This window comes from Ruegeria sp. YS9, from assembly GCF_024628725.1.
In the GTDB taxonomy this organism is placed as follows: Bacteria; Pseudomonadota; Alphaproteobacteria; order Rhodobacterales; family Rhodobacteraceae; genus Ruegeria; species Ruegeria atlantica_C.
The window spans coordinates 1,190,572-1,305,362 of record NZ_CP102409.1; the positions used below are offsets into that span (position 1 = coordinate 1,190,572).

Here is a 114,791-nt window from a genome sequence, read left to right on the forward strand (position 1 = left end):
AAATGTCATTCGACGTGGCACCGGGGGAAGGTCGACTTCTTCCGGCTCTTCCACCCGAGCGACGGAAACCGGCTCGGGAACGGGATCGGGTTCGACCGGCGCGGCCTCGGGTTCAGCGCGCGTACCGACTTCGCCTTCGGGTGCATCATCTTTGGCCTCTTCCGCGTCGGCCGCCAGTGCTTCGATATGCGCCAGCATGCCTTTGCCAACCTGATAGGCGGTTTGCATGTTTTCGATCACGCAGGCCGCATCGGTATAGTCCTCGCCGTAATCAACCAGCCCGTCGACATTGGCCAGAACCGGGTTCAGCCGCCACAGCCGACGCAGGGCGCGGCGACGCAGGCGATCGGGCACGGCCTTGGCCATGAAGCCCGAAACATCGTCACCGGGTTGCAGGGTCTCTGGGTCGGGAAGGTTGAACTCGGCCAGAATCTCGGCGTCATCCTTTTCTTCCAGCTCCGCTTGCCGTTCTGCGATTACCTGTTCTTCAAGGGCCAGCGCTTCGGCTTTGGCTTCGGCCTGAACGGCGGCCTTTCGGCGAGACCAGAAACCATCGGGCCGGGTCATTGCAGCGCCTTTCTCGGGGCGCGGTACACGTCCGACGTCTGCCGGATGCGCGCGTCACCCTTGCCGTCTTCAACCAGATCTGTCCGCTTCTTGTCGCGGCGGCGCTTGACGAACACTTCGTGCTGATGATGTTTCAGAGCGAAATCGCGAACCCAGGCAATCAACCCTTCGGTCATCGGGATCTTCTCGACAATTTCTTCGCCAGTATCCGCATAGTCCTGCCCCTCGAACGGAGAGGCGGTGATCAGCACTGCATTCAGGGGTGTTTCGCCCTTCAGTTCGTCCCGCAGCACAAGGTACAGCGAAGGCTGACCATCCGACAGGTTGACCATGTAGGCTTCGGTTTCATCTGCCCAGAGCGTCAGGGGCAGGGTGGCCGCGTGATACTCGACCGCATCGCCTTCACGGCGCAACTCCTGCCAGTCGGCCGGCCCCGCGCCGGGTAAAAGGGCCACGGCACGCCAGTTCCACCGGGCCCAACGTGTGACCCCGGGTGTCTTGCGCACGATGACGCCAACCGGCATTTCACTTTGGCTTGCGGCCTTGGCCACTGGCTCCTCCCCGAAAGGCTCTCACGTGCCTTTCCACGTCCACTATGGTACACAAACTGGCTTTGTGCCAAGCCTATGCTCTACGACTTTGGTCGTAGTCCAAGGTAGCAACTGCGTGAGCAGGCCCCGTGAATGCTTGTGTTTCCTGGCATTTATTGCCGAAATTCAACCCTGTGCAGGAAATGCGGCAAGGGGTTGAAGTTGCTTTCCCGGGGGTACAGCCTAGTGTGCATGGAACCGGGACGGTTTCCCGAGGAGCGGATATGGCCACGAAACTTCTGCTATGTGATTGCGCCGGTACTCAGGTGCTGGACCCGGACGTGATTGAGAGCGCTTGCAGTATCAGGTGTTCCAGAGTGCATACCGCGCTTTGTACATCCGAACTGGAAACAGCCGCCAAGCTGATGCAGGAAGGCGAAACAGTCATTGCCTGCCTGCAAGAGCAGGAAGTTTTTCGGTCACTGGCCGAAGATCTGAATATCGACGCGCCCGGGATTGTCGATCTGCGCGATCGGGCCGGGTGGTCCGACCAAGGTGCGGATGCGACCCCCAAGATGGCCGCATTGGCGGCCGAGGCCGTTCTGGCGCAACCGGTAACACCCAGTGTGGATGTCTTCAGTGAAGGCACTTGTTTCATCATCGGGCCCGGTGCGGTGGCCTTTGATCTGGCTGAGCGTCTGGCGGATTCGTTGGCAGTGACCGTTATGACGACTGATCTGTCGGAACCTCTGTCGCGGGACTATGACGTGGTGCGGGGGCGGTTGCGTTCGGTTTCCGGTGCGCTCGGTGGGTTTTCGCTGCGTCTGGACGCGCTTCAGCAGGTCGTGCCCGGTGGGCGCGGCGCGTTTGCATGGACCGATCCAAAGGACGGCGCGCATTCCGCATGCGACATTGTCATTGACCTGGCAGGAGAAACGCCTTTCGTACAGGCCCCGGCCAAGCGCGAAGGCTATCTGCGGGCTGATCCCAGGGATGCGGTTGCGGTGGAAAGGCTGGCTTTTGAAGCCGCGCAATTGGTGGGAACATTCGAAAAGCCACTTTATGTGCGGGTGGAAGAAACCCTGTGTGCCCATTCCCGGGCCGGGCAGGTGGGCTGTTCCAACTGTCTGGATATCTGCCCAACCGGAGCGATTTCCCCGGCGGGCGAGTATGTTGCCGTCGATCCGATGGTATGTGCAGGCTGTGGTGCATGCGCCGCGCTGTGCCCTTCGACGGCCATAACCTATGAAGACCCACCTGTTTCGGCGCTGTTGTCGCGGATGCATATTCTGGCTCGCACCTATCGACGGGCCGGCGGCACCGCGCCTCGGCTGCTTGTCCATGACGCCCACGGGGCCGAGATGATTAGGTTGGCCGCGCGTTTCGGGCGTGGATTGCCTTCGGACGTCATCCCTTTGGAACTGAACGTGATATCCGGCTTTGGCCATGCCGAGATGCTGGCGGCTCTGGCGCATGGGTTTGCACGGGTGGATGTTCTTTTGGCACCGTCGACCGAACGCGAAGCGCTGAACCGGGAACTTGAATTGGCACATGCCATTGCAGGCCCAGAGGGCACCGGCCTGATTGATGAGGCTGACCCCGATGCGATGTCCGATCTGCTGTACGGGCAAGCGGTGCCCCGGCCTTTGTCCGATCCGGTTCTGCCTATGGGCAATCGCCGGCAAATTGCACGGCTGGCAGCGCAGGCGCTGAACCCGCAGGCCGACGCGCCTTTGCCATTGCCCGAGAATGCGCCTTACGGGGCGGTTGCAGTGAATACCGACAGCTGCACCCTGTGCCTCAGCTGCGTGTCGCTATGCCCATCCGGTGCCTTGATCGACAACCCGGACAAGCCGCAACTGAACTTCCAGCAAGACGCCTGTCTGCAATGCGGGATGTGCAAGACCATTTGCCCCGAGGATGCGATCACGCTTGTTCCACAACTTGATCTCAGCGACGCGGCCCTGTCACAGCAGGTTCTGAACGAAGAAGAACCTTTTGCCTGCGTGGAATGCGGGGCGCTGTTCGGCGTGAAGTCCACGGTCGAGCGGATCATGGAGAAGCTGTCGGGCACGCACCCGATGTTCGCGACTTCGGATCAGGCGCGGATGATCCAGATGTGTGACGATTGCCGGGTGAACGTGCAGTTCCAACACCAAGACAATCCGTTCCAGTCAAAACCCAGGCCTCGGGTCGTCACGACCGAGGATTACTATTCGGACAGAAAGGATCACTGAAGCTTAAGGGGGGCGCCCAAATCTGCGGCGTCGATGCGCGATACGAACGCAAGGATCGCGTCAAGATCATCCAATGTCATCTCAACCGGGTGAATTGGGGAAGGGCGTTCGGGATCAAAAGGGGGCGTCAGCCCGTCGATCTGCGTGAATGCAGGGTGGGGGTTCAGGGCGAAAAACGCCTCGAACCGCCGCGACCAGTCAGGCATTGCGCGCAGAACGGCGAAAGAGGGCGTCGACCCCAGGCCATTCATACGGTTCCTTGGCCCGATGACATGACAGCGCCCGCAATGGGTCATCGACAATTCTTCGCCGAGTTGGGTGTCGCCTTCGACGATGTCACCGGATTCAACCACGGCAATATCAAAATTGGCAGAGTAGGGTTCTCCGTCTGCCGGAGCAAAGCTTTCCACCGTGCGCTTGCCGATGTCCGACTTCAGCCATTCCAGAAAACGGGCCTGGCGGTCACTGTCTTCGATACGCAGGTGATAGATCACCTCGCCGCGGGCAAAGACCGGATCACCGGGCGGAGCGGTTTCCAGCACCATAACCCCGGCGTCGTCTGCAATAACACGGATCCCGGTCTTGAGAGAGAAGCGAGGAAGGATATGTTGCAACAGGCCAGAGTCTTTAACCTCGGCCGGGGCCGCAAGGCCAATCGCCTCTTGTGGCCAAGAGGGGGTGGCAGAGAGCGTCAGGCTCAGGCACAAGAGGACAAAGCGCATGGCTCAACGTAACTTCGCGGGGCGGGATGCGTCAAATGAACAGACAAAGACGGAGACACGTGCAATGAGCGGCGAGTCGATATGCGCGCCCCTGTCAGCAGGGCACATCAAGGGGAACAAGCATGAGTGTTCGTGACGCGGTTCTGGCGAACCTGAAAAAGATCACCGACCCGGTATCCGGGCAGGACATCGTAAGCGCGGGCATCGTGCGCGCCCTGAATGTAGATGGCGACACGGTACGCTTCGTGCTTGAGATCGACCCGAAGCACGCGGAAAAGATGGAACCCGTCCGCGCCACGGCTGAAAAGGCCGCTCAGATGGTGGAGGGCGTTGCAAATGTTTCGGCCTTGATGACCGCGCATTCCGACAAGGCTCCGCCGGAACTGAAACCGAAACCCAAGCCATCGCAAACCGGGCCGCAGGCGGTGCCGGGTGTGGATCGGATCATTGCCGTTGCGTCCGGCAAGGGTGGGGTAGGCAAATCAACCGTTTCGGCCAACCTTGCCTGCGCATTGGCCGCAGAAGGTTGGCGTGTGGGTCTGCTGGACGCCGATGTCTACGGGCCGTCGCAGCCCCGGATGCTGGGTGTCTCGGGCCGCCCGGCCAGCCCTGACGGCAAGACGATCCTGCCGCTGCGCAACCACGGCGTCACCATGATGTCGATGGGCTTGATGACCAATGAAGGTCAGGCGGTTGTCTGGCGCGGGCCGATGCTGATGGGTGCGCTGCAACAAATGATGAGCCAGGTGCAATGGGGCGCGTTGGATGTTCTGATCGTCGATCTGCCACCCGGTACAGGCGACGTGCAACTGACGCTGAGCCAGAAGTTCCAGGTGGACGGAGCCATTGTCGTCTCGACGCCGCAAGACGTGGCCCTGATCGATGCCCGCAAGGGGATCGACATGTTCAATCAGCTCAAGACACCCATCATCGGGATGATCGAAAACATGTCCACGCATATCTGTTCGAACTGCGGGCATGAAGAACACGTTTTCGGTCATGGAGGTGTCAAGTCCGAGGCAGAGGCGCTGGGCGTGCCGCTGCTGGGCGAAATCCCCTTGCATCTGGACATCCGGGTCGCCGCTGACGGAGGCGCGCCCATCGTGGTCAGCAAACCTGACAGCCCGCAGGCCGAGGCATTCCGCAAGATCGCCCGCGACATGATTGCCAAAGGCAACGCATGAGCCAGCCGGTTTTCCCACCCTTGCTGACGGGCCACCCGGTTCAGGGTGGGGAAGACCCGTTCGAGCGCGCGCTGGCAATGGCTGCGCTGGGCTGTGATGCGGGGACGGTGGTTTACAATATTCAGGCGGATTTCCTGCGGGTGGCAATTGTTTTTGCCCCCGAGGTGCCGTTGCAGGATGCGGTGGTGATGTTGCCACTCTGCGCTGTGGGATTCCAGAACGCGCTGGGCGCCTTGGCCCCACCAGAACTTGCGGTGCATCTGGGTTGGGATGGTCTGATTTGCGTGAACGGGGCGCGTTGCGGCCGGTTCCGGACGGCGGCGTCGGCATCAATGCCTCAGGAAGAGCCGGACTGGCTGGTCGTCGGTTGGGAACTGACGCTGTTGCAAACCAGTGATGCGCCGGGTGAAACCCCAGATATCACCGCGCTGTACGATGAAGGCTGTGCCGAGGTTTCTGCAACGCAGCTGGTGGAAAGTTGGTCACGGCATATGTTGACCTGGCTCAACCGTTGGCAGGAGGATGGCAACGCATCCTTGCACGCCGAATGGATGGGCCTGCTGCGCGGCGTGGGCGAACCGCTGATCGATGGTGGCGTATTCCTTGGAACGGATGAACGTTTCGGGATGCTGATCCGCGACGGGGTCGATACGCATCTGCGCCCCCTGACCGACTTGTTGGAGAACCGAGAATGAAACTGGCCCGAGCGATCCATTTCGACGAAAGCGACATGAACGTGTTTCATTCCCCGGCGCGCACCGGTGAGTGGTGCGTTTCGGGCGGGTTCGAGTTTTCGAACTGGGGTCAGGGTGATCTTGAAGGCAAGGCGCGACAGGCCTTTGCGAACGGTTGGCTGGGATTGGAAACCTTTGGCCGGGTAACTTTTGTGGCCGTGACGCAGATCGAAGCCGCAGAGAAAAAACAGATCACGCGTGATCTGGCCGAACATTTTGTGCAGTTCTATGGCGCACCTTCGGTCGAGGCCGCATTGGGCGTTGCGCTAGCTGAAATCGACCACATGTCAGAGTTGTGCGAAGACCATACGGCCAACACGCTGTTGACCGTCGCAAGGGAATTGACCGACACAGGCGTGCACGAAGCTTTTCGGGTCATCACTCCACAGGACGCGGAGCTGGAGGCGCTCGCGGTTCACGGTTCGCTGGACGATTAGATCAGGTCGACAAAACCGCCGAACTGCCCGCGTTTGAAGATCAGCCCTTTGCCGGTGCGATACATGACCTGTTCCACCTGACCCACGATGATCAGATGATCACCGGCGTCATGACGGGCATGCAGACGGCAATCGAACCGGGCCAGACACTGGGCTAGATGCGGGCGCCCGGCCTCATCCTCGGTCCAGTCCGCATGTGAGAAATCCGCCCCATCGCGTGCAAACCGCAACGCCTGTTCCTGCTGATCCTGCGCCATGACGTGGATCGAATAGAGATCACAGGTACTGAACGTATCGAATCGGAATGATTCCTTGGCCAGACACCACAGGACCAGTGGCGGCTCCAATGAGACCGAGGCAAATGAATTCACCGTAATGGCACGCGGACCGTTGTCGGATTGCGCGGTAATTACCGTGACGCCGGTGCCAAAGCATCCCAGCGCTTCCCGAAAGGCGGGGCTTTGATCCGGGGTCGGTGTAAAGGTCTTTTCGGTCATTGCGCGCTTAATCCTTGGCCGCGCATCAGGTGCCATGCGCCGCCCGGATTGTCCATGAAAAGCTGACTGCAGGGTGCAATTTATGCCGTCAGTTCAGATCTTCCAGCAAACGACCATGTTTGCGGGTTTCCATGATCACCTCTCCAAAAGTCGTCAGGCCACGGGCTTTCAGGATCGGCAGCATCTTGACCAATGCCTCGGCCGTGGCAACCGCATCGCCAAGTGCGGTATGGCGCAACGTTTCGGGGATCGTGATTTCCAGCCTTTCACACAAGGCATCCAGTGTGTGCGTGTCGCTTGCCCCGAACAGCACCGCAGACAGCAAGACCGTGTCGAGTATCGGATGATCCCATTCAACACCCATCCGATCGGCTTGGCGGCGCAGGAACGCCATATCGAACGGGGCGTTATGCGCCACGATCACCGCGTCACGCGAAAACTGATGGAATACGCGCCCGGCTTCGGCAATATCGGGCGCGCCCTGAACCATGCGATCGCTGATCTTGTGTACCTTGGTCGAGGCAGGTGGAATGGGAATGCCGGGATCAACCAGCATGTCCAGATGCTCACCCTGAACGATTTTGCCGTTCAGGACGCGTACTGCGCCGATCTGCACGATCTCATCCTTGTGTGGCAGCAAACCGGTTGTTTCCGTGTCGAAGACCACGAAGCACAGATCCGACAGGGGGCGGTTCTCGAACGCATCATCCCCCGGCGTATTGAGAAGTTCGAAATCATAGACCAGCGGGCGGGCATCATCTGGTGACATTTGCGCTGCGCTGTCTTCGAAGACCAGCATATACCCGGGTGCATCCCCCAAAGGTTTCATCCGGGCGGAATATGTCTGCCGCCCATCCACGCTGGACAGGGTGCAATAGACGTCCTTTCCGGTTTTGCACATCTTGGCATAAGCGTCTGTCAGGCCGGTGGCTTCGAGATATTCGAAAAGAGAGGCGTTCAGACGAGGATGCGCGATCTGGGCGAGAACCTCGGCGGCCTGCCCATCGTACAGAACGATCTGGTGCTTCGGACTGGCCAGCAGCATGGCCACGGGGATCTCGGTCAACAGGGCGGTCAGGCGTTGTTTTTCTGCGGCCAGATGCGCGGTTTCGGCGGCCACGGCCTCGGCTGTGCGCATGGCGTTCGAGGCGAGTTGTTCCGCCAATCCCGCCGCAGCCGGGGCAAGATCGCCCAGATAACGCGCGGCCTGCATGTCCAGGTCGGTGCTTACACCGGCATGAGCACGGGCACGCAGCTGGGCGGAAAGCCGTTCGATCGGTTTGGCGACGTTGTCGTCAAATAGCAGCCAAACACCTGCAACCAGTGCCAGCAATCCAAATCCGATCAGGATTTCAGCAAAGACGAAATCATTCAAAAGATCAGGATTTCCCGCGCGGGAATAGGTGATCCAGAGAGCGGTGGCACTTATCGCAACCCCTCCAAAAGCCAGGAGGCAGAAGAACAGAAAAATCCTGAGCCTCAAACTCAATCCGGTCAGCATGATCACACCCCGCAAGTGGCTGCGATGACGGGGTCATTGGCTCCGGCTGCAATCCAGTCAGCGTTCACCAGACGCCCGTCCTCGGCAAATTCGGCACCATCCGCCAGGTTGGCGCGGCGGTTTTCTGCACAGTTCACGGCCACCGGCAGTTTCGAAACCGGAGCCCAGCGGCCAAAGAAGTAAAGATCGACAAGCCGTTGTTCCGGAACGTTTTCATTTGTCCGCACAGATACGGTGTCGATTGCCGCAAAGCGATCAACGAACGGCACCGCGTAGGTCCAGGGACGATAAAATGCGCGGCTTTCGACCTTTTGCACGATTGTCATCTCTTCGGGCAGTTGGTCGCGCGTGCGGTCATACCAGGAATATTCGCTGGTGATGGTCATTCCGATCATACCGAGGCCAGCCGCAACCGAAGTGGTCCATTTCGGCAAACGTCCTCCGGTCAGCTTGTTCAACAGAAGAACGATGCCTGCAAATGCGATCCCCGCAAAAACCGTGCCGATCAGTTCCAGAAACATGTGGTCTCTCCGTTCCTCAGACGCATGTCAGCCCAGCATTCCCTTGCCGTGGCCAACTGCCGATTGCATCGTTTTTACCACCACGAAAGCATCACGCAGATGACTTCGCTCAAAGTCCGACAATTCGGACGGTGGCAGGTAGTTGTCGGGCATCGCTCCGGATTTAACCAGCCGAACCTGATGCTCCAGCCGGGTTTCTGCGATCAGATCATAGGCATCCAGCAGGTCACGCGCACCAGAGGGGCTGAGCACACCGCTGGACTCGGCTGCTTTCAGGCGGGCGCGGGTGTTGGCCTCGGTCAGCTCGCCTTGCAGCGCGTAGATGCGCGCCAGATCGACGACGGGCACCACTCCGTTGTGTTTCAGATCCAGCGTGTTGCGATGCTCGCCCGAGCGGATCGTCGCGAAACCGCGCAGCAGGCCCAAAGGGGGCGTATGTTTGAGCGAGTTCGAAATCATGTGCGCGACGAAGATCGAGTTTGCCCTGGCCGCTGCCAGAGTGTCCGCTTGCAGATCGGCAAACAACTCAAACGCGCCGCCGATGGGGCGCAGGTCGAACATGACCGAGGCCAGCATTTGCGCCTCGGGGTTTGGCTTGGCAATCCAGCCCTTGAAATAGTCGCGCCAGACACGAACCGGCTGACACCAGCGCGGATTTGTCGCCATCATGTCGCCGGGGCAGTAAAAATACCCGCAGACGTCCAGCCCGTCAGAGACGAATTTGGCCAGTTTGGTGAAATAGGACATATCGGCGTCGGTGACGCTGTCATCCAGCATCAGGCAATTGTCCTGATCGGATACGCCGGTCTGTTCTTGCCGCCCCTGTGAGCCGCAGGCAAGCCACAGATAGGGTACAGGGGGCGGCCCCAGTTCGGTTTCAGCCAGTTTCAGCAGGCGGCGGGTAACGGTGTCGGCAATATCGGTGATCAGCCGCGTGACAATCTCATGCCGGTTCCCACCAGCAACCAACTGAACCAGCAACTGCGGAATTTCCGCCGTCACCCGCGCCATTTCTTCAGCGCTGTCGGCCTTTGCGATCCGACCAACCAGCTCGGCCGAGTTGACGGCCTGATAATGGGTCAGATCGGTCTGTGTCACGATCCCGACCAGACGACCGCCTTCGGAAATCGGGATGTGGCCAATGCCGCGCTCCATCATGATGTGAAGAACATCCGAACCGACATCGCTGGGCGACAGGGTCACGGGGTTTGCGGTCATGATTTCGGAAACCCGTGTGGTTGCGGGCAATCCGTCGGCGACAAATTTGCCCGAAATGTCCCGCAGGGTGGCGATGCCCTGCAACTTTTCTCCATCGGTCACGCAAAGCGACGAGATATGTTTGTCGCGCATGATTCGTGCCGCTTCCTGAACCGACGTGTCCGCAGGGCAGGTGGCGGGATTGCGTGCCATCAGAACGTCAATCGAACTGGTCGCAAGGCTTTGGGGGCCGCTGCGATCACCTCGGGTTCGGTTGAAGAATTTGGCGACGACGTCGTGGTTGTCGATCAAACTCCGCACCAAATCAGGTGGCAGCACCACCAGGACCGATGGTGTATGCGCGCGGGCTTTGGTGGCGGCCTTGCCGTCTCTCAGCAGGCCGCGCTCACCAAAGGAATTGCGCAACCCCAGATGAGAAACGACTGCACCGTTCTCGTCGGTGATCTCAACCTGTCCTTCATAGATCACGAACACACCGGGCAGGGTATGGCCGAGTTCATAGACTGACGCGTTTTCCTCAACCTCCCAGACCTCGATCTGCTTGACGATCTGGTCCAGCGCGTCAGCGGGCAATGCGTCATAGGGATGAACGGATTTCAGAAACCGGGCAATTTCATCGTGGGACAGGGGCATCTGATGTCTCCGGTGTTCTGGTTAAAAAATCCCGCCCGGTGGTATGCCGGGCGGGAACAGTGGATCGAAAGACGCGGTCGAAGGCAAGTGCCGACAACCGCATCATACTCAGTGATCCTGAGCTGCGCCCGCACCACGGGGAATGCGTACGCTTTCGACCAGATCCTTGATCTCCTGCGGAGTTTCCTTGGTCATGCCTGCAACGATGTAGGCCGTCGCAAAGTTGACCATGGCACCAATCGCGCCGAACGAGGTCGACTTGATCGGACCCAGCAGGGGGTCTGCATCGGTGAACGAGTTGGTGCCCGGAATGAACAGCCAGCCCTTGTGCAGGAAGATGTAGACCAGGGTGACGGTCAGACCAGCCAGCATGCCTGCGACCGCGCCGGTGTTGTTGATGCGGGTCGAGAAGATCCCCATCATCAGCGCCGGGAAGATCGAAGCCGCCGCCAGACCGAAGGCCAGCGCCACTGTCTGCGCCGCAAAGCCCGGTGGGTTCAGACCCAGATAGGTTGCGACAACGATGGCAACAGCCATTGCGATCCGCGCCGACAGAAGCTCGCCTTTTTCCGAGATCTGCGGGTTGATCGCACCTTTGATCAGGTCATGCGACACGGCCGACGAGATTGCCAGCAGCAGACCCGCAGCGGTGGACAGGGCAGCCGCAAGACCACCAGCCGCGACCAGACCGATCACCCAACCCGGCAGGTTGGCAATCTCGGGGTTGGCCAGAACCAGGATGTCGCGGTTGAACTTGGTCAGCTCGTTACCGACCCAGCCTTTTTCTTCGGCAAGTGCCTGCATGTCGGCATTCTTGTCGTTGTAGTACTGGATCTTGCCGTCGCCGTTCTTGTCTTCCCAATCCAGCAGACCGGTTTTCTGCCACGTGGCCATCCAGTCATAGCGGGCGTCATTGTCGATTTGTTCAACAGACACAGCTCCGCCTTCGATGCCGCCATTGGGCCACATCATGTCACTGATGTTCAGACGCGCCATGGCACCAACCGCGGGGGCGGTCAGATACAGCAGAGCGATGAAGACCAGCGCCCAGCCAGCAGACCAACGTGCGTCAGCCACTTTGGGAACGGTGAAGAAGCGCATGATGACGTGCGGCAGACCCGCCGTACCGATCATCAGCGACAAGGTGAACAGCACCATGTTCAGTGTGTTCGAGTGGTGGGCCGTGTATTCATTGAAGCCCAGCTCGGTCACGATGGCGTCCAGCTTGGTCAGCAGGGGTTCACCGCTGGCGGTGTCACCAAACAGACCCAGCGCCGGAACCGGCGTGCCGGTCAGCTGCAACGAGATGAAGATCGCCGGAATGGTGTAGGCGGTGATCAGCACGCAGTACTGAGCAACCTGGGTGTAGGTCACGCCTTTCATTCCGCCAAACACCGCGTAGGCAAACACAACCGCTGCACCGATCAACAGGCCCGAGGTGTTTGACACTTCGAGGAAGCGGCCAAAGGCCACGCCGACGCCGGTCATCTGACCGATCACGTATGTCACCGAGGCAACGATCAAACAGATCACCGCAACGATACGCGCGGTCTGGCTGTAGAAGCGGTCGCCGATGAACTCGGACACGGTGTACTTGCCGAATTTGCGCAGATAGGGCGCAAGCAGCAGAGCCAGCAGCACGTAACCACCGGTCCAGCCCATCAGGAACGAGCTGTTGTCGTAGCCGGTGAAGGCAATCAGACCCGCCATCGAGATGAACGAAGCCGCAGACATCCAGTCTGCCGCCGTTGCCATACCGTTGGTGACAGGATGGATGCCGCGACCCGCAGCGTAAAATTCAGATGTGGACCCCGCCCGGGCCCAGATCGCGATGCCGATGTACAGCGCGAAGGATGCGCCGACAAACAGCAGGTTGATGGTAAACTGATCCATGGGGTTTACTCCTCAACACCGTATTCGGCGTCTAGCTTGTTCATGCGCCAGGCGTAGTTGAAGATCAGCACCAGAAAGACCAAAATCGATCCCTGTTGTGCGAACCAAAAGCCCAGATCGGTTCCGCCGACGGCGATCCCCGACAGCATCGGACGCAGCAGAATGCCGAATCCAAACGACACCAGCGCCCAAATCGCGAGGCTGATGTAGATGAGGCGCAGGTTGGCCTGCCAATAGCCCTTGTCGGACTCGGCAGTCTGCGCGGAGTTTGTTGAATGATCCGCCATCGCGGGTTCCTCCTTCGCTTCCTCGTTGGACGGCCCGATGCCTACATCCTCCAGTGCGTCGGGCCGCTTCTCACTTGCGCCAGACGCCACGTGACGTCAGGCAAAACTCCACCAGTCCGCCAAGGCGGTCTTTTGAAGTATTCTGTTTGGGATCAGAGCCTTGCGGCTCTTATCCACCCCCTAATTCATTGCTTCGCCAACGATCCCTTCAAGTTCATTGGCAATGTCTTCGATCCTGCCCATGGCGTTTGCACGCTTCAGCACGCCCTGACCGTCATAGTAGGCGATCAGTGGTGCTGTCTGCGCGTGGTACGCTGCAAGGCGCGAGGCCACCGTTTCGGCATTGTCATCCGCGCGGCGCTTGAATTCGGTATGACCGCATTTGTCGCATTTGCCTTCTTCGGCAGGCTTCTTGAACTGGTCGTGGTACCCTTCGCCACAGCCGGCGCAGGTGTAGCGGCCCGAAATACGGGTCACCATTTCTGCGTCTTCCACCTCGAGGCTGATCGCGGCGTTGATCTTCTGGCCGTTGGAGGCCAGCAGGCTGTCCAGCGCTTCGGCCTGAACCGTCGTGCGCGGGAAACCGTCCAGAATGACGCCCTTGGCGCAATCCGGCTGTGCCATGCGGTCGCGCAGGATGGCGATGACGATCTCGTCGCTGACCAGATCGCCGGCTTCCATTACGGCCTTTGCCGCTTTGCCGGCTTCGGTTCCGGCCGCGACGGCTTCGCGCAGCAGGTCACCGGTGCTGAGTTGAACAAGTCCGAATTTCTCTTCCAGCATCCGGGCCTGTGTACCTTTCCCGGCACCCGGAGGGCCGAGAAGGATGACAACGGCGGGCGTGGTGATCGTGGCAGCGTCCATCACATCCTCACTTGTTCGCACGGTTTTCGATCAGGTCTTCGACCACCGACGGATCGGCCAGTGTCGAAGTGTCGCCCAACGATCCGAAATCGTTCTCGGCGATCTTGCGCAGGATACGGCGCATGATCTTGCCCGAGCGCGTCTTCGGCAGGCCGGGTGCCCACTGGATCACATCCGGAGACGCAATCGGGCCGATCTCGGTGCGGACCCATGTGCGCAGCTCTTTCATCAGCTCGTCCGAGGGCTCGCGATCATTCATCAAGGTGACGTAGCAATAGATGCCTTGCCCTTTGATTTCATGAGGGTATCCAACCACGGCAGCCTCGGCCACAGCAGCATGCGCAACCAGCGCGCTTTCCACTTCGGCCGTGCCCATGCGGTGACCGGACACGTTGATCACGTCATCTACACGACCGGTGATCCAATAGTCACCATCTTCGTCGCGGCGGCAGCCGTCACCCGTGAAGTAATAGCCTTTGTAATCCGAAAAATAGGTTTTCTCGAACCGCTCATGATCGCCCCAGACGGTGCGCATCTGGCCGGGCCAGCTGTCTTTGATGCACAGAACGCCCTCGACACCGTTGCCTTCGATTTCGACACCGGATTGCGGGTCCAGAACCACCGGTTCGATGCCAAAAAATGGCTTCATTGCCGATCCGGGCTTCATCGCATGTGCGCCGGGCAGCGGCGTCATCAGGTGGCCGCCGGTTTCGGTCTGCCACCAGGTGTCGACGATGGGGCATTTGCCTTTGCCGACAACGTCGTTGTACCAGGTCCATGCCTCGGGGTTGATGGGCTCGCCCACGGTGCCCAGGATGCGCAGGCTGGACAGGTCGCAATTTTCGACGAACTCGTTGCCCTGACCCATCAGCGCGCGGATTGCGGTGGGGGCGGTGTAGAACTGGTTCACCTTGTGCTTTTCGCAGACCTGCCAGAAACGCGAGGCATCGGGATAGGTCGGCACGCCTTCGAACATCAGCGTGGTCGCGCCATTGGCCAGCGGCCCATATACGATATAGCTGTGGCCAGTCACCCAACCCACGTCCGCAGTACACCAGTACACGTCACCTTCGTGATAATCGAATGTGATCTCGTGTGTCATCGCAGCATAAACCAGATAGCCGCCGGTCGTGTGCACAACGCCCTTGGGCTGACCGGTCGAACCCGACGTGTAAAGAATGAACAACGGATCTTCGGCGCTCATCTCGGCAGGGGCGCAGTAGTCGTCCGCCTCAAGCGCCATTTCGTTGTAGTCATAGTCGCGACCGTCGATCCAGGTGGTCTGACCGCCAGTGCGCTTGACCACAAGGCATTTCACCGTGTCCTTGCAGTGCAGCAGGGCGGCGTCTGCGTTGGACTTCAGCGGCGTTTTGCGACCACCGCGCGGGGCCTCATCTGCCGTAATCACGACCTTTGCGTCGCACCCATTGATCCGTGCGGCCAGAGCGTCGGGCGAGAAGCCCGCGAAAACGATCGAGTGAATTGCGCCGATCCGCGCACAGGCCAGCATGGCATAAGCGGCTTCGGGGATCATCGGCAGATAGATGACGACGCGATCGCCCTTGCGGACACCCAGGGATTCCAGAATGTTGGCCATCCGGCAGGTGCGCCGGTGCAATTCTGCGTAAGAGATATGCTGGGCCGGGTCATTCGGATCATCCGGTTCCCAGATGATCGCGGTCTGGTCGCCGCGGGTTTTCAGATGACGATCCAGGCAGTTGGCCGATACATTCAACGTGCCATCGGCATACCAGTTGATCTTGACCGAGCCAAATTCGTAACTGACGTCCTTGACCTGAGTGAAGGGCTTGATCCAGTCGATGCGCTTGCCTTGCTCGCCCCAGAACGTGTCGGGGTCGCTGATTGAGGCTGCGTACATGTCGGCATACTTTGCGGCATCGACATGCGCACGAGCGACGGTTTCTGCGGATGGCGGATAAGTCTTGGCATCTGCCTGGGCAGCGGTGGTCATCTTTGAGGCTCCTCCCTCTGGACTGGATTGCATGTGGATTTTTTGCCTGTCATTCAGGCAATGTCGATCCTGTTCCTCCCCAAGTTTGAATATTACCGCGTTCTGAAAATAAATAAATAAATTGGTGTAATCCTTGGATTTCTTTGTAAAGAAATTTTTGCAATTTGGATTAATTTGTAAAAAAGCTGGAAAGAAGATCGTCAAAATATAGCGAAAACAGAAACTTGAATGTAATGAGTATTGTGGGTGCTGCCTGTCAATTGTGTTTGCAAGGACGGCTGAGCTCAGCGCTTCTGTCGTTTTAGGTCATTTTGGGTCTACTTCCCAAAAATTACGCAAATCCCGGACAGGGTTGGCACGATCGAATGTTGGCGCTAGCTTGATCGACAAGCGCCTCGGTAGGGGGCGCACCTATGGGAGACGAAACTATGAAAAAGATGTTGAGCGGTGCCGCAATCGCCGCCCTTGGCGTTGCTTTTGTGACCGAAGCCGCCGCAACGGAATGGAACGCATCCGTCTGGGGCAAGCGCCGCGCCTTTACGGAACATGTAGAAAAACTGGCCGAACTGGTCAGCGAGAAAACCGGTGGCGAATTCACCATCAATGTCAGCTATGGCGGGTTGTCCAAACCCAAGGAAAACCTGGACGGGATCGAAATCGGCGCCTTCGAGATGGCTCAGTTCTGTGCTGGCTACCACCGCGACAAGAACCGGGCGATCACCGTATTGGAATTGCCGTTTCTGGGTGTGAACAACTTGCAGGAAGAAGTAGCGGTCAGCCATGCGGTATACGACCATCCGGCAGTCAAGGAAGAGATGGCACAATGGAATGCCCGCATCATCATGACCTCGCCAATGCCGCAGTATAACCTTGTCGGCACCGGCGAGCCGCGGGATGAACTTGCTGAATTTGACGGAATGCGGGTCCGGGCGACCGGTGGCCTTGGTCAGGCCTTCGAGGCGGTCGGAGGAGTGCCCACATCGGTTCCGGCGACAGAAGCCTTCAATGCGATGGAATCGGGCGTCGTCGACACCGTGGCCTTTGCCCAGCATGCGCACCTTTCGTTCGGAACGATCAACGAAGCGGACTGGTGGACCGCGAACCTGAATCCGGGAACGGTGAACTGCCCGGTTGTGGTCAACATCGATGCCTACGAGGCGCTGCCAGCCGAACATCGTGAAGCTCTGGACAGTTCGATCGATGAAGCGATCGACCATTACCTGGCGAATTACGGCGGCCTGCTCGAACAATGGGACAGCGTCCTGGAAGAAAAGGGTGTCCAGAAGGTCATGATCGACGACGCGGTAATTGAAGAGTTCCGCACGAAGGCCGCTGATCCGATCCGTGAAAAATGGATTGCGGACATGACCGCACAGGGTCTGCCGGCGCAGGACCTTTACGATCTTGTCCAGACGACGCTGAAGCAACAGCGCGGCGGCAACTGATCCACAAGGCCGGGTGCTTTCACGGCGCCCGGCAACAAACAACAAGGAATCACCGGAATGGCAGGACAAGCCACGGTTCTGGTAGACGGCAGCCGTCTGAGCCAGCTGGATCAGCGTTTGCTCGTGCTCGAACGGTTTCTGGCACTGATCAGCGGATTGGCGGTTTTTTCACTGATGGTGTTGGCCGTCGTGTCCGTCAGTGGTCGGAATGCACTGAATGCTCCTTTGCCGGGCTATGTTGACTGGATAGAACAGGCGATGCCTCTCATCGCTTTTCTGGGCATTTCATATGTTCAGCGCGATGGGGGGCATATCCGTATGGATATCGTCATTTCCCGCTTGCACGGACGAGCGTTGTGGCTGTTTGAACTGCTCTCGGTGGTTCTGATCCTGATCCTGATGCTGGCTCTGGTTTGGGGCAGCTGGTCTCATTTCGACCGGTCGTTTGATTTCGGCGCCCCAATGTGGAGCCGGGACAGTTCGATCGATATCGGCATTCCCTTGTGGCCGGCCAAGCTTCTGGCACCCGTTGCATTTTCCGTTCTCTGCCTGCGCCTTGCGCTGCAAGTCTGGGGGTATGGCCGGGCGTTCTGGCTGGGGCTGGACGCTCCGGCGGCCGTTCCGTTGATACAGGATGCAGCGGCGCTGGCAGCGGCCGAGGCCGAACAGTTCGAAGGGCAGGACTGATACATGGACACGATTGAGATTGGCCTCTGGGTCACAGGCGGCCTTCTGGTTCTTGTCGTGGCGGGCATGCGGGTTGCCTTCGCAGCCGGTTTGGCGGGACTTGTCGGACTGTTTTGGATTTTCTGGGCCAAGTTCGGTTACGATCCGGAACGGTTTGGCAAGGCGCTGACAGTGGCGGTCAAGACCGCGGGGCAGGTGCCACATTCCAAGGTCGCGTCCCACACTCTCAGCCTGATTCCGACCTTCATCCTGATCGGGTACCTGGCATATTACGCGGGGCTTACCCGCGCTTTGTTCGAGGCCGCAAAACGCTGGGTCGCATGGGTGCCCGGAGGGTTGGCGGTGTCGACCGTTTTCGCCACGGCCGGCTTCGCTGCGGTGTCCGGTGCTTCGGTCGCGACGTCCGCCGTCTTTGCCCGTATCGCGATTCCCGAAATGCTGAAGGTGGGCTACAACAAACGCTTCGCAGCCGGTGTGGTTGCCGCAGGCGGGACGCTGGCATCCCTGATCCCGCCTTCGGCCATTCTGGTGATCTACGCGATCATCGTCGAGCAGGATGTCGGGAAGCTGCTGTTGGCGGGTTTTATTCCGGGCGCGTTTTCCGCAATCGTATACGGCCTTCTGATCGTCGGGATCGCCGTGATCTTCAAATCCGTTGGCCCGCCGGTCACGGGGTTTACCTGGAAACAGCGCTTTGCGGCACTTCCCGGTGCCTTCCCGATTGTCGCCGTCATCCTGATCATCATCTGCTTTGTCTACAATCCGTTTGGTGAAAAGGCGTGGGGCACTCCGACGGAAGGCGGTGCCATTGGTGCCTTCATCGTGTTCTGTTTTGCCTTGTTCCACGGAATGCGCTGGGCCGAGCTCAAATCCGCGCTGTTGGAAACCGCCAAACTGACGGCGATGATCTTTTCGATCATCTGGGGCGTTCTGATCTATGTGCGCTTTCTTGGTTTTGCAGACCTGCCGGGTGCTTTCTCGGATTGGATCACGGGGCTCGAGATGTCGCCGATGATGATCCTGATCTGCATTCTGCTGGCATACGCGGTGTTGGGCATGTTCATGGATGCAATTGGAATGCTGCTTTTGACCTTGCCCGTGGTCTATCCGGCGGTGATGGCCTTGAATGGTGGTGAAACCGTCAGTGCCGCCGACAGCGCGTTTGGAATGTCCGGTCCGATGTGTGCGATTTGGTTTGGTATTCTGGTTGTCAAAATGGCCGAGTTTTGCCTGATTACACCACCTATCGGGCTGAATTGCTTTGTCGTTGCCGGTGTACGCCCGGACCTGAGTGTTCAAGATGTGTTCAAAGGCGTCACGCCCTTTTTCATCGCTGACGCCCTGACCATCGCGGCGCTCGTTGCTTTCCCGGGTATTGTCCTCTACCTGCCATCGCTTGCGGGATAGCTCGGAAGCGAGGCTCTGCCTCGCGCTCCGGGATATTTGTGGCCAGATGAAATTCGGACCCCTTGCTTCATCTGGCTGAAAATATCCCGGGGGAGGCGCGCGCAGCGCGGCGGGGGCAGCGCCCCCAAGATTGCGTGCTATCCGGCTCGCATCAACATTCCGAACAGATCGCGGGGATCGTCCGGGTCGGCCAACATGTCCAGAGGTTCAAAGAAGGTTGTACCTTCAATCGCCTGTTTCACATAGCGCAGGGCCGAGAAATCCTCGATGGCAAAGCCTACACTGTCGAACAAAGTGATCTGCCGCTCATCGGTGCGCCCCTTGGCCGCGCCAGTGATGACCTGCCACATCTCAGTCACAGGGTGATCTGAATCCAGCGCCTGAATTTCGCCTTCGATCCGGGTTTGTTCAGGGTATTCGACGAAGATGTCCGAACGTAACAGGATGTCGCGATGCAACTCGGTCTTGCCGGGGCAATCGCCTCCGATGGCGTTGATGTGCACACCGGGCCCGACCATGTTGTCGGTCAGGATCGTTGCGTATTTCTTGTCTGCCGTGCAGGTGGTGATGATCTGGGCGCCTTCGATGGCGTCTTCCGGCGTTTTGCAAGGGATGACTGTCAGGCCCTTGCCCTGCAAGTTCGCCGCGCATTTCGACGTGGCATTCGGATCGATGTCATAAAGCCGAACGGTGTCGATCCCGCACATTGCCTTGAAGGCGAGGCACTGGAATTCGGACTGTGCGCCATTGCCGATCATGGCCATCGTCCTGGCATTTTTCGGGGCCAGATAGCGCCCGACCAATGCCGAAGTCGCCGCCGTGCGCAGCGCAGTCAGCATAGTCATTTCGGTCAACAGCGTCGGATATCCGGTGTAGACATCCGCCAGCAGGCCGAATGCAGTAACGGTTTGCAGCCCTTCGGAGGTGTTCTTGGGGTGGCCGTTTACATATTTGAACCCGTACGCCTCGCCATCCGAAGTTGGCATCAGCTCAATCACGCCATGAGGAGAATGCGCTGGAATGCGCGGTGTCTTGTCGAAGCTTTCCCATCGTTTGAAATCGGCCTCGATCTGAGCGGCAATCTGCGTGATCATCTGTTCGACGCCAATGTGGTGAACCAGTCGCATCATGTTGTCGACGGAAACGAATGGTACCAGGGCCTTGTCTGAAGGTTGCATGGTGCTCTCCTATCGGCGGGCAAGGTGAACGCCTGCAATCATGCAGCGCACGGACCCACCGGCGGTTTCAATTGTTGGAACGGACAGCGTCAACGGTGTTGCACTGTTCTGGATTGTTGCGATTTGGTCTGGTGTGAGGGCGGCGAGTGCCCTGCTGGACAGGGCCAGCACCAACCCATCACGCCCGGTCAGTTCAATGGCGTTACCTGCGAACTCGGCGATTTGGTCGTGCGTCAGGTCAATGACCGTTCGACCGGATTCTTCCAGCCGGTTGCGAACGGTCACGCGGCGAGCCGGGTCCGATATCATATCGAGGCAGATCAAGGCGTAATGCGTGCCGATACCCATCAATACGTTGGTGTGATAAACGTCCCGGCCCTTGGCATCGCGGGCCTCAAAGGCGATTGGCTCATAGTTGAAATGCGTGCAGAACCGTTCCAACAGGACCGGATCGGCGCGATTGGACGTCACCGTGTAAGCGATGCGGGCCACGTGATCCAAAACCATCGCGCCGGTCCCTTCCAGAGCCAGGTTGTCTTGTTCCAACCCGGAATAGTCGATGACATCCTGCACGCGGTATTCCTGTTTGAGCAACTCGATTACATCGGTCCTGCGTTCGCGTCTGCGCGATGGCACGAACATCGGGTAGATCGCCACATGGCCGCCGGGATGCGTTGAGAACCAGTTGTTGGGAAAAACGCTGTCAGGTGTGTTGAGGTCGCCGAAATCGTCAAACACATGAACAGTGACTCCGGCGTCGCGCAATTGCTGCACCGCCCGATCATGTTCATCCCTGGCCGCGTCCGATGTCGCCTCGGCGGAAGCAGTGCTCAGCGTTTGAAAGGCGTTGTCATCACGTGTTTCCGGGTTGGATGCAAAAGCGTGTGGCCGGATCATGACAACGGCGGATGGCGCTTGAAGTGACAGCATCAGAAACTCCGGGTTGGGCGATCGAAGATACGGCGACCCATCAGAGAGGCGGCCAGATCGACCATCAGTTTTGCGGTTCGGCCCCGGTCATCCAGAAACGGGTTCAGTTCGACCAGGTCCAGCGAGCAGACAAGCCCGCTTTCGTGCAGCAGCTCCATGGCCAAATGGGCTTCACGCTCGGTCGCACCACCGGGCACGGTCGTGCCGACTGCGGGTGCCACTGCCGGGTCGAGGAAATCGACATCCAACGACACATGTAGCAAAGCGTTTTCTGCCCTGACGCGATCCAGAAAGGCCAAAAGGGGGGCTTTGATGCCGTTTTCATCGATGCTGCGCATATCTGCCAGCATGGCGCGGTCGTGTTCCAGCGCCGCCCGTTCCGCCGGGTCGACAGAGCGCAACCCGATCATGCCGACGCGATCCGTCGGTATGACGGCGGGCAAAGGGGGAAAGTCCTCGAATCCGGGCCTGCCGGTGAAATACGCCACCGGCGTGCCGTGCAGGTTGCCGCTGCCGGTACTGTCCGGAGTGTGAAAGTCGCTGTGGGCGTCAAGCCATAGTACGAACAGGGGGCGATCGATCCGAGCAGCATGGGCGGCCATCCCGGCCACCGTCCCCATGGACAGGGCGTGATCACCCCCCATGAAAATGGGAATTCCCTGACCTGCCGCGTCTTGCGCAACCTTGCTGAGAGCGCGCGTCCACCCCACACATTCGGGCAGGGCGAACAGGTGCGGGTGTTGGGGAATGTCGACGATCTCGGCCTGCACGTCGCCCCAATCGTGAACGGTGTGACCAAGATCAGACAGCGCTTGATCCAACCCTGCCACGCGATACGCATCAGGGCCCATCCGGCATCCCTGACGACGTTTCCCGGCGTCCATCGGGGCGCCAACCAGTATGATATCCTTGAGTTCCATGTGTTCATTTAGGCCGTCGGACTGTCTTGCGTGAAGTCGGCAAATTGCTCAAAATGGTCTCGGAAAATCCTTTATGAGAACGAGCTATGGACGAATTGGACAATCGGCTGCTCAATGCGTTGCAACGGGATGCACGGGCAAGCCTGTCAGAGCTGTCGGAAACACTGGGCGTGACGCGCACCACGGTGCGCAGCAGATTGCAGCGGCTGAAACAGTCCGGTGAAATCGTTGGCTTCACCGTCCTGACGCGTCGCGATCTGGCGCAAAGCCCGGTGCGCGGGTTGATGATGCTCGAGATTGAAGGGCGTGGTACGGAACGCGTGATGGCCCGGATCGGAGCCATGCGTCAGGTGACGGCGGTTCATTCGACAAATGGCAGTTGGGATCTGATCGCCGAGATCAGCACCGAAACCCTGGCCGAACTGGATGAAGTTCTGTTTCAGATACGAAAAATCGACGGCGTGACGCGTTCGGAAACGAACCTTCTGCTGTCAACACGCAAGGGGCGGCTCTAGCGCTTTGAGATAAAAACAAAATGTGCCAGTGTTGGTCTGCAGGTGAAGTCTTGATGACCGACGGGCGAGTGAGCCGGGCGTGGTATCTGTGATCGGAAACTGGCGGGGACGTGCAGCATGACCAATGCGGAAAGTGACGGTGAACCTCTGGCCGTGCACTGGGTTGAAAAGCTCACGGCAATGTTGGAAAAACCCTGGTTGCGGATTGCAATACCGGTACTTGTGACCGGGATCGCACTGACGGTTTTGCATGATTTGTCGGCGCATGTGAAATGGTCGGATGTCCAGACCGATGTCGCGATGACGTCGTGGAAGCTTATGCTTTTCGCCTTGCTCTGGACCGCGTTCAGTTTTCTTTCTCTGTCGCTCTATGATGTGTTTGCCGTGCAGAGTGTGGCAGGCGGCAAAGTGCCTTTGCCTGTAGCCGGATTGGCAGGGGCCAGCGGCTATGCCGTATCGAACTGCCTGGGGTTTTCCTACATCACCGGAACGGCGATCCGGTATCGGATATATGCGTCACTGGGTTTGGATCTGGGGCGGGTGGCCGGGGTCATCGCAACGTCCTGGGTTGCGTTCTGGATGGGGCTTGTTCTGGTTCTGGGTGTGTTGCTGACCGTGCATCCGGACGGAATCTCCAAAGTGATGCCTGTCAGCGAAACGGTGGAAACCGCCATCGGATTGTGCCTTCTGGGGGCATTGGTCGCGATGTTCATATGGTTGTCCAGCGGGGGTAGGCGATTGGCCGTCGCAGGTATCGGATTTGACTTGCCGGGTGGCAAACTGGCCAGCCTTCTGACACTGGCCGCTATCGGAGATCTGGTTGGCGCGTCCATGGCGCTCTATGTCCTGATGCCGGACGATCTGGGCGTCGGCTATCCCTATTTCTTCACGATCTACATCGCCGCCATCGCCGTTGGAATCCTCAGCCACGCACCGGGCGGGCTTGGGGTATTCGAAGCCACGTTGATCGCGGGGCTTGGGGCGTCGGGGCGTTCGGATGTGATCGCAGCCTTGTTGCTGTATCGGGTCGTTTACACCTTCTTGCCCTTCGGTATCGCCAGCGTGTCCATAGCGGTCGCGTCGGCACTGACGCAGAGGCACAGGATCGGCGGGGCCGCGACATGGGTCTATCGGGTCATCCGCCCCATCGTTCCCATGGTTGCAGCCGGGGTTGCGGCAGTGGCCGGAGTGATCCTGCTGGTGTCCGGAGCGTTGCCAGCGGGCACGCAGAACCTTGGCGTTCTGAGAGAGGTTTTGCCGCTGTCGTTCGTCGAGGCATCGCACCTTGCCGGCAGTGCTGTCGGAGTGCTGCTTTTGCTGGTGTCTCGCGGTTTGTTTCGAAAGCTCTACCGCGCATGGGTGGTGGCAATGTTGTTGATGGTGGCCGGGTTCTTTGCCTCGCTGGCAAAGGGGCTGGACACTCACGAAGCGCTGTCGATGCTGGGCACGATTGGCCTTCTGGCCATGTTCCGCGGGGCGTTCTACCGGGTCAGTGGCGCGTCTATCTTCAGGCTGAATATTCCCTGGTTGGTCAGTGTCGTGGCGCTGCTGGCGGTGATATTCTGGATCGGACTGTTCGCCTATTCCCATGTCGAGTACCAGAACGCCCTGTGGTGGGAATTTGCCTGGAACGGAGATGCTTCGCGCTTTTTGCGCTCCAGCCTCATCGTGGCGGTGATCGTGGGGGTCGTGGCCGTGAACTCTCTGTTCGGGCGAGAGATTCCGACACCTGTGCGCACGGAAATCCCCGGAGTGGTCGAAAGGCTGGTGATGGAGAGCGAAGATACCGAATCCCAAATCTCGCTTACCGGTGACAAACAGTTCCTGATTTCACCGGATGAGACCGCTTTCATTGCCTATGCAGACACGGGCAACGCTCTGATCTCGAAGGGAGAGCCGGTCGGCGATGAAGCAGCGGGGCGGCAATTGATCTGGCAACTCAGGGAAATGGCGGACCGAGAAGGCAAGCTGTGTGCCTTCTACAGTGTTTCAACCAAATACCTGCCGACATTTCTGGATCTGGGCCTGTCGATCCTGAAGATCGGCGAGGTCGCGCGGGTGCCGCTCAAGGATTTCTCGCTGGACGGAAAGTCGCGCAAGCGGTTCCGGCAGGCCAGGAACCGGGCCGAGCGGGAGGGCTATGTATTCGAGATCATTCCGAAAGAAGACCTGGCCCCGGTCTTGCCGGAATTGCGCGCGATTTCAGATCATTGGCTGGCGCAAAAGGCAGGTGCCGAAAAGGGTTTTGCGCTTGGGGGATTTGACGATCAGTACCTGTCTTATTTTGATCATGCGGTTCTGCGTGACGGTGAAACAGGCAAGATCATGGCCTTCGCCAACCTGTTTCAGGGCGGCAACAAATCCGAGCTGTCACTGGATTTGATGCGCTATGAACCTGACAGCCCAAGCTTTGTCATGGACGCGCTGTTTGCAGAGATGATGAACTGGGGATCACAGCAGGGGTTCCATTGGTTCTCGCTGGGTGCGGCGCCGTTCTCAGGCATCGAAAACCGTCAACTTGCCTCGCTTTGGAACCGCATCGGCGGCTTTGTCTATGAGCATGGCGAGCAGTTCTATCATTTCGAAGGGCTGCGCGCCTTCAAACAGAAATTCGATCCGGAATGGAGCCCCAACTATCTGGCCAGCCCCGGCGGGCTGGCCGCGCCCCGCATCCTTTACGAGGTCAATATCCTGATCTCGGGTGGTCTGCGCGGGTTGACCAAGTAGCGCCTAGTTCAGGCTGGCTCGGGTCGGGGTTCTTTCAAGCAGATCGCCCCAATCGGTGCGATAGGCCATTTCCGCCAGCACGGTTTCAGGCAGAAATTCCTGGTTCTGACGGATTTGCCATCCGCCGCCCAGACCTTTGTAAACCGCAACCAGATTGCTGGACACCTGCTGCCGCGCTTCGATCAGGTTTGCCTGCGACCGCAAAAGCGCGGTCTGGGTGTTCAGAATGCGTGAATAGCTGGCGATACCGTCCCTGTACTGGCTGACGGCGATATCAGCGGCCTTGCGTGAGGCATCGACGCTTTTCTGATAGAATCCAACCTGTTTGCGCGCCTGTGCATAGGCGACCATTGCGCTTTCCACCTCGGAATACGCGGTCAGTACGGTGTTCTGGTAATTGGCGATCAGCGCCTGATAGGCAGCGTCCTGAGCGCGGACATTGTTCTTGATGCGGCCATAGTTGAGCACGTTCCAGACCGCGCCGGCACTGGCCAGACCGGTGGTGCTGTTGCCGCTGAACAGATCGCGCCCGCCCGATGCCTGCAAACCGATCGCGCCCGATAGCACGAACTGAGGATACAGGTCAGCCATTGCGATGCCCACCTGCGCCGATTGAGTCGCGGCGGCCAGTTCTGCCGCGCGGACATCCGGGCGGCGGCGCAGAAGTTCTGCCGGCACGCCAACGGCCACATTTGTTCGCGCAGACGGGATACGGCCAGAATTTCCCAGAAGGCTGGTCATCCGGGACGGCGTGGTTCCCAGCAGCACGGCCAAAGCATTCTTGGTCTGTTGCAGGTCGCTTTCCAACTCGGGCACCAGGGCCTTGGTATTGTTGAGCAGGGCTGTGGATTCCTGAACATCCAGTTCGGTCGTGACTCCGTTGTTGAACCGCAGCTGTGTCAGGTCCGCCGATTCCTGCTGCAATTTGATGTTTTCCCGGGCGACCGCCAAAGATTCCTGCAACGCGCGAATATTGACGTAGAGCGCGGCAACGTCGCCGGTCAGTGTCACCAATGCGTCATCATAGTTTGCGACCTGCAAGGCCAGATTTGACCGAGCCGCCTGAACACCGCGCCGCTGCGCGCCCCAGACGTCCAGTTCCCACTGGGCATCGAACCCAACCTGCGACGTCGAAAACTCGGTATCCAGGGGGATGATCCGGTTGATATCGGCAACAGGCCCTAGGTTGTCGCTGATTTGCCGTCTCTGCAACGACCCGCCAATCGCTTGCGATTGTGGATAAAGCTCCCCAAAAGCGATCCCCAACTGCGCCCGCGCTTGCAGCACCCGTGCCCCCGCGACCTGAAGCGTCAGGTTCTGGGCATAGGCCTCGGCAATCAGCCGGTTGAGGGTCGGGTCATTGAATGTCTCCCACCATTTCACCACGGGTGCGCTGCGCGATGTCAGGCCGCTTTGGCCAACGCTGGGGCTGTTTACCTCGATCCATTGCTTCACGACCGGAGAGTTCGGGCGCACGAAATCGGGCCCCACGGGCGTGCAGGCCGCGAAAGTGGCGGCGCAAAGAGCGGTTCCCATCAACCGGCGGAGTGTCATGGCGCGCATCCTCAGATATCCAGTGGTCGGATGAAGTTGGCGAAGGAATAGAGACGGATGTTGATGCGTCTCAGGAACTCAAAGCTTTTGCCCTGTCCGGTGTAGATCGCCACTGCGGCGTGGCCGCCAGCCGGGAAAGTGTGCCCTTCAGGGACATCGACGGTGATCTGCACGGCAATTCGACCGGGCAGTTTCGGCAGTTCAAAGCCGGGCAGGCGGCCTGAAGGGATCAGTTGCCCCTGGCGCGTGGCCCACCAGATCGCCTCGACCTTGCCCGTCAGGATTTCGCCCGGGTAAAGATCAAGCGCCACTTCGACCTCTTGCCCCGGTTCCACGAATTTCAGGTTCTGCTGGCGAAAGGTCGCAAGAATATAGGGGCTGTCCTCGGTCACGAAACTGGCGATCGCGCCCAGTCGCACATCGCCCACGACCAGCCCGGGGCGGGCTTGCTGCGATACGATCATGCCGTTTTCAGGCGCATAGATCGTTGTGTTTTCGAGAAAATACTCAGCCTCGGCCAACTGCGCCCTTGCCTGAAGAATACCCGTGTTCACACCGTCTATCTGGGATTCCACAGCCAGCTGTGCTTTTTCCAGGTTTGCTTCGGCCTGTTTGACGGCAGCAAGGTCTTCGGTCACCTGCTCGTTCCAGCGGTCCAGTTCGTCTTGCCGCGCTCCACCGGCGGGCACGAGAGTTTCATAGCGCGCTTGCTGAGTCTGCGCATAGGCCAGTTGCGCGTTTGCGCGTTCAACAGCTTCGGTCGTCGCGATCACATCCTGTTCCAGAATCTTGGCATTCTGTTCAGCGGCGACCAATTGCGCCTTCGCATTGTCCACAGCCAGTGAAAACACCGTGTCGTCAAAGCGATAGAGCGGATCACCCTTGGTGACCGGTGTGTTCGGTTCCACAAGAACTTCGGTCAGGATCGTCGGCTGTGTCAGTTTGGGAATGATCTGTATGGTCGAACGCACCACGTGGCTGTCGGCCGAGAAGGGTTGAAAGAACCGCAATGCGACCAGAAAAATCAGCAGCAGATGCGCGCCAACCCAAAAGGATACGATGCCCCAGGCGATGTTGAATTTCAGCAGTTCCAGCTTGAAGAAAATAAGCCAGACGAAAATGATGTAAAATAACGTGATGCCAAGGGCGACGAACATGTTTTGTGACTTCCTTTGGCCTTAGCTTTGTTGGGGATCGTCTGTGTCCAGACGATCTTGATATTCAGGCCGGACATCACCACCCAGACGTTTGATTTCATCACGAATGGCGTCTTTTTCCTCGTCAGGGCCACGGCGAATGTCGACCGTAACGCCATCATGGAACGCCCACATAAAGGCATGGACCCAGGGCACCACGGCCAGAAATCCCATCCAGCCCATGATCTTTACCGCCTCGGCATGGGGATGGTTGCGTTTGATGGCGATCCGACCCGGAAGGCCCATGAGAAAGAGAAACAGTGCCATCACCGCCGCCAGAAGCAGGATCAATGCCACGAAAGTCAGATAGTCATAGTAGCCAAGCGGCTGTCCCAATAGTCCCATGCTCGCGCCTCCTTTTGGGGAAGGTTACGGTATCTTCAGTTGCCGGCGTCCAATTCGTCAATCAACTTGTAGCTTGTCGGCGGGTCGGCGCAGATACCCGGTCCGCATTCCAACAAGGTTGAACCCGCATTCAGCACCGCCAAAGCCAGCATGACGAAAAACGCGATCTTGGCCAGAGTATTTCCGCCGAACCTTGGTTCCTGACCAGAAGGGTCGGCGTATTGGCGATCAAACAACAGCATGATCGATGTGCCCAGCAACACAAGGAAAAAGGCGATCCCGGCCCAGGTATAGTAGTGCAGGCCCAAAACAGGTGAGCCATAGTGCCCGGTGCCGGGTACGATATGCAGAAGAATTTGGCGGATCGATACAGTGCCGCCATACAGGGCCGCAATCAGCACGATGGCATAGTGTTGCGGCCGTGGACCGTAGAGCAGGTTCAAACCAAGCCCCACGCCGACGGCAACGAACCCAACACGTTGCAGCAGGCAAAGCGGGCAGGGCAGTTCATACAGGACAAGCTGATAGAAAAACGCCAGCGCCAGTACAAGGCAGACGGCAAGCATACCGATCGCGTTGAGGGTGCGGGACAGTTCAGGTGTCATGGCAAGCCCCTCAAAGTTGAATTGTCAGCGGTGTGGTTGCGTGGAATTTCAGCCAGTAGATACACATGGCCAACGTGACGAAAAACAAGGCGTTGCCCGCCCTGGTCAACTTGAAATAGTTCAGCCCCATCGTGGCGATAAACAACGAAAACAAAAGCGCAATCATGGCCCGGTCCTCCCCTCCCGTGCACAAATTCCTGTATGAAGGATAGTGTCAGGCCGGGTCCCATCTGGCAAGCCGCGCAACTTGCCCGAACGTTGTTGTTTGCCCGCCTCTAGTCGCAGATGATGACGTCTGTTTGCCACTCGCGACAGTGCTCTGGCAGCTTTCCGGGCAGGGGAAGGTCGGTATAGACCGTGTCAAGTTCGGCGATTGATCCTATTCGCGCCGGAGCCGAGCGTTGAACCTTCGAATGATCGGCAACTAGAAAAGTGCGGCGCGCCTGTTCGATGATGGCCTGGCTGACCTGAACCTCCTGAAAGTCGAAGTCCAAAAGATCGCCATCCGTGTCCAGGGCCGAACATCCTATGACAGCGATATCGAACTTGAATTGCCGGATGGCCGATACAGTAAGGTTGCCGATCAGACCCCCATCAGACCGGCGCAGAACGCCACCGGCCAAGATAACTTCGCAGTCCGGGTTTTCGACAAGGATGTTTGCGACGTTCATGTTATTCGTCACCACCAACAGGTTTTTGTGGTCTAGCAATTGCCTTGCCACGGCCTCGGTCGAGGTTCCGATATTCATGAAAATTGACGCGCCATCGGGGATATCAGCCGCACATGCCTGTGCGATACGGGTCTTGGCCTCCGCGTTCAGCGCGCGGCGGTCTTCATATCCGATATTTGAAACGCCTGATCGCAGAACGGCGCCCCCGTGAACCCGGTCCAGCTTGCCCGCATCTGCAAGCTCGGTCAGGTCGCGCCGGATTGTCTGAACGGTGACACCAAAGCGTTCAGCAAGCCCGTCGACGGTAACGCGCCCTTCGGTGCTGGCGATTTCCAGAATGTCGGATTGGCGAAAGGACAAGGACATGGGCGGTTCCGGTGCAGAGGATTGGTTTTCGTTTTTGTTCTTTTTGTTGATTTAGGCAAGCCGGATTGCTGAAAAATCATAACAGAGTTGCAAAAGGAAAATAAACGAACATAAACATTGACGAAGCGAAAGCCATTCTGGCTAATGCCCGCAACCGGGTCAGGCAGGGAATCAATGGATATGCAGTCAACGGACAACCAGATCACAGACCTTTTCATCATCGGTGGCGGGATCAATGGCTGTGGAATTGCTCGGGACGCCGCCGGGCGGGGTCTTTCGGTGATGCTGGCCGAGATGAACGATCTGGCTTCCGCCACATCTTCGGCCTCAACCAAATTGTTTCACGGCGGATTGCGATACCTTGAGTATTTTGAAATTCGGCTGGTGCGTGAGGCCCTGATCGAGCGTGAAACCCTGCTGCGCGCCATGCCACATATCAGCTGGCCAATGCGTTTTGTGCTGCCCTACCACAAGGACATGCGGTTTGATTCCGAAACGCCGACCTCGCGGTTGCTCAGCACGGTCATGCCGTGGATGCGCGGGCGGCGTCCGGCCTGGCTGATCCGGTTGGGCCTGTTCATGTATGACAATCTGGGCGGGCGCAAAATCCTGCCGGGAACGACATCATTGAACCTGCGGTCGGCACCGGAGGGGGCCCCGTTGCAGGACAAGTTCGAAACGGCTTATGAATATTCCGATTGCTGGGTCGAAGACTCGCGACTGGTGGTCCTGAATGCGCGTGACGCCGAGGCACGCGGCGCGCAGATCATGGTGCGGACCGAGGTGACCTCGGCCGAGCGGGTCGGTGATCTTTGGGAAGTGTCCATTCGGGATCGAAGCAGCGGTGAGACCCGTTTGGTCCGGGCCAAAATGCTGATCAATGCAGGCGGACCCTGGGTGGGCGACATCATTCAAACCAAGATCCGCGTGAACTCTCGCGAGGGCGTACGGCTTGTGCGGGGCAGTCATATCGTGACGCCCAGGCTTTACGATCACGACAAATGCTACTTTTTCCAGGGTGAAGATGGCCGCATCATTTTCGCCATACCATACGAGCAGGATTTTACTCTGATCGGCACAACGGATCAGGACCATCCGGACCCGGCCACGAAACCGGTCTGCACCGAAGCCGAGCAGGATTACCTGTGCGCCTTCGCATCGAAATACTTCAAACGCGCCGTGACCCGCGACGATGTCGTTTGGACCTATTCCGGCGTACGGCCTCTTTATGATGACGGGGCAAGCAGTGCCACTGCCGCGACACGGGATTACACGTTGAAAGTCGACGCGCAGGGCGGGGCGCCTGTTTTGAATGTGTTTGGCGGCAAGATCACAACCTATCGCAGGCTTGCAGAAAGCGCGCTTGAGAAGGTTGGAGAGTTTTTCCCGAACCTGCCCGGCCCCTGGACCGCTGGTGTCGCTCTGCCGGGGGGGGATTTTCCGGTGGATGCTGTCGAAACCCTGAAAGGCGATCTTCTGGCGGCCTATCCCTTTTTGACCGATACCTGGGCTGCCCGCCTGATCAGAGCTTACGGGATAGAAGCAAGGGATATTTTGGGAGATGCGAAACAGGTATCCGATCTGGGAGAGGACTTTGGCGCGACCCTGACCGCGCGAGAGGTCGCTTGGCTGATGGACAAGGAATATGCCCGCTCCGCCGAAGATGTGGTTTGGCGCCGCAACAAATTGGGCTTGCGGCTGAGTGCCGAACAGATTTCGCGGATCGATCAATGGATGTCCGCACGGTCTGAGGATGAAAGCCAGCTTAAAAACGTCTGAAGCCGATTAGCGGAATTGCATAAAAGCCCCACCAGCTCAGGTGGGGCTTTTATTTGCTCAGGCGGCTTCTTCCGTAGGGTCGGGGTCCTTTTTGCTGCCCTTCAACCATTCTCGCAAGCCCTGCATCAGGGCGTAGAGCACGGGCACCACGATCACTCCAACCAGCGTCGCGGCCAGCATCCCGCCGAACACCGCGACACCGATCGCTTTCTGACTGGCGGCACCGGCTCCGTTCGCGGCCAGCAGGGGGACAACACCAAGGAGGAAGGACAAGGCAGTCATCATCACAGCGCGGAAACGCTGATACGCAGCCTCTGCGGCGGCCTCTTTGATGGAAAGCCCCTTGGCGCGTTGCTCCATGGCGAACTCGACGATCAGAATACCGTTCTTCGAGGCCAGCCCCACAAGCATGATCATTCCGATCTGCGTATAGAGGTTGATGTCACTGCCCACGATGGCCACCGCCGCCACGGCCCCAAACAAGGCCACGACAACGGAAAGCAGGATTGAAACAGGCAAGGTCCAACTTTCGTACTGACCCACCAGGAACAAATATCCAAACAGGATGGCGAGCCCGAGGATGATGATCACCAGACTGCCCGAGGCCAGCTGTTGCTGTGCCGTCCCTGTCCATTCGAACGCATAACCCGGGGGCAGGGCGGTTGCGGATTCCTCGGTCATCACGTTGATTGCGTCGCCGCTGGACAAGCCGGGTGCAGGGACGGCCGTCACCGTGGCAGACCGGAACAGGTTGTGGCGCTTCAGCAGAACCGGACCCAAAACGTTTTCCACGTCGATCAGTGTGCCCAGCGGCACCATGTCGCCGTTTTGAGAGCGGACATAGAGGTTCGCGATATCCTCGACATTGTCCCGATAGGTGCCATCGGCCTGAATCATCACGCGGTAGACGCGGCCGAACAGGTTGAAGTCATTGACATAGTACGACCCCAGTTGTGCCTGCATGGTCTGAAAAATCTCGGCGACCGAGACATTCAGCGTTTTGGCTTTTTCGCGGTCCAGATCAACGAACAGCTGCGGGACGTTGGCGCGGAAGGTCGTATAGGCCTGCCCGATCTCGGGCCTCTGATTGGCCGAATATACGAACGAACCCACGGCCGAGGCCAGATCCTGCGGTGTGCCACCGCCGGTTTGCTGAACCTCCATTTCTACGCCCGCTGACATACCAAGACCCTGGATGGGTGGTGGGTTGAAGGCAAGGATCGAAGCTGCTGATTCACCATTCGCAATCGCCAGTACCTTGGCCAGAATGGCATCAGCGCTCAGATCGTCTTCTTGCCGTTCGCTCCAATTGTCGAGATTGACGAAAATCGCAGCGCCATTGGTGATCGTGCCGTTCAGCATCGAAAAGCCGTTGACAAGAACCGTGCTCGCAACGCCCGGGATTTCGCTTATCTGTTCGTCCAGACGTGCGGTGACCGCCTCGGTCCGTTCCAGTGTTGCAGCATCCGGCAGCTGAACATCAACGAACAAGTACCCGTTGTCCTCAAGCGGGATAAACCCGGCAGAGGTGTTGGACATGATTGTCCCCGTACCAAAACCAAGACCGACAACGATGGCCAGCGCGATGGCAGGGAAAACCAGCAGTTTTCGTACAATTGCCACGTAGCCGTTGCGCACGGTGCCGATGAAGCTTTCGAACATCGCAAGCACCCCTTTGGGAGGTCCGGATCTGGCACGCAGGACCAACCCGCACAGGGCAGGCGAAAGGGTCAGCGCGTTGATGGATGAGATAACGACTGCGGTCGAGATCGTGACCGCAAATTGGGAATACAACCGCCCCGAGATGCCGGGCATGAACGTCACCGGCACGAACACCGCCAGAAGAACCAAAGTGGTCGCGATGACCGGACCCGTGATCTGGCCCATGGCTTTTCGGGTCGCTTCAGCAGGGGGCAACCCTTCATCCGCAATGATGCGCTCCACGTTCTCGACGACGACGATGGCGTCGTCCACCACGATACCAATGGCAAGCACCAGGGCGAACAGCGAGATGGTGTTCAGGGACATCCCAAATGCCAGCAGGAAGGCAAAAGTGCCGATCAGGGACACCGGAATTGCCACCGCCGGAATGATCGTTGCGCGCCAGCTTCCCAGGAACACGAACACAACCGAAATAACCAGAATGAAGGTCAGGATCAGGGTCGAGACCACGTCGTTCAAAGAGGCCTCGACAAAGTCGGTCGTATTGAAGGGCACATCATATTCGACATCCGTCGGGAACGCGCGGGACAGCCGTTCCAATTCCGCCTGCACACGTTCCGATACCGCCAAAGCGTTTGCACCGGGGGCCTGATAGATGCCGATGACCGTGGCAGGAACCGCCTGAAAATAGCCCGAAGCCGCATAGTACTCTGCGCCAAGCTCAACCCGAGCGATGTCTTTGACGCGGACGATGGCGCCGGCGTCACCGGTTCGGATCACGATGTCACCGAATTCTTCTGCGGATGTCAGGCGGCCTTTGGATTTGATCGTGTATTGAAACGTCTGCCCTTCGGGAACGGGTGGCGCACCGATCGAACCGGCGGACACTTCGATATTCTGTTCCCGGATTGCATTGATGACATCCCCAGGTGTGATGGACAGCGCCGCCATCTTGTCCGGGTCCATCCAGATCCGCATGGCGTATTCAAGGTTGGTCAGAACATCGGCCTTGCCGACGCCCTGCACACGCGCCAGCGCATCGCGCAGATTGATCGAGGCATAGTTCGACAGGAACACACTGTCATAGGTCCCATCGGGTGAGGTCAGAGTGACCAGCATCAGCATGTTGGTCGAGGATTTCTGTGTCACGACGCCGGACGAAGTGACCTCGGCTGGCAATGACGACATGGCCTGCGCCACCCGGTTTTGAACGTTGACCGATGCGATGTCGGGATCGGTGCCCACCTCAAAGGTCACATCCAGCGAATAGGACCCGTTGTCCGACGATCTGGACGTCATGTAGATCATGTCGTCCACACCGTTGACCTGCGCTTCAATCGGCGCGGCAACGGTGTTTTCAACGGTTTCGGCATTTGCACCGGTATAGGTGGTTGAGACGTTGACCACAGGCGGCGTGATATCCGGAAACTGCGCGACCGGCAGTACCAGGTACCCGATGCCGCCCATGATGGTCAGCACCAGTGAGATGACAAGCGCCAGCTTGGGGCGGCTTATGAACAGGGCTGAGAACATCTGTTACTCTCCCGGCTGCTCAGAGGCCACGACCGCGTCAACAGCGACACCGGGGCGGACCCGCTGCAAGCCCTCGACAATGACGCTTTCACCTTCACGCAGCCCGTCCAGCACAATAATCGCAGTATCAAAAGTGTCACCTGTTGTGATGTAGCGCTGTTCAACCATTTGCTTGTCGTTGACCACCAGGACAAAATCGCCCCGCTGATCGCGCTGCAAGGCGGCTTGCGGCACCAGAACCTGCAAGGTCGGTTCAAGCGCTTCGATCTGCACATTCACGAAAGCGCCGTCCAGGATCAGCCGGTCCGTATTGTCGAATTGGGCCCGCATCGTGATTGCTCCGGTCAATGGGTCGATACGGTTGTCAACGAATACAATTCTGCCGGTTTCATCCAACTCTGTTCCATTGGGCAGTTTGACATGGACGTTTGGGCTTTGCGGACTATCCGCAAGAGAGGCTGAGTTTTCGCCAACGGTCTGCAAAACCGAGGTAAAGAGCTTTTCGTTCAACGAGAAATTCACGTAGATCGGCGACTCGCTGACGATATTGACCAGAGGAGGGTTGTTTGGGCCAACAACATCGCCGACGCTTGTGGTGATCCTGCCGATACGGCCATCAAATGGTGCGTGGATCTGCGTATAGCTCAGGTCAAGCTCGGCCTGCCGGATCGCAGCTTTGGCTGCTTTCACCTCTGCCTCTGCGACCAGTTCATTGGCGCGGGCAATGTCGCGTTCCGATTCCGGCGTCGCGTCACGTTTGTAAAGCTCTTCTTTACGCGCCAGATCAACCTTTGCCAGCTCAAGATTCGCTTCCGCCCGGTTCAGATCGGCCTTTCGGGCCTCAAGCGTGGCCTCATACAGGTCGGGTTCGATGGTAAACAGCAGGTCGCCTTCCTTTACCGTCGCTCCATCCTCGACTTCGCGGCTGTTGAGAAACCCGTTCACGCGCGCCACGATATCGACTTTGTTGATTGCCTCGGCGCGCCCGATGAACGTGGCCTCGTCGGTGATTTCCTCGGTATAGGCCGCCGCTATGGAAACCTTTGGCGGTGCCCCTTCTTCTTGCGCGATCGCAGGATGCGCCAAACCCAAGGACATCAGCATGAATACGGCGGCCAAATGCCTGCTGGTCTTGTTGGGCGAAATGAATGCTGGGGACATGGCGAAAGCCTCGTTCGATGCAGAAACAAAAGATACCGACCCGGTCGCCAGGGCGACCCGAGTCGGAGGAACTTGGTCTCAGGATGACTTTTTTGTGCCGATATCTCAAGCGTGATGAATCTTGAGTCGATCGGGGCCGATGTCAAAAATTTCAGCACTTATGCTGGCTTAGGTCCCGGCGTGGTCATCGGGCCCGAACGAGAAGGGGGCCGGAATGGCCCCCCCTGGTTCTTGGTATCGGATGGTTCAGTCGCGGGTCCCAGCGAATTTCTCTTGCCATTCTTCACGCTGTTCATCCGTTATTTTGGCGAACAGAACGTCGGGCACGGTGAAGTCGTGGCCGGACGGCAAAGCGTTCAACGCAGTGGCGACATCATCCGGCCAGCTGGTATCCAGCGTGTTCATCGCGCTCAGCATACGGGCCGAGGTGTCGGGGATGAACGGCGCGCTGAGAACGGCGTAAAGCCGGATCAGGTTCAGACCAAGACGTACCTGCGCGGCGGCCTGCTCGGGGTCTTCCTTGAACGTGGACCACGGAGCTGCGGCCTGTAGATATTCATTTCCTGCAACCCAGATTGCCCGTAGCTCCTGCGCGGATTTGCGAACTTCCATCGCCTCCATGTGGCCTTCATAGGCGCGGACGCGTTTGGTGAGCTCTTCGATCAAGGCCTGCTCGCGGGGGCCGAACTGTCCACCGTCGGGCACGGCCTCACCAAATTTCGAGCGGCAGAATTTGGTGATCCGGCTGACAAAGTTGCCCAGAACGTCTGCAAGGTCCTTGTTCACCGATTGCTGGAAGTTCTCCCATGTGAACTCACTGTCGCTGCTTTCCGGCGCATGGCTCAGCAGCCACCAGCGCCAATAATCGGCGGGCAGAATGTCCAGCGCCTGATCCATGAACACGCCACGGCCCTGGCTGGTCGAAAACTGGCCGCCGTCATAGTTCAGGTAGTTGAACGATTTGATGTAATCGACCAGCTTCCAGCGTTCGGGAGATCCGGTCTCTTCATTATGCGTATTGGTGCCCAGGATGGTGGCCGGGAAGGACAGCGTATGGAACGGCACGTTGTCCTTTCCCATGAACTGGACATAGCGCACATCATCCGCGCCCTTGTCGGTGCGCCACCAGCGTTCCCAATCCGCATCGGCCCTTCCGTTGGCGTCCGCCCATTCCTTGGCGCAGGCGATGTATTCAATGGGGGCGTCGAACCAGACGTAAAAGACCTTGCCTTCCATCCCCGGCCAATCCTGATCGCCTTTTTTGACCGGCACACCCCAGTCCAGATCGCGGGTGATGCCACGGTCCTGCAAGCCGTCACCGTCATGCAGCCACTTCTTGGCAATTGACGTGGTCAGGACCGGCCAGTCCGTCTTGCTGTCGATCCACGCATCCAGCTTGTCCTTCATCGCGGATTGGCGCAGATACAGGTGCTTGGTTTCACGTACTTCCAGATCGGTCGACCCGGAAATGGCCGAGCGCGGCTCGATCAGGTCCGTCGGATCCAACTGCTTGGTGCAGTTCTCGCACTGGTCGCCGCGCGCGCGGTCATAGCCGCAATTGGGGCAGGTGCCTTCGATATAGCGATCAGGCAGAAAGCGGCCATCGGCGTTGGAATAAACCTGTTTCTCGCTGACTTCGCGGATGAGGCCCGCGTCATCCAGCTTGCCCGCAAAGTGCTGGGTCAGGCGCTTGTTCTGTTCGCTGGACGAGCGGCCGAAGTGATCGAAGCTGAGCCCAAACCGGTTGGCGATATCGGCCTGAATCGCATACATGTCGGCGCAGTATTCCGCCACCGGCTTGCCAGCCTTGGCCGCCGCCAACTCGGCGGGTGTGCCGTGTTCATCCGTGGCGCACAGGAACATGACCTCGTTCCCCCGGCCGCGCTGGTAACGTGCATACAAGTCGGCAGGCAATTGCGAGCCGATCAGATTGCCGAGGTGCTTGATCCCGTTGATATAGGGGATCGCCGAGGTGATGAGAATCCGAGCCATGATCCGTTTCCGCGTAACTGTCTGCGCGCCCGTCTACATGATGTGATCGTCCAGCAAAAGCCCGACATTGACCTGCAAGTCAATTTGGACGCCGAATGGTCCGAAATTCGCGCTGCCCCGGCGGTCTGGTGCGCGTTCCCGGACCTGCGCAATCGCAACGCGCTGAATCTGAGATGGACAGACCCGTCCGTGTTTCATGCAAGGCCTACCGAAAAGACCGGGCCAATCACGAAAGGCATACAAAAACCAGCGGGTGTCTAGTTTTTCGAGTTTTCCCGCGACCGTTTCAAAAGACGACCAATCGTGAATGAGGTCCGCGGGGCGTAAACATAATTCGTGCGCTCCTCGGGGGTGGGGCGGGACCGCATCCGCGCCAGACCAAACACGATCAGGAAGACATGCCCGAACGCCACGAAGGCAAAAAGGGCACCGGGCCCAAATTGCTGGATCAGAGTCGAGGTTACGTAGGGCGATGCAATCGCCCCCAAGGCAAACCAGAACATCAGGGCCGCAGACAGCTCCACCCGTTCCTCGGTCGTGGCGAAGTCATTTGCGTGGGCGGAAGAGACCGAGAAGATCGGGAAGGTTGTCAGGCCAAAGAAGACCGCCGCCGACATGACGCCGATCGTTCCGGTGCCGCTTGCCGCAATGGTGACGCCGCAGCTGAGTACCGCGGCAGCCGACAGCCAGATCAGGACCCAGCGCCGGTCATATTTATCAGCCAGCCAGCCGACGGGATATTGAGCAAGCGCACCACCCAGTACGAAAGAGGCCAGGAAGAATGCGATCTGATCGACGCCAAGGCCGACCTCTTGCCCGTAAACCGGACCCACCATTCGGAACGAGGCCGAGCTGAGCGCGGCCACGATCACGCCTGCCACGGCCAAGGGTGAGCTGCGCCAAGCCAGCTTGGGTTTCAGGCGGGGCGCGTCAGGTGTTTTGGGCTGGCTTGCTTTGGTCAGGGTCAGCGGCAGCAGCGACGCACAGCACAGGATCGCCAGCAGGTTGTACGAGACGTAAGAGGCCGGGGGCAGAACGGCGATAATCAACTGGGCGCACAGGGACGCGCCCATATCCGCGATCCGGTACGTGCCCATCGCACGCCCCCGGGTTTCATTTGTGACCTTTGCGTTCAGCCAGGCCTCGATCACCGTGTACGCGCCTGCCACGCAGGTGCCCGAGGCCACACGCAGGGCGGCCCAGATATATGGGTTTTCGGTCAGCGTATGTCCGATGAGGCCCATCGCGCCCAACGCGGTGCAAACTGCAAATGCGCGCGAATGACCAACATTGCCCATCAGACGGGGTGCCCACCAGCAGCCGATGAAAAACCCCAGAAAGTGCGAAGATCCCAACAGGCCGATCTGTTCGGTCGTGAAATCCAGCGTGATGCCCGATATGGCATCAAGTGGCCCGACGCCTCCTGTCGAAAGCTGTAGCAGAATGACTGAAAGAAACAGGGCGGCAAATGAAATGATCGTGCGCATGGTGGTCTCAGATTGGCAGGGTCGCCGCACAATGCGCGCATCAATTCGACTTTCGCGAGTCGTTTTTTGCCGTTCGGCGGTCAGGTCGCTCGGATAATCTCTGCGTGGATGTCCAGGCCGACAGTGTCATGAACCAGGTCAGGATAGCCCGAAGCGCCGAAGTCGTGCCGGTTCAGGGCGCCCTTCAGGCCAATGGTCAGACGGCTCAGATCGTTCACTTCACTTCCCGCCTGCCGGTACAGATTGGCCTCCAACGTGATCGGGCGGATCACGCCGCGGACCGTCAGATCACCCGTGATCCGAGCGCCATCCGATATTCGCCCTTCCGGGCCCAACTGTATGTCCGTTGACACGAACCGGATCGTTGGGTGCTGTTTCGCGTCCAATACGCTGGGGCTGAGCATGGGCATACGGGCAAAGGGCAGCCGCGTTCTGGCTTTGCTGACGTCCAGTGTTACTGTGACCTGACTGTTCTGTAGCCGACCTGTGTCAATCTGAACATCGGCGGTCCGGATCGGCATTGTCCCTGACTGAGCCACCCCCGCAAGATCAAAAGTGAACCCGATCCGGGTGCCTTCATCCGACAAGATATATGGCCGCAATGCGGCATGTGCCGCCCGGGTCAGGGGCAGGGTTGCCAACCCGGCAAGCAGGCTGCGACGGGTCAGAAGGGTCATGCCATAACCCGTTCTCGTCCGGGGCGGGATCTCCTGAGCAGCATCAGAACGATCGCAATGTTCAGGCCATTCCAAAGAATGCCATTCACGAACGCCAGTTGGTAGTTTCCGGTGAGGTCGTATATCCACCCTGACATCCAGCCGCCGAGAGCCATGCCAAGAATGGTCATCATCATGACGAACCCGACCCGCGCGCCAGCTTCCTGCGGCGGCATGTATTCGCGGACAATCAGCGCATAGCTGGGCACGATGCCGCCCTGTGCCAGGCCAAAGAGCAGGCTGATGGCGTAAAGCGATACCATTCCGTCGTAGGGCAGGAACAGGAACAGGGCGATGCATTGCAGGAGCGAACCGATCAAAAGCGTCATGACTCCGCCCAGCCGGTCAGCCAGCAGACCTGAGATGATGCGGCTGACAACGCCACCCAATAGCATCAGCGACAGCATCTCGGCCCCGACTGCGGGCCCATATCCCAGCCCGACGCAATACGAGACGATATGAACCTGCGGCATCGACATGGCGACGCAACAACCGATCCCGGCCAGGCCCAGAATATATTGCAGTGCGCGTGGTGATACACCGACGCTTCGTGCATTGATGTGGGCGGATGCCGCAGCGGTGCCGTGTGCCTCGACCGGCACCCTGCGGCGTAGCAGCAGCGACAGGGGAATGACGACGACAAGCGTCAGCACGGCGAGCGTCAGATAGACCTGTTGCCATCCATCCCGCGCCAGAATTCCGGACAGCATGGTGGGCCAGATGGCGCCGGACAGGTAATTCCCACTGGCGACCAATGCGACGGCAATGCCGCGCCGTTTCATGAACCAATGTGAGATATCGGCGATCAGCGGGCCAAACCCAATCGACGTGCCCAGCCCAAGCAAAAGATGCGCCGCGGATAGCAACATTATGCTCGGTGCCAGCGTTGCCAGCACATAGCTCAGCGCGCTCAAGACGGCTGCTCCGATCAGGGCGCTGGTGACGCCCAGCCGGTCCACCAACTGCCCCAGCCACATATTGCCCAGGGCAAAACCGATCATCGCCAGAGTGTACGGCATCGAGGCTTCGGCACGACCGGCCCCGAATTCGGCTTCAACTGCGGGCATGACCACGATTACCGCCCACATGCCCACATTCGCCACTGTTGCAATGGCGAGCGTGATCAGAAGGCGAAGCCAGGAATAGCGGCTGTCATGGATCGGATGGCTCATGTGGTGACGCTAGGGCGCGGCCCGGGTTTTGACCAGTCACATCTTGCGTGATTCGCGTGGCTTTATGCCGGTGTGTCTTCGGTTTCGATCCGTTCCAGATGCAACCCGGCACGGGCGGCGGTCATGGTGGCCTGCCATGTGACCTGGGGCAGGGCGCGGGCGCGGCGGCGGGTCAGGGTCCAGATCCGAGCCTCTTCCCGATGGGTGGCCGCCATGTGCCAGCGCGTCTCAACCCCTTGCGCGCCACCGTCTCCGGGTGTCAGCAGCAAACCAAGCGGAGCCCGCCCCATCGCCCCCCCTTGTTCGGCGGCCAGATGCATCCGGCGTATCGGTGTCAGCCCCGGCGCGCCGGGCAGGTCGCCGACGATCAGCGGAATGGCCCCGCTGCGCAGCGCCTCCTCCAGACACCACAGCAGATCCTCGGCACGGGTGGGCAGAACAAAGATGAACCGGGCCGGATCGGCAAAGGCCATCATCCCATCGGGGTTCAGCTGGCCGGGTTCCCACGCGGGGGAAATCCACAAGACCGGCCCCTGTGTCTGACTGGCCAGCCACATGGCAAAGCTGCGCCGGGCGGGGCCGCACGCCTCGTGCACGCGGCCCAGTTGCAGGGTGATCTGCGGATGGAGGCTTACCCCCGGTGCCTGACGCGCAGGTTTGTGGCCAAGAAGCTGAGTAGACATGCCGGAACACTAGCATGTTCTATTTTTGTTCTCAAGCGGCCAGGGCCGTCAACGGGACAAGATCAACTTGCCATTTGCAAATTGGACGCTCGAGAAACGATGCAGGTATTCCATCCCCAAAAGCGATTTATCCAGTTCGCCTTCATTGACCCAGGCCGATACGTTCTGATCGGTAATGGGGCCTACGGTCAGGGTCTCAAGCCGCACCGGCGCTGTGCGGACCTCGCCGTTGGCAGTCAGGGCGCGGCCGAAATAGTTCAACTGATCAGGATCGATACCTACGCGCGCAGCGTCCTGAGCGCTGAGCACGATCTGGCTGGCGCCGGTGTCGACAAGAAAGTTGATCGGCTCACCATTTACCAAAACCGGAAGGTAATAATGACCATCATAGGCACGAGGCACCTCGATCGCGTTGCCGGTGACGGTCATCTGCGGGGCAGGGCCAACCGAAGACCGGATGTCTTCCCACAGGCCGATGACGGCGATGACGCCAACGAAAATGAACACCCAGGCCATCACCTGCTGCAACGTCTTGTTCAGCGACTGGCGGTTTTGCGAAACGAACCAGAACGCGACGGCCAGCCCAAGCACGACCAGATAGACCAGTTGTCCGATATCGACGCTGTCCACAGGGTTCACCCCACTCAAGTTGCACGTCACATATATGGGGGTTTAAGACGCAAAACCAAAGGCCTTGAGGCCATCGAGAATGAACTGCACCGACAAGGCCGCAAGCAGCATTCCCAGCAGCCGGGTCAACACGTTCAGCCCGGTCTTGCCCAAAATCCGTGCGACCGCGCCAGAGGTCAGATACATCACGAAGACCATCGCCAACACAACCAGCATCACGCCGATGACAATAGCAAGGCCCTGAATGCCCGGCTGCTGGCCCGCAAGCAGAATCATCGTTGCAATCGATCCGGGGCCTGCAATCAGCGGGATGCCCAGGGGAAAGACGGACGGGTCCGGGTGTTCCTCTTCCTCGGCGCTGCTTTCGCGTCGCTTGGTGCGGCGTTCAAACAGCATATCCAGCGCGGTCAGGAATAGCAGGACACCTCCTGCAACGCGGAACGCTTCCATCGAGATGCCAACAAACCCCAGAAGGGCTTCGCCAAAGGCGGCAAACAGGGCCAGGATGAAACCCGCCGTCAGGCAGGCCCGAATGGCAATGGAGCGGCGCGTATGCCAGTCCATACCCTGTGTCAGCGCCACGAAGATCGGCGTTTGCGCGGGCGGATCAAGGACCACGAAAAGCGTTGTGAACGCGGTAATCAGAAATGCACTGTCCATTGCTATCTGCTGCTCCGTTGCAGGTCTTGCAGGATACGCATGGCATCTTGCGAACACCCTGATGGGACATAGACGTGATCGTGGTGATACCCCGCGACCATGTTTGCGGGAATGCCGGTGCCAGCCAGCGCGCTGGAAACGGCGGCGGTCAGACCAACACCTTCCAGCGAGGAATGAACCTGCAACGTGATGCATCGCATCGCGACGGCACCTTGCGGTGCCGCACTGATCGGGACGATGAGAGACAACCCTTCGTCCTCGACACAGCTGGCCCGCGTGCCCCTTGGCCAGGGTTTGTCTTCAGGCCATACGACAAAGGCAAACTCACCGGGCTGCAAGTGGGGATGCATACCGGCAATTATAGCGTCGGTGTCTTTGACGGGTGTTTTCATGCTGTTTCTGCCTGTTCAAGCCGTTCGGCGGCGGCGATCCATAAAGCCTCGGCTTTTTGCATGGCCTCGGTGACTTCGGTGAACTTGCGGTTCCAGGTTTCTAGGTCGTTGATCCTGTCGTCCTCGTACAGCGCCGGATCGGCCAGTTTGGTCGAAAGCTTGTCATGCATTTCCGCCAGCTTCTCGATCCGGTCCTCGCATTTGCGCAGATCCGCGCGCAAGGCCAATATCGTCTCGCGCGGGGGGCGTTTCGATTTGGCCGTCCGGGGCTTTTCCCTGACGGGTCTGTCGCGCGCCAGCAGCAGGGACCGATAGGCTTCAAGGTCGCCGTCGAAAGGTTTGACGGTACCGTCCGAAACCAGCCAGAGACGATCCGCGACAAGGCTCAGCAGATGCATGTCGTGGCTGACCAGAACCACCGCGCCGGAATAGGCCGTCAGCGCCTCGACCAGCGCCTCGCGGCTTTCGATATCAAGGTGGTTGGTCGGCTCATCAAGGATCAGCATATGGGGCGCGTCGATCGTGGCGAGCAGCAGTGAAAGGCGCGCTTTCTGTCCGCCCGACAGACGTCCGACCTCGGTTTCCGCCTGATCCGCGTTCAACCCGAAACCGGCCAGCCGCGAACGCCACTTGCCGGGCGCCTCGTCGGGGCGCAGACGGCGCAGGTGGTCCAGCGGTGTTTCGTCCACATAGAGCTCATCCACCTGATGCTGCGCAAAATAGCCGATGCGCAGCTTGCTGCTGCGGGTCATCTTGCCCGCCAAAAGGGGCAGCCGGTCCGAAAGCAGTTTGGACAGGGTCGACTTGCCCTGTCCGTTCTTGCCCAAAAGCGCGATTCGGTCATCCTGATCGATACGCAGGTTCAGGCGGCGCAGCACTTCGGTTTCGCCATAGCCTGTGACGCCACCTTCGATCTGGATGATCGGCGGCGACAGTTCCTCGGGTTCCGGAAAGCTGAAGGCGCGCAGGGCGGCCTCTTGTGGGGTCGAGACCAGTTGGATGCGTTCGATCATCTTCAGGCGCGACTGGGCCTGAACGGCCTTCGACGCCTTGTAGCGGAACCGGTCCACAAAGCTTTGCAGATGTGCGATGCGGGCCTTGGCCTTGGCGTTTTCCGATTCCGCCTGTGCCAGCCGTTCCGCACGGCGTTCCGCGAACTTGTCGTAGGGCACGGCGTAATAGGTCAGCTTGCGGTCTTCCAGATGCAGGATCGACCCCACGGCGCGGTTCAGAAGGCCGCGGTCGTGGCTGATGATGATCACCGTGTGCGGATATTTGGCCAGATAGCTTTCCAGCCACAGCGCGCCTTCGAGGTCCAGATAGTTTGTCGGTTCGTCCAGCAGCAGCAGGTCGGGCTGAGAAAACAGCACCGCCGCCAGCGCAACGCGCATCCGCCAGCCGCCCGAGAAATCCGAACAGGGGCGCTGCTGGTCTTCGTCGTCAAAGCCCAACCCCTTGAGGATCGAAGCCGCGCGGGCCTCGGCGGACCAGGCGTCGATATCGGCCAGACGGGTCTGAATCTCGGCGATACGTGTCGGGTCTTCGGCGCTTTCGGCCTCGGCCATCAATGCACTGCGTTCGGTATCGGCGGCCAGAACCGTGTTGATCAGCGAAACGTCAGAGGAGGGCACCTCTTGCGCCACACCGCCAATCCGAGCGCGCTTCGGGACCGAGATATTTCCCGATTCCAAAGCCAACTCGCCCCGGATCAGGCGGAACAGCGTGGTCTTTCCGGTTCCGTTCCGACCGACAAGGCCAACCTTGTGACCATCGGGAATCGTCGCGGTTGCGCCATCAAACAATGGACGACCTTCAACGGCATAGGTGATGTCTTCGATCCGTAGCATGGGCCGAGCACTGAGGCACGGCCCACGGCTTGTCAATGGGGGCAATGGGCCAATTGGCCGTCAATCCAACACGCTGGCAGCCTTTTCGAATGGGTAGGATTTGAACCCGACCAGAGACTGATCGCCGTCCTCGCTGAAAGCGAAAACGTGTATTTCGTCATGGTGCACGGTCGCGCGGCAGAAAGTTCCCGGGCCCTGCAACGCCACGGGACATTCCTCGAGGTCGACATGCGGAACCGCAGTTTCGAACAGTTCATATTCCATCGGCAAGGGGGCCTGATCTGCCAGCGCGGATGAGGCAAGAAGACAGGCGAGGATAACGATTTTGTATGTCATGGTCGTGTCTTTCACAGGTTTCGGAATCTGTTCGCAGAAAGAAACTTACAAAAATAGTCAGAATTTTGAATCCGAAATCTCCGTGTGCGACATTCCACCGCTTCGGAACGCGCCATCCAATGGCCGGGGCATTGGGCATGGGCTTGCAGACCCGCATGTGGTAGCCGTCTCGGGAACGCAAAACGGTAGTTGGAATGCGCGCGGCACAGACTTCGCCCTCTTTGGTGACCCTTGTCCTTGCGACCGGTCTGTCGGTGCTGTCGCTGAACATGTTTCTGCCGTCTCTTGCCAACATGGCGGTCGACTTTCGTGCGGATTATGCACTGGTGAACCTGTCGATCGCGGGCTACCTGGCGGTTTCCGCGGTTCTGCAACTGATCCTTGGGCCGATGTCCGACCGGTTCGGGCGCAGGCCGGTTCTCTTGGTTTGCATGACGGTTTTTGTGGCGGCGTCACTGGGCTGTGTTCTGGCGGAATCGATCTGGACCTTTCTGGGGTTCCGTCTGATGCAGGCCGCCGTGGTCGGGGGCTCGGTGCTGTCTGCCGCGTCGATCCGCGACCAGTTTGCGCCCAATGAGGCCGCCAGCAAGCTGGGATATGTTGCCATGGCAATGGCTTTGGCACCGATGCTGGGCCCTATGCTGGGCGGCAGTTTGGACATGCTGTTCGGATGGCGGGCCGGGTTCGTCTTTTACACTGTTGCAGGGGCGGCGCTGCTGACGCTGCTCTGGGCGGACATGGGCGAGACCAACCACAACCGGTCGGCCACCTTCGCCGCGCAGATGCGCGAATACCCGCACCTGTTTCGTGCCCGGCGGTTCTGGGGCTACGCGTTGTGCGCGGCATTCTCGATCGGGGGATTCTACAGTTTCATCACCGGGGCGCCCCTGGTGGCCGCCGCCTGGTTCGATCTGAGCCCCGCGACGCTGGGCCTGGGGATCGGGATCATCACCGGCGGTTTCATGGTCGGCAATTTCGTGACGGGTCGGATCGCCGCGCGTACTCGGTTGACGACGATGATTCTGGCCGGACGTATCATCGCCTCGGTCGGGCCGTTCTGCGGGCTGTTGCTGTTTTTAGGTGGGATGGGGTCGGTTTGGGTATTTTTCGGATCAGCCATCTTTGTTGGTTTTGGAAACGGTTTGACGAACGCTAACGCGTCTGCGGGCGTCATGTCGGTTCGACCGAAACTGGCCGGCAGCGCGGCGGGCCTGTCGGGCGCTTTGATCGTCGCGCTCGGCGCGGTCATCACTTCGATTACCGGAGCGGCGGTCAGCCCCGAGAACGGCCCGTATCTGGTGCTGTCGATGATGGCAGCCAGCAGCTTTCTGGGTCTTCTGGCGGTTCTGTATGTCCGTTGGGTGGATGCACGAGACCCGCTTCCCGACGCAATCTGACGCCCAAAGGCACAATCGCGCCATCATTCCACTTTTCACCGGCGAAATACCGTGTTAGGCGGCGCGCGATGAATTTCGCGCGGCCCAGCCCGCGCCGTCAGACCAAGGAGAGGCCCGATATGGCACTGGAACGCACTTTTTCGATCATCAAACCCGATGCAACCCGCCGCAACCTGACCGGCAAGATCAATGCCAAGTTCGAGGAAGCTGGCCTGCGCATCATTGCGCAGAAGCGCATCCACATGACCAAGGAACAAGCCGGCAAGTTCTACGAAGTTCATGCCGAGCGTCCGTTCTATGACGAACTGTGCGAGTTCATGTCGTCGGCTCCGGTCGTTGTTCAGGTTCTGGAAGGCGAAGGTGCCATTGCCAAGAACCGCGAAGTCATGGGTGCAACCAACCCGGCGGACGCAGCACCGGGAACCATCCGTGCGGAATTTGCTGAATCGGTTGGCGAAAACTCGGTCCATGGTTCGGATGCACCGGAAACCGCGGCTGTTGAGATCGCATATTTCTTCTCGGGCATCGAACTGGTCGGCTAAGCCGGTTTTATGCCGAAAGATCGGGCCGCTCCGTCAGGGGCGGCCTTTTTTGTTCAGACCTGCTTTAGATCTTTGGGTGCAACGCGGACCCCGATGGCATCCAGATCAGCAACCATCCGGTTTTCCGGCGCGGCGCTGTTGCCGGCCTTGATCGCGTCGAAACGCTGTCGCAGCTTCTTTTTCTCTTCACCCTTGCAATCATTCCAGGGGCGTCCCTGAAGCCCCATCACCAAAACATAGTAGCCGATGAAATGTGCTTTGGTGCCAGCCCGCAAAAGCCGGGCATAGGCCTCATCCGCTCCCAGCTCTCGCAGTTCATCAGCCGAGTGGATGCCGGCACGCGCGCAGGCCTGCTCGAAAGCCGGGCCAAGGTTGCGGATCGAAGAAACCGGATCGCTCATGAGCCTGTCTTAATTGCACCTCCGGGGTCTGTCACCCATGTTTGCGCATTGTCGAAACATAATGTCTTGCTGTCTTGTGGTGTTTCCGCTCTCATGAGGTCATGCTGCCTCGGCGGTCCGGGTTTCAAAAGCCGAAAGACACAAAAGCGGGTCGGTCCAGGGCCAGACAGTCTGCTGGCCAAGGTAACAGCCGAATGGGCTGAACGTGATGAAGGATCAGAACCGTCGAAGAAGGAACCAACGTGCCGAAGATCGTTGAGACCAGCGTCAATGAATACCTGAAAACGCCCCGGATTGGTGGATCATGACGGAACCTTCAGGTATTCAGTGCATTCTGTCCCGTTCCATTGACCAGTCGCTTGTTGAAAAGCTCATTCCCGGGTTTGCGATCAGGATCGGCCCACCGACGGAATCGAGGTCTTTCGTGCTTTTGGATTGCCACGATCAATCGTTGCGGAATTCAGGTCGTGTTCTGCTTGAGGTCGGAGAAACATTGTGGCTTTTTCGAAATGGCCGTGCGCCGCTGTCTCAACGCTGCAAGGGGCAGGGGCGGTTTGTTCAAGAGCTACCGCAGGGCCCCGTGAAAGCGGCTTTGAAGGGTTTCCCCAAACTGCGCGCGCTGATGCAGATCGGAGCCGGGGAGATTCAGGTGAAATCCCTCGCCGTATTGGATGAGCTTGACAAGACGCTGGTCAGGGGAATGGTCTGGTGGCTGTCTTCGCAGACGGGTCAGGCAGCAATCGTTCAGCTTCAGCGGCTGCGGGGGTATGAGAAAGAATTCCAAAAGGTGAACACCGCGATTTCCACCGCGTGCGAGGGGCAGGCGGGTGTCGAAGCGTTTTACGCCGGGCTTTTCCCGGGCATGGCTGCCTATCGCGCCAAGCCAGAAGTCCAGTTGGGAAAAGCTGAGCCATCCATTCAGGTCGCAGTAGATATCATTCAAACCTATCTGAAAGTTGCCCGGCAAAACGAAGAAGGAATTATCGCCGATATCGACACGGAATTTCTGCATGATTACCGGGTGTCTCTGCGGAAGGTCCGATCCGTGATCAGCCTGTTCAAAGGCGTTTTTTCAGACGCGCAGACAGTGCAATTGAAACGTGTCTTTTCCGATCTCATGGACGCCACCGGGCGCATGCGTGATCTGGATGTCTATCTTCTGGAAAAAGATAAATACTTCAGTCTGGTACCGCCCAGTCTTCACGCGGGCCTGCAAGAGATGTTCGACCTTTTCGAGGAGGAGCGCGCCAAGGAGCTGTCACGTTTGTCCCGCCGGTTGCGCAGTGACGAATACAACGCCCGTATGTCCGATCTGACGGCGATGTTCAACGGATCGGATCGCCTGACGCCCGGATCTAACGCGAAACGGGCAGCACATGAATATGCGTGCGCATTGATCTGGAAACGGTATCGAAAAGTCTGCAAAACCGCACGCGGTATCACCGACGAGACGCCGGACGAAACCGTTCATGACCTTCGTATTGATTGCAAGAAGCTGCGCTATCTGATGGAGATATTTGGGCCTCTGTTCGATGAAAAGAGCTTCAAGAACATCATCAAGCCATTGAAAAAGCTACAGGACAATCTGGGCGTGTTCAACGACTGCTCTGTTCAGCAAAAGTCCTTGTTGGCTTTTGTCGCGCAGCACAGCGACACGCGGGGTCATGTGGATGCGCGGATGGGTCTGGCCGTGGGGGGATTGATTGCGGTTCTGGATCAACGCCAAAAGGCCGAGCGGAGCCGCGTGATTGCCAGCTTTCAGAAATTCGACGGGCCGGAAACCCGGCACTTGTTCCGGACCTTGTTTCACCGACAAAAGGAGTGAGGAATGAAGATCATTGCCTGTTACAGCAACAAGGGCGGTGTCGGCAAAACCGCAACTTCGGTGAACCTTGCTTATTCCTATGCGCAGGCGGGGCAACAGGTGCTGTTGTGTGATCTCGACCCCCAGGGCGCATCGGGGTTCTACTTTCGGGTGAAGCCTTCGAAAAAGCTGACGGATGCGCGGTTTTTCGAAGATGTGAAACGGTTTACCAAGGCAATCCGGGCCAGCGATTTCGAAGGGCTGGACGTGCTTCCGGCGAACCTGACCTTCCGCGACTTCGACGTGTTCCTGTCGCGGATGCGAAACAAACGCTCGCGGCTGAAAAAAGCTTTGATTGCCGCGGGCAGCGACTATGACGTGATCATTCTGGATTGCCCGCCCAATTTTTCGACCCTGTCCGAGAATATCTTCAAAGCTGCCGATGAAATCGTCGTGCCGGTCATTCCGACGCCCCTGTCCGAGCGGAGTTTCGATCAGCTGGTGAGTTTTTTTGAACAACACAAGCTGCGCAAGAAAAAACTGCGGGCCTTTTTTTCGATGGTACAACACCGGAAGGTTTTGCATCAGGAAACCATGAAGGCGATGCGCAAGCTGTATCCAAAACGCTTTTTGCAGACGGTGGTTCCTTTCGCTGCGGATATCGAAAAGATGGGTCAGTATCGTGCCCCGGTCTGTACCTATGCCGGGCGCAGTGCGTCTTGTGCGTCTTACAGGGCGCTGTTTGAAGAGCTGGAAAACGGAGTGATTTCGAACCAATGAGCAAGGAAATCGAACGCAAGTTTCTGGTTTCAAACCTGCCGGACCTGAGCAAAGCGAAGAAAGCCGTTGTAAGACAGGGTTATCTGACCGCGCCCGACGATTCCACCGAGCTGCGGCTGAGGCAAAAGAACGATGCGTATTTCCTGACCTTGAAAGGGGTTGGAGGCCTGGTCCGGGTAGAGCGCGAGGCCGAGATCACCGCGGATCAGTTCGAAACCTTCTGGCCGGAAACGGAAGGGCGCAGGGTTGAAAAAGAGCGCTACACCGGCCATTTGCCCGATGGTCTGTTGTTCGAGCTGGACGTTTTTTCTGGCGATCTGGCGCCGTTGCGTCTGGTCGAGGTGGAGTTCACTTCGGAGGAGCAGGCCAAAGGATACGTGCCACCGGATTGGTTCGGCGCGGATGTCACCGCCGACACGCGTTACAAGAACAAGACCATGGCGATACACGGTGTTCCGGATTAACGCTGTTGTGCCAGATTGATCGTGGTTTCCAGCCCGGGATCGCAGTTCCGGGCGGCAAATTTTCCACCGTGCATATGTGAAATTGCGGCCACCAGAGCCAGGCCCAAACCCGCATTGCGTTCCGTCCGCGCGGGGTCAAGTGTCACGAAGGGAAGCTGAAGGCGATCCAGTTCTTCGGGCGGAACGCCGGGGCCACGATCCCTGACGCTCAGTTGGGTGAAACCGTCGCGAGAACCGATCGAGATCGTGATCGCAGTATGTTCCGGCGCGTAGCGCATTGCGTTTTCCAACAGATTGGAAAGAGCTTGCGACAGAAGCGGCCGGTGCCCCTGAATGGCAGGGGCGGAACCCCTGACTTCAAGTTGCACACCTTGATCGGCGGCGACCGGGTCATAAAGCTCGACAACATCGCCGACAAGTTGCTGCAAATCTATGGTTTCGAATTGCTCGCGCCCCAGACCGGCCTCGGCCCGCGAGATTTCAGTGAGTTGCCCCAGCACGCGCAGGACGTGATCAATTTCACCCGTCGCCCGTGCAATGTCGATCTCGCGATCCAGATCGCTTTTGCCAGGTTCAGAGAGGGCCTCGACCCTTTGCCGCAGACGAGACAAAGGCGAGCGAAGATCATGTGCTATGGAATTCGAGGTGGTCCGAAGGTTGCTGATCAACTCCTCGATCCGGTCAAGCATGTTGTTCAATGTGCCCGAAACCTGATCGAATTCGTCCCCGGTTCCGCGCAGCGGCATCCGCTTTGACAGATCGCCTGAAACGATATTCTCGGCCGTGCTGGCAATATCCGAAAGGCGCGAGAATACCAACCGCGTGAACAACCAGCCGGTGATGACGCTCAGAACCAGTGCAATCCCAAGCGCCAACGCAACCGAGCGAAACAGAACCCTGTCGAATTGCTGGCGTGACGTAGCATCCCGCCCAACCAGAAGGCGCTCACCGCCCGGCAGGCGGATCGATGCGGCTGAGACGGACACGAACTGATCATTGTCTGCCCGGCGCAATTCCAAGTCTACCCAACCGCTTCCGGCGGCAATGTTCACCGGCCAGGACTTGAGATTGCCCGCAAGTTTGAGGCCCAACCGATCTGTCAAAAGATAGAGCGCGTCCCGCTCTGGGGCACTGGGCAAACGGCGCTCAATTGCAGTGATCAACCCAATCAGCCCGCGTCTTTCGTATTCATCTGCAAGCCCCGTCAACTCTGCTGATACGACCGAGCGGGTCTCGGCCTCGATGCTTCGGTTGGCGGTCACATAGACGAACGCGAGCACCGATGCCGTCAGAATCGTGCTCAGAATCATGCTGGTCGCGACCAGCCTTGTTCTTGAATTGTTTAACGAAAGCCGCAGGTTATCCATCGGACATCATGTAACCTGCTCCGCGGACCGTTTCAATCAACGGGGCATCGCCGCCTTCGTCCAGCTGACGCCGCAACTTCGAGATATGCACGTCGACGACGTTGGTGTTCGGGTCAAAATGATAATCCCAAACACCTTCAAGCAACATGGTGCGCGATACCACACGGTTTTTGCGGCGCAGGAAAAATTCGAGAATCTGAAACTCACGCGGTGTCAGGGTGATCTCGTGCCCATCGCGTGTGACCTTGCGGGTCAACAAATCCATCTGAAGGTCTTTGCAGGTCAATGTCGGCGTCTCTTCGGATTCCTGAGGGCGACGCAACAGGGCTTCGATTCTGGCGTGCAGTTCCTGAAAAGAAAAAGGCTTGACCAGGTAATCGTCAGCGCCCGAGCGCAGCCCTTTTACCCTTTCGTCCACGGCGCTCATCGCCGTCAGCATCAAAACCGGGGTTTTCAAACCGGCGGCCCGCATCGACTTGATCAGCGACAGCCCGTCCAGACCGGGCAGCATCCTGTCAAGAACAATGGCGTCAAACCCACCGTCCGTGGCATGGTACAACCCCTCACGACCGTCAGCAGCGGTTTCGACCACATACCCCTCTTCGCCAAAACCTTTGGCGATGAAGTCCCTGGTGTCAGCATCATCTTCGACGATCAACAGACGGCGGCTCATGGTCGGGATCCTTTCTTTTGATATTTAAACACAAATTTAAACTAAAGCATATGGTTAGAAGAAGTTCTTGCCGGGTGCTGGGCCGGCACCCGGCAAGCCCGGCGGATAGTGGACAACTCTGATCCGCCGGGTGAGGCGTGCGCCGAAAATCCCCATCAAGCGGCGCACGCATGTTCAAGGTCAGGCCAGTTCGACCGCGACAAAAATCTGGCTGCCGCCACGGTTGATCAGCACCAGGGCAGGATCGGTTTTTTCACTGTCCAGCGCAGCCTTCAAAGCATCCGGAGTGACAGTGTCCTGATTGCCGAGCTTGACGATCACATCGCCGCGTTGCAGGCCGGCCTTTGCCGCAGGGCTGTCGGGCTTCAGGTCGGTGACGACAACGCCCTCGACGGTTTCAGCAACACCATTTTCTGCCCGAACCGCTTCGGTCAGGGGGGCCACGGTCACACCCAGTGTTGTTCCCGCAACTTCCGCCTCGACCGGTTTGTCGGCCTCGGCCGATGCGGCCTGATGCTGGCCAACCGTCAAGGTCACAGTTTCCATCTTGCCGTCACGCAAAACGGTCAGAGTGCTGTCGGTGCCGACCTTGGTCGTGCCCACAAGGATGGGAAGGTCACCGCTGGACTCCACGGCATCGTCGTTGAAGCTCAGGATAACGTCTCCCTGCTTCAGGGCGCCGTCTGCTGGGCTGCCGGCAACCACGTCAGACACCAGCGCACCCGAGGAAGCCTCGATTCCCAACGCTGCCGCAAGTTGTGGGCTTACGTTCTGGATCGACACGCCCAGCCAACCGCGGCTCACCTGTCCGTCATCCCGCAGATCGGCCGCGATGTGTTCAACGATGTTCGACGTGACGGCAAATCCAAGCCCCACAGAACCACCGCTGGGCGAATAGATGGCCGAGTTCACACCGACCACTTCGCCATCCATGTTGAACAGGGGACCGCCCGAGTTGCCCTTGTTGATCGCTGCATCTGTCTGGATGAACTCGGCATAAGGGCCTTCCGAGATGTTGCGGCCTTTTGCCGAAACGATGCCCGTGGTCACGGTCGAGCTCAGGCCGAAGGGGTTGCCGATGGCGACCACGTCTTCACCTACGCGGATCTCGTCACTGTCGCCAAGCTCCACGGCTTGCAGGTCAGTTCCTGCGTCGATTTTCAGAACCGCGATATCCGTCAACGGGTCCGTTCCGACCACTTCGGCTTCGAAGGTACGGTCATCGCTGAGCCTTACGGTCACGGTCGAGGCATTGTCGACGACATGGTGATTGGTGACAATGTATCCGGCTTCGTCCAGAACAAATCCCGAACCCAGGCCCTGAGACGGGCCGCGTTGCGGCATGTTGAACCCTTCGGGGCCGCCGAAGCGTTTGAAGAATTCACCAAAAGGGTGTCCTTCGAAGTCAAAGTTTTGCCCCTGGGTTGGGGTCGGCGCTGTATCTTGTTCAGCGATGATGGTTACGACCGAGGGTGAAACGGTCTCAACCAGATCGGCCAATGCCTCGTCCGCCATGGACGGTATAGCCGTCGTTGCCAGTAGGGCCGCGCCGAGCGCGCTGACACCCACCCAGTTGGAAGTGCGGGGAAGTAGAAGCGAGGATTTGCGGATGCTCATTTGTGTCTCCTGTTATCATCACGCAGTTGCGGCTGCGCGTTGAGACAACAGATGCCTGCTCAGAATTGGCGTTTCCTGACTGATCAATTAATAAATCTTAATTTTGCCACAAAGCCGGTGTTGGGTTGCGGTCGACGTCGATCGGGATTCGCGGAATTTCACCGATCCGCACCAGAGCGAATCGGAGGATTGTTGCTAAAAATGGCGTCAAACTTTCAAAAATATTGAATTTGTTTTGTTTTGTTGACAATCATCCTTCCGAATGATGGAGAAAAAAGCTGCTCTTCCAATGGTTGTGGGTGGGTCTGTGTGAGGCATGGCTTGACACAAAAAAATGTTGTTGATTGCGGATAATAGCAAATAAGTTTGTGCTTAATGACGAATCGCTACCGCTTGTGAAAACGGTCGATCGCCTTTAAGTTGATTTCGGCTGGCGGGATGTTGCGAAAAAGCCATTTGAAGTAGACCCAAATTAACCCTTCCTTCCAATTTTACGTTGTTTCGAACGATCGGATAGGTGAGGATAAAGGTGCCCAAGTGAGGGGAGCCAAAAGCGCTAGGGGGCGCTGGCGGCTAACTCGATCACCATAAGTGATAACGGCGTGTTAACGAGGGGGTCTTGTTTAGGTTTGGCTGTTTGAGAGCCGGGGTGTTTCTGAAAGCACACTGGCCGCGCTTTGGAGATTGAGCAAAGTGGTAGTCCTGTTTTGGGCACCGGCCCGGTCGACAAGACCGGGCCGTGTTTGTTCAGAGGGCATGTTTTCTGTGCCAGTCCTTCCAGTCATCCGGGGTATCCAGATCCAACAGCGCGTTTCGGCCGGGCAGGGGATGCAGATAAACACTGTCTTGATACTTTCGCACGATCTCCTGGGCACCGTCGTCCCCTTGCAACTGTGACAGTTGATCAAAAAGGGATCTGTCAAACACCACCGGATGACCGGGCTTTCCATCCTCGGTTGTGCCACGCCAGATCAGGTTGTCGGGATGGGTTTGTCGCGCTTTCAGGATTGTTGCCAGGTCAGCTTCCGTAAGATCGGGCAGATCGGCCAGCAAAACCATGGCGGCGGGTGCATCCGGCGGCAGTTTTTGGATCGCGGCGCGCAAACTGGCGTTCATGCCTTCTGCCGCATCCCGGACCGGAAAGATTTGAACATCCATGCCATCAAGTGCGCCATATCTTGGATTTGGTTCAGGGGGCAGGGCGACGATCACAGGTCCCACGGCGCAGGCCACAGTTGCCGAGCGGGCGACCAACGGGATGCCGTTGATCGGCTGCATCAATTTGTCGATGCCGCCCATACGGCTGGATTGGCCCGCCGCCAGAAGGATAATGGGTATTTCAGTCATTTCAGTACAATGCCGTCGGCCCGCGCCCAAGTCAGCCCCTCATTCGGGCGCCGTCTGCGTCAAACAAGGGTGTCGAGATGACCTTTGCCTTGCGCATCTGGCCCAATATTTCGATCTTTGCTTCAAGCCCATCTGTTGCGCGTTCGGGTGGCAGAAAACCGATGGCGACGGATTTTCGGGCACAATGCGAATAACCGCCCGAGGTGCAAAAACCCACGACCTTGCCGTCGAGCCAGATTGGTTCATAGGCGTTCACGTCGGCATCGACTGCATCAACCTCGAAGGCCACCAGCCTACGCGAAGGGCCTGTCGCACGTTCGGCCTCGGCGGCGGGGCGGCCGATGAAGTCGGCGCTTTTGCCAAAAGCGATGAAACGATCCAGCCCGGTTTCGGCCGCCGTGTAGTCGGGTGAGAATTCGCGCATCCACGAGCCGAAGAACTTGTCGAGCCGCAGGCTCATCATCGCGCGCATGCCGAAGGGTGTGATGCCATGCGGCTGGCCGGCCTGCCACAGGGTCCACCACAGCTGGCGCTGCGCCATCGGATCGCAATAGATCTCGAACCCCAGATCGCCGGTATAGCTGACCCGCTGCACGATGCAGTCGGTCATGCCCACGACCATTGGCCGCACATCCATGAAGCGCATGTCGCTGATATCGGCGCGGGTGCAGGCGGCCAGAACCTCGCGGGCCTTGGGGCCGGCAATCTGGAATCCGTTGCGTTTGTCGCTGATATTCTCGACGGTTACGCCGTCTTGCTGATGCTGCCGGAACCAACGCATGTGGAAGTTCTGCGCGCCGTATGAGGCGGTGAGCTGGAACTCCTCCTCGGCCAGACACGACACGGTAAAATCCCCGATCAGCTTGCCCTTGGGCGACAGCATGGGCGTCAGCGACAGGCGGCCCGGGGCGGGGATGCGCCCGGCCATGATCCGATCCAGCCAGTCGCGGGCGCGAGGGCCGGTGATCAGGTATTTGCCGAAATTGTGCACCTCGTTGATGCCGACGCCCCCGCGCACGGCACGTACCTCGCGGCCCGTTGCCTCGAACGCGTCCGAGCGGCGGAAGGACGGGGTTTCATAGGTCGGCTCGCCATCCTGCGCGAAGTAATTGGCGACCTCGAGTCCGTATTGCTGGCCCCAGACCGCGCCCAGATCGGAAAAGATGTCATACATCGGCGTGGTGCGGTTCGGGCGTGCTGCGGGCAGCTCCTCGTTCGGGTAGGCGACGCTGAACCGTTTCTGATAGTTCTCAATCACCTTGGGGCGGGTATAGCCGGGGGTGATCCAGTCGCCGAAGCGGGCCACGTCCATGGCAAAGACGTCGCGCTCGGGCTCGCCCTCGATCATCCATTGCGCCAGCGTCAGGCCGACCCCGCCGCCCTGGCTGAACCCGGCCATCACGCCGCTGGCCGACCAGTAGTTGCGCACGCCCGGCACCGGCCCGACCAGCGGGTTGCCGTCAGGCGCAAAGGTGAAGGGGCCGTGGATCACCGACTTCACGCCCGCTTCGGCCAGAACCGGGAAGCGGCGATAGGCGAACTCGATACTGTCGGTGATCTTGTCGAAATCATCCGGCAACAGCTCGTGCCCGAACTCCCATGGCGTACCGTCCACGGCCCAGGGTTTGCAGGGCTGTTCGTAAAAGCCGATGCACAACCCGCGCCCTTCTTGCCGCAAATAGCTTTCGCCAGCCGGGTCCATCACATGCGGATGCTCGCCACCCGCGTCGATGATCGCCTCGATCTGAGGGATGTTGTCGGTGACGAGGTATTGATGCTCCATCGGGTGCAGAGGGAAGTAGATGCCTGCCATCGCGCCCACCTCGCGCGCCCAGAGGCCGCCGGCGTTGACGATATGCTCGGCGTGGATGGTGCCCTTGTCGGTGACCACGTCCCAGGTGCCGTCGGGGCGCTGGTTGGTTTCACGCACCATGCAGTGGGTTTCGATCGTGGCACCGCCCATCCGCGCGGCCTTGGCATAGGCGTGGGTCGTGCCCGAGGGGTCGAGGTGCCCGTCCAGCGGATCATACAGCGCGCCGATGATGCCATCGGTGTTGGTGATGGGGGCGATCTTCCTGATCTCGTCGGGGCCGACGATCTCGGTCTCCAGCCCCATGAAGCGGTGCTTGGCGCGTTCGGCCAGCAGCATGTCGAACCGGTCCTGATTGTCGGCCAGGGTGATGCCGCCCACATGGTGCAGCCCGCAGGACATGCCGGTGATCTCTTCCAGCTCTTTGTACAGCCGGATGGTATAGCCTTGCAGCGCGGCCATGTTGGTGTCGCCGTTCAGCGTGTGAAACCCGCCCGCCGCATGCCAGGTCGATCCGCTGGTCAGTTCGGACCGCTCCAGCAGCATCACGTCCGACCAGCCCAGCTTGGTGAGGTGATAGAGCACCGAACAGCCGACGACGCCGCCTCCGATGACGGCAACCTGACAGGTGGTTTTCACAGTGTTCCTCCCTATGGTTTTGGAAAAACTGTCGAGCCGATGGGGATATTACTCGTCTGTTAGCGACAACAAGTGTCGCATGTCACGTATTGCACGAGCTTTGGATTTGCAGAGCCTTCTCGCACTGCCAAAGCGCGTCGAAACCTATAACCGAGCGAAACAAAACGGCGGCCTGCTTCTTGTTCATTGCGGCATCGCCCAGTGGTTTTTCGGCCTTGTAGGCCGCTTTTCCACTTTACTCTACGGCTGGAACAAAACCGAGGTGATCAAACTGGCCCGTCACGCCCATCTCAGTGCCTGGTTCGAACTGTACGATGACTGGAAAATCCGCGCCCGGTTCAGCGCCATTGGGTCGTTCAGTTGACGCCAGGCGCTTTGGCAGTGCTCGGAACGTTTCGGAAAAATCGCAGGCGTTACAGGGGGCGCACTTTCAATCCGGTGATGCGGTTGCCTTCACGCGCCGTGACCTCGAACCGGAAACCGTGGAACGAAAACACCTGACCGACGTCAGGGATCATCTGTGCCTCGTGAATCACCAGGCCGGCCAGCGTGTTCGCCTCGTCATCCGGCAGAGACCAGTCCAGTGCCCTGTTGGCATCCCGGATCGTCATGGAACCTTCGACCAGATACTGGCCGTCTTCGGTGCGTATTACGGGCACCTCTTCGTCTATGTCGAACTCATCGGCGATCTCGCCCACGATTTCTTCAAGAATATCTTCAAGCGTGATCAGGCCCCGCAGTGACCCGTATTCATCCACAACCAACGCAAAATGGCTGTGCATGCGCAGGAATTCCCGCATCTGGTCGTCCAAGGTCGTGGTCTCGGGCACAAAGTAAGGGGCGTTTGCCACCTTTCCGATGTCAAAGCTTGCCAAACGGTCGGTCCCGCCGTCGCTGCTGCCTGCCTGCGCATACATGGCGCGAAAGAGGTCCTTGGCGTGGACAACACCCACGATGTTTTCCGGCTCGTCCCGGAACACAGGCAGGCGGGTGTGCGGGCTTTGCAGACATTGTTTCAGGATCGCCTCGGGGGCAGCATTGGCGTCGATCATCTCGATATTCGAGCGGTGCAGCATGATCTCTTCCACCGTCCGGTCGCCCAGATCCAGCGCACCCAAGATGCGGTCGCGGTCTTCTTTTTCGACCACGCCTTCGGAATGACCAAGTTGTAAGGCGCCGGCAATCTCTTCGCGCACGGCCAGAATGTTGCTGTCGGGATCGATCTGCACGCCGAACAGACGCAACACACCGCGCACCAGCAGCCGCACCGCGGCCACAATGGGTGAAAACACCGTCACGACGACGCTGATGATCGGCGCGACAGCCGCCGCGGCCTTTTCGGAATTGGTGATGGCGTAGGTCTTTGGCAGCACTTCGGCAAAGATCAGCACCAGCAAGGTCATGACCAGTGTCGCCAATGCCACGCCGCTTTCGCCGAACAGCCGGGTGAACAAGGCCGTCGCCAGCGAGGCCGCCAGAATGTTGACAAGGTTGTTGCCCAGAAGAACCGAGCCGATCAGGCGTTCATTGTCATCGGTGATTTCTAGCGCCTTTTTCGCCCCGCGTGACCCTTTGTCGGCCTGAGCCCTCAGTTTTCCGCGAGAAGAGGCTGTGAGCGCTGTTTCCGAACCCGAAAAAAAGCCGGACAAAACGAGCAACAAGAGGATCGCACCTGACGTAAACCAGAATGTGCTGTCGATCAGAGAAGGTGAGGGTTCCATTGGTCCTTGGTGGGTTAGGGTGATGCATCCGTTATGGGGATGCCGCCCCGCTGGATCAAGGGCTTAGCCCCGGTCTTCGTCAGGGTCTTTGCTCAGCGGGTGGTGTTGCAACACCAGTTCAGTCAGCCGTTCATCCAGAACATGAGTATAAATCTCGGTCGTTGCGACGTCGGCGTGGCCCAACAAGGTCTGGATCGAACGCAGGTCAGCGCCGTTGGCCAGCAGATGCGTGGCAAAGGCGTGACGCAGGGTATGCGGGGTGACTTTCTCGGGCGAAACACCACCCTGAACGGCCAGTTCCTTGACCAGCAGAAAGAACCTGTGCCGCGTCAGGTGGCCGGACTTGCCGCGCGACGGGAACAGAAAGCGGGATCTTTGACCGCCTTTCTCGACGGTCCGGTCTTCGGCTTCGTCCCGTACGGTCAACCAGGCAGCCAAAGCATCCCGCGCCGGTGGGGACAGGGGCACCATGCGTTCCTTGCCACCTTTACCCAGCACCAACAGCATGCGCGGATCGCCTCGGGCCGAGGAAACGGGCAGGGACACAAGTTCGGTCACGCGCATCCCGGTGGCATAGAGAACTTCCATCAAGCAGGTATTGCGAATGCGATCGGCCTTGCTGCGCCCGGTTTGTCGGGCGGCTTCAAGAAGACGGTCGACTTCGGGCACGTCCAGCGTTTTGGGCAATCGCTTCTGCCGTCCCGGACCTTTGATCTGGATGGCGGGGTTCGTCTCGTTCCAGCCTTCCTCGAACGCAAATCGGTAGAGCTGTTTGATGGCTGACAATCGCCGCGCGCGGGTAGAGCGCGACAAGCCCTCTGCCTCGCAGTCGATCAGGTAGGCTTCGATCTGATCACGATCTGCCTGATTGAATCCGGATCCCCTGTGCCCCAACCAGGACGCAAAGTCCTTCAGGTCGCGCCCATAGGCCAGCAACGTGTTTGTCGCTGCGCCAAGTTCCGCGGCCTGTGCCTGTAGAAAGGTCGAAATCCAAAGTTCGTTTGTCGCCGGGATAGCCATCTTCAACGCTCTTGCAGGATCAACAGGCTCAGCGCGGCGCGCCGCGCGGTGTCTTCCAGGCCCACACGTCGGAAGGTTGCGATTGCTGCGGTCAGATCCACCAGATTGCCCCGTGCGCCATGAGCAAACAGCTGCATGGCTTCCAGTATGGCTTCACCAAGCTGACCGTTGTCCAGCAAGGCGTCAATGTCGTTGGGTGCGGGCGCCGCCCATTCAAACCCCTGAGAAACCGCGTCCGCCAACGGAGAAGGAGAAACCGCCCGCCCCGGATCGCCCTGTGCCAGCGCCGCAAGAAACAGGGTATCGATCGAGTTGTCCGGCGCGGATAGTGCTGCCTGTTCGTAAAGGTCAGACAACATCAGAATGCGCCAGCGCAGGTTTTCAGTTGCCGGCACCGACAGCGAAACCTTCGACAGACGCTCGGCGAACAATTCGGCGAAGGGTACTTCAAGCCCGACGCTGCGCATCTGCTGCCAGACCGGTGGCAATGTTTTTCCAATGGCTTCAGCGTTTCGCGTATCCAATGCACTTTCAAATCGTTGGATGGCCGCGACCCGGTCCCAAACTGCGCCGGACGCAGCCGGGGACCGCTCGGTATAAAGTCCAAGCAATTGATTGGGCGTCAAAGCGCCAATGCGTGTAAGCCGTTCGGCGGCTTCGATCTGTGCTTTCCATCCGGCCACATCCCGAAGATCCGCGTTGGCGAAAGCTCGTGGCAACGAGGCGGACGGAAGCCGTTCTCCGATCGCTTCGAACAGCCGGAAACTCAGCGGATCAGGGTTTTCAGGTTGGGGCAGATAAGCCGCGCCTTCATAGAGTTCAGGGCTTAGAAAACGATCCAGAACCGCCAGTTCTTCCGGTGGCAGGATGTCCAGGGCATGCGCGGCTTCAAGCGTCAGCGCGGCCGATGCCCAATCTCCGCGCCGGGCTTTGCAGAACACTTGCGCGGCGTAGTCCTTTGACAGGTGCGGTTCGGCGATAAGGGCGGTGCAGCTGCGATCCTCATCGCCGGTCAGCAGCGTTGCGTCAAACCAGCGCTGAAACCGATCCTGTGTATCGGTCGGCCCGGCCAGTTGAACCAGCGATTGCACGGGATCAGCCGCGCCCAGTTGCATCAGACGGTCCAGCCGCGCCAGCAGCATGACCTCTTGCGCATCAGGACCCGCCGGTGCGCGGGTTTCCGACAGAAGCAATGTAAACAACAGGCGTTGCATGGCCGGGTTGTCGCGAACGGGCGTCTTCGCGATCAGCTCCGCCAGCCGGTTCGCATCGCTGCCTTGCCACAAATCCACGGGCAACCCGGTGACGGATGATGCGACCAGGCCCAAAGGTTGCGACAACGCTTCAAGCGGCGTGACCTCAATTTCGGGCAATCCGCCGTTCTGTGCCACCGGCGGTTCCAGCAATACGGTTCCGGGCAGGTTTTGCGGCGGATCCGCAAGCCACTCGATCGCGGATAACGGGGTCTGCGCATGTGCCGATCCCGCCAGAAAGACCGCCAACAGCGCCTGTCTAGTCGACATCCAATACGACCGGTTCGCGGATTTCACTTTGAGGCGCAGAAAAATCCGCACCAAAGAATGGGCCAATATAGGCATAGGCGACCAGCCCAATGAAGACCAGGCAAAGAACATATATCAGGAATTTGATCAGTCGGCCCATGGCGCCACGCTGCCTCAATTTTTGATTTTGGCCAAGTTATAACTGGCATTTTTCCCAAGATCACGTCATTCACGTTTAAATGAGCGAAATTAAGCATAACACACATTCGACAGACACACAGGGCGGCTTTGATCTGCACAAAACCGTGGTTCTGGTGGGTATGATGGGGGCTGGCAAGACCGCGGTGGGGCGCGCATTGGCTGCCCGGCTGGGTGTTCCGTTTCTGGACAGCGATGCCGAGATAGAATCAGCCGCCAACATGACGATTCCTGAAATCTTTGAACGTGACGGCGAACCTTTCTTTCGCGCCAAGGAATCGCAGGTCATCAGGCGCTTGCTGGATGAACAAAAAGGCATCCTCTCGACGGGGGGTGGGGCGTTTCTCCAGCCGGAAAACCGTCGCATCATCGCCGAAAAGGGCGCTGCCGTCTGGCTGCGCGCGGACCTGAATGTTCTGTGGAACCGTGTGCGCCACAAAGACACACGTCCTCTGCTGCGCACGGCCGATCCGTATGCGACATTGAAAGCCCTCTATGAGGCCCGCGTGCCGGTTTATGCTCAGGCCGATCTGGCTGTGGATTCGGATGGTGAGACCTCGATCGAAAATATGGCAGGCCGCGTTGTCGACGCCCTGATGACACGCCCTGATGTTTTGGAACTCAAATAAATGCACCAAACAGTACATGTAGACCTGGATGACCGTTCGTATGATGTTGAAATCGGTCCGGATCTTCTGACGCGGGCGGGGGGCTGGATCTCTCCACTTCTGGCCCGGCCAAAAGTCGCGGTTCTGACCGATGAAAACGTGGCCGGTCTGCATCTCGAGGCGCTGCGCGCCGGGCTGAATGCCGCGGGAATCGAGATGACCGCGCTGGCGCTGCCCGCCGGAGAGGCAACCAAAAGCTGGCCGCATTTCGAGCGCGCCGTCGAGTGGTTGCTCGCTGAAAAAGTCGAACGCCGGGATGTTGTCGTGGCCTTGGGCGGCGGCGTCATCGGAGACCTGGCAGGCTTTGCAGCGGCGGTTTTGCGGCGTGGTGTTCGTTTTGTGCAGATTCCAACGTCCTTGCTGGCGCAAGTGGACAGCTCGGTTGGTGGAAAGACCGGCATCAACGCACCACAGGGCAAAAACCTGATCGGCGCGTTTCATCAACCGTCTCTGGTTCTGGCCGACACCTCTGTCCTTGGGACCATGACCCAGCGAGATTTTTTGTCCGGGTACGGCGAGGTCGTGAAATACGGTTTGCTTGGCGACGCGAAATTCTTTGATTGGCTAGAGGCGAACGGGCCAAGCGTTTCCTCGGGTGACATGGCGGCCCGCGTGCGCGCGGTAACGCGTTCAGTGCAAATGAAAGCCGATATCGTCGCGCGGGATGAAACCGAACAAGGCGACCGGGCTCTTCTCAATCTGGGGCACACGTTCTGCCACGCTCTGGAGGCCGCAACAGGCTATTCCGACCGCCTTCTGCATGGTGAAGGTGTGGCAATAGGCTGTGCGCTGGCGTTTGAACTGTCGTCTCGGCTGGGTCTGTGTTCGCAAGAGGATCCAAGCCGGGTGCGCGCGCACCTGAGGGCGATGGGAATGAAAACGGATCTGGCCGATATTCCGGGCGAATTGCCAAGTGCCGACACGCTGGTGGATCTGATGGGACAAGACAAGAAAGTCGTGGACGGTCAGCTTCGGTTTATTCTGGCGCGTGGGATCGGACAGGCGTTCGTGACGTCCGATGTGCCGAAAGATGCGGTTCTTTCGGTCCTGTCAGATGCGCTTGCCACGGCTTGACCTGAAAGCCTAGCGCCCCTGAATGACCATCAGTTCACCGATGTTCTCGCGCGTGATGTAACCGATCATGCGACCACCCCGAGTGACCACAGCGATCGCCGGAGCGCCTTTGTGCAGATGTTCCAACACGGTCTCGAGGCCGGTGGTAAGCGAGACCGCGGGGACATCGGCATTCATGATCGAGGTGGCAGGTGCCGATCTGGGCTGATCGCCTGCGAGCGCGGCAAACAGTCGATCTCGGGTCACAAAACCAAGCAGAGATTGATCCGTATCCAACACAGGGAACTCGTGCTGCGTGGTGTGAATTACGGCTTGTGCTGCCGTGCTCAGCGTATCGTTGGGGGAGAGCGCGTGAAACTCGGTGATCATCGCATCCCGGGCCAGAACCCGGCGTGCCGCGGATCGCAGGGCGACGTCCTGGCTTTCGGCGTTGGCGGCGATGAACACGAACACGGCGATGAGAACCAGAAACGGGTTGCCTGAGCTCAGCCCCAAAAACCCCAGACCCACCGCAACAATCTGACCTCCGACCGCAGCCACGCGTGTTGCTTTGACGCGATCCATGCGCAGGCACAGAAGGGCGCGGAATACGCGCCCTCCGTCCATGGGGAAGGCCGGGATCATGTTGAATACGGCCAGCAGAAGGTTGATGTAGGCCAACCTGTTCAGAAACCCGATGCCCGGTGAATCGATCTGGGAAAGCGTCTCGATCGGCAGTCCAGCACCAAAGGCGACCAGAATGACCCAGATCACGATGTTCACCGCCGGACCTGCAAGTGCCACCAAGACTTCTTGCAAAGGCTTTTCCGGCATCCTTTCAAGCCGGGCCAACCCACCGATCGGCAACAGTGTTATGTCTGGGGTCTTGATTCCAAAGCGCCGCGCCATGAGAGCATGACCGAATTCATGCGCGACCACGCAGGCAAACAAGGCCAGAACAAACAAGAGGTTGTCTATGGCGGCCGGCAGGCCACCGGCGGAATAGGCCGCAAAGCCCACCCAGGCCAGAAGCAGAAAAAACGTGACATGGACCCTCAGTTCGGACCCGAGCAATCGGCCGAGAGAAAAGGACCATGTCATGTCGTGTCTCCGAATTGCCTAGAACGGAATCTCGTCGTCGTCGATTCCGCCCGATGCCGGAGCCGGTGCCGGGGAACTGGACGGGCCGCCGTAGGGGTCTCCGTACCCGCCGCCACCGGCCTGACCGCCGCCGTAACCACCGCCGCTGCCGCCGCCTTCACCGCGGCTGTCGAGCAAGGTCAATTCACCGCGGTAGGGGCGCAGAACAACCTCGGTTGTATAGCGGTCTTGCCCGGACTGATCCTGCCATTTGCGGGTTTCCAACTGACCTTCGATATAAACCTTGCTGCCTTTGCGCAGATATTGCTCTGCAATACGGGCCAGCGGTTCCGAGAAGATGGCGACCGAATGCCATTCCGTTCGTTCTCGGCGTTCGCCCGTGTTGCGGTCTTTCCAGGTCTCTGACGTGGCAATGCGCAGATTGCATACCTTTCCGCCGTTCTGGAACGACCGGACCTCGGGGTCGCGGCCAAGATTACCTACCAGAATGACCTTGTTGACTGAACCCGCCATGAAAATCCTCGTTCTGTTTTCGCGTATGTGCGCCGAATCTGGCGCGACTTGTTCCGTGAGACCCTATACGGCCTGCATCATGGTTGAAAACAGTAGATACAACAGTGTTGGACAAGAGTCTTACTTTGGTCTTTACCAAGCTTTCATTTTTTGTGGGAATACCTATAATCCGACTGGTTTCTTATCGAGCAGGATAGGCATTGATGCGTTCTTGGGTTGCTGGGTTTTCTGTAGTCTGCCTTGTGCTGGCCGTTTTGCCTGTGCAGGCGCAAACGCTGTCTACCAAAAGCCGCAAGGATATCTTCCTCAAGCAGTCCAAGATTCTGGATACCCGTGCGGCGACGCAGTATCGCGATTCCGCGCGGTTGAAACCCAAGACATCCCGTGCGCAGACCAGCAAGCGATATACAGGAAAGTATCGCGGCCAGTATCTGGACCTGGCGAAACAGGCTGCCCGCCTTCACAACATTCCCGAAGACTTGTTCCTGCGCCTTGTGCAGCAGGAAAGCGGATGGAACCCGCAGGCGAAGTCTCACAAAGGTGCTCTGGGATTGGCGCAATTGATGCCTCAGACCGCCGAGCTTTTGGGGGTCAACCCGCATGACCCCAAGCAGAACCTCGAGGGTGGGGCCAGATACCTGTCCTGGCAGTATCGCAAGTTCAAATCCTGGCCATTGGCCTTGGCCGCCTACAATGCCGGCCCAAAAGCGGTGGAAAAGCATGGCGGCATACCGCCGTACAAGGAAACCCAGAACTACGTGAAGGTCATCTGGGGCGGTTAAGCCCGATGCCGCGGCGCAGAACGTCCGGTTCTTGATCCGACGCAACCAGTCCAACTAACCTGCAAGGGTATCCTCCAGTAACTGGTGAGGCCGCCTCATGCCTGCTGACCACCCTGAGATCCCGCAAGAAACGCTGGCCAACTGGCAGCAACTGGTTGATCTGGTCGCAGAGCTGGCGGATGTGCCTGCAAGCCTGATCATGAAAACCGACGCGCCGGATCATGCGGTGCTGATCACCTCGGATCATCCCGAAAACCCATATCCGGTCGGCTTGAGTTTCCAGTTGAACCCCAAGCTGTATTGTCAGGGCGTCTTGCAGCGGGACGGAGAATTGGTGGTCAAGGATGCTGCATGCGATCCGGTTTGGGCCGACAATGACGATCTGGAACACGGGATGACATTTTACATCGGCCTGCCGCTGAAATGGCCCGATGGATCGGTATTCGGAACGATTTGTGTTCTGGATCGCAAGCAGAACCGCCGTGCCTTGTTGTTCCGCGAAGGGCTGGCGCAGTTCGCACGCATGGTCGAGTCGGATTTGGCTTTGTTGCAAGAGGTTTACCTGCGCCGCGCGCTGGAAGAAAAGCTCAACGAAACACTGGCGCAGCTTGAAACCCGTGTCGCGGATCGTACCCGCGAGTTGCAGGAAACCAACACGGCGCTGCGCGTCCTGCTGTCCAGTCTGGACGATGATCGCAAAAGCCGCGATCACGAAATAGTCGAACAGGTGCGCGGCCGGGTTTTGCCATATCTCGAAAAGGTCCGGGCGCAGCTTGCCGGGGACGAAGCGCAGTATGTCTATCTTGAACTGGCCGAGAAAAACCTGAACGAGCTCACGTCTACACTGTCGGACAAACTGACAGATGCATTTGCAGTGATGACCCCGACCGAGATCGAGATTGCACAGATGGTCATGTTTGGAAAAACGACCAAAGACATTGCCAAAGCCCTGTCGCGGGAAACATCGACAATTGATTTTCACCGCAACAACATCCGCCGCAAGCTGGGGCTCGAAGGACGCGACCAGAACCTGCGCAGTCATTTGCTCTCGATTTCGTGAATGCGGAATATGGGGTTTTACCCCACATTCCGCCCCCATTTTTTCGGTCTGAGCCAATATGCCTTGGCTTGTTACCTTTGGCTGGGACGCGCGGAAAAACTGCGCGGGTCCAACAGAGAGGTACACGAAAATGGATCGCAAAGATCTGAAACCAACCATCCTGAACGGGGACAAGGATCATCTGGCGCCGGGGCTGTCGCGCCGGTCGTTCTTCATGGCGGCAGGCGCTGCCGGGGTCGGCGCGACCGCTTCTGTGCTGGGCGCACAACCGGCCCAGGCGCAATCTCAGGCGTGGCTACAGCCGGGCAACAACAACCATGTGATCGATCTGCAAGGCGCAACGGGTCAGGCCAGCACCGGGACGGTTGGTATCGACTATTATGGTCATTGTGCGATCAAGATCACCTCGCCCAACGGGGCAACAGTGCTGTTTGATCCCTGGCGGGATGATCCGTCGGGCGCGTGGGGTCTTTGGTTCCGCAACGAATTCCCGCAAATCCCGGTGGACATCACCCTGTCGACCCATGCCCATTTCGATCACGATGCGATTGAACGTCCAAGCTCGACCATGGTGCTGGATCGGATGGTCGGCAATTTCGAGTTTGCTGACATCAAGATCACCGGCTTTGCCGACAAGCACGCCTGTGTCGCGCCGGGATGGTATGACTGGACCAATGCGCTGGCCGAGTTCGGCGTGGAAGCCTGCCCGCCGAACAACGTGGGCCACATGGATATGGTCGTCTATCTGGTCGAGACCGGCGGCATTCGAGCGCTGATCTGGGGCGACAACCGCCACAACCCGCCGCAGGAGTTCTGGGACGCAATCGGTCAGGTGGATGTTCTGACCCTGCCGGTGGATGGCTCGGAACATATTCTCAGCTTCGATCAGGGCAACGACATCGTGTCCAAGCTCCAGCCCAAGGTGATCATCCCCACACATTACCTGAATGAGATCACGTCCTACACGCTGACCACTCTGCAATCTGCCGATGACTGGGTGAAGGGGCAGCAGAGCTACAGGATGCTCGACAGCGCCAGCCTTCAGCTTGAAGCCGGTGACATTGCCGGCATGAACCAGGAGTTCATGCATTTCGGCAACAACGTTTTGACCGGCTGACGAATTACCGGGTCACCACTCACGCCACTCCCAAGCGCCGTCTGTCTCCCCACAAATCACGGCGCCAAAAAAGGGCCGGTTACTGACCGGCCCTTTCCAAGGTTCAGAAACGGGTTTACTCCGCCGCGACTTTTATCACCGGCTCCATCCGGGCCAGAATACCCTCGGCCAGGTGACATTTCACCTGATGCCCATCTGCCAGCGTCTGCACCGGCGGCACATGCGATTCACACCGTCCGTCAGGCACTTCGGATTTCCAGCGGCACCGCGTCTGGAACGGGCAACCCGGTGGCGGGTTCATCGCCGAAGGAATATCACCATCCAGAACGATGTGCTGTTTCTCGACCGAGGTATCCGCAATCGGAACCGCGCTCAGCAACGCTTCGGTGTAAGGGTGATAGGGCGGGGCAAAAACCTGATCCGTAGTGCCCAATTCCACAACATGGCCCAGATACATCACCATGACCCGGTCGCTCAGGTAACGCACGATAGACAGGTCGTGACTGATGAACAGCAGCGTGGTTTTGTGCTCTCGCTGAATCTCCATCAACAGATCCGTCACGGCGGCCTGAACCGACACATCCAGCGCCGAGACGGGTTCGTCCGCAACAACGATACGTGCATCGCCGGCAAAGGCGCGTGCGATACCTACGCGCTGTTTCTGACCACCCGACAGCTGTCGCGGCATTCTGTCCGCAAAGGCGCGCGGCAGCTTCACCAGATCAAGCAGTTCCAGCATCCGCTTCTTGCGCTCGGCCTCAGAGTTTCCGACACCGAAGATTTCCAGCGCCCGTATGATCTGACGGCCAACGGTCATCGACGGGTTCAGCGTGTCGAACGGGTTCTGGAAAACCATCTGAACTTCGCCGATCGTCTTGGCATCGCGTTCTTCGATGGGCACCTGTTCGATGTTGCGGTTGTCCAGAAGGATCTGCCCGTCCGTGGCCGTCTCCAACCCCATGAGAACCTTGGCGAAGGTGGACTTGCCGCAGCCGGATTCCCCCACGATGGCCAGTGTCTCGGATTCGTGCGCCTCGAAGCTGAGGGTTTCGTTGGCCTTCACCACCTTCTTCTCACCACCGCCAAACAAGGCATTTGCCGCAACCTCGTAATACTTCTTGAGATTGTCTATTTTCAGAACCGTTCGGCCGATGTCGCCTTTTTCTTTCTGATCGGCCAGCGCAAGTGGGGCGTTCCAGTCGATTTCCTGGAATTTAAGACACCGGGTGTGGTGCCGGTCATTGCCGGGCACCGCCTCCATCAGGATGTCTTTCGCGTCACACCGACCCTCTTCGAAATAGTCGCAGCGCGGTCCGAAGTTGCAGCCCGGAGGCCGCTCGTGGGGCAATGGGAAGTTCCCCGGAATGGCCACCAAAGGACGCGAATTCTTGTCAGCGCCCGGCAGCGGGATCGAACGGAACAGCGCCTGTGTGTAAGGGTGCTGCATCTCGTCGAACACATCCTTGATCGAGCCGCGCTCGACCGCTTCACCCGAATACATCACGCACAGACGGTCGCAGGTTTCCAGAACCAGCCCGAGGTTGTGCGAGATAAACAACATCGAAGTGCCGTATTTCTTGCCCAGATCCTTGACCAGTTCGACCACAGCGGCCTCGACCGTCACGTCCAAAGCGGTTGTCGGCTCATCCAGGATCAACAGCGCCGGTTTCGACATCAGCGCCATCGCAATCACGATGCGCTGCTGCTGACCGCCCGACAACTGGTGCGGAAACGAATTCAACATGCGCTCGGGGTCCGGCAGGCGAACGTCCGTCACCACTTCCAGCGCGCGCGAATAAGCCTCTTCCTGACTTACACCTTCGTGGATCATCGGCACTTCCATCAACTGTTTGCCGATCTTCATCGCCGGGTTCAGCGAGGCCATGGGCTCCTGATAGATCATCGCGATTTCATTGCCGCGAATGTCGCGCAACTCCTCGCTCGACATCTTTGCCAGATCGCGGCCCTTGAACTTGATCGTGCCTCCGACGACGCGGCCGTTCTTGCCAAGATCCTGCATGACGCCCAGCGCCACGGTCGATTTACCGCAACCGGATTCACCAACCAGCCCCACTGCTTCGCCGGGCTCTACGCTGACCGAGAAATCCATCACGGCGGGGATTTCCCGCAGGCGGGTAAAGAACGAGATGGACAGCTTGTCGATCTCCAGGATCGGGCCGTCATAATCCGCCATTTTGCTCATTTTGCTTACTCCTCACCAAATGCGGGGGTCCCCTTCATCTGGCCAAAAATATCCCGGGGGGTCCGGGGGGCTGGCCCCCCGGCCTCGATCACATCAGTCCTTCAGGCTTTCCTCGCGAAGACCGTCAGCCAGCAGGTTCAGACCAAGAACCAGCGACAGCAGGGCAAAGGCAGGAGGAAGGGCAGGGTGCAGGTAGATCGACAGCAGCTTGCGCCCCTCGTTGATCGTGGATCCCCAGTCCGGGCTCTCCGGCGGCAGGCCCAGTCCGAAGAAGCCCAAAGTCCCCAGAAGAATGGTGGTGTAACCGATGCGCAGACAGAAATCGACGATCAGAGGGCCACGGGCGTTGGGCAGGATTTCCCAAAGCATGATGTACCACGGCCCTTCACCCCGGGTCTGGGCCGCAGCCACGTAATCGCGGGTTTTGATATCCAGTGCCAGGCCGCGCACGATACGGAAGACCGTGGGCGAGTTGACGAAGACCACCGAGACGAACACCACCAGAATACCGCCGGGGATATCGAACAGGTCCAGATAGGTCGGCAGGCCCCAGATCCGGTAGGCGTCGGTATTGATGATGTAGCCACCGGTCGAAATCAGCGACAGATACAGCCAGATCGCAACACCCAGAACACCGATCAGCAACGGTGTACGGAAATTCGGGCGCGTGTAATAGCGTGAATTCAGCAATACGCCGATGAACAGGATCGGGAACACGAATAGCACGGCCGCCATATAGTTCGGCACCCCGGTCGCCACGATTTCCGGCGTCACCAGCAGGTAGAACAGCAGGATCACCGGGAAGGCGAGGATCAGGTTGGCGAGGAAGGACAGGAACGTATCAAAACGTCCCCCATAGTAGCCGGCGGGAAGCCCCAGCGTAATGCCGACCATGAAGGCGAACATCGTTGCCAGCGGTGCAATCTGCACCACAACCCAGGCCCCCTTGACCATCCGGCTGAATACGTCGCGCGCCAGATTGTCGCCGCCCAGAAGATACCAAGCATACTCGCCGTCCTCCAGATTCGGCAGAGGCGTTCCCGGCACTTTGTTCTTCATGCCAGAGATCTGTGTCAGCGGGTCATGGGTCACGATCAGATCAAGCGCGCCGAAGATGCCGGTGAAGACCCAGAACATCACAAGGCCAAAGCCGATCATTCCGATGGGACTGTCATACAGTTTGCCGTACAACCCCAACCGTCTTTTGAAGGCGATCGACATGGCGAACATGATGATCAGCGCGACCCATACAGGCAGGAATTGCTGGGAAATCGCGCCGATGATCCCTGCACCTGTGCCCATCAGGATGCCCAGCACCAGATAAGCCACGGCCAGTCCCAAGCTGGCAAGAAAACTATAATACAGCGCAAGCTGGATCAATCCACGGACACCGCCGCCGGAACTGACGGATCCATCCGGATTCACGATAATCTGCCGTTCAGGCAAAAAGATACTGGCGATGATCCAGACCAGGATCGACAGGAAAAGTGCCGCCAGTGCAATCATCAGAAGCGGGTTCAGGAAGGCGATAGAGCCGGTCCAGGTTAGTGGTTCCATAATCTCACCCTCCTTATGAAATGCGAATGCGCGGGTTGAGGTAAACGTAGCCGATATCCGAGATCAGTTGCGTTATCAGAACCACGAAGACCGACACGACGGAAATCGCCAGCAGAAGCTGGATGTCGTTGTTCCCTGCGGCCTGCACCAGTGTCCAACCGAACCCCTTGTAACTGAACAGGGTTTCAACAATCACCACGCCGTTCAGCAGCCACGGGAACTGCAACATGATAACCGTGAACGGCGCGATCAGCGCATTGCGCAAGGCGTGTTTCATGACGATGTTCGGGAACGAGACACCCTTCAGGCGCGCGGTTCGGATGTATTGCGCCGTCATCACTTCGGTCATCGAAGCGCGGGTCATCCGGGCGATGTAACCCATCCCGTACAGCGCAATGGTCAGAACCGGCAGGAAGAAGTTCTCGAATGTCGGGTTATCCATTGCTTGTGCCGCACTGCCCTTGAACCATTTCAGGCCAACGGTGGAAGAGGTAAAGACCGCGATGAAAATCACACCTGACACATACTCCGGCGTCGCCGTGGTGATGATCGAGAAAGTGGACAGTGAGCGGTCCAGAGCCGAGCCCTCGCGCATCCCCGCCAGAACACCGATGATTACAGCTGATGGAACCATCAAGATCAGGACCCACATCATCAGGCGACCGGTATTGCTCAAACGTTTGCCAATAACAACGCCCACATCTTCATGAGAGAAAGTTGAATATCCCCATTCGCCCTGAAGAACGCCACAGAACTTAGGTGTGTCCTCGACCGTCGATCCAGGTCTTGTACAGGTGCCCACAAACTGGCCATCGTTCAGAGTGTTCTGGAACCCGGGCATCACGCCCAGCCATTGGCCGTATTTAACGAGTGTCGGTTGCAAGTAACCGCGGTTTTCCAACCAGGCTTCGACCTGCTCATCCGACATACGCTGGTTGCCCTGCGTTTTCGCCAGCTTTTCAAGGTTCGGGTATAGGTTGGTCAGGAAAAAGACGACGAATGTCAGACACAATGCCGTAAGCAGCATCACTCCGAACCGTCGTAGGATGAATAGTCCCATGGTGGCCCCTGTTGTTCAGGTATTCCGCAGATCATTGGACCATTTTCTGGCCTCGGACGTCCGACCCCGCGTCGGCAAGTCTGCGGCTGGAAAGGGGCGCCCGTGTCAGGCGCCCCTCGGGTGTGGATAGCAGCGCCTAGGCAGCCCAGCCCCACTTGTAGTGATGGTGTTCGAAGGTCACATGCATGTCGGTTCCAACAAGACCCTCTTTCATGTGGCGATAGAGCGAGCGCCAATAGGGCTGAATGGTAACCCCGTCTTCCTGCAACAGGGCTTCGCCACGCGCCATGACCTCGCGACGCTTGTCCGCGTCGGCAATGGCCAGCGCCTCTTCCAGAATGGCGTCAAACTCGGGGCTCGCATAGCCGAACTCGTTCCAGGCTTCGCCCGAACGATAGGCAAGCGCCCAGACCTGCACGCCCAGCGGACGCGGGTTCCAGTTGGTCGAGCTGAACGGGTACTTGGCCCAGTCGTTCCAGAAGGTATTGCCGGGCAGAACGGTCCGCTTGACCTTGATCCCGGCATCGCGCAGCTGCGCGGCAACGGCATCTGTGGTGTTGCGACGCCAATCATCGTCGATCGAGATGATCTCGTGCTCGAAATCTCCGAAACCGGCTTCGTCCATCAACGCCTTGGCTGCTGCGGGATCAACCTTTTGCGGCGGAAGCTCGGCATATTCTGGATGCAGCGGCGCCACGTGATGGTTCTCCGCCGGCGCTCCGCGACCGCCGTAGCCCAGTTCCAGACAAACTGAATTGTCTACGGCCATCTGAAGGGCCTGCCGGACACGTTTGTCCGCATAAGGCTTTTGCCCGTCGATCTCGGCCAGCTGGTTGGGACGAATAACGATGGTCGCGGCGGTCACCACTTCTGACTTCACATAGCCAAGCCCGTCCATCACGTCGATGAATTCACCCACCGATTCATACAGCATGTCGACTTCGTCGGATTCCAACGCTGCCAACCAGGCAGAAGGGTCGGTTCCGTAGTCGATGTACTCGATACGGTCCAGGGCAGGGCGGCCGTACACTTCTTCGCCCCACCAGGTGTGATCCGGGTTGCGAACCAGAACGGCTTTAACGCCAACCTCAAGTTCGTCCATCAGATATGGGCCGGTTCCCACATTGTTCAGCAGGTCAGTCTCGCTGAACGAGCTGTGAACAATCGCGCCGGGATAATCGGCCATGCCAGGAATAAGAGTGATATCCGGCTTTGGCAGGTTCAGTTTGACCGTGGTTGCGTCGACGACTTCGATGACACCCTCACCGGCCTGACCGGTTTCCGCGTCAATAAGGGTTGCAAAGCGGCCCGCCATCGAGTTGGTTTCCGAGCTCTTGTCACACCAGCGCGCGATGTTGCGGGCAACGTCGTCAGCCGTGAAATCGTCGCCATTGTTCCACTTGACGCCCGGACGAACATTCAGAGTGTAAACGGTCGCGTCGTCGTTGACTTCCCAGCTTTCCAGCAGCATGCCACGGAACGATCCGTCCGAGTTGTACTCGACCAGATATTCCAGCGTGCCGCGCGTCACGTTTGCGATCTGCGACCAGTCATAAGTTCTGGGATCTTTGAGGGCGCGGACTTCCTGCTGCACACGCAGCGTGCCGCCTTCCTGCTTTGCTGTTTCGGCCAAAGCAGGTGTCGGCAATCCGATCATGCCATAGGCCGCTGCGGCAGTAACCCCAAGACTGGTTGCGCGTGTCATGAATTCCCTTCGGCTTAGCTTGCCGTCGCGGTATTCCTGAGCGTGCATCGCTGCCGCCCAGTGCACCTTGTCTTTGGTGGATTCGGTATTCGTCATGGATGTCTCCCTGTGACACTGATTTTGTTGATTGATTATGGCTCTACGCGACCCGGATTTTCACGGTCGCCAGAGCGAAGGATTTCGTTTTTTGGACTCTGGTCATCCCCATGTCGTTATTCGGCACCAGATTTCTGATAAGGTCAATGTTCGAAATCGTCATAAGTAGTACAAAAACGACATTCGCGATCTGTTGAAGTCGTTGAGACGCATTTCTTCAGGCCGTCCAAAACGATGCCGACTTCCCCATTCTTTTCCCGGTTTGTTAAGGGAAACCGCAGCAAATCATTAAGTTCTCTTAAGCTTTGAGACTTGGCGGGCGCCTTGTTCGTGCAACGTCAGACGTGCCGGGTATCACACAGAGGGATCGACGTGATTCCAGGCCTTCATACGGGCGCGGAACCAGGTGCGCTGACGCTTGGCGAATTGCCGCGTCGCAATGGTTGCGCGCTCTCGCGCCTGATCCAAAGTCATCGTGCCGTCCAGATATGCCCTGAGTTCCGGCACGCCTATGGCCTTGCAGGCCGGAAGGGTGGGATCGAACCGGTCCTGCATGGCGCGCACTTCCTCGATCGCGCCCTGTTCCAGCATCTGGTCAAAGCGGCGTTCTATCCTGTTCAGCAGCCACGTTTTATCAACGTCAAAAACGATCGGTAGGGAATCGCTCAGCCGAAGTTCCGGTGGCGGCGTTTCGGCCTGCCAGGACAACAGGCTGCGACCTGTGGCGCGCTGCACTTCCCAGGCGCGTTGCACGCGGGCACGGTTCTGCGTGTCCAGCTTTGCAAGCGTCTCGCCATCGACCCCCTCCAGAAGGTCTGCCATGGGCATCTGATCCGCCTCGGCTCGAACCGCCTGTGGAGTCGCTGGAATCTGCGCCATGCCTTCGGTCAGGGCCGAAAAATACAGGCCCGTCCCACCGACAATGATCGGGCGCTGGTGCCCTTTCAGCAGAGGCAGGACCTCGCGCAGCCAATGGCCAGTGGAATAATCCTGATCATAGGCGACATGTCCGTACAGCAGATGTGGCGCGCGGGCTTCTTCCTGGGCGGATGGCCTGGCCGAGATGACGCGCCAGCAGTCATAAACCTGGCTTGCATCCGCGTTGACGATAACCCCGCCATGCCGTTCGGCAATCTCCAGCGCCAGCGCTGATTTTCCCGATGCCGTAGGCCCCGCAATCAGGACTGGCTTGTCGTCGGGAATTGGAGGCTGTTGCCGAAAAAGCAGGTCTGTTGATCTCCGGGTCATGCGCGGTTGCCTCTATCCTCACCAACCGCATTGAACCTGCGGAGCTTTTGCTTCATTTTGCGCCGGAAATTAACCCCGTGCCAGCCCGGAGCGCAACATGAGCCTTTCCCCTTCTTCTGAAACAGCCGAGACCCCGAAAACAACGTACAAACGGGTCATGTTGAAAATCTCAGGTGAGGCGTTGATGGGGGATCAGGGATTCGGTCTGCACCCGCCAACCGTTCAACGCATCGCGCAAGAAGTGAAATCGGTTCACGATCTGGGCGTCGAGATATGCATGGTCATCGGCGGCGGCAACATTTTTCGGGGCCTGAGCGGTTCAGCCCAGGGCATGGAGCGGACCACGGCCGATTACATGGGCATGTTGGCCACGGTGATGAACGCGCTGGGGATGCAATCTGCACTGGAAGAGATCGGAGTGTTCACCCGCGTGATCTCGGCCATTCGCATGGACGAGGTGTGCGAACCCTATATCCGCCGCCGGGCTGTTCGGCACCTCGAAAAAAAGCGGGTCTGTATTTTCGCCGCCGGTACTGGCAACCCGTATTTCACGACAGACACCGCAGCCACCCTGCGCGCCAACGAAATGGCGTGCGAGGCGATCTTCATGGGCAAGAACGGAGTGGATGGGGTGTATGACAAAGACCCTGCGGAACATGCTGACGCCGTGCGATATGATACCGTGACCTATGATGACGTGCTGGCCAAACGGTTGCGTGTCATGGATGCTTCGGCCATCGCACTGGCGCGCGACAACAATCTGCCCCTGATCGTCTTCGGACTTGATGAGCCCGGCGGCTTCCGCGGAATTCTCGCGGGCGAGGGGACCTATACCAAGGTTCAGGGGTGAGGTCTGCGTAAGCGTCCGACAACTCTGCAAGCTTTCAAAGCCCCGGCATCGCGCCGGGGCTTTTGCGTTTTGCTTTCGCTTGACGGTTGTGGGCGGCCCTGTCTAAGTATCGGTGTCCTTCCAAGGCGAAGGGCTGCCCCGTGTTTCGTCGGCCAAAGGCCCAAGCACAGGCTGGGCTGGAAGACCTGCCATGATTTCTGAGGTGTCCGGAAACATGCGCGGGCATCTCATTGATCTGACTGCACAAATAAGGAGCAATGAGGCATGAGCTCTCTGGATATCGATTTCGTTCGGGCGCAATTCCCGGCCTTTTCCGAACCCAGCCTTCAGGGCCAGGCGTTTTTCGAGAACGCGGGTGGGTCTTACACCTGCAAACCGGTGATCGACCGGCTGACGCGGTTCTACACGCAGCGCAAAGTTCAGCCCTACGCCCCATATGAGGCCAGCCTCCTTGCGGGCGCCGAAATGGACGAAGCGCGTGCGCGCATGGCCGCCATTCTGGGCGTAGACACGGATGAGCTGAGTTTTGGCCCCTCAACCACCCAGAACACCTATGTCCTGGCGCAGGCGTTCCGGCAATGGATGAAGCCCGGCGAGGCAATCGTCGTGACCAATCAGGATCACGAAGCCAACTCTGGCCCATGGCGCCGTCTGGCTGAGGCCGGGATAGAGGTGAGGGAATGGCAGATTGATCCGGAAACCGGGGCGCTGAACCCTCAGGATCTTGAAAACATGCTGGACGAAAAAGTGCGTCTGGTCTGTTTCCCGCATTGCTCTAATGTGGTTGGTGAGATCAATCCGGTCACCGAGATCACTGCCATTGCGCATGCGGCGGGTGCGTTTGTCTGCGTTGATGGCGTATCCTACGCCCCGCACGGATTTCCGAATGTTGGCGATTTGGGGCCGGATATCTATTTGTTTTCAGCGTACAAGACCTATGGCCCGCATCAGGGGTGCATGGTCATCCGCCGCACATTGGGAGAGTTGTTGCCCAACCAGGCGCATTATTTCAACGGCGATGTCCTGTATAAACGATTTACCCCCGCTGGCCCCGATCACGCGCAGATTGCGGCCAGTGCAGGTATGGCGGACTATGTTGAGATGCTTTGCGCCCACCACGGCGGGCCCGACACGGGCGCGGCAGAACAGGGCGTATTTGCCCACGATCTGATGCGTTCGCACGAAGTGTCGTTGCTGCAACCGGTTCTGGATGCGGTAAAGGATCGAAACGCGGTGCGTCTGATCGGTCCTTCCGACGCCAGCCGGCGCGCACCCACCGTTGCGCTTTCGTTGAACCGTCCGGCTGAACCGGTTGCGGCGGAACTGGCGCAATATGGTGTCATGGCAGGTGGCGGAGATTTCTATGCGGTGCGCCCCTTGCGGGCGATGGGCGTTGATCCGGCGCAAGGTGTTTTGCGTGTCAGCTTCACCCATTACACCACACAGCAGGAAATTGATCAGCTTCTAGAGGCTCTTGAGCGCGTTTTGTGATCCACTACCCTTGAGGGTGCGTAGAACCTAAAAAACTCAAGGGCGGATTGTGGTGCAAGAGCAGGCTCCGATCATTATGTGGTTTCGACGGGATTTACGTCTGTCGGATCACCCCGCGTTGACCGCGGCGGTCGAAAGTGGCCGTCCGGTTATACCGCTTTTTATCCATGACGATATTGTCGACCAGATGAGGGCCGCGCCAAAGTGGCGTTTGGGCTTGGGTTTGGAGGCATTCAAAGCGTCACTGGCCAATATGGGCAGTCGACTGATCCTCCGACGCGGTGATGCGCTTGAACAGTTGCAGCAGGTCATGGCCGAGACCGGCGCAACCTCAGTCTTCTGGTCCCGCGCTTACGATCCTGCCTCGATTGAACGCGACAAGAAGATCAAGTCTGTACTTGCAAAAAAAGGCGTGACTGCAAAGTCGTTTTCCGGGCATCTGCTTTTTGAACCCTGGACTGTTGCTACCAAATCGGGTCATCCGTTTCGGGTTTTCACACCCATGTGGCGTGCGGTTCAGGGTCGGGAAGTACAACTTCCTGACGCGCCAGTTACTGCGCTTAAGGCACCTGTGTCGTGGCCTGCTTCTGACGGCTTGAGCGATTGTCGGTTGGGGGGTGCAATGAACAGGGGAGCGAGGGTCGTGCGCCCTCATGTGCAACCTGGCGAGCGGGCCGCTCTGGATCATCTGGAAGAGTTTCTCGACCGGATCGTTCAATACTCCGATCTTCGGGACAGGCTTGATCAGGATGGGACCTCCAACCTGTCAGAGTACCTCTCTTTGGGTGAGATCGGGCCACGCACCGTCTGGCACGTGATCCAGCGGGCCGCGTTGACCGGAACACGGGGAACCGACGCCTTTTTGCGCCAACTTGTCTGGCGTGAGTTCGCTTATCATCTCATGTTCCACACGCCCCAACTGGTGACATCCAACTGGAAGCCAGAATGGGACAGTTTTCCGTGGAATACCGATCCGGACCATCCCGAAGTCACTGCCTGGCGGCAGGCCAGAACCGGAATCCCCGTTGTCGATGCCGGGCTGCGGCAAATGTATGTGACGGGTCGGATGCACAACCGGGCGCGGATGATCGTCGCAAGCTATCTGACCAAGCATCTGATGACTCATTGGAAAATAGGGATGGAGTGGTTCGAGGATTGCCTGATCGACTGGGATCCGGCCTGCAACGCGATGGGCTGGCAGTGGGTCGCTGGCTCGGGGCCCGATGCATCCCCGTTTTTCCGGATTTTCAATCCACAGACACAAGCAGAGAAATTCGATCCAGACGGGGTGTTTGTGCGCCACTGGATCGCTGAAGGCCAAACCGAACCCGGCAAAACCGCCCTGTCTTATTTTGATGCCGTCCCGCGATCATGGGGTCTGCGCCCGGATGCGGATTACCCCAAGCCGATCGTCGGATTGTCCGAAGGTCGGACCCGCGCCTTACGCGCATATGAAAGCCGAAAACCCCACTAAGGAACTGAAAACTTGCCAGAAACAATTTCGCCGCCTAGCTTTGTACACGTACCGCAGAGGGGAGAGCGGATGATCCTGACGACGACCGAAGGGCAGAAAAAACTGCCCAGATATTTCGCCCAAGTCTTCAAAATGTTGAACCGGATGGATTCCGGGCGACTGGATATCAAACTGCCCGATGGTCGCACGTTTCGCGCAGAAGCCGCAAAACCCGGACCGGTTGCGCAGGTCGATATTCACGACGACGATGTCTTTGCGCGCCTGATCCGCGAAGGCGAACTGGGTTTTTCCGATGCGTATCTGGACGGGCATTGGAGTACGCCTGATCTGCGGTCTTTCATGGATCTTGTGCATCTTGGAACCGAGACTGTTTATGACGGGTTTACGGGCCAGTTTCTTGTTCAGGCCTATGAAAGGCTGCGGTTCTGGCTGCACCGAAACAACAGGGCGCAAGCCAAGAAGAACATCTCGTATCACTATGATCTGGGTAATGATTTTTACAGCTCGTGGCTGGACGAGACGATGACCTATTCCAGTGCGATATTTGAAACCGGGCAGGAAAGCCTCGAGAATGCGCAGACAGCCAAATACGCCAGTCTTGTGGATGAGATGGGTGCAAAACCGGGGGATCATGTTCTGGAGATCGGATGTGGCTGGGGCGGTTTCGCGGAATATGCCGCAAAGGAACGGGGTTTGCGTGTCACCGGCCTGACCATCAGTCAGGAGCAATTCAAGTACGCCAAGGAACGTATTGAAAAGGCCGGATTATCGGATCGAGTCGAGTTCAAGCTGCAAGACTATCGGGATGAACGCGGGGTCTATGACGGCATAGCGTCCATCGAGATGTTTGAGGCGGTGGGTCAAAAATACTGGCCGGTCTATTTCGAAACCGTTCGTGAACGGTTGAAGCCTGGCGCTCAGGCGACCTTGCAAATCATAACGGTGGGTGATCACCGCTGGGATTTTTACAAGAACGGCGTTGATTTCATTCAGAAATACATCTTTCCGGGTGGGATGCTTCCGTCACCGACTATCTTGCGTCAGCAGATAGATCAGGCCGGATTGCAGGTTGTACGCTCGAAAGAATTCGGGAAAAGCTATGACCTGACCCTGCGACGCTGGTATGAAACGTTCAACGACAAATGGGATCAGATCTCGGACATGGGGTTTGATGAGCGTTTCCGCCGCATGTGGAATTATTATTTGACTGCATGCGGTGCGGCCTTTGACACGGGCAATTGCGATGTGACACAGATCACAATAGCAAAACCAAGTTAACCCACGGACCGTCACATGCCCACTGCCTCGCGTCTCGTAGCCGCTGTTTGTCTCATCGTGCTGGCCTTTCTTGTTTCAAGCATGGTTATCGAAAACGGCGAAGAGGGTAAGGACTATGGTTACTTCACCTATGTGAACATGGCTCTTGGTGCGATCTGTGGTTGGAAAATCATGGGCAAGCGCGCCGGGCGCGGCTGGACCGCGGGCATAAACAATGGCCTGACCGGCGTTGCCTCGCTGATATTCTGGGCACTGTTCGTGCAGGGGTGCTACCGCATGTTCGACCTTGCGATGCGCAATCGTTATGGTGGCCCGTTCGAAGCTGTGATGGCCATCTTTTCGATTGGAATCGATTATGGCAAGCAGCTGATCTATCCCGAAATTCTGGTTACGCTTGCTATTGGCGCCGTTGTCGCCGGTCTGGCCACGGAACAGGCCAGCCGCAAATGGCGCTGAACCGTTTCGTCACAAGAGAGATTGAATTTGTCTGATTTGTTCTTCTATGGAACGCTGCGGTACCTGCCGCTGTTGCAGCGTGTCTTGGGCCGCCCGCTGAGCGAAATCACGTTTCATTCTGCCAAGCTGCGCGACCACGCGGTTCACGCGGTTCAGGGGCAGGATTTCCCTATGATCCTGTCTGCTGAAGGTGCCGTAGCCGAAGGGTTGCTGGTGCAGGGCTTGTCATCCGATGATCTGGCCAGGCTGGCCTATTACGAAGGATCCTTCGACTATGACCTGAAATCGTTGAAGGTCATTCTGGAGGATGGGGGCGAAGTACAGGCGCAGGTCTTTTTCCCGACACCGGGCGCATGGCAACCCGGTGAGTTGTGGTCGTTGCAGGGCTGGGCGGACAAATTGGGCGAGGTTACGGCGCTCGCCGCCGAAGAAGAAATGGCCTATTTCGGTAAAGTCGATCCCAAAACCATGGCGCGCAGCGTGCGTGCCATTCAAACCCGTGCCTGGGCTAAGATCATGGCCGGGCAACGGCGAACCGGCGACCCGCGGAACATAGCCGAAGACGTGATCGTGCACCGTCACGAACGCGTTTACGTCGACTATTTCGGGATGGAGGAAATCGATCTTCAGTTCCGACAGCATGACGGCAGCATGGGCCCCGTGCTGCACCGGGGCGGTTTGATGCAGGGCAGCGCCGTGTCGGTTCTGCCCTATGACCCGATCCGTGACACCGTGCTTTTGGTCGAGCAGTTCAGACCGCCGGTGTTTTTGATCAACGATCCAGAGCCCTGGCTTTGGGAGGCAGTTGCCGGGATGATCGACCCCGGCGAAACGCCTGAACAGACGGCGCATCGCGAGGCCATGGAGGAAGCAGGAGTTAGATTTGACAGGCTGGAATATGCGGGCGGCGCGTATTCCTCCAGCGGGTCGTCTACGGGTTTCATGTATCTTTATGTTGGACTGGGCAACTTGACTCAGACAACAATCACCGGTGGCTTGGACACTGAGGGTGAAGATATCCGCAGCCGGATTCTGCCATTCGACGAATTTATCGATATGACGGACCGCCATCTTTTCAAGGATTTGCAATTGGTGTCCCTGGCGTACTGGCTGGCCCGCCATCGGGATCGTTTACGCGCGTGACTATCTCGCTTGTGGTCGCGGCGGTGCGGCTGTAAATCTTCGAAGATACCAAATGACAAGGGGCGACCATGCGCATTGCACGAGATCTTGCTGACGCAGTAGGAAAAACACCGTTGATCCGGCTGCGCCGCATCAGCGAAGAGACTGGATGCGAGATTCTTGGCAAAGCCGAGTTCATGAACCCGGGTCAGTCGGTAAAGGATCGTGCTGCTCTTTTTATCATCAAAGATGCCATCGCGCGCGGGGATCTGAAACCGGGCGGTACCATCGTGGAAGGCACTGCCGGCAATACTGGTATTGGTCTGGCTCTGGTCGGTGCGTCGATGGGATTCAAAACGGTTATCGTTATCCCCGAGACCCAGTCGGAAGAAAAGAAGGATATGCTGCGTCTGGCTGGCGCTCAGTTGGTTCAGGTGCCAGCAGCCCCGTATCGCAACCCCAACAATTTCGTGCATTATTCCCGCCGTCTGGCCGAGGAACTGGCGCAGACAGAACCCAATGGCGCCATCTGGGCCAACCAGTTCGACAATGTGGCGAATCGTCAGGCACATGTGGAAACCACGGGGCCCGAGATCTGGGAACAGACCGGCGGCAAGGTTGACGGGTTCGTCAGCGCGGTCGGGTCGGGTGGGACATTGGCAGGCGTGGCCCAGGTTTTGCAGCCCAAGGGCGTCAAAATCGGTCTTGCCGATCCCATGGGGGCTGGCCTGTATTCGTATTACACGACGGGTGAGATCGCGATGGAAGGTGGCTCGATCGCCGAAGGTATCGGGCAGGTGCGTATCACCAAGAACCTCGAAGGGTTTACACCGGATTTTTCTTATCAGATCACCGATAACGAAGCGCTGCCCTACATCTTTGATCTTCTGCGTGAGGAGGGCCTGGTCATGGGCGGCTCGACCGCGATCAACATGGCAGGGGCGGTGCGCCTGGCCAAGGAAATGGGGCCCGGCCATACCATTGTGACCATCCTGTGCGATTATGGCACACGCTATCAATCAAAGCTGTTCAACCCCGAGTTCCTGCGAGAAAAAGAGCTTCCGGTTCCGGATTGGATGACCGAGGCACCGCGCAGCATTCCCGGCGTTTTCGAGGACGTGTGATGCTTGGACAGGTCCGCCTGTTTCTGACCCTGCTATTCCTGTGCTTTGTCGGGTTTTCGAATAGCGCTGTTGCACAGCTGACGGATCGTCAAAGTGAGTATTACCAAGGCTGGGTCAAAACCGCGAGCCGGGCCGAAGCCGTCATCGAGGCGAACCGGGCGTCTGACGCTGCGCTGGAGAATTTACGTTCTGAAATAAATGGTTACAGGGACGACTTCAATCGAGCTCGTGGTGCGAATACCGACCGTATAACGACGCTGGAAAGCCAGATAAAAGCGTTGGGGCCCAAACCTGAAGGGGACACGACTGAACCTGAAGACATAGCAAATCTTCGCGTGCATCTTGAGGAACAGCTCAACAGCCTGCGTGTTCCGCGCATCATATCCGAAGAGGCGTATAGCCGTGCGAACGGGCTGATCAGCGAAATTGATCAGATCCTTCGCGCGCGCCAGAAAAAAGAGTTCTTTGAACAGGGCCCTTCGCCGATCAACCCGGCGTATTGGGGTCCGGCATGGGTGGATGTCAAAGAGGCCGTTCAAGGCCTGGTAAACGAAACGATCACGAATTTGCGTTCAGATGTCGTGCGCGAGCAAATTCGCGCTCGTGGGCTCGCAATCTTCATACTTCTGGTCATTTCAGCCGTGCTGCTGATCTTTGGCAAACGGTGGTCTGAACTTGGAGGCGACTATCTGAGGTTACTCGGCGGGGCCGGGACGGGGGTTTGGTCGTTCGTAATCTCACTTCTGAGAATTCTGTTGCCATGGATCGGTGTGGTGGCCGTGGTCACGGCGATCAGTCTCACAGGCGTTCCGGGTCTGCGGGGCAGCCTTTTGCTTCAGAATGTTCCGTATTGGGCGGCGATCGTGTTTTTCTATGACTGGATTGGTCGCCAGGTATACGTGATCGGCGCGTCGCAAGGGTTCCAACGTCTGTCCGCTGCGCGCATCACTGAACTGCGCGTGTATATCGATCTGCTCGCCCTGATGCTGGTTCTGCACGAATTGGCGTTGCTGTTCGAACGGATCGAGAACATCTCCGACGCGACCCGTGCCGTGGTCAGTTTCCCGATCATTGTCGCGACGGCTTTGTTGTTGTTGCGAGTACGTCAGATTCGAACAACCGACGGGCCTCCGGATCAAGCTGCCTCAACCCGTTCCGCGGGTTTCAGCCAACTGGTCGAGTTCCTGCGCCGGGCTTTGTTCCTGTTGGGGATCATGTCTCCCTTGCTGGCTATTTTCGGATACACCAATGCGGCCGAAGCAATCGTGTTTCCTGCCGTCAAGACATTGGTGCTGATAGGGGCCTTGGTCATCCTGCAACGGTTCATCAGTCAGATTTACGGCTGGGTCACCGGGCAGGGCGAAGCCGCGGGGGATTCGCTTTTTTCCGTACTGGTTGGGTTTGCATTGGCCATCTTGGCGCTTCCCATTCTGGCGATCTATTGGGGTGCGCGGGAAACCGATCTGCTGGAAGCATGGTCGCGCCTGCTGCTTGGTTTTGATATCGGTGGCGTCACAATTTCGCCCAGCAACTTTCTGACCTTTGTTGCCGTGTTTGCAATCGGTTATACGCTGACGCGTCTGTTGCAAAGCGGGCTGCGCAATTCGCTTCTGCCGAAAACCAACATAGATCCGGGTGGCCAAAACGCGATTGTCGCGGGTTCGGGATACGTTGGCATATTCCTTGCCGCGTTGGTGGCAATCATGGTGGCTGGTTTTGATCTGTCATCGCTGGCGATCGTCGCTGGCGCGCTGTCTGTTGGCATCGGCTTTGGTTTGCAGACAATCGTGTCGAACTTCGTTTCTGGCATCATCCTTTTGGTCGAGCGTCCGATTTCCAAGGGGGATTGGATCGATGTGAATGGCATGATGGGATATGTTAAGGACATTTCAGTTCGTTCGACCCGGGTCGAGACGTTCGACAGGACGGATGTTATCGTTCCGAACTCTGACCTGATCAGCGGTGTCGTAACGAACTATACCCGCGGCAATACGATCGGGCGGGTGATCGTTCCGGTGGGTGTTGCATACGGAACTGATACGCGTCTGGTAGAAACCATTCTGGGCGAAATTGCCAACAACCATCCGATGGTTTTGGCCAACCCGGCGCCAAGCGTTGTGTTCCAGGGGTTCGGAGCAGACTCTTTGGACTTTGAAATACGGGCGATCCTGCGGGACGTGAACTGGGTTCTGTCGGTGAAATCCGACATGAACCATGAAATCAACCGCAGATTCTCGGAGGCGGGGATCGAGATCCCGTTCGCACAACGTGATGTCTGGTTGCGAAATCCCGAAACCCTGCGGGCCTCTGACCCAAGCAAGCAGGACGCTTCCATATCTGAGCAGGATGAGCCACGCAAAGTCGCAGAAGCTCCGGCGGATTTGACCGAGGCGGATATGGACTCGGATTCGGGTGATGAGGTTTGAGCGACCAGATCCCAGCATGCGTCGGCCTCTTGTCATCCCTCTGTGGGTGTACAGAATTATTTAAGCCATTCCCCTGAATTCGCAGAATTGGGGCCTTGCAAATCCGATTGCATTCGTCCAAATATCGCCGGCACGGAGAGGTGGCCGAGTGGTCGAAGGCGCACGCCTGGAAAGTGTGTAGGCGGGAAACCGTCTCCAGGGTTCGAATCCCTGTCTCTCCGCCATTCCAAAGTGAATCAGGGAACTGCTGAGCGCTCGACTTGTCGAGCAACCACTGCCGTTTCTATCCTAGCTCACCGCCCCGTTATGCGTACCAGGTCATCGCCGACTTCGATGGCGTCCATGAAGCGCCGGAGATAGCCCCGTTTGTATCTTTGGACTGTCTCTCCTGCATTGGCGGGAATGCGTATGCCGTATTTGGAACCCATCATAAGATGGTCTGTTCGAATGGGTTTAAGATCGCCGTACGGGTGCTTCGAAACCCGCTCCGAAACCACAAGGCCTTGCATCATAACGAGCTGGGCTCAGAGAGCTTGGTGCGATGGACAAGCGCAAGACCTGCGCTTTCAAAAGGACACTGAAACAAACTCTTGTCAGCGTATGACGAACGGGTTCGACATTGGCTGCTCTGACGTATTCAGCCAGACGGTTTTGGTCCTTGTGTAATCGTGAATGGCCTCGATTCCCGCTTCCCTGCCATAGCCGGATTGATTGTATCCACCAAACGGAGCAATCGGGGACACTGCGCGGTATGTGTTGATCCAACAAATTCCCGATTTCAGGCGGGATGAAACCCGATGGGCGCGGGCGACATTTTCAGTGAAAACGCCGGATCCAAGCCCGAACTGCGAGTCGTTGGCCAATGTGATCGCTTCCTCTTCCGTATCGAATGGCAGCAGAGACATCACGGGGCCGAACATTTCGACCTTCAGCGTCTCTGTCTCTGCGCTCGTGCATTCCACCAGCGTAGGGGCCATGAAGTTGCCCGGCCGGTCCATAGGTTTTCCCCCGAAGCGGATGCGTGCGCCTTGTTCTGTGGCTTTCGCCAAAGTCGCCTGAATTCTTTCCACCTGATCAGTGGTGCAGAGCGGGCCAATATGGGTGGCCGTTTCCAATGGATCTCCGATTGCGATGCCCTTCATCTTCTCTTCGATCTTGTCAACAAGCGCTTCCAGTACTGGGCGATGTATCAATCCGCGCGAGCCGGCCACGCAGCTTTGACCCGAGGCGCCGAAGTTTCCCGCAATCAAACCATTGGCGGCGCCATCCAGATTGGCATCATCAAAAACGATGATCGGGGATTTCCCGCCCAGTTCCAATGTGGTCACCGCAAAGTTCTCAGCCGAATTGCGCACGACATGGCGCGCTGTTTCCGGGCCGCCGGTGAATGCGATCCGGTCCACGTCCGGGTGCCGGGTAAGCGGGATGGCGCAGTTTTCGGCATCCCCCGTAATGACAGAGACAACACCGGGCGGAAAGCCAGCTTCATCGATCAGCCGTGCGAATTCCAGCATCGGAGCGGGCGCAATTTCAGAGGCCTTCAACACGACCGAACATCCTGCCGCCATCGCGGGGCCAAGCTTGGTTGCGGTCAGGAACATCTGTGCGTTCCAGGGGACGATAGCGACCACCACGCCAATCGGTTCGCGCTTGGTAAAGACGTGCATGTCCGGTTTGTCGATCGGAAGAACCGCTCCTTCGATCTTGTCCGCGAGCCCTGCATAATATCGATAATAGTCACCGACATAGGCTGTCTGGCTTGCGGTTTCGGCAAGCAGCTTGCCGCTGTCTGTGGTCTCAAGCTGGCCCAGATGACTGGCGTTTTCCTCGATCAGTTCCGCAAGTTTGAACAACAGTTTGCCGCGTGCGGTTTGCGTCATGTCGCGCCACGCGGGATCATCAAGTGACCGACGCGCCGCGGACACGGCGCGGTTCACGTCTTCGGGTGCGGCACAGGCGAAACTGGACCAGTCTTGGCCCGTCGCCGGGTTTTGCGAATGCATCACTTGCCCGCGTGCCCCTTCGGTCCACGCACCGTCGATGTAAAGCTGGAAATGTGGTTTCTGATGCATCATCGATCCTCACTGAAACTTTGGCATGACGTCGTCGATGAAACGGGCCAGCGATGCGCGTTTGCGTTCGAAACTCATACCGCTGTCTATCCAGAACGAATACTCATCATAGCCCAGATCTTCATAACGTTTCAGACGTTCCGTGACACCCTCTGCGGTTCCGATAGTCAGATCGCGCGCCAGGTTTTCCGGGGCCATCATCGTATTGGCCGCCATCTCTTCGTCGGTCAGCTTCTGGATCAAGCCCTGCCGGACCGGCCGCTTGTTTTGAAACCAGGCCCCGAAGTAGTTGTAGAAGCAAGACAATTCCCGAGCGGCCCGATCCAGATCAGCATCGTCATTGCCAACATAGGTGTGGTGCAGAAGCATGATCTTGGGGCGCGGCCCGTCATAGTTTGAGCAGGCATCCTCAAAGCGGCCCATCAGCGTTTCAATCTCGTGCATGCCCTGCCAAAGCGGTGTGACCTGAATGTTAAAGCCGTTCTGCACACCGAATTCATGACTGTTCGGATCCCGCGCCGCGATCCAGATGGGCGGCCCTCCGGGTTGCACCGGCTTGGGGGCCGAGGTGGTGGCAGGGAACTTGAAGAACTCTCCATCATGGGCACAGTCACCCTCCCACAGCCGGGGCAAAAGCGGCGCGATTTCTCGCATGCGCTGGCCAGCATCCCATGCATCCATTCCCGGCATCATCCGTTCATATTCATACGAATAGGCGCCGCGGGCGATGCCCAGCTCGATACGGCCGCCTGTCATCAGGTCCGCGGCAGCCGTTTCGCCCGCCAGTTTGATCGGATGCCAGAACGGTGCAACCACTGTACCGGTGCCAAGCCGCACATTCTTGGTGTGATGTGCGATATCTACCAAAGACATCAGAGGGTTGGGCGCGATCGTAAAGTCCATCCCGTGGTGCTCACCGGTCCAGACGGCACGCATTCCCGCCTCATCGGCCATTTTACACAGCGCGATGAATTCTTCATACAGCTTCTCATGGGGTTGATCGGGGCTCAGCCGCTCCATGTGTGCAAAAAGGGAAAACTCCATCCATCAGGTCCTTTCAGAAAAGCTGTGCACGTCGCCCTGCTGCGCACTGCCCAGATAAAGTGAGAAGTCGCGGGTTCGGCTTTCCAGCGCAAAACGGGAAATCATGGTGGTGATTGGTGTCGTCGTGTAGGAAAGGGCCGCCAGGTCTTCAATCGCGACGGCCTCAAGCTTGCCGTGTTTGGGAAGGTCCGGTGCATTGCCCAATACGTAGACATGATGCGCTGTGGCATCGTCATAGACCGAGTAGACGACGCCGAGATTTGCGTCGATGCCACGATCATGCAGATCCTGCCGAAGGCTGTCCCGCAACTGTCGCCGGTCGGACAATGTGACCTGCGGCGGCCTGAAACCGGCATCCGTTTTTTCAAGCAGCACGCGACCTTCGTGTTCGATGATTGCGCCACAGACGATCCTGCGCCCCGTCGGTTCAAGCGCGCCGCGTTCCAGACCAAGGCTGAAGTACCGCCCGTTCGCGTAGCCCAGCGCCGGGCGGTCGTTGTGGGAATAGGCTTCGACCTGTCCGATCAAAACGCAATGGTCTCCTGCCTCGACCACCCGATGGGTCCGGCAGGAAAATGTCGCGACCGCGCCGTTGATCAAAGGGATCTCGCGCGCGTCAAGGCTATGGTCGGTTTTGGCGAACCGATCACCTTTGAAGCTGGCGAAGGTGTTGGACACATCCTCTTGCCCCTCGGCCAGAACACTCACCGTGAAATGGGTGCAGGCCGAGAATTCGCCGTATGAAGACAAGTTCTTGCCAGGGCAGACGATCAGCAGCGGCGGGTCGAGCGAAACCGAAGTGAAGGAATTTGCCGTGAAGCCCAGGGCCATGCCAGAGGCGTTGCGCGTGGTAACTACGGTCACGCCGGTCATGAATTTGCCAAATGCCCGCCGAAGGTCGCGGGGGTCGAGTTCGGTCATGATTGCACCTCGCTTTGAAAGCTGGAGATGGCGGCGTTGACCTGACTTGCATGTGTCATCGGCATCATATGGGCCGCCCCATCGATGATCAGGGCGCGTCCGTTCGGGGTGACTTCGGCCATTCTACGCGACATGTGTGGTGTGGAGTTCGGCTCCTGACTGCCGGTTATGAACAGCGCGGGGCAGCCAAGTTTCTCCAACGCGCCGCGCCGCGGATTTTGGCTTTGGGCAAAAACCGTATAGGCCAGCTTGTAAGCCGCCGGATCCATGGCCGTCAGCCATTCGCGGCAGGCATCACGTTCAGGCGAACCGATGTCACCAAACCACCGGCGCAGCGTGCTGGTTGGATCAACCGGTGTTTCACCATCCAGTCCCGCAGCACGTTCCTGAACGGCCTGCGCTGCCTTTGCACTGCGTTCAAAAACGGCATTCATTGCCACGACGCCGCAAATCCGATCTGGCGTCTTGGCGGCAAGGTCCAACGCCATCATCGCGCCCATCGAGTGGCCGACAACAAGGACCGGCCCGTTCAGACTGCCCAGCACATTCCTTGCGGCTTCACTGTATTCCGACAGTTCCGTGCCGATAAGGCTGAGCGGGCTTTTGCCGTGGCCGGGCATGTCCGGTGCCGTCAGGCGCGCTTCAGACTCCAACCCGTCCAACTGCGCGCCCCAGGCTTCGGCCCGCAGGCCAACCCCGTGAAGCAACAGGATGTCCGGACCTGCGCCAGTTTGGATCGCGGCCAGCCCGCCGATTTCAGACCGCGGCCGGGTTGTCCACGTCATGGCCCAAATCCTTGAGATCCTGATACCGGTCGCCGATACGGTGATGCGGTCTGCCCGAGGTTGCGGCCCCCAATACGACGACAATTTCATCGTCGCGTGGTGCGTCCGGGATCGAGAATTGTACGGTCAGGTAGTGAGAACGCCGCCCGGCATCGTTTTTGTCCATCAATGGAACCATGATCGGCGCATTCGCGGGGCCGCGCGTGTTTGTGAAAGCCAGATAGGATTTCGCGCTGACCGCCTGCCGGTAGTGGTTGCCGAAGCGAAGGGTATGAATAATGCCCGAGGCGTGCTCGACCTCGCCGTTCAGCCCGACGACGGCTGCCTTGCCATAGGCTTCGATTGCGTCACCACTGCCGGCCAACGCGATCATGCGGTTCGTCATCATCTTTCCCAGTACGGGGCCATATGCGTGGATTTCCGGTTTTAGGTCTTCGACATATCGACCCGCCCAGGGATTGGTAATCACTGCGGCCACGGCAAACATGCGCCATGGGATTTCCGCAGGGCGAAATCCCTCGACAAGAACTTCCTCGTCGTAGGTAACAATCTTGCGTATTTCCGGCTTCATCACACCTCTCCTGTCGCGCTGGGAGAAGGTAGAAACGGGTGTGGTTTTTGACAAATGATTGAATTATGTGCTTTCGCATTAGAAAGATTAATGGCTAACTTGATCAATGGGAAAATCACTTCCACCGCTGACCTGGTTCCGATCCTTCGAGGCAGCAGCCCGGACCCTGAGTTTTACTGCGGCTGCCGAGGAAATAGGCCTGACCCAATCGGCCGTCAGTCAGCAGGTGAAATCCCTTGAGATGCGTCTGGGGACAGCACTTTTTGTAAGGCATCCGCGCAGTCTGGCCCTGACGGATGCCGGGCGAAAACTGTTGCCCGAAGTCGGCAGCGCGCTTGAGGCACTTGCCGCAGCCGCCGGAAGGGCCGACGCAAGCGCACCAGGAGATGTCCTGACGGTGGCCACATCTGTCAGCGTCGCGCAATGGGTCATCGCCCCAAACCTCGCGGACTTCACCGCACGCAATCCAGAGATCAGCGTGCGGCTGCTCAGTGCAATCTGGCCTGACGATTTTCACGCGTCGCAAGCTGATGTTCAGGTCAGGTTCGGGTCAGAAAAACAAGTGGGCAGGGGGGCCGAGCGCCTGAGACCTGACAGGCTTGTCGCTGTCAAGGCGCCGACGCTTGCCGGGGATCCGTTTGACCTTCCCCTGATAGAAGCAGTCGGCACGTCCAGTGGATGGAAGACGTGGCTCGACAAGCAGGGCGTGCAACGGCAGCCTGCTGTTTTCGTCGATACGTTCGGCATGGCGCTTCATTTGGCCGTTCATGGCAGCGGGGTTGCCCTGATCAGCGAGTTTCTGGCGAAACATGCGATGGCAACCGGTCTTGTCGGAAGCGCACATGACAGCACTGTCGAATGCAACGAAGGGTATTATCTTTCCGCCGACGCCAGCAATCCGGCGGCCGCATTGTTTCGTGACTGGTTGCTTGAACAGATACGGGTTTGATCCGGCGCGGGCCTGCAATCGTTCGTGCACCTGTCAGGGCTTGACAAATATTTTGCGTGGTCGTTTGCACAGACACTCTGCCGGTCCGTTTTCCTTGATCAGGATGGTCTCGGTGATCGCAAGCCCCCAATCATCCATCCACAGCCCGGGCATAAAGTGAAATGTCATGCCAGCTTCGAGGATGGTATTGTCTTCGTCCCGCAACGAGATCGTGCGCTCGCCCCAGTCCGGAGGATAGCTGAGGCCGACAGGATAGCCGCAGCGGGCACCGCGTTCGATCCCCGCACGTTCGAGAGGCGCCGCCAGCGCTTTGGCGATATCTTTTGCGCGATTGCCGGGGCGCGCAGCCTCCAGACCCGCTTCCAACCCCTCGACCAAGGCCACCTCGGCCCTTCTAAGATGATCAGGCAGTTGACCCAGAAATACCGACCGGCAGAACGGAGCATGATATCGGCGATAGCAGCCGGAGAGCTCGAAGAAGGTGCATTCACCCGATTTGAACACATCTCCATTCCAGGTCAGATGCGGCGCGGCGGCGTCTGAGCCGGACGGCAAAAGTGGTACGATGGCCGCGTAATCCCCCCAGTCATCCCCGACGCCCGTTATCGCGTCATGGTATATCTGTGCGACCAGCTCGTTCTTGCGCAGGCCGGGTTCAACGCGTTCAAGCACGCCGTCAGTCACAAACTCTGAAATTCGGGCCGCCTTGCGCATCAGGGCGATTTCTTCGTCGGATTTCACGACCCGTTGCCAGTTGACCAAGGCCGTTGCATCCATCAGCGTCGCCTCGGGCAGTTCCGTTGTCAGTGTAATATGGGCTTTGGCCGAGTAGTAATAATTGTCCAGCTCCACCCCAATTCGGCTGCGGCCGTGTCCGCAGTCCGCAATAAGCTGGGCCAGATCCTGCATAGGATGCCGCGTGGTCGACTGCACAAAGTGATCGGCGTATCCGAAAATCCGATCGTCCCCCATCCACACCGTGCGCAGCGCACCGTTTGCATCCTGCCGGCGCCCCCACCAGATCGGGTCCGCGTCAAGAAAGATCAAGACACCCTGGTGAACGTAAAAAGACCAGCCCTCATACCCGGTGAGCCATCCGATGTTCGAAGGGTCTTCGACAAAAAGGCAGTCAATTCCTTTTGCGGCCATCGCCTTTCGGGTCTTCGCAAGACGACGATCATATTCCGCCCGGCTGAAGGCTGGATCAGAGTGGGTCATTGGCGCCTCCGGTCAACAATAGACTTTGGTTGACAGAACCCTACCGATCCGCTCACGTCAACGAGCGATAATTCGGGGGGCTGCATGAAAACCGATATCAATTCACATCGAACGGGCCGAAAGACCGGGCCATTCAGGCTGCGACGTTTCAACGGTTCAGCCCGCATGCGACGCACCACCTCTGAGGTCGCAGGATGAGAGGGTTCGAGCCAGCAGAACTTGCCGCGCGTACCGAACGCGCACAGGTGATGATGAATGCCGCGGGCCTGTCGGCGCTGCTGCTGACCACGGAAACCGATGTGCGCTACTTTACCGGATACCTGACCAGATTCTGGGAAAGCCCGACCCGCCCTTGGTTCCTGATCCTGCCTGCGGCTGGCAAACCGGTCGCGGTCATCCCCTCGATCGGCGCCTCATTGATGGGGCAAACCTGGATCGACGACATCCGAACGTGGAGCTCACCCGACCTTCAGGATGACGGCGTCTCGCTTTTGACGGATGCCCTGACGGAACTGACGCCCGCCAACGGCCGTATCGGAATGCCCGATGGTCACGAGACGCACGCGCGTATGCCCCTGTCGGACATTGAACGCCTGCGAAACAGGCTCGGTTCGCGCTGCATCACCGGAGATCACGGTATTTTGCGCCAACTTCGCATGGTCAAGTCCGAGGTGGAAATCGCCAAAATCGAAACCGCATGCAGTATAGCCGGTCGGGCCTTCGCCCGCGTTCCCGAGATTGCTCGGGCAGGAGCGCCGTTGGACGAGGTTTTTCGCGGTTTCCAGATACTCTGTCTGGAAGAGGGTGCCGACTGGGTGCCGTATCTCGCAGGTGGGGCAGAGCAGGGCGGTTACTCTGACGTGATTTCGCCGGCGTCTTCGTCCCCCTTGGAGGATGGCGATGTACTGATGCTTGATACCGGCTTGGTCTGGGATGGTTACTTCAGTGACTTCGACCGCAACTGGTCGGTTGGCCAAGCAAGTCCCGACGTGAAATCTGCTTATGCCAGGCTGATAGACGCGTCAGATGCTGCATTCGAAATCGCCCGGCCCGGCGCAACGGCCGCAGAGTTGTTTCATGCCATGAACACGGTGCTGACCAAGGCATCCGAAGGCACGGATGCCGGTCGGCTGGGGCACGGGTTGGGCATGTCCTTGACTGAATGGCCGTCCCTCATCCCGACGGACCAGACCGTTCTTGAGCCTGGCATGGTGCTGACCCTGGAGCCTGGTATTGCGGTTGGTGACAAGATATTGGTTCACGAAGAAAACATCGTCGTAACAGACAAAGCCCCGCGCTTTATCAGCCCGCGTATCGGGCCGGAGATGATCGAGCTATGACCTACGTGCCTTACACGCTTGACGAAGACGACCCGCAAACCCCGCCGCTTGGATTGATCGTACTTCAGGTCGACGAGACGATTGAGCCGGAATTCAGCGCGTATTTCTCGGACCGGAAAAACCCGTTGTTTGTAACACGGATACCCAGCGGCATCGAAGTGACACCAGAAAGCCTGGCCGAGATGGAAGAGGCCCTGCCGGCAGCGGCAAGATTGTTGCCCAGCGCGCGTCCTTTCCGGGTGGTGGGTTATGGCTGCACGTCGGCAAGTTCGGTCATTGGATCAGAGCGTGTGGAGGAACTTGTCAAACAGTCGTGCAATACAAAAGAGGTAACAAACCCTTTGCGCGCGGCCACGGCCTGTGCCGCGGATCTTGGGGTGTCGAAGTTTGCGCTTCTGTCGCCTTATGTCGAAGAGGTCAACGCACCGCTGCGAGCCGCGTTTTCGGAAAACGGGATAACCATGGATGTTTTCGGGACATTCGGGCAGGCCGAAGAGGCAAAGGTTGCTCGGATTTCGGTGCAGTCCGTGATCGAAGCCGCGACGAAACTGGGATCTGATCCATCGGTGGAAGCGGTTTTCATTAGCTGCACCAATCTTCGGACCCTTGAAGCAATTCCTGAGATTCGCGCGCGGATTGGCAAGCCTGTTCTTTCAAGTAATCAAAGCCTTGCATGGCATTTGTGCCGCCTCAATCTTGCTGAGTGAAGCAGCAAATATGACATGAATATTCGAAATTGCGTCATCTATTGTTGCCAAGTGCCCACTGCATGGTCTTAACTGCTGACTACAGATCAATGAAATCCGCAACTCTCGGATAATCATTTGACGCAACAGGGGGTCTTGTGACCGACACAAATACCGATGCCGCGTTTGTTGAGTTTCAACGCGTACAAAAATCTTATGATGGCGAGAATCTCGTTGTCAAAGATCTCAACCTTGCAATGCCAAAAGGCGAATTTCTGACCATGCTCGGGCCGTCCGGGTCTGGAAAGACAACCTGCCTGATGATGCTTGCCGGATTCGAAACCGCGACCCATGGCGAAATTCTTCTTGATGGGAAACCCATCAATAATATCCCGCCGCACAAGCGCGGGATTGGAATGGTTTTCCAGAACTATGCCCTGTTTCCGCATATGACTGTGGCCGAAAACCTTTCCTTCCCCTTGGAAGTCCGCAAATTGGGCAAGTCTGAACGGGATGAAAAGGTACAACGTGCTCTGGACATGGTTCAGATGGGTGCGTTTGGTGGGCGGCGCCCGGCTCAGTTGTCTGGCGGTCAACAACAGCGAATAGCCTTGGCGCGCGCTTTGGTTTTTGAACCCGAACTGGTGTTGATGGACGAACCTCTGGGCGCTTTGGACAAACAACTGCGTGAGCATATGCAGTTCGAAATCACGCGTCTCGCGCATGAGCTGGGGATTACCACGGTCTATGTAACGCATGACCAGACCGAAGCATTGACCATGTCGGATCGTGTTGCCGTGTTCGACGATGGCCGCATTCAGCAGCTTGCACCGCCCGATCAGCTCTATGAAGAACCGGAAAACAGCTTCGTTGCGCAGTTCATCGGGGAAAACAACACAATGGAAGGCGTCATCAAGACGATCGATGGCGATACATGCCTCGTCCAGCTGGATGATGGCTCGGAAATTGACGCTGTTCCGATCAATGTTCGCGAACCCGGCGAACGGACAAAAGTATCGATCCGGCCCGAGCGGGTAGAATTCAACAAGGATCGCCTGCACGCCGATGCACATACGCTGAAGGCAACCGTCAAGGAATTCATTTACATGGGTGACGTGTTCCGTTTCCGCATGTCCGTTGCCGGAAATGATGAGTTCATCGTCAAGACCCGGAACGCGCCAGACGCAATCCGCCTGTCCCCGGGGCAGGAGATCGAGATCGGCTGGCTGGCTCAGGATTGTCGTGCGCTCGACGCATAGGCCAAGTCGCGCGGAACAAGCGCGACCTCACTGAGGGACCGGCTGGTGAAAACCCGTGCATCAGCCGACCACACACATAAACGGGAAAAACTGGGAGCAATTCATGAAGACAACCAAAACATTGTTGACAGCAGCGGCACTTGGGGCAGTTGCTGGGGGTGCATTCGCAGAGGAAATGACGATCGTCTCCTGGGGCGGCGCTTATTCCAAATCGCAGCTTAAGGCGTATCACGAGCCCTATTCGGAAAAGACAGGTGTCACCATCCTGAATGATGACAGCTCGGCCGAAGCAGTTGCGAAACTGCGCGCGATGAACGAAGCCGGCAATATCACCTGGGACGTGGTCGATGTTGTGGCCGCAGACGCAATTCGTCTGTGTGACGAAGGGCTTGCGCTGGAAATCGACTTTGACACCCAGCTTGCCCCCGCGCCGGATGGCACACCTGCGTCGGAAGATTTCGGCGACCTGTTGGTCAGCGACTGCTTTATTCCGCAGATCGTGTACTCAACCACCTTCGGTTACCGTACTGACCTGGTCGGCGATACACCCCCAACCGATATCTGCGCTGTGTTCGATCTGGAGGCTTACCCCGGCAAGCGCTCGTTGGAAAAACGCCCGATCAACAATATGGAATGGGCCCTTTTGTGCGATGGCGTCGCGAAGGAAGATGTCTATGACGTTCTGGCCACTCCGGAAGGTCAGGATCAGGCGCTGGCCAAGTTAGACACCATCAAAGACAGCGTTGTCTGGTGGTCTGCGGGTGCCGACACGCCGCAGCTGCTGGCCGATGGAGAGGTTGTCATGGGTTCTACCTATAACGGCCGTTTGTTCAGCGTAATCGAAGAGCAGAAGCAGCCGGTCGCCATGCTTTGGGACGCTCAGGTGTTCGATCTGGATGGTTGGATCATTCCCGCTGGTCTGAGCGAAGAGCGTCAGAAGCGCGCGCTGGACTACATCATGTTCGCGACCGATACCCAGCGTCTGGCGGATCAGGCCAAGTACATCTCGTACGGCCCGGCCCGTGCATCGTCGGCTCCGCTGGTGGGTAAGCATGCCGAACTGGGTATCGATATGGCACCCCATATGCCAACCGATCCGGAAAACGCCAAGAACACGTTCCTGTACAACTATGAGTTCTGGGCGGACTACCGTGACGACATCGACGCCAAATTCCAGGCGTGGCTGGCGCAATAATCCAGTTTCGAATTGGTGACACTGTCAGGGGCGGGAAACTGCCCCTGACCCCAAAAAAGCCAAGGGGCAACAATGACCGACGCCACCCAAAACGCGGGCCCTATGCTGGCCGCTGATGGAACACCGCTCAAGCAGTCGCTGGCGCGGTCGCTACGCAGGCAAAAGCTCCGGGCGTTGCTGTTGGTTGCTCCGCTTCTCCTCTTTGTCCTGTTTTCATTCATCGTTCCCATTGCATCGATGCTGTTCAGGTCCGTTGAAAACAGTATCGTGTCCGACACGCTTCCCTTGACCGTGGAAGCCCTGAACAACTGGGACGAGCAGTCAGGTGAGTTGCCGGGTGAGGATGTATACGAGGCCTTTGTCCGCGACATGATTGTTGCGATTGACAACAAAGAGCACACAAGGCTCGGTTCGCGTTTGAACTACGAAGAGACTGGCATGTCTTCGATGTTCCGCAGGTCCGGGCGCCAGATCAAAAAACTGGACCCTGAAACGGATGGGCCGTTCAAGGAAAAATTGATCGAGATTCATGACGGATGGGGAGATCCGCAAACCTGGCGAGTGATCAAGACCCACTCACCAGCGATTACCAATGGTTACTTCCTGAATGCCGTCGATATGCGCAGAACCCCGGAAGGCGCACAGGCCCAACCCGAAGACAAGCAAATCCTGATAAAGCTTTTTGGACGTACTCTGTTCATGTCGCTCGTAATAACAGGTGCTTGTATCCTGCTTGCTTATCCTGTCAGTTATTTGTTGGCGACGCTTCCGATGCGGGTATCGAACTTGTTGATGATACTGGTCCTTTTGCCCTTCTGGACGTCTCTTCTGGTGCGAACGTCCGCCTGGAAGGTCATGTTGCAACAACAGGGGGTAATTAATGATACCCTCGTTTGGCTGGGTCTGGTCGCTGATGATGCCCGGCTGATCATAATCAACAACCAGATCGGCACCATCATCGCGATGACGCATATCCTTTTGCCGTTCATGATCCTGCCAATGTATTCGGTGATGCAGACCATTCCGCCGTCTTATACGCGTGCGGCCAAATCCATGGGCGCGACGAACTGGACGACATTCTGGCGTATCTACTTCCCGCAATCCGTGCCCGGGATCGGGGCCGGTTCGATCCTCGTGTTCATTCTGGCAATTGGGTACTACATCACGCCCGAGATCGTGGGCGGCACCAAGGGTGTCTTCATCTCGAACCGGATCGCCTATCACATTTCGTCCTCACTTAACTGGGGGCTGGCCGCGGCCTTGGGTACGATCCTTCTGGCGGTCGTGCTGCTGCTCTACTGGGTCTACGACAAGATCGTGGGCATCGATAACGTAAAGTTGGGATAATCAAGATGGCCGCACTGACACCGATATCCCGCAAACCCATGTCCATGGTTCTGCCCAGTGTCGCACTTGCCGGGGCATTTGCCGGTATTTTCGTCGGGGCGGGAAATGGTTCGGTCCTTCTGGGCATACTGGCCGGAGCCGTCCTGATCGCGGGGCTGGCTTGGGTCTACATAAACATCGTGAAGAACGAAAACCTCGCACGCTGGATCAATATCATCGGGTTCGGTGTCGTGGGGTTCATAGTGGCCGGGCTGATGGGTGGTGTATTGGGGCTGCTCGGCGGTTGGTTTTTTGCCTGGTTTATCTTCTGGTTGTATGAGGGGCGGTATCGGCGCAAGTTGCTGCCATACCTCACGGCACAACAGGTTTTCTATCACTACCTGTTTCGCGTGATCTGTGGTGCGATCTTCGTCTTCCTGATCACACCGATCCTTGTGGTGTTGCCGCTGTCTTTCAACGCAGAGGATTTCTTTACATTCACCCCGGAGATGCTGCGGCTGGATCCGGAAGGCTATTCGCTGAAGCATTACCGAGATTTCTTCACCAACAACGAATGGCAGCGCAGCTTCAAGAACTCGCTGATCATCGCGCCGATTGCGACGGTTATTTCGGTAACGTTGGGAACGCTGGCCGCCATTGGGCTCAGCCAGTCTCACGTTCCCGGGCGCCGTGCGATCATGGGGATCCTGATATCGCCGATGATTGTTCCGCTGATCATCTCGGCGACGGGCATGTTCTTTTTCTACAGTGATATCGGGCGCTTCCTCGAAGGTACGCTGGGCATGAACAAGAACTTCGTAGGCTATCTGAAAGTCATCCTGGCCCACGCGGTTCTGGGTATTCCCTTTGTGATCATTACCGTGACGGCGACCCTGGTAGGCTTTGATCGATCTCTGACCCGGGCGGCGGCCAATATGGGCGCGGGACCGGTGCGAACCTTCTTCAAGATTCAGATGCCGTTGATCCTGCCGGGTGTGATATCTGGCGGTCTCTTTGCCTTTATCACATCATTCGACGAAGTGGTCGTGGTGCTGTTTGTAGGCTCTGCCAGCCAAAAGACGTTGCCGTGGCAGATGTTCACCGGCCTGCGGGAGCAGATCAGTCCAACCATTCTTGCGGTTGCGACAATCCTTGTGGTCCTGTCCATTGCTCTGCTGACGACGGTCGAACTGTTGCGGCGTCGATCCGAACGTCTGCGGGGTCTTTCGCCTGCTTGACGCAGCAAACCGTCTGATCTAACGATTCACCTGTTCATCTCCGCTGCGATGGCGTCGCGGCGACTACGGAGGTGATCGGCTCTCGGACCCCGAGACCGCCTGTCCTGAACGCCGGGACATGTGGCCGGGAAATGCACGCCCGGCATAGATGAGAGACCAAGGATGACTGACATTTCTAACCGCCCTCAGTTCTTCACCTGCCACAATGGTGAAAAGGCCCCGTTGCCGTTCAGCAAAGCCGAGTATGACCGCCGTCTTGGCAAGCTGCGCGCCATCATGGCCCAGCGGGATGTCCCGGTGGTGCTGCTGACGTCGATGCACAATATCGCCTATTATTCAGGCTTTCTGTATTGTGCGTTCGGGCGCCCCTATGGCTGCGTTGTGACCCAGGACAGTTGCACCACCGTTTCCGCCAATATTGATGCCGGGCAACCCTGGCGCCGGTCGGTTGAAGACAATGTGATCTATACGGACTGGAAACGCGACAACTACTGGCGGGCAGTTGCGAGCCTGATCGGGAACGCAAAGCGGATCGGCATCGAAGGCGACCACATGACGCTTGCGGCGCGCGACACGGCGCTGAAAATGCTTGGCGCGCCAGAGTTGGTTGACATCGCGGCCGACACCATGGCCGCACGGATGATCAAATCCGCTGAAGAAATCGAATTGATCAAAGGCGGTGCCCGTACTGCCGATGTGGGTGGTGCTGCGATCCATGCCGCAATTCGCGAAGGCGCAACCGAAATCGAAATTGCGATGGCCGGCCGAGACGCGATGGAAGTGGAAATCGCGCGGGCCTACCCGGAAGCCGAATACCGTGACACCTGGGTTTGGTTTCAATCGGGTTTGAACACCGACGGCGCCCATAATCCGGTCACCAAACGCGCGTTGCAAAAAGGCGATATCCTGTCACTGAATACCTTTCCGATGATTTCCGGCTATTACACCGCCCTGGAACGGACCCTGTTCCTGGGCGAGCCGGACGCCGACAGTCTGCGCCTGTGGAAGGCCAATGTGGCCGCGCATGAACTTGGCCTGAGCCTGATCAAACCCGGTGCCACCTGTTCCGGTATCACCGCCGAGATCAACCGGTTCTTTGCCGACGAAGGCCTGCTGCAATATCGGTCCTTCGGCTATGGCCACTCGTTTGGTGTTCTGAGCCACTATTATGGTCGCGAGGCCGGTCTGGAACTCCGCGAAGACATCGACACAGTGCTGGAACCCGGCATGGTGGTCTCGATCGAGCCGATGCTGTGGATCCCCGAAGGACATCCCGGTGCGGGCGGCTACAGGGAACACGATATTCTGGTTGTGGGTGAAGACGGAGCCGAAAACATCACCGGATTCCCCTACGGACCGGGGCACAACATTATCGGCGCCTGATGCTTTGGGGTGGAGCTTTGGCTCCACCCGCTTATCACGTGCGCCGGGCACGTTCGTGAAATATGAAACCCAAAAAATTCAGCAGAAGCTGCGCCGCCAGAATCTGAGTGCTTTCGGTGGGATCGTAGGCAGGGGCCACCTCGACCAGATCGATGCCGACCACGTCACCTCTTTTCGCCAGCCCCTGAAGAATCTCCAGAACGTCATAGTACAGAAACCCTCCGTGGCTTGGGGTTCCGGTTCCTGGTGCGATCGATGGACAAAATGCATCGATATCAATAGTCACGTAGTACCGTTTTCCCTCGGGTATGCGGTCAAGAACAGCCTGTGTTCCCAATCTGCGAACCTGCCGTACCGACAGGATATCCGATCCGCGCGCACGCGCGTCGTCATACCCTTCCTTGGACGTGGACGAAACGTTCCGAATACCCAACTGGGTCATCCCCGAAACATAGTCTTTTTCTATCGCGCGGCGCATGGGGTTTCCGTGCCCGCTGGTGACGCCATGACGTTCATCGACAAAGTCCAAATGCGCATCGATTTGAACGACATGTATCGGTCCGTTTTCGGCGCAGTTGCTTTCAAATTCGGAAATGCAGGGGATGTTGACCGAGTGATCACCGCCAATCACCAGCGGAAGTGCCCCGGCCTCCAGGATCTTTCGCACACCAAAGGCTATGTTCTCGTGGCTCGCCTCGGTCTTGGTGTGGACAATATCCGCATCCCCCAGGTCGACGATCCGAACCGAGCTATCCAGATAGGTTGCGTCATCCTCATGATCATAGGCACCGGCATGGCCAAAACTGAAAAGGGTCGATGCCTCTCGAACGGCCCGAGGACCAAAACGGGCGCCGGGGCGCCACTGCGTTCCAAAGTCGAACGGCGCGCCGAGCACGCAAACATCGGCCTCAATTCCGTCCCAGTTTTCGACATATGGAGATTTCGCGAAGGTCGATATTCCGACGAAAGGAAGATTCAGGCGCCCGGACGCATATCCATGTTCCTGCACTTTTGGTCCTTTCAATGGTTGTGTCACATTTTCTGCATGTGAACATGAGGACACGCCGTATTGAAACTAAATTCTCTTTGATGGCGGGTTACTGAGGGTATCAGAGGAAGCTTTCTTCCAGAAGGGCGGGCTGGCTTGCATTCAAAACTGACCCGGCCCAGCCCATCAGAGCGCTTCAAGATCAGTCAAAAGACAATCCCGCTGATGGTTTGCCTTTCCTTCGTTTCCCATCCCCAAAGAACGTATGAAAGCTTTGTTTCGGTCTCAGTGATGCTCTGGCAGGTTTTCCTGTGCGGAAAGACGGTTTTTGATCCTTCCCGGCCAGAAAATCATAAGCGTTAACAAAAATATCGATTTGATATAGAGTTGTGGGGTTATTGATTGGTAACGCGCGGGTATTCGTGTGGCACAGACACTTTATGAGAAATATGGCGGTTTCAAAACGATCAGCCGGGTCGTGATGACCTTCTATGAAATGGCGCTGGATTCGGATGAGATCGGCCATCATTTCGAAGACATTGATATGCCGCGTTTGATCGACCATCAAACCAAGTTCGTCTCGTCCTTGATTGGCGGGCCCGCATCTTTCAGTGATGACAGGATCGAAGCAGTTCATCGGCATCTGAACATTTCGCACAATGAATTCGACGTCATGGCCGAGCTGTTTGGCGACGCGCTCAGCCAGCATGGTATGTCGGACGGCGACATCAAAACTGCGCTGAACGCGATCGAGGGAAAACGTTCGATCATCGTCGCCCGGAATGCGGCATGAGCATTCTTGCAATAAACGAACAATTGCTGCGTGCGATCGGAGTCGGCGTCGCCGTGGTGCGCGCATCCGACCTGCAATTCGTGTTTTACAACGGGCCTTTCACGGAATGGTTCGGTACTCCTGAAAAGGGCAGCGCCTTGAGCGACGTTCTGTCGGATCTCGACCCCAAGGAACTGGAGGATGTAAAGCAGTCCGGCCTTCGGTACTCGGTCGAATTGCAGATCAAACCAAAGCGAAGGACACTGATCTTTGCGGTCACGGTCTCGCTGGCCAGCGGATTGTCCGAACAGGTGTTGATCGTTGAATGTCAGAACATCACCCGCATTCGCGAGTTGGAAAGCATGATCGACAGCTATTCCACCATGGTCGAGCGAAATACCCGAGAGCTTGAGCGCGAAAAGGAGAGGGTGGAACGGCTGTTGCTGAACCTGATGCCACGAGCGGTGTATGAAGAGTTCAAGACGTTCGGCGTTGTCACACCGCAGCTGTATCAGCAGGTTTCGGTGGTGATGCTGGATTTTGTCGGGTTCACGGATTTTGCGGCCAAGACCGACCCGACAGTCACCTTGAGTGAGTTGAACGACATCTTCACGGCCTTTGACCGGATCGTCGAACAATTCGGGTGTGAGCGGATCAAGACGATTGGCGATGCCTATCTGGCCGTGTCGGGCATGCCCGATCCCACACCGGATCATGCGACCGCCGTGGCGCATTGTGCGGTAAGGTTCCTGCGCTATCTTGAACGCCGCAACGAAAGCCATCCGCATAAGTGGCAGGCCCGGATCGGATTGGGAATGGGGGCGGCGGTCGGATCGGTCGTGGGCATTCAGAAATATGTCTATGACGTGTTTGGCCCTGCCGTGAACATCGCATCCCGGTTGCAGGTCTTTGCCAACCCCATGAACATCGTGGCCCCGGAAGAGATGAAATATGCCCTGATCGACGAGTTTCAGGTCTCGGAACTTGGGTGCGTTGATATCAAGGGGATGGGTGAGATGGATCTGATCAACGTGACATCGGGCTTGAGTATGCCTCAGGGCAGTCGTTCGTTCTGACCGCGTCACTCATCCTGGGGGATCAGACCCAGACCGCGCAGGTAGATGCCGATACCGCTTTCCAGCAAATCTTCGGGGGGAAAAGGCGAAGTTGCGCCGGTGTTTCGGGCATACAGCTCGACGACTCCGTGGCTCATCGCCCAGATATGGGCGCTGAACATCGACGCGGGCGGGCGCTTTTCCGGCGGAATATGCTGGGACAGGTCCGCGGCCGCTTTTTCAAGAACGGACTTCGCCCGATTGGCGGCCAGGGACAATTCGGGCGTGCGGTTCAGGGATATTCCACTTTCGAACATGGCGATGTAATGCCCGGGATTTTTGCGCGCAAAGGCCAGATACGCACGCCCCGTTGCTTCAAAGGCGGCAAGGGCTGAAGGCTGTCCTTCGTCATAGGCGTATTGCATCAGGTCTGCGAACATCTCAAACCCCTGCCGTGCGGCTTCGGCGATCAGGTCCTCGCGCCCTTGAAAATGACGGTAGACGGCGGCAGGCGTGACACCGGCAGTTTTTGCGGCCTCGGACAACGTGAAACCGGTTGGGCCCTTGTCTTCGATCAGGGACAAGGCTGCCTCGATCAGGGCTTGCTTCAGGTTTCCGTGGTGATAACCGCGTTTCGTCATCCCGGCCTCAGGTGCATTGATTGGGTGTTGGAAGACAAGGACATAGACCACCGATGCATTGTCGTCCAATACATGCTCGTGATGGCATCAACAGGGCAGGGCAGAGCAGCATTTTATGCCTCCCACACGTCCGGGCCACCGCAGATATGGGCATCAACCTCGCCGATACTCTTCTTGTCCTTCTCATCATAATCCAAGGCATGCAGAACCGTTCGGATGGCCGCAAGGCGTGCGCGTTTTTTGTCGTCAGAACGGACAATTGTCCACGGGCAGGCATCAGAATGCGATCGGGTCAGGGTTTCCGAGATCGACTGCGTGTATTCGTCCCATTTGCTCAGCCCGGCCACGTCGATCGCGCTGAGCTTCCATTGCTTCAAAGGGTCGTTTTCGCGCGCCAGAAAACGGTTCAGTTGTTCTGCACGACCGACATTGAGCCAGAATTTGAAAAAATGGATGCCGTCATTCACCAGGCCCGTTTCAAGCGGAAGGACCTGACGAAAGAACCGCTCACGCTGTTCCTGTGTGCAGAAACCAAAGACATTCTCGACGACGCCTCGGTTGTACCAACTGCGATCAAAGAACACGATCTCTCCTGCGGCGGGCAGATGCGGGATGTAGCGCTGGAAATACCATTGGCTGCGTTCGGCGTCTGACGGCTTGCTGAGAGCCACATTGCGCGCGCCGCGGGGGTTCAGGTTTTCGCGAAACCGCTTGATGGTGCCACCTTTGCCCGCGGCATCGCGGCCTTCGAATATGATGGCAACACGTTGATCGGTTTCCTTGACCCAGGATTGCATTTTGACCAATTCAATCTGAAGCAGGTCCATCTGCTCATCATAATCCTTGGTCTTCATTTTTTCGGAATACGGGTAGGTCGGGTTCAGGATATCGCCCTTTTTCGCGTTTTGAATCTCTTCCCGTACAGATTTGGGCGCGTCTTTCCGAAAATACTTCTCGATTGAGCCTTTTCCTGACCGGGCCATATGTCACCTCGCGATAAAATCCATATCTGACTATGGATTAGAGCGTGGGCTAACGCAAACCCGCGCGCTGCGCCGCGCGATCTATCGCGGCGGCAACTTCGGGTGCTGCGACCACCTGCGGCATATGACCGACACCCGGTAACTCGATCAACTCGGCCCCGGGGATTTGTTCGATCAGACGTTCAGAATGCCATTCAAGACCAACGGTGTCGTCGGCCGTTCCGTGAATGATCTCGGTCGGAACGGAGATCTCGCCATATCTGGGTTGCATACGGGTAATTTCGTCCAGCAGGTTTGCGCGCTGCTTGGCATTTGCATGCATCGAACCACGCCGGATCGTCAGCCCGGGCCCGAAATGTTCAGCATAGCCTTCGGGTGCCGTTTGCGGTGCAAAAACTTTGTCCAACGCCTGCGTGACGTACCATTCGGGCACGAAAGAGCTGATCAGGGGCAAGGCCAGCACATTGCCCGCCGTGGTTGACGCAAGCCGGTTGAACCCATCCAAAGGCGTTTCCCATGGGATAGCGGCCGGAGCGATCAGAACCAGAGCCGAGATATTCTCGGGTCGGGTCACGGCCCAGGCCAGCGAGACCGATCCGCCATAGCTCTGCCCGGCCACGATGGGTTTTTCCGCACCAAGCTGAGCCGCCGCCCGTTGCAGGATATCCGCCTGTTCAATGAGGGTTTCGCCATCCGGGTTGAAGCTTTCGGAATAGCCCAGGCCCGGTCGGTCAAAAACGATCACACGGTATGACCTGGCCAGAATGGGGGCCAGCGCGAAGGTCATGTCACGCGTGTTCCCGCTGGATCCATGGATCAGAACAACATCGGGACCGTCCCCCATGACCACGGCGTGCACGGCGATGCCGCCTACATCCAGAATCCGACCCTCGGGGGGGAAAGCCGCCTCGGCCAGCGCTTCGTTCCGGGCGCTGCGCCAGGTTGTCAGTATGACAAGGCCCAGAACGGCCAAGCCAAGGCATATCAGAACTTTAGTGGCCAATTTTCGTTATGTCGAAAGGCGTGGTCTGATAGATTTCGTTGATCCAGTTACCGTACAGCAGATGTGCATGACTGCGCCACCGGTTCTGCGGCGTTTTGGATGGATCATCGTCTGGGTAATAGTTTATCGGCACGTTGATAGGCGTGCCGTTGCTGACGTCACGATCATATTCCTGTTTCAGCGTGTCGCTGTCATATTCGAAGTGATTGAAGATATACAACGCGCGATGGCTGGGATCTTCGACCAGACAGGGGCCGACATCGTCGCTGCCCAACAGGGTCCTCAGCCCGGGTGCGCGATCGATTTCATCCTGTTTCATTTCCGTCCATCGGCTGACCGGAATGACGCAGTCATCCGAGAACCCCCGCAGGAACGGAGACGCCGGATCCAGGTTGCGATGCCGGAAACACCCAAAGGCTTTTGCGTCCAGCATGTGCTTTTTGACACCGTGAAAATGGTTGATCATCGCCATCCCGCCCCAGCACACACCAAAAGTGGAATGTACGTTGGTTTGGGTCCAGTCGAAGATCTCGCAGATTTCATCCCAATAAGTGACATCACCAAATTCCAGATGCTCGATCGGGGCACCGGTGATGATCAGGCCGTCGAACTTCTGATCCTTGATCTCCTGAAACGGGCGATAGAACTCGGACATATGCTCGGCGGCGGTGTTCTTGGTCCGGTGTTCGGTCATGCGGATCAAAGACAGATCGATCTGCAACGGGGTTGCCCCGATCAGACGCGCGAACTGGTTTTCGGTCTGGATTTTCTTGGGCATCAGGTTCAGCAAACCGATGCGCAGCGGGCGGATGTCCTGACGCATTGCCTGATCTTCGTCCATGACCATGACGCCCTCTTTGGTCAGGACGTCAAAAGCAGGCAGTTCCGATGGGATTTTGATGGGCATATGTCAGGCTTCTAAGAGATCAGTGAAAACTGATAGTTAGGCGTTATTGCGCGTGGTCTCAAGGGTGTGTTCGATCAACTCATCGAAATCCGCGGCATCGCGGATTTGTCCGATGTCGTTGGCGGCAATCGTCACGCCCCAGTTGTTCGCCATGGCTTCATAGCGCGGCTGACGGTGTGCCAAGGCCTGCGCATAGGTCCAACGGACGAAATCATCGGGATCCACATCTGCTTCCGAACAGCCTTGCAGATCCAAATAATCCGTCCAGGCCTTGGTCAGAAACTCGGCCTGATAGGACATCGGCTTTGGGGCTTTGTCAAAACGGCGTACAAGCTCTGCCGTGTGTTCCTCATCCCCCTTCAGCCAGATCATCAGGGTATGTTGCGAAAGCTCGGACAGTACCCGATCGTTCGGATCGTCGGGGTCCACCCATTCGCAGATCGATCCACCGGTGTCGCAGATGAAATGGGGGTATTTGTACAGACGCTCGGCTCGGTCGATGAAATACTCGGTATCCAGCAGAGCGTGTATTTCGGCCAGTCGAAACTGTTCCTGCCTGCGGCGGTATTCCGGCATTTCCAATCCGCCAAGGTCAGGGTTGCCCGGTTTGCCCAGATAGGCTGCGACCGGGGTCAGGTTTGCGAACGAGATATTGGAGCCGATAAAAATCGAATCCGACAACAACAGGTCACGCAAGAACGGGACTTTCATCGCCTCGGCCTTTGCATTGTCGGTAATGTATTCGCCCATGTACCGGGTGCCGATGCGATAATCGATCGAGTAGTGAAACCAGTTCCCTGAGTCCCGAAGAATGTTCGAGACATATGTCTTGCCCAGACCGGACATGCCAAAGAACAGCACCTTCTTGCGGCGTGCCGTGCGCCAGTCTTTGGCTGTGTTATAGATCATCTTGTGCCGTCCCTTTTTTGCCTTTGCTAAATCGGGCAGCGCACGGCGTCAATCACGGCGGCCAGCTCGGTTCAATACCAGAAGACCCATGGCAAGGATGACAAAGCCGAAATAGGCATTCGACGGCAGCGCTTCGTTCCGCACAATCGCGCCAAGTACGATGGCGACAGGAGGGATGACAAGCGTCACCAGCATCAGGTTGCCGCTGCCCGCCATCGCCAGGACGCGATAGTACAAAAGGTATGCTCCCGCTGTTGCCACAATGGCGTAATAGCCAATCGCAGCCCAGGTGATAGCGGGCAGAGCAAGCGTTGGCACCCCGTCCGTCATGAGCGCCAGCGGCAGGATCAGCAGGGTCGAACCCGTCAGCATTCCTGCCGCCGCGACAACGGGGTGAAGGCCAGACAGATGATACCGCGCCCAAGCCGCGGCAAAAGCATACGAGAGCGTTCCGGCCAACACGGCAAGCTGGGCTGTGTTTTGCAGGCTGAAAGACGTGAAGGTCTGTATTCCGATGATGATCGAGACACCGAGAAAACCCAAAACGACTCCGATGACCCGGGCTTGTGTCAAACGTTCATCCTTGAAAAACAGCGCCGCAACCAGAACACCAAAGATGGCCGTGGTTGCGTTCAGAATGGCCGTTAGCCCCGAGTCGATGTAAAGCTGACCCCATGCCATCAAGCTGAACGGGATGACATTGTTCAGCAACCCCATGATCAGAAATGCACCCCAGATGCGGGCTGAGCGGGGTAGGGATAGTCCCTTTGCCCAGGCCACCAGCCAAAGCACCAGCATCGCCCAGAACGTGCGGTGCAAAACCGATGTCATAACGGGAATGGAATCCAGGGCGATCCGGATGGCCACAAAGGACGCGCCCCAGATGACGGCCAGAAGAAGAAGTTCGACCCAGGCGCGCCGAGAAAGGTGTTTTTGCGTGTTCATGGCCGCACAATTCCATTCATTCGACAGATATACGACCCGAAACCTGCGCATAAAAAAGGCCCCGCTGAAACAGCGGAGCCTTGAGGTTAGTCACCTTTGGATTAGTTCAGCGCGTATGTAATCTGGAAGCCAACGCTCCAGGCGCTGTTGCCAGTGAATGTTCCGCGCGCATTCGGGCCAGCGCCATTGGCTGTCGCGTCACCGATGTCGGTGTAACGAACACCGCCGGAAATCTTGGCATTCTCCAGCGAGTACGTTCCGCCCAGACCAACGCTCCAGAACCCGTCGGTCGGGCCGAGGTTTGATACTGGCGTGCCCTGGGATGTCTCGTAGCCCAACGTCACAGCGCCGCTGAACTCTTCCGAGAATTGATATCCCAAGCCCAACGAATAGGTGAAGGTCGCATCGGCGTAGTCAACAAGGTTGCTGGTCGGCGGGTAGTTTGGCGGATTGTACACCAGCTGTGGCCAGTCGACCCAACGGATGGAACCAAACAACAGCGTTTTGGGTGCGACGCCTGTCTGGAAATCCAGGTTGATCGACTGGGGTGTCTCGATTTCGCTGTTTGTGTTGAAGGTGGCCACGGTTCCCGGCGGAATCGGCGGGACCGGTGGTGGGTTCAGAGTTTCTGTTTGCGACAGATCGTGGCTGATCTTGGAGTTGTATGTCAGTGCCACACGTGCCGCGATTTCCGGTTTCTCCCATGCAACCCCGATCACGTAGCCGAATGCTGTGTCGGTATTGGTGTCAACCTGGTATCCGGCTGCAAGCGGGACGGTTACCGAAGCCTTCACACGCTGCGCACGAATACCGCCGATTGCGCTGAACCCGCCATCGAATTTGTAGCGCAGCAATGCGGTGATTGCGTCCGTGTCCGCTGTGGCCCTCAGAGTGTCGGTGCGACCACCCGGAATAGGGTTGATCGAAAGAGGGTAGGTGTTTGCGTATTCAATGTCTGCCCCAAAGGGCTGGTCATACATGATCGCGAAATCGAGTTTTTCGGTCAGTGACGTTTTGTAGCCCAGATGCGGAGTGAAAAAGTCGTTCGCAACCTCACCGGAATCGACCGGTTGCCCAATGTTTGGTCCGGCCAAAGCTGGCATGGTGCCCGTTACGCTGGGGTTGGTGTATCCCAACCGAAACTGTACCACTGATCCTTCTTCGAAGATCAGGTTGATGCCCTGACCGCTTCGATCCAGTCCGCCTGCGTATCCTGCCGTCGCTCCAGCACACAAAGCGCAGGTCGCGAGTAGTGTTTTTTTCATTCTGTCCTCCCTAACAATCCCTGGCGGGCTTCAATGGCGTCTGGCTGAGTGTGACGAACGCCGATCCCGTGTATGATGAGCAATACTCTCTTTTTGGTTACTTTAAGGTCAACTGGTGACGGTGCGTTACGTATTGCGACTAGTGTTTTCAACTGTTGCTAAACTGTTACGGCTTTCAGACCAGATATTCAGGAAAATTCCCGAAAAGATGACCGCCGCACCGATCAGAACCCAATGGTCAATGGGCTCGTGGTACAGGATCATTCCGACCACCGCGATCGTAGGAAGTCTTGCAAAATCAAATGGGATCACGACTGTCGCCGGGGCAATGGCCAATGCGTTGGTTATACAGAAATGGGCCAGCAGCCCCGCCAGCCCGACCAGAACCAAAAACGGAACGGTTTGCGCCGTAGGCAAGGCAATCTGCCCATCAAAACCGGCCGCGACGGCCCCAAGCACCGCTTGCATGGAAGTAAGCCAGAAAACGATGCATCCGATGCTGGCAAAGCGTGTGAGCTTTTTGGTCGTGATCGTTGTAAATGCAAAGAAAACCGCAGATGCGGCTGCGGTTGCAAGGCCGGGACTCAACGGTGCCGCACCCGGGCGCGTGACAATCAGAACGCCCGCAAAACCGATAAGCGCTGCTGTTATCTTGAGGGTCGTCAGACGTTCATTCAGCAGCAGCGGCGACAGCAGGATCACCCAAAGCGGCTGTGTGAATTCCAATGCGAACACCTGCGCCAAAGGCGCAACAGCGACCGCATAGAACCAGAGGTTTTGCCCCGTGAAGTGCAAGGTGTTTCGCAAAGCGTGCAACCCCAGGCGTTGCGTGGAAACCTGGACCCAACCGCCTGTGGCCGTGAGTACGAGGGCGACAACAAGAAACCCGACGAGGCTTCGGTACATCATGATCTCGAACGTGTCGTGCACGAGGCTCAGTTCGCGACCGGCAACCGCCATCGAGGAGAAGGACGCAATGGCTCCGGTCATCCACAAGGCGGCCTTGAAGGTGTTTTTTTGTGTCTGATTCACGTGCCGCACCCCGACCTGGCCGCGCGGTCACGTCCCCGGTATCAGGGCCTTCGCTACGCGATCAAAAAGATTGAATTCGTTGAATCATTGAAACGCTTATGAAGCGTCAGGTTCAAGGTCGTGCCCGACATTTTCAGGCACGGCTTGGGAAGAATTCCTGGAATCGGGTCGTTTTGGCGTCGAACGCAGGTGCGTTTTTGCCCGATCATTCCCACTCGATGGTTCCGGGTGGTTTCGAGGTGATG

The 114,791-nt window shown here is 58.0% G+C and carries 105 protein-coding genes and 1 tRNA gene (2 of these 106 only partly in view); 40 read left to right on the top strand and 66 right to left on the bottom strand.

What is annotated here, in order from left to right:
- On the bottom strand, positions 1-567 hold the 5' portion of the coding sequence (locus NOR97_RS06090) for a DUF3306 domain-containing protein (RefSeq protein WP_257600551.1). Its footprint begins 15 nt before the window's first position; only the first 567 of its 582 coding nucleotides appear in the window; it begins with the start codon at positions 565-567; the stop codon falls past the left edge of the window.
- A complete protein-coding gene (locus NOR97_RS06095) occupies positions 564-1,118 on the bottom strand; it encodes a DUF3305 domain-containing protein (protein WP_257600552.1) in 555 nt (184 codons plus the stop codon). Before NOR97_RS06095 ends, NOR97_RS06090 begins: the two co-directional genes overlap by 4 nt.
- A 263-nt stretch (positions 1,119-1,381) precedes the next feature.
- Here NOR97_RS06095 and NOR97_RS06100 point away from each other — a divergent pair, with 263 nt between their 5' ends.
- Entirely contained in the window at positions 1,382-3,334 is a 1,953-nt protein-coding gene (locus NOR97_RS06100; RefSeq protein WP_257600553.1) for a 4Fe-4S binding protein, read from the top strand.
- On the opposite strand, the gene NOR97_RS06105 is transcribed toward NOR97_RS06100, so the two are convergent.
- The gene (locus NOR97_RS06105; protein WP_257600554.1) at positions 3,328-4,056 is read right to left on the bottom strand and encodes a cytochrome c; all 729 of its coding nucleotides are present in this window, start codon (positions 4,054-4,056) and stop codon (positions 3,328-3,330) included. The genes NOR97_RS06100 and NOR97_RS06105 overlap by 7 nt on opposite strands.
- A gap of 122 nt (positions 4,057-4,178) precedes the next feature.
- Here NOR97_RS06105 and NOR97_RS06110 point away from each other — a divergent pair, with 122 nt between their 5' ends.
- Genes NOR97_RS06110 through NOR97_RS06120 form a run of 3 tightly spaced genes read left to right on the top strand, consistent with a single transcriptional unit; the run spans position 4,179 to position 6,411 of the window.
- Positions 4,179-5,240: an Mrp/NBP35 family ATP-binding protein gene (locus NOR97_RS06110; protein WP_257600555.1), complete on the top strand. Its 1,062-nt coding sequence runs from the start codon at positions 4,179-4,181 to the stop codon at positions 5,238-5,240.
- Positions 5,237-5,935 carry a biotin/lipoate--protein ligase family protein gene (locus NOR97_RS06115; RefSeq protein WP_257600556.1) on the top strand — a complete coding sequence of 233 codons (699 nt, stop codon included), beginning with the start codon at positions 5,237-5,239 and terminating at the stop codon, positions 5,933-5,935. The genes NOR97_RS06110 and NOR97_RS06115 overlap by 4 nt, the downstream gene beginning before the upstream one ends.
- Positions 5,932-6,411: a DUF6505 family protein gene (locus tag NOR97_RS06120; RefSeq protein ID WP_257600557.1), complete on the top strand. Its 480-nt coding sequence runs from the start codon at positions 5,932-5,934 to the stop codon at positions 6,409-6,411. Before NOR97_RS06115 ends, NOR97_RS06120 begins: the two co-directional genes overlap by 4 nt.
- Here NOR97_RS06120 and NOR97_RS06125 read toward each other — a convergent pair.
- The 8 genes from NOR97_RS06125 to acs form a co-directional block, all read right to left on the bottom strand.
- Positions 6,408-6,908 carry a flavin reductase family protein gene (locus NOR97_RS06125; RefSeq protein WP_170344652.1) on the bottom strand — a complete coding sequence of 167 codons (501 nt, stop codon included), beginning with the start codon at positions 6,906-6,908 and terminating at the stop codon, positions 6,408-6,410. The genes NOR97_RS06120 and NOR97_RS06125 overlap by 4 nt on opposite strands.
- An 88-nt stretch (positions 6,909-6,996) precedes the next feature.
- Complete coding sequence (locus NOR97_RS06130) at positions 6,997-8,409, bottom strand: exonuclease domain-containing protein (RefSeq protein ID WP_257600558.1); 1,413 nt, start codon at positions 8,407-8,409, stop codon at positions 6,997-6,999.
- A 2-nt stretch (positions 8,410-8,411) separates the two neighbouring features.
- Positions 8,412-8,930, bottom strand: coding sequence for a hypothetical protein (locus NOR97_RS06135; RefSeq protein WP_257600559.1), 519 nt, complete (start codon positions 8,928-8,930; stop codon positions 8,412-8,414).
- Positions 8,931-8,957: 27 nt separating this feature from the next.
- Positions 8,958-10,781: a DUF294 nucleotidyltransferase-like domain-containing protein gene (locus NOR97_RS06140; protein WP_257600560.1), complete on the bottom strand. Its 1,824-nt coding sequence runs from the start codon at positions 10,779-10,781 to the stop codon at positions 8,958-8,960.
- A 108-nt stretch (positions 10,782-10,889) separates the two neighbouring features.
- The gene (locus NOR97_RS06145; protein WP_170344648.1) at positions 10,890-12,674 is read right to left on the bottom strand and encodes a sodium:solute symporter family protein; all 1,785 of its coding nucleotides are present in this window, start codon (positions 12,672-12,674) and stop codon (positions 10,890-10,892) included.
- Between the two features lie 5 nt (positions 12,675-12,679).
- On the bottom strand, positions 12,680-12,961 hold the full coding sequence (locus NOR97_RS06150; RefSeq protein ID WP_170344753.1) for a DUF4212 domain-containing protein: 282 nt from the start codon (positions 12,959-12,961) through the stop codon (positions 12,680-12,682).
- 180 nt (positions 12,962-13,141) lie between these two features.
- Positions 13,142-13,825, bottom strand: a complete 684-nt coding sequence (locus NOR97_RS06155) for an adenylate kinase (protein ID WP_170344647.1) — start codon at positions 13,823-13,825, stop codon at positions 13,142-13,144.
- Between the two features lie 7 nt (positions 13,826-13,832).
- Positions 13,833-15,797: an acetate--CoA ligase gene (gene acs / locus NOR97_RS06160; protein ID WP_170344646.1), complete on the bottom strand. Its 1,965-nt coding sequence runs from the start codon at positions 15,795-15,797 to the stop codon at positions 13,833-13,835.
- Positions 15,798-16,225: 428 nt separating this feature from the next.
- Between acs and NOR97_RS06165 the strand changes: the two genes are divergently transcribed.
- From NOR97_RS06165 to NOR97_RS06175, 3 genes are read left to right on the top strand one after another with little or no spacing between them, the layout of a single operon-like run.
- Positions 16,226-17,242, top strand: coding sequence for a C4-dicarboxylate TRAP transporter substrate-binding protein (locus NOR97_RS06165; RefSeq protein ID WP_257600561.1), 1,017 nt, complete (start codon positions 16,226-16,228; stop codon positions 17,240-17,242).
- Positions 17,243-17,299: 57 nt separating this feature from the next.
- Positions 17,300-17,929: a TRAP transporter small permease gene (locus tag NOR97_RS06170; RefSeq protein WP_170344644.1), complete on the top strand. Its 630-nt coding sequence runs from the start codon at positions 17,300-17,302 to the stop codon at positions 17,927-17,929.
- 3 nt (positions 17,930-17,932) lie between these two features.
- Positions 17,933-19,336 (top strand): TRAP transporter large permease, encoded by a 1,404-nt coding sequence (locus tag NOR97_RS06175; protein WP_257600563.1) that lies wholly within the window; start codon positions 17,933-17,935, stop codon positions 19,334-19,336.
- A 137-nt stretch (positions 19,337-19,473) separates the two neighbouring features.
- On the opposite strand, the gene NOR97_RS06180 is transcribed toward NOR97_RS06175, so the two are convergent.
- The 3 genes from NOR97_RS06180 to rocF are packed head-to-tail and all read right to left on the bottom strand — an operon-like array spanning position 19,474 to position 22,364.
- A complete protein-coding gene (locus tag NOR97_RS06180) occupies positions 19,474-20,514 on the bottom strand; it encodes an ornithine cyclodeaminase (protein ID WP_257600565.1) in 1,041 nt (346 codons plus the stop codon).
- Positions 20,515-20,523: 9 nt separating this feature from the next.
- Entirely contained in the window at positions 20,524-21,444 is a 921-nt protein-coding gene (ctlX, locus tag NOR97_RS06185) for a citrulline utilization hydrolase CtlX (protein ID WP_257600567.1), read from the bottom strand.
- A complete protein-coding gene (rocF, locus tag NOR97_RS06190) occupies positions 21,444-22,364 on the bottom strand; it encodes an arginase (RefSeq protein WP_257600568.1) in 921 nt (306 codons plus the stop codon). The genes ctlX and rocF overlap by 1 nt, the downstream gene beginning before the upstream one ends.
- An 86-nt stretch (positions 22,365-22,450) precedes the next feature.
- Here rocF and NOR97_RS06195 point away from each other — a divergent pair, with 86 nt between their 5' ends.
- Positions 22,451-22,879, top strand: a complete 429-nt coding sequence (locus NOR97_RS06195) for an Lrp/AsnC family transcriptional regulator (protein ID WP_170344639.1) — start codon at positions 22,451-22,453, stop codon at positions 22,877-22,879.
- Positions 22,880-22,996: 117 nt separating this feature from the next.
- A complete protein-coding gene (gene mprF, locus NOR97_RS06200; protein ID WP_306979544.1) occupies positions 22,997-25,606 on the top strand; it encodes a bifunctional lysylphosphatidylglycerol flippase/synthetase MprF in 2,610 nt (869 codons plus the stop codon).
- A gap of 3 nt (positions 25,607-25,609) precedes the next feature.
- Here the strand turns inward: mprF and NOR97_RS06205 are convergent, their stop codons facing one another.
- The 6 genes from NOR97_RS06205 to NOR97_RS06230 all read right to left on the bottom strand — a co-directional run bounded on the left by NOR97_RS06205 (position 25,610) and on the right by NOR97_RS06230 (position 30,343).
- The gene (locus tag NOR97_RS06205; RefSeq protein WP_257600569.1) at positions 25,610-27,160 is read right to left on the bottom strand and encodes an efflux transporter outer membrane subunit; all 1,551 of its coding nucleotides are present in this window, start codon (positions 27,158-27,160) and stop codon (positions 25,610-25,612) included.
- Positions 27,161-27,171: 11 nt separating this feature from the next.
- The gene (locus NOR97_RS06210) at positions 27,172-28,317 is read right to left on the bottom strand and encodes an HlyD family secretion protein (protein WP_170344637.1); all 1,146 of its coding nucleotides are present in this window, start codon (positions 28,315-28,317) and stop codon (positions 27,172-27,174) included.
- A gap of 21 nt (positions 28,318-28,338) precedes the next feature.
- Positions 28,339-28,701, bottom strand: coding sequence for a DUF3302 domain-containing protein (locus NOR97_RS06215; protein WP_170344636.1), 363 nt, complete (start codon positions 28,699-28,701; stop codon positions 28,339-28,341).
- Positions 28,702-28,736: 35 nt separating this feature from the next.
- A complete protein-coding gene (locus NOR97_RS06220) occupies positions 28,737-29,306 on the bottom strand; it encodes a disulfide bond formation protein B (protein WP_170344635.1) in 570 nt (189 codons plus the stop codon).
- A 10-nt stretch (positions 29,307-29,316) separates the two neighbouring features.
- Positions 29,317-29,472, bottom strand: coding sequence for a DUF5993 family protein (locus tag NOR97_RS06225; protein ID WP_170344634.1), 156 nt, complete (start codon positions 29,470-29,472; stop codon positions 29,317-29,319).
- A gap of 109 nt (positions 29,473-29,581) precedes the next feature.
- Entirely contained in the window at positions 29,582-30,343 is a 762-nt protein-coding gene (locus NOR97_RS06230) for a DeoR/GlpR family DNA-binding transcription regulator (protein ID WP_257600570.1), read from the bottom strand.
- Positions 30,344-30,523: 180 nt separating this feature from the next.
- On the opposite strand from NOR97_RS06230, the gene glpD reads away from it, so the two are divergent.
- A complete protein-coding gene (glpD, locus tag NOR97_RS06235) occupies positions 30,524-32,122 on the top strand; it encodes a glycerol-3-phosphate dehydrogenase (RefSeq protein WP_257600837.1) in 1,599 nt (532 codons plus the stop codon).
- A gap of 57 nt (positions 32,123-32,179) precedes the next feature.
- On the opposite strand, the gene NOR97_RS06240 is transcribed toward glpD, so the two are convergent.
- From NOR97_RS06240 to NOR97_RS06300, 13 genes are all read right to left on the bottom strand, one after another.
- The gene (locus tag NOR97_RS06240) at positions 32,180-35,317 is read right to left on the bottom strand and encodes an efflux RND transporter permease subunit (RefSeq protein ID WP_170344632.1); all 3,138 of its coding nucleotides are present in this window, start codon (positions 35,315-35,317) and stop codon (positions 32,180-32,182) included.
- Between the two features lie 3 nt (positions 35,318-35,320).
- Complete coding sequence (locus NOR97_RS06245) at positions 35,321-36,421, bottom strand: efflux RND transporter periplasmic adaptor subunit (protein ID WP_374041617.1); 1,101 nt, start codon at positions 36,419-36,421, stop codon at positions 35,321-35,323.
- 303 nt (positions 36,422-36,724) lie between these two features.
- Positions 36,725-38,470: a methionine--tRNA ligase gene (gene metG / locus NOR97_RS06250; RefSeq protein WP_257600571.1), complete on the bottom strand. Its 1,746-nt coding sequence runs from the start codon at positions 38,468-38,470 to the stop codon at positions 36,725-36,727.
- A gap of 33 nt (positions 38,471-38,503) precedes the next feature.
- Positions 38,504-38,668, bottom strand: a complete 165-nt coding sequence (locus NOR97_RS06255) for a hypothetical protein (protein WP_257600572.1) — start codon at positions 38,666-38,668, stop codon at positions 38,504-38,506.
- Positions 38,669-38,727: 59 nt separating this feature from the next.
- Complete coding sequence (locus NOR97_RS06260) at positions 38,728-39,957, bottom strand: MFS transporter (RefSeq protein ID WP_257600573.1); 1,230 nt, start codon at positions 39,955-39,957, stop codon at positions 38,728-38,730.
- Between the two features lie 80 nt (positions 39,958-40,037).
- Positions 40,038-40,634, bottom strand: a complete 597-nt coding sequence (locus NOR97_RS06265; RefSeq protein WP_170344627.1) for a YceI family protein — start codon at positions 40,632-40,634, stop codon at positions 40,038-40,040.
- Positions 40,631-41,845, bottom strand: coding sequence for a CynX/NimT family MFS transporter (locus NOR97_RS06270; protein ID WP_257600574.1), 1,215 nt, complete (start codon positions 41,843-41,845; stop codon positions 40,631-40,633). The genes NOR97_RS06265 and NOR97_RS06270 overlap by 4 nt, the downstream gene beginning before the upstream one ends.
- Before the next feature lie 62 nt (positions 41,846-41,907).
- The gene (locus NOR97_RS06275; protein ID WP_257600575.1) at positions 41,908-42,528 is read right to left on the bottom strand and encodes an ImuA family protein; all 621 of its coding nucleotides are present in this window, start codon (positions 42,526-42,528) and stop codon (positions 41,908-41,910) included.
- A 48-nt stretch (positions 42,529-42,576) separates the two neighbouring features.
- Positions 42,577-43,158: a TIGR02281 family clan AA aspartic protease gene (locus NOR97_RS06280; protein ID WP_170344624.1), complete on the bottom strand. Its 582-nt coding sequence runs from the start codon at positions 43,156-43,158 to the stop codon at positions 42,577-42,579.
- A 42-nt stretch (positions 43,159-43,200) separates the two neighbouring features.
- Positions 43,201-43,818, bottom strand: coding sequence for a MarC family protein (locus tag NOR97_RS06285; RefSeq protein WP_171116313.1), 618 nt, complete (start codon positions 43,816-43,818; stop codon positions 43,201-43,203).
- 2 nt (positions 43,819-43,820) lie between these two features.
- On the bottom strand, positions 43,821-44,210 hold the full coding sequence (locus tag NOR97_RS06290) for an ACT domain-containing protein (RefSeq protein WP_257600576.1): 390 nt from the start codon (positions 44,208-44,210) through the stop codon (positions 43,821-43,823).
- Complete coding sequence (locus NOR97_RS06295; protein WP_257600577.1) at positions 44,207-46,057, bottom strand: ABC-F family ATP-binding cassette domain-containing protein; 1,851 nt, start codon at positions 46,055-46,057, stop codon at positions 44,207-44,209. The genes NOR97_RS06290 and NOR97_RS06295 overlap by 4 nt, the downstream gene beginning before the upstream one ends.
- Before the next feature lie 60 nt (positions 46,058-46,117).
- Positions 46,118-46,393: a hypothetical protein gene (locus NOR97_RS06300; RefSeq protein WP_257600578.1), complete on the bottom strand. Its 276-nt coding sequence runs from the start codon at positions 46,391-46,393 to the stop codon at positions 46,118-46,120.
- 194 nt (positions 46,394-46,587) lie between these two features.
- On the opposite strand from NOR97_RS06300, the gene NOR97_RS06305 reads away from it, so the two are divergent.
- Both NOR97_RS06305 and ndk read left to right on the top strand, forming a co-directional pair.
- Positions 46,588-47,790, top strand: a complete 1,203-nt coding sequence (locus NOR97_RS06305) for a multidrug effflux MFS transporter (RefSeq protein ID WP_170344619.1) — start codon at positions 46,588-46,590, stop codon at positions 47,788-47,790.
- Positions 47,791-47,909: 119 nt separating this feature from the next.
- Positions 47,910-48,332 carry a nucleoside-diphosphate kinase gene (ndk, locus tag NOR97_RS06310; protein WP_170344618.1) on the top strand — a complete coding sequence of 141 codons (423 nt, stop codon included), beginning with the start codon at positions 47,910-47,912 and terminating at the stop codon, positions 48,330-48,332.
- A 53-nt stretch (positions 48,333-48,385) separates the two neighbouring features.
- Here the strand turns inward: ndk and NOR97_RS06315 are convergent, their stop codons facing one another.
- The gene (locus tag NOR97_RS06315) at positions 48,386-48,733 is read right to left on the bottom strand and encodes a TfoX/Sxy family protein (protein ID WP_210092247.1); all 348 of its coding nucleotides are present in this window, start codon (positions 48,731-48,733) and stop codon (positions 48,386-48,388) included.
- 304 nt (positions 48,734-49,037) lie between these two features.
- On the opposite strand from NOR97_RS06315, the gene NOR97_RS06320 reads away from it, so the two are divergent.
- From NOR97_RS06320 to NOR97_RS06330, 3 genes are read left to right on the top strand one after another with little or no spacing between them, the layout of a single operon-like run.
- Positions 49,038-50,558: a CHAD domain-containing protein gene (locus NOR97_RS06320; protein ID WP_257600579.1), complete on the top strand. Its 1,521-nt coding sequence runs from the start codon at positions 49,038-49,040 to the stop codon at positions 50,556-50,558.
- A 3-nt stretch (positions 50,559-50,561) separates the two neighbouring features.
- Positions 50,562-51,317, top strand: coding sequence for a ParA family protein (locus tag NOR97_RS06325; protein ID WP_257600580.1), 756 nt, complete (start codon positions 50,562-50,564; stop codon positions 51,315-51,317).
- A complete protein-coding gene (locus NOR97_RS06330; protein WP_257600581.1) occupies positions 51,314-51,781 on the top strand; it encodes a CYTH domain-containing protein in 468 nt (155 codons plus the stop codon). The genes NOR97_RS06325 and NOR97_RS06330 overlap by 4 nt, the downstream gene beginning before the upstream one ends.
- Here the strand turns inward: NOR97_RS06330 and NOR97_RS06335 are convergent.
- The 5 genes from NOR97_RS06335 to NOR97_RS06355 form a co-directional block, all read right to left on the bottom strand.
- Positions 51,778-53,091, bottom strand: a complete 1,314-nt coding sequence (locus tag NOR97_RS06335) for a HAMP domain-containing histidine kinase (RefSeq protein ID WP_257600582.1) — start codon at positions 53,089-53,091, stop codon at positions 51,778-51,780. The two genes, NOR97_RS06330 and NOR97_RS06335, sit on opposite strands and share 4 nt — an antisense overlap.
- Positions 53,092-53,140: 49 nt before the next feature.
- The gene (locus NOR97_RS06340) at positions 53,141-53,821 is read right to left on the bottom strand and encodes a response regulator transcription factor (RefSeq protein ID WP_152457754.1); all 681 of its coding nucleotides are present in this window, start codon (positions 53,819-53,821) and stop codon (positions 53,141-53,143) included.
- 180 nt (positions 53,822-54,001) lie between these two features.
- The gene (locus NOR97_RS06345; protein WP_152457755.1) at positions 54,002-55,438 is read right to left on the bottom strand and encodes a DegQ family serine endoprotease; all 1,437 of its coding nucleotides are present in this window, start codon (positions 55,436-55,438) and stop codon (positions 54,002-54,004) included.
- 747 nt (positions 55,439-56,185) lie between these two features.
- On the bottom strand, positions 56,186-56,785 hold the full coding sequence (locus NOR97_RS06350; protein WP_257600583.1) for an NTP transferase domain-containing protein: 600 nt from the start codon (positions 56,783-56,785) through the stop codon (positions 56,186-56,188).
- Between the two features lie 31 nt (positions 56,786-56,816).
- Positions 56,817-59,234: an FAD-dependent oxidoreductase gene (locus NOR97_RS06355; RefSeq protein WP_257600584.1), complete on the bottom strand. Its 2,418-nt coding sequence runs from the start codon at positions 59,232-59,234 to the stop codon at positions 56,817-56,819.
- Positions 59,235-59,313: 79 nt separating this feature from the next.
- Here NOR97_RS06355 and NOR97_RS06360 point away from each other — a divergent pair, with 79 nt between their 5' ends.
- On the top strand, positions 59,314-59,598 hold the full coding sequence (locus NOR97_RS06360; protein WP_257600585.1) for a hypothetical protein: 285 nt from the start codon (positions 59,314-59,316) through the stop codon (positions 59,596-59,598).
- Between the two features lie 49 nt (positions 59,599-59,647).
- Here the strand turns inward: NOR97_RS06360 and NOR97_RS06365 are convergent, their stop codons facing one another.
- The 4 genes from NOR97_RS06365 to NOR97_RS06380 form a co-directional block, all read right to left on the bottom strand.
- Positions 59,648-60,955, bottom strand: a complete 1,308-nt coding sequence (locus NOR97_RS06365) for an HlyC/CorC family transporter (RefSeq protein ID WP_170344609.1) — start codon at positions 60,953-60,955, stop codon at positions 59,648-59,650.
- Between the two features lie 63 nt (positions 60,956-61,018).
- Complete coding sequence (locus NOR97_RS06370) at positions 61,019-61,975, bottom strand: site-specific tyrosine recombinase XerD (RefSeq protein ID WP_257600586.1); 957 nt, start codon at positions 61,973-61,975, stop codon at positions 61,019-61,021.
- 2 nt (positions 61,976-61,977) lie between these two features.
- The gene (locus tag NOR97_RS06375; RefSeq protein WP_257600587.1) at positions 61,978-63,498 is read right to left on the bottom strand and encodes a hypothetical protein; all 1,521 of its coding nucleotides are present in this window, start codon (positions 63,496-63,498) and stop codon (positions 61,978-61,980) included.
- Positions 63,488-63,637: a hypothetical protein gene (locus NOR97_RS06380; protein WP_257600588.1), complete on the bottom strand. Its 150-nt coding sequence runs from the start codon at positions 63,635-63,637 to the stop codon at positions 63,488-63,490. Before NOR97_RS06380 ends, NOR97_RS06375 begins: the two co-directional genes overlap by 11 nt.
- 79 nt (positions 63,638-63,716) lie before the next feature.
- Between NOR97_RS06380 and NOR97_RS06385 the strand changes: the two genes are divergently transcribed.
- A complete protein-coding gene (locus tag NOR97_RS06385) occupies positions 63,717-64,304 on the top strand; it encodes a shikimate kinase (protein ID WP_170344605.1) in 588 nt (195 codons plus the stop codon).
- A complete protein-coding gene (gene aroB / locus NOR97_RS06390) occupies positions 64,305-65,417 on the top strand; it encodes a 3-dehydroquinate synthase (RefSeq protein WP_257600589.1) in 1,113 nt (370 codons plus the stop codon).
- Between the two features lie 9 nt (positions 65,418-65,426).
- Here aroB and NOR97_RS06395 read toward each other — a convergent pair whose 3' ends face one another.
- Together NOR97_RS06395 and ssb are read right to left on the bottom strand one after the other, a co-directional pair.
- Positions 65,427-66,497 (bottom strand): site-2 protease family protein, encoded by a 1,071-nt coding sequence (locus NOR97_RS06395; protein ID WP_257600590.1) that lies wholly within the window; start codon positions 66,495-66,497, stop codon positions 65,427-65,429.
- A gap of 18 nt (positions 66,498-66,515) precedes the next feature.
- Positions 66,516-67,010 (bottom strand): single-stranded DNA-binding protein, encoded by a 495-nt coding sequence (gene ssb / locus NOR97_RS06400; protein ID WP_170344602.1) that lies wholly within the window; start codon positions 67,008-67,010, stop codon positions 66,516-66,518.
- A 203-nt stretch (positions 67,011-67,213) separates the two neighbouring features.
- Between ssb and NOR97_RS06405 the strand changes: the two genes are divergently transcribed.
- The 3 genes from NOR97_RS06405 (at position 67,214) to NOR97_RS06415 (ending at position 69,969) form a co-directional block, all read left to right on the top strand.
- Entirely contained in the window at positions 67,214-67,792 is a 579-nt protein-coding gene (locus NOR97_RS06405) for a lytic transglycosylase domain-containing protein (protein WP_257600591.1), read from the top strand.
- 97 nt (positions 67,793-67,889) lie between these two features.
- Positions 67,890-68,852 (top strand): LuxR C-terminal-related transcriptional regulator, encoded by a 963-nt coding sequence (locus NOR97_RS06410; protein WP_257600592.1) that lies wholly within the window; start codon positions 67,890-67,892, stop codon positions 68,850-68,852.
- Between the two features lie 130 nt (positions 68,853-68,982).
- Positions 68,983-69,969 carry an MBL fold metallo-hydrolase gene (locus tag NOR97_RS06415; RefSeq protein WP_170344599.1) on the top strand — a complete coding sequence of 329 codons (987 nt, stop codon included), beginning with the start codon at positions 68,983-68,985 and terminating at the stop codon, positions 69,967-69,969.
- Between the two features lie 115 nt (positions 69,970-70,084).
- On the opposite strand, the gene NOR97_RS06420 is transcribed toward NOR97_RS06415, so the two are convergent.
- From NOR97_RS06420 to miaA, 5 genes are all read right to left on the bottom strand, one after another.
- On the bottom strand, positions 70,085-72,172 hold the full coding sequence (locus NOR97_RS06420) for an ABC transporter ATP-binding protein (protein ID WP_257600593.1): 2,088 nt from the start codon (positions 72,170-72,172) through the stop codon (positions 70,085-70,087).
- A gap of 93 nt (positions 72,173-72,265) precedes the next feature.
- Complete coding sequence (locus tag NOR97_RS06425; RefSeq protein WP_257600594.1) at positions 72,266-73,729, bottom strand: ABC transporter permease; 1,464 nt, start codon at positions 73,727-73,729, stop codon at positions 72,266-72,268.
- A gap of 13 nt (positions 73,730-73,742) precedes the next feature.
- Positions 73,743-74,789 (bottom strand): ABC transporter permease, encoded by a 1,047-nt coding sequence (locus tag NOR97_RS06430; protein WP_257600595.1) that lies wholly within the window; start codon positions 74,787-74,789, stop codon positions 73,743-73,745.
- A gap of 136 nt (positions 74,790-74,925) precedes the next feature.
- Positions 74,926-76,590, bottom strand: coding sequence for an ABC transporter substrate-binding protein (locus NOR97_RS06435; protein ID WP_257600596.1), 1,665 nt, complete (start codon positions 76,588-76,590; stop codon positions 74,926-74,928).
- A 354-nt stretch (positions 76,591-76,944) separates the two neighbouring features.
- Positions 76,945-77,838 (bottom strand): tRNA (adenosine(37)-N6)-dimethylallyltransferase MiaA, encoded by an 894-nt coding sequence (miaA, locus tag NOR97_RS06440; RefSeq protein ID WP_257600597.1) that lies wholly within the window; start codon positions 77,836-77,838, stop codon positions 76,945-76,947.
- Positions 77,839-77,935: 97 nt separating this feature from the next.
- Here miaA and pyrH point away from each other — a divergent pair, with 97 nt between their 5' ends.
- The 9 genes from pyrH (at position 77,936) to NOR97_RS06485 (ending at position 88,283) form a co-directional block, all read left to right on the top strand.
- Positions 77,936-78,688: a UMP kinase gene (gene pyrH, locus NOR97_RS06445; RefSeq protein WP_257600598.1), complete on the top strand. Its 753-nt coding sequence runs from the start codon at positions 77,936-77,938 to the stop codon at positions 78,686-78,688.
- Positions 78,689-78,952: 264 nt separating this feature from the next.
- Positions 78,953-80,179 carry an aminotransferase class V-fold PLP-dependent enzyme gene (locus NOR97_RS06450; RefSeq protein ID WP_257600599.1) on the top strand — a complete coding sequence of 409 codons (1,227 nt, stop codon included), beginning with the start codon at positions 78,953-78,955 and terminating at the stop codon, positions 80,177-80,179.
- Between the two features lie 52 nt (positions 80,180-80,231).
- Positions 80,232-81,653, top strand: a complete 1,422-nt coding sequence (locus tag NOR97_RS06455; protein WP_257600600.1) for a deoxyribodipyrimidine photo-lyase — start codon at positions 80,232-80,234, stop codon at positions 81,651-81,653.
- Positions 81,654-81,722: 69 nt separating this feature from the next.
- Entirely contained in the window at positions 81,723-82,931 is a 1,209-nt protein-coding gene (locus NOR97_RS06460) for a cyclopropane-fatty-acyl-phospholipid synthase family protein (RefSeq protein ID WP_257600601.1), read from the top strand.
- 15 nt (positions 82,932-82,946) lie between these two features.
- The gene (locus tag NOR97_RS06465) at positions 82,947-83,387 is read left to right on the top strand and encodes a TrgA family protein (protein WP_257600602.1); all 441 of its coding nucleotides are present in this window, start codon (positions 82,947-82,949) and stop codon (positions 83,385-83,387) included.
- A gap of 27 nt (positions 83,388-83,414) precedes the next feature.
- Positions 83,415-84,530 (top strand): NUDIX domain-containing protein, encoded by a 1,116-nt coding sequence (locus NOR97_RS06470; RefSeq protein ID WP_257600603.1) that lies wholly within the window; start codon positions 83,415-83,417, stop codon positions 84,528-84,530.
- 68 nt (positions 84,531-84,598) lie between these two features.
- Positions 84,599-85,633, top strand: a complete 1,035-nt coding sequence (locus NOR97_RS06475) for a cysteine synthase A (protein WP_171632905.1) — start codon at positions 84,599-84,601, stop codon at positions 85,631-85,633.
- Positions 85,633-88,059, top strand: a complete 2,427-nt coding sequence (locus NOR97_RS06480; RefSeq protein ID WP_257600604.1) for a DUF3772 domain-containing protein — start codon at positions 85,633-85,635, stop codon at positions 88,057-88,059. The genes NOR97_RS06475 and NOR97_RS06480 overlap by 1 nt, the downstream gene beginning before the upstream one ends.
- Positions 88,060-88,193: 134 nt before the next feature.
- A tRNA-Ser gene (locus tag NOR97_RS06485) sits at positions 88,194-88,283 on the top strand.
- A 369-nt stretch (positions 88,284-88,652) separates the two neighbouring features.
- Here NOR97_RS06485 and NOR97_RS06490 read toward each other — a convergent pair.
- The 5 genes from NOR97_RS06490 to NOR97_RS06510 are packed head-to-tail and all read right to left on the bottom strand — an operon-like array spanning position 88,653 to position 93,452.
- Entirely contained in the window at positions 88,653-90,131 is a 1,479-nt protein-coding gene (locus tag NOR97_RS06490) for an aldehyde dehydrogenase (RefSeq protein WP_257600838.1), read from the bottom strand.
- A 9-nt stretch (positions 90,132-90,140) separates the two neighbouring features.
- A complete protein-coding gene (locus NOR97_RS06495; RefSeq protein WP_257600605.1) occupies positions 90,141-91,175 on the bottom strand; it encodes an LLM class flavin-dependent oxidoreductase in 1,035 nt (344 codons plus the stop codon).
- Positions 91,176-91,178: 3 nt separating this feature from the next.
- Positions 91,179-92,096 (bottom strand): flavin reductase family protein, encoded by a 918-nt coding sequence (locus NOR97_RS06500; protein WP_257600606.1) that lies wholly within the window; start codon positions 92,094-92,096, stop codon positions 91,179-91,181.
- Positions 92,093-92,881, bottom strand: coding sequence for an alpha/beta fold hydrolase (locus tag NOR97_RS06505; protein WP_257600607.1), 789 nt, complete (start codon positions 92,879-92,881; stop codon positions 92,093-92,095). The genes NOR97_RS06500 and NOR97_RS06505 overlap by 4 nt, the downstream gene beginning before the upstream one ends.
- Positions 92,853-93,452, bottom strand: coding sequence for an amino acid synthesis family protein (locus tag NOR97_RS06510; RefSeq protein WP_257600608.1), 600 nt, complete (start codon positions 93,450-93,452; stop codon positions 92,853-92,855). Before NOR97_RS06510 ends, NOR97_RS06505 begins: the two co-directional genes overlap by 29 nt.
- 106 nt (positions 93,453-93,558) lie before the next feature.
- Between NOR97_RS06510 and NOR97_RS06515 the strand changes: the two genes are divergently transcribed.
- On the top strand, positions 93,559-94,401 hold the full coding sequence (locus NOR97_RS06515) for a LysR family transcriptional regulator (RefSeq protein ID WP_170344580.1): 843 nt from the start codon (positions 93,559-93,561) through the stop codon (positions 94,399-94,401).
- A 33-nt stretch (positions 94,402-94,434) separates the two neighbouring features.
- Here the strand turns inward: NOR97_RS06515 and NOR97_RS06520 are convergent, their stop codons facing one another.
- Positions 94,435-95,619: a M24 family metallopeptidase gene (locus tag NOR97_RS06520; protein ID WP_170344579.1), complete on the bottom strand. Its 1,185-nt coding sequence runs from the start codon at positions 95,617-95,619 to the stop codon at positions 94,435-94,437.
- A gap of 194 nt (positions 95,620-95,813) precedes the next feature.
- Here NOR97_RS06520 and NOR97_RS06525 point away from each other — a divergent pair, with 194 nt between their 5' ends.
- From NOR97_RS06525 to NOR97_RS06555, 7 genes are all read left to right on the top strand, one after another.
- Positions 95,814-96,959: a Xaa-Pro peptidase family protein gene (locus NOR97_RS06525; RefSeq protein WP_170344578.1), complete on the top strand. Its 1,146-nt coding sequence runs from the start codon at positions 95,814-95,816 to the stop codon at positions 96,957-96,959.
- Positions 96,956-97,666: an aspartate/glutamate racemase family protein gene (locus tag NOR97_RS06530; protein WP_170344577.1), complete on the top strand. Its 711-nt coding sequence runs from the start codon at positions 96,956-96,958 to the stop codon at positions 97,664-97,666. The genes NOR97_RS06525 and NOR97_RS06530 overlap by 4 nt, the downstream gene beginning before the upstream one ends.
- Positions 97,667-97,803: 137 nt before the next feature.
- On the top strand, positions 97,804-98,904 hold the full coding sequence (locus NOR97_RS06535; RefSeq protein WP_171204650.1) for an ABC transporter ATP-binding protein: 1,101 nt from the start codon (positions 97,804-97,806) through the stop codon (positions 98,902-98,904).
- 103 nt (positions 98,905-99,007) lie between these two features.
- Positions 99,008-100,099, top strand: coding sequence for an extracellular solute-binding protein (locus NOR97_RS06540; RefSeq protein WP_257600610.1), 1,092 nt, complete (start codon positions 99,008-99,010; stop codon positions 100,097-100,099).
- Between the two features lie 72 nt (positions 100,100-100,171).
- On the top strand, positions 100,172-101,446 hold the full coding sequence (locus tag NOR97_RS06545; protein ID WP_152457798.1) for an ABC transporter permease: 1,275 nt from the start codon (positions 100,172-100,174) through the stop codon (positions 101,444-101,446).
- A gap of 5 nt (positions 101,447-101,451) precedes the next feature.
- Complete coding sequence (locus NOR97_RS06550; protein ID WP_257600611.1) at positions 101,452-102,663, top strand: ABC transporter permease; 1,212 nt, start codon at positions 101,452-101,454, stop codon at positions 102,661-102,663.
- A gap of 162 nt (positions 102,664-102,825) precedes the next feature.
- Entirely contained in the window at positions 102,826-104,046 is a 1,221-nt protein-coding gene (locus tag NOR97_RS06555; protein WP_257600612.1) for an aminopeptidase P family protein, read from the top strand.
- A 34-nt stretch (positions 104,047-104,080) separates the two neighbouring features.
- On the opposite strand, the gene speB is transcribed toward NOR97_RS06555, so the two are convergent.
- On the bottom strand, positions 104,081-105,055 hold the full coding sequence (gene speB, locus NOR97_RS06560; protein WP_257600839.1) for an agmatinase: 975 nt from the start codon (positions 105,053-105,055) through the stop codon (positions 104,081-104,083).
- Between the two features lie 403 nt (positions 105,056-105,458).
- On the opposite strand from speB, the gene NOR97_RS06565 reads away from it, so the two are divergent.
- Positions 105,459-105,827 (top strand): group 1 truncated hemoglobin, encoded by a 369-nt coding sequence (locus tag NOR97_RS06565; protein WP_170344571.1) that lies wholly within the window; start codon positions 105,459-105,461, stop codon positions 105,825-105,827.
- A complete protein-coding gene (locus NOR97_RS06570) occupies positions 105,824-106,882 on the top strand; it encodes an adenylate/guanylate cyclase domain-containing protein (protein WP_257600613.1) in 1,059 nt (352 codons plus the stop codon). Before NOR97_RS06565 ends, NOR97_RS06570 begins: the two co-directional genes overlap by 4 nt.
- A 5-nt stretch (positions 106,883-106,887) precedes the next feature.
- Here the strand turns inward: NOR97_RS06570 and NOR97_RS06575 are convergent, their stop codons facing one another.
- The 9 genes from NOR97_RS06575 to guaA form a co-directional block, all read right to left on the bottom strand.
- Complete coding sequence (locus tag NOR97_RS06575) at positions 106,888-107,502, bottom strand: TetR/AcrR family transcriptional regulator (protein ID WP_170344749.1); 615 nt, start codon at positions 107,500-107,502, stop codon at positions 106,888-106,890.
- A 113-nt stretch (positions 107,503-107,615) separates the two neighbouring features.
- Positions 107,616-108,485 carry a polyphosphate kinase 2 gene (gene ppk2 / locus NOR97_RS06580; RefSeq protein ID WP_170344569.1) on the bottom strand — a complete coding sequence of 290 codons (870 nt, stop codon included), beginning with the start codon at positions 108,483-108,485 and terminating at the stop codon, positions 107,616-107,618.
- 49 nt (positions 108,486-108,534) lie between these two features.
- Entirely contained in the window at positions 108,535-109,488 is a 954-nt protein-coding gene (locus NOR97_RS06585) for an alpha/beta fold hydrolase (RefSeq protein ID WP_257600614.1), read from the bottom strand.
- A complete protein-coding gene (metA, locus tag NOR97_RS06590; RefSeq protein ID WP_257600615.1) occupies positions 109,478-110,395 on the bottom strand; it encodes a homoserine O-succinyltransferase in 918 nt (305 codons plus the stop codon). Before metA ends, NOR97_RS06585 begins: the two co-directional genes overlap by 11 nt.
- Positions 110,396-110,431: 36 nt before the next feature.
- Positions 110,432-111,304 (bottom strand): ATPase, encoded by an 873-nt coding sequence (locus NOR97_RS06595; RefSeq protein WP_257600616.1) that lies wholly within the window; start codon positions 111,302-111,304, stop codon positions 110,432-110,434.
- 48 nt (positions 111,305-111,352) lie between these two features.
- Positions 111,353-112,249 carry a DMT family transporter gene (locus tag NOR97_RS06600; protein WP_257600617.1) on the bottom strand — a complete coding sequence of 299 codons (897 nt, stop codon included), beginning with the start codon at positions 112,247-112,249 and terminating at the stop codon, positions 111,353-111,355.
- Between the two features lie 101 nt (positions 112,250-112,350).
- On the bottom strand, positions 112,351-113,514 hold the full coding sequence (locus NOR97_RS06605) for an OmpP1/FadL family transporter (protein ID WP_170344558.1): 1,164 nt from the start codon (positions 113,512-113,514) through the stop codon (positions 112,351-112,353).
- Between the two features lie 126 nt (positions 113,515-113,640).
- Positions 113,641-114,504: a DMT family transporter gene (locus NOR97_RS06610; RefSeq protein ID WP_170344748.1), complete on the bottom strand. Its 864-nt coding sequence runs from the start codon at positions 114,502-114,504 to the stop codon at positions 113,641-113,643.
- Between the two features lie 247 nt (positions 114,505-114,751).
- Positions 114,752-114,791, bottom strand: partial view of a glutamine-hydrolyzing GMP synthase gene (gene guaA / locus NOR97_RS06615; RefSeq protein ID WP_257600618.1) — the final stretch only. 1,520 nt of this gene lie beyond the right edge of the window; only the last 40 of its 1,560 coding nucleotides appear in the window; its start codon lies off the right edge, out of view; the stop codon is at positions 114,752-114,754.

What these genes read in the sequence shown, in the direction of transcription:
- NOR97_RS06100 (WP_257600553.1), top strand. Translation starts at nt 1,382, where the DNA reads ATGGCCACGAAACTTCTGCTATGTGATTGCGCCGGTACTCAGGTGCTG.
- NOR97_RS06105 (WP_257600554.1), bottom strand. Translation starts at nt 4,056, where the DNA reads ATGCGCTTTGTCCTCTTGTGCCTGAGCCTGACGCTCTCTGCCACCCCC.
- NOR97_RS06110 (WP_257600555.1), top strand. Translation starts at nt 4,179, where the DNA reads ATGAGTGTTCGTGACGCGGTTCTGGCGAACCTGAAAAAGATCACCGAC.
- NOR97_RS06115 (WP_257600556.1), top strand. Translation starts at nt 5,237, where the DNA reads ATGAGCCAGCCGGTTTTCCCACCCTTGCTGACGGGCCACCCGGTTCAG.
- NOR97_RS06120 (WP_257600557.1), top strand. Translation starts at nt 5,932, where the DNA reads ATGAAACTGGCCCGAGCGATCCATTTCGACGAAAGCGACATGAACGTG.
- NOR97_RS06125 (WP_170344652.1), bottom strand. Translation starts at nt 6,908, where the DNA reads ATGACCGAAAAGACCTTTACACCGACCCCGGATCAAAGCCCCGCCTTT.
- NOR97_RS06130 (WP_257600558.1), bottom strand. Translation starts at nt 8,409, where the DNA reads ATGCTGACCGGATTGAGTTTGAGGCTCAGGATTTTTCTGTTCTTCTGC.
- NOR97_RS06135 (WP_257600559.1), bottom strand. Translation starts at nt 8,930, where the DNA reads ATGTTTCTGGAACTGATCGGCACGGTTTTTGCGGGGATCGCATTTGCA.
- NOR97_RS06140 (WP_257600560.1), bottom strand. Translation starts at nt 10,781, where the DNA reads ATGCCCCTGTCCCACGATGAAATTGCCCGGTTTCTGAAATCCGTTCAT.
- NOR97_RS06145 (WP_170344648.1), bottom strand. Translation starts at nt 12,674, where the DNA reads ATGGATCAGTTTACCATCAACCTGCTGTTTGTCGGCGCATCCTTCGCG.
- NOR97_RS06150 (WP_170344753.1), bottom strand. Translation starts at nt 12,961, where the DNA reads ATGGCGGATCATTCAACAAACTCCGCGCAGACTGCCGAGTCCGACAAG.
- NOR97_RS06155 (WP_170344647.1), bottom strand. Translation starts at nt 13,825, where the DNA reads ATGGACGCTGCCACGATCACCACGCCCGCCGTTGTCATCCTTCTCGGC.
- acs (WP_170344646.1), bottom strand. Translation starts at nt 15,797, where the DNA reads ATGACCACCGCTGCCCAGGCAGATGCCAAGACTTATCCGCCATCCGCA.
- NOR97_RS06165 (WP_257600561.1), top strand. Translation starts at nt 16,226, where the DNA reads ATGAAAAAGATGTTGAGCGGTGCCGCAATCGCCGCCCTTGGCGTTGCT.
- NOR97_RS06170 (WP_170344644.1), top strand. Translation starts at nt 17,300, where the DNA reads ATGGCAGGACAAGCCACGGTTCTGGTAGACGGCAGCCGTCTGAGCCAG.
- NOR97_RS06175 (WP_257600563.1), top strand. Translation starts at nt 17,933, where the DNA reads ATGGACACGATTGAGATTGGCCTCTGGGTCACAGGCGGCCTTCTGGTT.
- NOR97_RS06180 (WP_257600565.1), bottom strand. Translation starts at nt 20,514, where the DNA reads ATGCAACCTTCAGACAAGGCCCTGGTACCATTCGTTTCCGTCGACAAC.
- ctlX (WP_257600567.1), bottom strand. Translation starts at nt 21,444, where the DNA reads ATGCTGTCACTTCAAGCGCCATCCGCCGTTGTCATGATCCGGCCACAC.
- rocF (WP_257600568.1), bottom strand. Translation starts at nt 22,364, where the DNA reads ATGGAACTCAAGGATATCATACTGGTTGGCGCCCCGATGGACGCCGGG.
- NOR97_RS06195 (WP_170344639.1), top strand. Translation starts at nt 22,451, where the DNA reads ATGGACGAATTGGACAATCGGCTGCTCAATGCGTTGCAACGGGATGCA.
- mprF (WP_306979544.1), top strand. Translation starts at nt 22,997, where the DNA reads ATGACCAATGCGGAAAGTGACGGTGAACCTCTGGCCGTGCACTGGGTT.
- NOR97_RS06205 (WP_257600569.1), bottom strand. Translation starts at nt 27,160, where the DNA reads ATGACACTCCGCCGGTTGATGGGAACCGCTCTTTGCGCCGCCACTTTC.
- NOR97_RS06210 (WP_170344637.1), bottom strand. Translation starts at nt 28,317, where the DNA reads ATGTTCGTCGCCCTTGGCATCACGTTATTTTACATCATTTTCGTCTGG.
- NOR97_RS06215 (WP_170344636.1), bottom strand. Translation starts at nt 28,701, where the DNA reads ATGGGACTATTGGGACAGCCGCTTGGCTACTATGACTATCTGACTTTC.
- NOR97_RS06220 (WP_170344635.1), bottom strand. Translation starts at nt 29,306, where the DNA reads ATGACACCTGAACTGTCCCGCACCCTCAACGCGATCGGTATGCTTGCC.
- NOR97_RS06225 (WP_170344634.1), bottom strand. Translation starts at nt 29,472, where the DNA reads ATGATTGCGCTTTTGTTTTCGTTGTTTATCGCCACGATGGGGCTGAAC.
- NOR97_RS06230 (WP_257600570.1), bottom strand. Translation starts at nt 30,343, where the DNA reads ATGTCCTTGTCCTTTCGCCAATCCGACATTCTGGAAATCGCCAGCACC.
- glpD (WP_257600837.1), top strand. Translation starts at nt 30,524, where the DNA reads ATGCAGTCAACGGACAACCAGATCACAGACCTTTTCATCATCGGTGGC.
- NOR97_RS06240 (WP_170344632.1), bottom strand. Translation starts at nt 35,317, where the DNA reads ATGTTCTCAGCCCTGTTCATAAGCCGCCCCAAGCTGGCGCTTGTCATC.
- NOR97_RS06245 (WP_374041617.1), bottom strand. Translation starts at nt 36,421, where the DNA reads ATGCTGATGTCCTTGGGTTTGGCGCATCCTGCGATCGCGCAAGAAGAA.
- metG (WP_257600571.1), bottom strand. Translation starts at nt 38,470, where the DNA reads ATGGCTCGGATTCTCATCACCTCGGCGATCCCCTATATCAACGGGATC.
- NOR97_RS06255 (WP_257600572.1), bottom strand. Translation starts at nt 38,668, where the DNA reads ATGAAACACGGACGGGTCTGTCCATCTCAGATTCAGCGCGTTGCGATT.
- NOR97_RS06260 (WP_257600573.1), bottom strand. Translation starts at nt 39,957, where the DNA reads ATGCGCACGATCATTTCATTTGCCGCCCTGTTTCTTTCAGTCATTCTG.
- NOR97_RS06265 (WP_170344627.1), bottom strand. Translation starts at nt 40,634, where the DNA reads ATGACCCTTCTGACCCGTCGCAGCCTGCTTGCCGGGTTGGCAACCCTG.
- NOR97_RS06270 (WP_257600574.1), bottom strand. Translation starts at nt 41,845, where the DNA reads ATGAGCCATCCGATCCATGACAGCCGCTATTCCTGGCTTCGCCTTCTG.
- NOR97_RS06275 (WP_257600575.1), bottom strand. Translation starts at nt 42,528, where the DNA reads ATGTCTACTCAGCTTCTTGGCCACAAACCTGCGCGTCAGGCACCGGGG.
- NOR97_RS06285 (WP_171116313.1), bottom strand. Translation starts at nt 43,818, where the DNA reads ATGGACAGTGCATTTCTGATTACCGCGTTCACAACGCTTTTCGTGGTC.
- NOR97_RS06290 (WP_257600576.1), bottom strand. Translation starts at nt 44,210, where the DNA reads ATGAAAACACCCGTCAAAGACACCGACGCTATAATTGCCGGTATGCAT.
- NOR97_RS06295 (WP_257600577.1), bottom strand. Translation starts at nt 46,057, where the DNA reads ATGCTACGGATCGAAGACATCACCTATGCCGTTGAAGGTCGTCCATTG.
- NOR97_RS06300 (WP_257600578.1), bottom strand. Translation starts at nt 46,393, where the DNA reads ATGACATACAAAATCGTTATCCTCGCCTGTCTTCTTGCCTCATCCGCG.
- NOR97_RS06305 (WP_170344619.1), top strand. Translation starts at nt 46,588, where the DNA reads ATGCGCGCGGCACAGACTTCGCCCTCTTTGGTGACCCTTGTCCTTGCG.
- ndk (WP_170344618.1), top strand. Translation starts at nt 47,910, where the DNA reads ATGGCACTGGAACGCACTTTTTCGATCATCAAACCCGATGCAACCCGC.
- NOR97_RS06315 (WP_210092247.1), bottom strand. Translation starts at nt 48,733, where the DNA reads ATGAGCGATCCGGTTTCTTCGATCCGCAACCTTGGCCCGGCTTTCGAG.
- NOR97_RS06320 (WP_257600579.1), top strand. Translation starts at nt 49,038, where the DNA reads ATGACGGAACCTTCAGGTATTCAGTGCATTCTGTCCCGTTCCATTGAC.
- NOR97_RS06325 (WP_257600580.1), top strand. Translation starts at nt 50,562, where the DNA reads ATGAAGATCATTGCCTGTTACAGCAACAAGGGCGGTGTCGGCAAAACC.
- NOR97_RS06330 (WP_257600581.1), top strand. Translation starts at nt 51,314, where the DNA reads ATGAGCAAGGAAATCGAACGCAAGTTTCTGGTTTCAAACCTGCCGGAC.
- NOR97_RS06335 (WP_257600582.1), bottom strand. Translation starts at nt 53,091, where the DNA reads ATGATTCTGAGCACGATTCTGACGGCATCGGTGCTCGCGTTCGTCTAT.
- NOR97_RS06340 (WP_152457754.1), bottom strand. Translation starts at nt 53,821, where the DNA reads ATGAGCCGCCGTCTGTTGATCGTCGAAGATGATGCTGACACCAGGGAC.
- NOR97_RS06345 (WP_152457755.1), bottom strand. Translation starts at nt 55,438, where the DNA reads ATGAGCATCCGCAAATCCTCGCTTCTACTTCCCCGCACTTCCAACTGG.
- NOR97_RS06350 (WP_257600583.1), bottom strand. Translation starts at nt 56,785, where the DNA reads ATGACTGAAATACCCATTATCCTTCTGGCGGCGGGCCAATCCAGCCGT.
- NOR97_RS06360 (WP_257600585.1), top strand. Translation starts at nt 59,314, where the DNA reads ATGTCACGTATTGCACGAGCTTTGGATTTGCAGAGCCTTCTCGCACTG.
- NOR97_RS06365 (WP_170344609.1), bottom strand. Translation starts at nt 60,955, where the DNA reads ATGGAACCCTCACCTTCTCTGATCGACAGCACATTCTGGTTTACGTCA.
- NOR97_RS06370 (WP_257600586.1), bottom strand. Translation starts at nt 61,975, where the DNA reads ATGGCTATCCCGGCGACAAACGAACTTTGGATTTCGACCTTTCTACAG.
- NOR97_RS06375 (WP_257600587.1), bottom strand. Translation starts at nt 63,498, where the DNA reads ATGTCGACTAGACAGGCGCTGTTGGCGGTCTTTCTGGCGGGATCGGCA.
- NOR97_RS06380 (WP_257600588.1), bottom strand. Translation starts at nt 63,637, where the DNA reads ATGGGCCGACTGATCAAATTCCTGATATATGTTCTTTGCCTGGTCTTC.
- NOR97_RS06385 (WP_170344605.1), top strand. Translation starts at nt 63,717, where the DNA reads ATGAGCGAAATTAAGCATAACACACATTCGACAGACACACAGGGCGGC.
- aroB (WP_257600589.1), top strand. Translation starts at nt 64,305, where the DNA reads ATGCACCAAACAGTACATGTAGACCTGGATGACCGTTCGTATGATGTT.
- NOR97_RS06395 (WP_257600590.1), bottom strand. Translation starts at nt 66,497, where the DNA reads ATGACATGGTCCTTTTCTCTCGGCCGATTGCTCGGGTCCGAACTGAGG.
- ssb (WP_170344602.1), bottom strand. Translation starts at nt 67,010, where the DNA reads ATGGCGGGTTCAGTCAACAAGGTCATTCTGGTAGGTAATCTTGGCCGC.
- NOR97_RS06405 (WP_257600591.1), top strand. Translation starts at nt 67,214, where the DNA reads ATGCGTTCTTGGGTTGCTGGGTTTTCTGTAGTCTGCCTTGTGCTGGCC.
- NOR97_RS06410 (WP_257600592.1), top strand. Translation starts at nt 67,890, where the DNA reads ATGCCTGCTGACCACCCTGAGATCCCGCAAGAAACGCTGGCCAACTGG.
- NOR97_RS06415 (WP_170344599.1), top strand. Translation starts at nt 68,983, where the DNA reads ATGGATCGCAAAGATCTGAAACCAACCATCCTGAACGGGGACAAGGAT.
- NOR97_RS06420 (WP_257600593.1), bottom strand. Translation starts at nt 72,172, where the DNA reads ATGAGCAAAATGGCGGATTATGACGGCCCGATCCTGGAGATCGACAAG.
- NOR97_RS06425 (WP_257600594.1), bottom strand. Translation starts at nt 73,729, where the DNA reads ATGGAACCACTAACCTGGACCGGCTCTATCGCCTTCCTGAACCCGCTT.
- NOR97_RS06430 (WP_257600595.1), bottom strand. Translation starts at nt 74,789, where the DNA reads ATGGGACTATTCATCCTACGACGGTTCGGAGTGATGCTGCTTACGGCA.
- NOR97_RS06435 (WP_257600596.1), bottom strand. Translation starts at nt 76,590, where the DNA reads ATGACGAATACCGAATCCACCAAAGACAAGGTGCACTGGGCGGCAGCG.
- miaA (WP_257600597.1), bottom strand. Translation starts at nt 77,838, where the DNA reads ATGACCCGGAGATCAACAGACCTGCTTTTTCGGCAACAGCCTCCAATT.
- pyrH (WP_257600598.1), top strand. Translation starts at nt 77,936, where the DNA reads ATGAGCCTTTCCCCTTCTTCTGAAACAGCCGAGACCCCGAAAACAACG.
- NOR97_RS06450 (WP_257600599.1), top strand. Translation starts at nt 78,953, where the DNA reads ATGAGCTCTCTGGATATCGATTTCGTTCGGGCGCAATTCCCGGCCTTT.
- NOR97_RS06460 (WP_257600601.1), top strand. Translation starts at nt 81,723, where the DNA reads ATGATCCTGACGACGACCGAAGGGCAGAAAAAACTGCCCAGATATTTC.
- NOR97_RS06465 (WP_257600602.1), top strand. Translation starts at nt 82,947, where the DNA reads ATGCCCACTGCCTCGCGTCTCGTAGCCGCTGTTTGTCTCATCGTGCTG.
- NOR97_RS06475 (WP_171632905.1), top strand. Translation starts at nt 84,599, where the DNA reads ATGCGCATTGCACGAGATCTTGCTGACGCAGTAGGAAAAACACCGTTG.
- NOR97_RS06480 (WP_257600604.1), top strand. Translation starts at nt 85,633, where the DNA reads ATGCTTGGACAGGTCCGCCTGTTTCTGACCCTGCTATTCCTGTGCTTT.
- NOR97_RS06490 (WP_257600838.1), bottom strand. Translation starts at nt 90,131, where the DNA reads ATGCATCAGAAACCACATTTCCAGCTTTACATCGACGGTGCGTGGACC.
- NOR97_RS06495 (WP_257600605.1), bottom strand. Translation starts at nt 91,175, where the DNA reads ATGGAGTTTTCCCTTTTTGCACACATGGAGCGGCTGAGCCCCGATCAA.
- NOR97_RS06500 (WP_257600606.1), bottom strand. Translation starts at nt 92,096, where the DNA reads ATGACCGAACTCGACCCCCGCGACCTTCGGCGGGCATTTGGCAAATTC.
- NOR97_RS06505 (WP_257600607.1), bottom strand. Translation starts at nt 92,881, where the DNA reads ATGACGTGGACAACCCGGCCGCGGTCTGAAATCGGCGGGCTGGCCGCG.
- NOR97_RS06510 (WP_257600608.1), bottom strand. Translation starts at nt 93,452, where the DNA reads ATGAAGCCGGAAATACGCAAGATTGTTACCTACGACGAGGAAGTTCTT.
- NOR97_RS06515 (WP_170344580.1), top strand. Translation starts at nt 93,559, where the DNA reads ATGGGAAAATCACTTCCACCGCTGACCTGGTTCCGATCCTTCGAGGCA.
- NOR97_RS06520 (WP_170344579.1), bottom strand. Translation starts at nt 95,619, where the DNA reads ATGACCCACTCTGATCCAGCCTTCAGCCGGGCGGAATATGATCGTCGT.
- NOR97_RS06525 (WP_170344578.1), top strand. Translation starts at nt 95,814, where the DNA reads ATGAGAGGGTTCGAGCCAGCAGAACTTGCCGCGCGTACCGAACGCGCA.
- NOR97_RS06530 (WP_170344577.1), top strand. Translation starts at nt 96,956, where the DNA reads ATGACCTACGTGCCTTACACGCTTGACGAAGACGACCCGCAAACCCCG.
- NOR97_RS06540 (WP_257600610.1), top strand. Translation starts at nt 99,008, where the DNA reads ATGAAGACAACCAAAACATTGTTGACAGCAGCGGCACTTGGGGCAGTT.
- NOR97_RS06545 (WP_152457798.1), top strand. Translation starts at nt 100,172, where the DNA reads ATGACCGACGCCACCCAAAACGCGGGCCCTATGCTGGCCGCTGATGGA.
- NOR97_RS06550 (WP_257600611.1), top strand. Translation starts at nt 101,452, where the DNA reads ATGGCCGCACTGACACCGATATCCCGCAAACCCATGTCCATGGTTCTG.
- NOR97_RS06555 (WP_257600612.1), top strand. Translation starts at nt 102,826, where the DNA reads ATGACTGACATTTCTAACCGCCCTCAGTTCTTCACCTGCCACAATGGT.
- NOR97_RS06570 (WP_257600613.1), top strand. Translation starts at nt 105,824, where the DNA reads ATGAGCATTCTTGCAATAAACGAACAATTGCTGCGTGCGATCGGAGTC.
- NOR97_RS06575 (WP_170344749.1), bottom strand. Translation starts at nt 107,502, where the DNA reads ATGACGAAACGCGGTTATCACCACGGAAACCTGAAGCAAGCCCTGATC.
- ppk2 (WP_170344569.1), bottom strand. Translation starts at nt 108,485, where the DNA reads ATGGCCCGGTCAGGAAAAGGCTCAATCGAGAAGTATTTTCGGAAAGAC.
- metA (WP_257600615.1), bottom strand. Translation starts at nt 110,395, where the DNA reads ATGCCCATCAAAATCCCATCGGAACTGCCTGCTTTTGACGTCCTGACC.
- NOR97_RS06595 (WP_257600616.1), bottom strand. Translation starts at nt 111,304, where the DNA reads ATGATCTATAACACAGCCAAAGACTGGCGCACGGCACGCCGCAAGAAG.
- NOR97_RS06600 (WP_257600617.1), bottom strand. Translation starts at nt 112,249, where the DNA reads ATGAACACGCAAAAACACCTTTCTCGGCGCGCCTGGGTCGAACTTCTT.
- NOR97_RS06605 (WP_170344558.1), bottom strand. Translation starts at nt 113,514, where the DNA reads ATGAAAAAAACACTACTCGCGACCTGCGCTTTGTGTGCTGGAGCGACG.
- NOR97_RS06610 (WP_170344748.1), bottom strand. Translation starts at nt 114,504, where the DNA reads ATGACCGGAGCCATTGCGTCCTTCTCCTCGATGGCGGTTGCCGGTCGC.